At 31.5% G+C, this 115,343-nt stretch carries 99 protein-coding genes, 3 riboswitches and 2 other annotated features (2 of these 104 only partly in view); of the genes, 35 read left to right on the top strand and 64 right to left on the bottom strand.

Annotated features, from left to right (window positions below; all coding sequences use genetic code 11):
* Both BN2665_RS09365 and BN2665_RS09360 read right to left on the bottom strand, forming a co-directional pair.
* Positions 1–64, bottom strand: partial view of a nucleoid-associated protein gene (locus BN2665_RS09365; protein WP_055666840.1) — the 5' portion only. The gene continues 974 nt to the left of window position 1, outside the view; only the first 64 of its 1,038 coding nucleotides appear in the window; it begins with the start codon at positions 62–64; the stop codon falls past the left edge of the window.
* Positions 65–76: 12 nt separating this feature from the next.
* A complete protein-coding gene (locus BN2665_RS09360; RefSeq protein WP_055666839.1) occupies positions 77–580 on the bottom strand; it encodes a DUF6106 family protein in 504 nt (167 codons plus the stop codon).
* Between the two features lie 144 nt (positions 581–724).
* Between BN2665_RS09360 and BN2665_RS09355 the strand changes: the two genes are divergently transcribed.
* The 3 genes from BN2665_RS09355 to leuS all read left to right on the top strand — a co-directional run bounded on the left by BN2665_RS09355 (position 725) and on the right by leuS (position 5,675).
* The gene (locus tag BN2665_RS09355) at positions 725–1,273 is read left to right on the top strand and encodes a class IV adenylate cyclase (protein WP_055666838.1); all 549 of its coding nucleotides are present in this window, start codon (positions 725–727) and stop codon (positions 1,271–1,273) included.
* A gap of 168 nt (positions 1,274–1,441) precedes the next feature.
* Positions 1,442–2,809, top strand: a complete 1,368-nt coding sequence (locus tag BN2665_RS09350) for an MATE family efflux transporter (protein WP_207643685.1) — start codon at positions 1,442–1,444, stop codon at positions 2,807–2,809.
* 127 nt (positions 2,810–2,936) lie between these two features.
* Positions 2,937–3,143, top strand: a binding site (T-box leader).
* A 75-nt stretch (positions 3,144–3,218) separates the two neighbouring features.
* On the top strand, positions 3,219–5,675 hold the full coding sequence (gene leuS, locus BN2665_RS09345; RefSeq protein ID WP_055666837.1) for a leucine--tRNA ligase: 2,457 nt from the start codon (positions 3,219–3,221) through the stop codon (positions 5,673–5,675).
* Between the two features lie 33 nt (positions 5,676–5,708).
* Here the strand turns inward: leuS and BN2665_RS09340 are convergent, their stop codons facing one another.
* Positions 5,709–6,278, bottom strand: coding sequence for a class I SAM-dependent methyltransferase (locus BN2665_RS09340; protein WP_055666836.1), 570 nt, complete (start codon positions 6,276–6,278; stop codon positions 5,709–5,711).
* Between the two features lie 375 nt (positions 6,279–6,653).
* Positions 6,654–7,436 (bottom strand): hypothetical protein, encoded by a 783-nt coding sequence (locus BN2665_RS09335; protein ID WP_055666835.1) that lies wholly within the window; start codon positions 7,434–7,436, stop codon positions 6,654–6,656.
* A gap of 465 nt (positions 7,437–7,901) precedes the next feature.
* On the opposite strand from BN2665_RS09335, the gene helD reads away from it, so the two are divergent.
* Together helD and BN2665_RS09325 are read left to right on the top strand one after the other, a co-directional pair.
* Positions 7,902–10,184: an RNA polymerase recycling motor HelD gene (helD, locus tag BN2665_RS09330; protein ID WP_055666834.1), complete on the top strand. Its 2,283-nt coding sequence runs from the start codon at positions 7,902–7,904 to the stop codon at positions 10,182–10,184.
* A gap of 226 nt (positions 10,185–10,410) precedes the next feature.
* Positions 10,411–10,743: a HesB-like protein gene (locus BN2665_RS09325; protein WP_055666833.1), complete on the top strand. Its 333-nt coding sequence runs from the start codon at positions 10,411–10,413 to the stop codon at positions 10,741–10,743.
* 66 nt (positions 10,744–10,809) lie between these two features.
* On the opposite strand, the gene BN2665_RS27315 is transcribed toward BN2665_RS09325, so the two are convergent.
* A complete protein-coding gene (locus BN2665_RS27315) occupies positions 10,810–10,950 on the bottom strand; it encodes a hypothetical protein (protein WP_195892683.1) in 141 nt (46 codons plus the stop codon).
* 236 nt (positions 10,951–11,186) lie between these two features.
* Here BN2665_RS27315 and BN2665_RS27955 point away from each other — a divergent pair, with 236 nt between their 5' ends.
* Complete coding sequence (locus tag BN2665_RS27955; RefSeq protein WP_479723330.1) at positions 11,187–11,297, top strand: iron-sulfur cluster assembly accessory protein; 111 nt, start codon at positions 11,187–11,189, stop codon at positions 11,295–11,297.
* 480 nt (positions 11,298–11,777) lie between these two features.
* Here the strand turns inward: BN2665_RS27955 and BN2665_RS09315 are convergent, their stop codons facing one another.
* From BN2665_RS09315 to yjbM, 4 genes are all read right to left on the bottom strand, one after another.
* Entirely contained in the window at positions 11,778–13,130 is a 1,353-nt protein-coding gene (locus BN2665_RS09315) for a vWA domain-containing protein (RefSeq protein WP_055666832.1), read from the bottom strand.
* A gap of 25 nt (positions 13,131–13,155) precedes the next feature.
* Positions 13,156–14,280 carry an AAA family ATPase gene (locus BN2665_RS09310; RefSeq protein WP_055666831.1) on the bottom strand — a complete coding sequence of 375 codons (1,125 nt, stop codon included), beginning with the start codon at positions 14,278–14,280 and terminating at the stop codon, positions 13,156–13,158.
* A 41-nt stretch (positions 14,281–14,321) separates the two neighbouring features.
* Complete coding sequence (locus BN2665_RS09305) at positions 14,322–15,101, bottom strand: hypothetical protein (RefSeq protein ID WP_055666830.1); 780 nt, start codon at positions 15,099–15,101, stop codon at positions 14,322–14,324.
* A 165-nt stretch (positions 15,102–15,266) separates the two neighbouring features.
* Complete coding sequence (yjbM, locus tag BN2665_RS09300) at positions 15,267–16,061, bottom strand: GTP diphosphokinase (protein ID WP_055666829.1); 795 nt, start codon at positions 16,059–16,061, stop codon at positions 15,267–15,269.
* 164 nt (positions 16,062–16,225) lie between these two features.
* Here yjbM and BN2665_RS09295 point away from each other — a divergent pair, with 164 nt between their 5' ends.
* Together BN2665_RS09295 and BN2665_RS09290 are read left to right on the top strand one after the other, a co-directional pair.
* Positions 16,226–17,119: a DUF2225 domain-containing protein gene (locus BN2665_RS09295; RefSeq protein WP_195892682.1), complete on the top strand. Its 894-nt coding sequence runs from the start codon at positions 16,226–16,228 to the stop codon at positions 17,117–17,119.
* Between the two features lie 103 nt (positions 17,120–17,222).
* Positions 17,223–18,218 carry a methyl-accepting chemotaxis protein gene (locus tag BN2665_RS09290; RefSeq protein WP_082435858.1) on the top strand — a complete coding sequence of 332 codons (996 nt, stop codon included), beginning with the start codon at positions 17,223–17,225 and terminating at the stop codon, positions 18,216–18,218.
* Between the two features lie 29 nt (positions 18,219–18,247).
* Here BN2665_RS09290 and BN2665_RS09285 read toward each other — a convergent pair whose 3' ends face one another.
* The 6 genes from BN2665_RS09285 to tyrS form a co-directional block, all read right to left on the bottom strand.
* Positions 18,248–20,716, bottom strand: a complete 2,469-nt coding sequence (locus tag BN2665_RS09285) for a CoA-disulfide reductase (RefSeq protein WP_055666828.1) — start codon at positions 20,714–20,716, stop codon at positions 18,248–18,250.
* 48 nt (positions 20,717–20,764) lie between these two features.
* Entirely contained in the window at positions 20,765–21,040 is a 276-nt protein-coding gene (locus BN2665_RS09280; RefSeq protein WP_055666827.1) for an ArsR/SmtB family transcription factor, read from the bottom strand.
* Between the two features lie 247 nt (positions 21,041–21,287).
* Positions 21,288–21,974 (bottom strand): metallophosphoesterase, encoded by a 687-nt coding sequence (locus BN2665_RS09275; RefSeq protein ID WP_055666826.1) that lies wholly within the window; start codon positions 21,972–21,974, stop codon positions 21,288–21,290.
* A gap of 7 nt (positions 21,975–21,981) precedes the next feature.
* Entirely contained in the window at positions 21,982–22,248 is a 267-nt protein-coding gene (locus BN2665_RS09270; protein ID WP_055666825.1) for an EscU/YscU/HrcU family type III secretion system export apparatus switch protein, read from the bottom strand.
* A gap of 22 nt (positions 22,249–22,270) precedes the next feature.
* Complete coding sequence (locus BN2665_RS09265) at positions 22,271–24,583, bottom strand: hypothetical protein (RefSeq protein WP_055666824.1); 2,313 nt, start codon at positions 24,581–24,583, stop codon at positions 22,271–22,273.
* A 339-nt stretch (positions 24,584–24,922) separates the two neighbouring features.
* Positions 24,923–26,143, bottom strand: coding sequence for a tyrosine--tRNA ligase (gene tyrS, locus BN2665_RS09260; protein ID WP_055666823.1), 1,221 nt, complete (start codon positions 26,141–26,143; stop codon positions 24,923–24,925).
* Positions 26,144–26,298: 155 nt separating this feature from the next.
* Here tyrS and BN2665_RS09255 point away from each other — a divergent pair, with 155 nt between their 5' ends.
* Complete coding sequence (locus BN2665_RS09255) at positions 26,299–27,135, top strand: RMD1 family protein (RefSeq protein ID WP_055666822.1); 837 nt, start codon at positions 26,299–26,301, stop codon at positions 27,133–27,135.
* 40 nt (positions 27,136–27,175) lie between these two features.
* Here BN2665_RS09255 and BN2665_RS09250 read toward each other — a convergent pair whose 3' ends face one another.
* The 6 genes from BN2665_RS09250 to BN2665_RS09225 form a co-directional block, all read right to left on the bottom strand.
* Positions 27,176–27,589, bottom strand: a complete 414-nt coding sequence (locus tag BN2665_RS09250; RefSeq protein ID WP_055666821.1) for a hypothetical protein — start codon at positions 27,587–27,589, stop codon at positions 27,176–27,178.
* Between the two features lie 122 nt (positions 27,590–27,711).
* Positions 27,712–28,872, bottom strand: coding sequence for an AlbA family DNA-binding domain-containing protein (locus BN2665_RS09245; protein WP_055666820.1), 1,161 nt, complete (start codon positions 28,870–28,872; stop codon positions 27,712–27,714).
* A gap of 44 nt (positions 28,873–28,916) precedes the next feature.
* Positions 28,917–29,987 carry a sensor domain-containing diguanylate cyclase gene (locus BN2665_RS09240; protein ID WP_055666819.1) on the bottom strand — a complete coding sequence of 357 codons (1,071 nt, stop codon included), beginning with the start codon at positions 29,985–29,987 and terminating at the stop codon, positions 28,917–28,919.
* Positions 29,988–30,270: 283 nt separating this feature from the next.
* Complete coding sequence (locus BN2665_RS09235) at positions 30,271–30,762, bottom strand: YajQ family cyclic di-GMP-binding protein (protein ID WP_055666818.1); 492 nt, start codon at positions 30,760–30,762, stop codon at positions 30,271–30,273.
* 121 nt (positions 30,763–30,883) lie between these two features.
* Positions 30,884–32,005, bottom strand: a complete 1,122-nt coding sequence (locus BN2665_RS09230) for a Ger(x)C family spore germination protein (RefSeq protein ID WP_055666817.1) — start codon at positions 32,003–32,005, stop codon at positions 30,884–30,886.
* A gap of 6 nt (positions 32,006–32,011) precedes the next feature.
* Positions 32,012–33,418: a spore germination protein gene (locus tag BN2665_RS09225; RefSeq protein ID WP_055666816.1), complete on the bottom strand. Its 1,407-nt coding sequence runs from the start codon at positions 33,416–33,418 to the stop codon at positions 32,012–32,014.
* A gap of 98 nt (positions 33,419–33,516) precedes the next feature.
* Here BN2665_RS09225 and BN2665_RS09220 point away from each other — a divergent pair, with 98 nt between their 5' ends.
* Positions 33,517–34,599: a GerAB/ArcD/ProY family transporter gene (locus tag BN2665_RS09220; protein ID WP_055666815.1), complete on the top strand. Its 1,083-nt coding sequence runs from the start codon at positions 33,517–33,519 to the stop codon at positions 34,597–34,599.
* A gap of 160 nt (positions 34,600–34,759) precedes the next feature.
* A complete protein-coding gene (locus BN2665_RS09215) occupies positions 34,760–34,924 on the top strand; it encodes a zinc-ribbon domain-containing protein (RefSeq protein ID WP_055666814.1) in 165 nt (54 codons plus the stop codon).
* A 72-nt stretch (positions 34,925–34,996) separates the two neighbouring features.
* Here the strand turns inward: BN2665_RS09215 and BN2665_RS09210 are convergent, their stop codons facing one another.
* Entirely contained in the window at positions 34,997–35,548 is a 552-nt protein-coding gene (locus BN2665_RS09210; RefSeq protein ID WP_055666813.1) for an ECF transporter S component, read from the bottom strand.
* A gap of 158 nt (positions 35,549–35,706) precedes the next feature.
* On the opposite strand from BN2665_RS09210, the gene BN2665_RS26970 reads away from it, so the two are divergent.
* Both BN2665_RS26970 and trpS read left to right on the top strand, forming a co-directional pair.
* Positions 35,707–35,862 carry a lmo0937 family membrane protein gene (locus BN2665_RS26970; protein WP_154674909.1) on the top strand — a complete coding sequence of 52 codons (156 nt, stop codon included), beginning with the start codon at positions 35,707–35,709 and terminating at the stop codon, positions 35,860–35,862.
* Positions 35,863–35,923: 61 nt separating this feature from the next.
* Positions 35,924–36,159, top strand: a binding site (T-box leader).
* A gap of 77 nt (positions 36,160–36,236) precedes the next feature.
* Entirely contained in the window at positions 36,237–37,241 is a 1,005-nt protein-coding gene (trpS, locus tag BN2665_RS09205) for a tryptophan--tRNA ligase (RefSeq protein ID WP_055666812.1), read from the top strand.
* A 128-nt stretch (positions 37,242–37,369) separates the two neighbouring features.
* Here the strand turns inward: trpS and yidA are convergent, their stop codons facing one another.
* The gene (gene yidA, locus BN2665_RS09200) at positions 37,370–38,179 is read right to left on the bottom strand and encodes a sugar-phosphatase (protein WP_055666811.1); all 810 of its coding nucleotides are present in this window, start codon (positions 38,177–38,179) and stop codon (positions 37,370–37,372) included.
* Positions 38,180–38,501: 322 nt separating this feature from the next.
* Here yidA and BN2665_RS09195 point away from each other — a divergent pair, with 322 nt between their 5' ends.
* Both BN2665_RS09195 and BN2665_RS09190 read left to right on the top strand, forming a co-directional pair.
* The gene (locus tag BN2665_RS09195) at positions 38,502–39,077 is read left to right on the top strand and encodes an AAA family ATPase (RefSeq protein ID WP_055666810.1); all 576 of its coding nucleotides are present in this window, start codon (positions 38,502–38,504) and stop codon (positions 39,075–39,077) included.
* Positions 39,078–39,143: 66 nt separating this feature from the next.
* A complete protein-coding gene (locus tag BN2665_RS09190; RefSeq protein ID WP_055666809.1) occupies positions 39,144–40,739 on the top strand; it encodes a peptide chain release factor 3 in 1,596 nt (531 codons plus the stop codon).
* A 291-nt stretch (positions 40,740–41,030) separates the two neighbouring features.
* Here the strand turns inward: BN2665_RS09190 and BN2665_RS09185 are convergent, their stop codons facing one another.
* On the bottom strand, positions 41,031–41,405 hold the full coding sequence (locus tag BN2665_RS09185; protein ID WP_055666808.1) for a desulfoferrodoxin: 375 nt from the start codon (positions 41,403–41,405) through the stop codon (positions 41,031–41,033).
* 135 nt (positions 41,406–41,540) lie between these two features.
* On the opposite strand from BN2665_RS09185, the gene BN2665_RS09180 reads away from it, so the two are divergent.
* On the top strand, positions 41,541–41,732 hold the full coding sequence (locus BN2665_RS09180) for a hypothetical protein (protein ID WP_055666807.1): 192 nt from the start codon (positions 41,541–41,543) through the stop codon (positions 41,730–41,732).
* Between the two features lie 36 nt (positions 41,733–41,768).
* On the opposite strand, the gene BN2665_RS09175 is transcribed toward BN2665_RS09180, so the two are convergent.
* The 5 genes from BN2665_RS09175 to BN2665_RS09155 form a co-directional block, all read right to left on the bottom strand.
* Positions 41,769–50,594, bottom strand: a complete 8,826-nt coding sequence (locus BN2665_RS09175; protein ID WP_055666806.1) for a glycoside hydrolase family 94 protein — start codon at positions 50,592–50,594, stop codon at positions 41,769–41,771.
* 132 nt (positions 50,595–50,726) lie between these two features.
* Positions 50,727–53,210, bottom strand: coding sequence for a S8 family peptidase (locus tag BN2665_RS09170; RefSeq protein WP_055666805.1), 2,484 nt, complete (start codon positions 53,208–53,210; stop codon positions 50,727–50,729).
* Positions 53,211–53,336: 126 nt separating this feature from the next.
* A complete protein-coding gene (locus BN2665_RS09165) occupies positions 53,337–54,638 on the bottom strand; it encodes a M18 family aminopeptidase (RefSeq protein ID WP_055666804.1) in 1,302 nt (433 codons plus the stop codon).
* 277 nt (positions 54,639–54,915) lie between these two features.
* Positions 54,916–56,214: a diaminopimelate decarboxylase gene (lysA, locus tag BN2665_RS09160; RefSeq protein WP_055666803.1), complete on the bottom strand. Its 1,299-nt coding sequence runs from the start codon at positions 56,212–56,214 to the stop codon at positions 54,916–54,918.
* A 14-nt stretch (positions 56,215–56,228) separates the two neighbouring features.
* The gene (locus BN2665_RS09155) at positions 56,229–57,428 is read right to left on the bottom strand and encodes an aspartate kinase (protein ID WP_055666802.1); all 1,200 of its coding nucleotides are present in this window, start codon (positions 57,426–57,428) and stop codon (positions 56,229–56,231) included.
* A 131-nt stretch (positions 57,429–57,559) separates the two neighbouring features.
* Positions 57,560–57,734, bottom strand: a riboswitch (Lysine riboswitch).
* Positions 57,735–57,895: 161 nt separating this feature from the next.
* On the opposite strand from BN2665_RS09155, the gene BN2665_RS09150 reads away from it, so the two are divergent.
* Entirely contained in the window at positions 57,896–59,077 is a 1,182-nt protein-coding gene (locus tag BN2665_RS09150) for a cation diffusion facilitator family transporter (RefSeq protein WP_055666801.1), read from the top strand.
* A gap of 30 nt (positions 59,078–59,107) precedes the next feature.
* On the opposite strand, the gene BN2665_RS09145 is transcribed toward BN2665_RS09150, so the two are convergent.
* Positions 59,108–59,797: a recombinase zinc ribbon domain-containing protein gene (locus BN2665_RS09145; protein ID WP_055666800.1), complete on the bottom strand. Its 690-nt coding sequence runs from the start codon at positions 59,795–59,797 to the stop codon at positions 59,108–59,110.
* A 73-nt stretch (positions 59,798–59,870) separates the two neighbouring features.
* Positions 59,871–61,718 carry an LTA synthase family protein gene (locus BN2665_RS09140; RefSeq protein WP_055666799.1) on the bottom strand — a complete coding sequence of 616 codons (1,848 nt, stop codon included), beginning with the start codon at positions 61,716–61,718 and terminating at the stop codon, positions 59,871–59,873.
* 167 nt (positions 61,719–61,885) lie between these two features.
* On the opposite strand from BN2665_RS09140, the gene BN2665_RS26225 reads away from it, so the two are divergent.
* Positions 61,886–62,053: a CDIF630_02480 family spore surface protein gene (locus tag BN2665_RS26225; protein ID WP_074042260.1), complete on the top strand. Its 168-nt coding sequence runs from the start codon at positions 61,886–61,888 to the stop codon at positions 62,051–62,053.
* 327 nt (positions 62,054–62,380) lie between these two features.
* Here the strand turns inward: BN2665_RS26225 and nifJ are convergent, their stop codons facing one another.
* Positions 62,381–65,902 carry a pyruvate:ferredoxin (flavodoxin) oxidoreductase gene (gene nifJ, locus BN2665_RS09135; protein ID WP_055666798.1) on the bottom strand — a complete coding sequence of 1,174 codons (3,522 nt, stop codon included), beginning with the start codon at positions 65,900–65,902 and terminating at the stop codon, positions 62,381–62,383.
* Between the two features lie 244 nt (positions 65,903–66,146).
* Between nifJ and BN2665_RS09130 the strand changes: the two genes are divergently transcribed.
* The 4 genes from BN2665_RS09130 to BN2665_RS09115 all read left to right on the top strand — a co-directional run bounded on the left by BN2665_RS09130 (position 66,147) and on the right by BN2665_RS09115 (position 69,394).
* Complete coding sequence (locus BN2665_RS09130) at positions 66,147–67,247, top strand: PRK06851 family protein (protein WP_154674908.1); 1,101 nt, start codon at positions 66,147–66,149, stop codon at positions 67,245–67,247.
* Between the two features lie 171 nt (positions 67,248–67,418).
* Positions 67,419–68,525, top strand: coding sequence for an IS4 family transposase (locus BN2665_RS09125; protein WP_055666280.1), 1,107 nt, complete (start codon positions 67,419–67,421; stop codon positions 68,523–68,525).
* Positions 68,526–68,882: 357 nt separating this feature from the next.
* Positions 68,883–69,092, top strand: coding sequence for a hypothetical protein (locus BN2665_RS09120; RefSeq protein ID WP_055666797.1), 210 nt, complete (start codon positions 68,883–68,885; stop codon positions 69,090–69,092).
* Positions 69,093–69,133: 41 nt separating this feature from the next.
* On the top strand, positions 69,134–69,394 hold the full coding sequence (locus tag BN2665_RS09115) for a spore coat protein (protein WP_055666796.1): 261 nt from the start codon (positions 69,134–69,136) through the stop codon (positions 69,392–69,394).
* An 80-nt stretch (positions 69,395–69,474) separates the two neighbouring features.
* Here the strand turns inward: BN2665_RS09115 and BN2665_RS09110 are convergent, their stop codons facing one another.
* The 17 genes from BN2665_RS09110 to BN2665_RS09030 all read right to left on the bottom strand — a co-directional run bounded on the left by BN2665_RS09110 (position 69,475) and on the right by BN2665_RS09030 (position 85,303).
* On the bottom strand, positions 69,475–71,610 hold the full coding sequence (locus BN2665_RS09110) for a HelD family protein (protein ID WP_055666795.1): 2,136 nt from the start codon (positions 71,608–71,610) through the stop codon (positions 69,475–69,477).
* A gap of 193 nt (positions 71,611–71,803) precedes the next feature.
* Positions 71,804–73,636 carry an ATP-dependent zinc metalloprotease FtsH gene (ftsH, locus tag BN2665_RS09105; protein ID WP_055666794.1) on the bottom strand — a complete coding sequence of 611 codons (1,833 nt, stop codon included), beginning with the start codon at positions 73,634–73,636 and terminating at the stop codon, positions 71,804–71,806.
* A gap of 65 nt (positions 73,637–73,701) precedes the next feature.
* Positions 73,702–75,093: a dipeptidase PepV gene (gene pepV, locus BN2665_RS09100; protein WP_055666793.1), complete on the bottom strand. Its 1,392-nt coding sequence runs from the start codon at positions 75,091–75,093 to the stop codon at positions 73,702–73,704.
* A gap of 9 nt (positions 75,094–75,102) precedes the next feature.
* The gene (gene lepB / locus BN2665_RS09095; protein WP_082435856.1) at positions 75,103–75,684 is read right to left on the bottom strand and encodes a signal peptidase I; all 582 of its coding nucleotides are present in this window, start codon (positions 75,682–75,684) and stop codon (positions 75,103–75,105) included.
* Entirely contained in the window at positions 75,677–75,910 is a 234-nt protein-coding gene (locus tag BN2665_RS09090; protein WP_055666792.1) for a DUF3006 domain-containing protein, read from the bottom strand. The genes lepB and BN2665_RS09090 overlap by 8 nt, the downstream gene beginning before the upstream one ends.
* A gap of 191 nt (positions 75,911–76,101) precedes the next feature.
* Positions 76,102–77,055, bottom strand: a complete 954-nt coding sequence (locus tag BN2665_RS09085; RefSeq protein ID WP_074042259.1) for a glycoside hydrolase family 73 protein — start codon at positions 77,053–77,055, stop codon at positions 76,102–76,104.
* Between the two features lie 133 nt (positions 77,056–77,188).
* Positions 77,189–78,049, bottom strand: coding sequence for a diguanylate cyclase (locus BN2665_RS09080; RefSeq protein WP_055666791.1), 861 nt, complete (start codon positions 78,047–78,049; stop codon positions 77,189–77,191).
* Positions 78,046–78,396: a hypothetical protein gene (locus tag BN2665_RS09075; RefSeq protein ID WP_055666790.1), complete on the bottom strand. Its 351-nt coding sequence runs from the start codon at positions 78,394–78,396 to the stop codon at positions 78,046–78,048. Before BN2665_RS09075 ends, BN2665_RS09080 begins: the two co-directional genes overlap by 4 nt.
* Before the next feature lie 328 nt (positions 78,397–78,724).
* Positions 78,725–79,351, bottom strand: a complete 627-nt coding sequence (locus BN2665_RS09070) for a YidC/Oxa1 family membrane protein insertase (protein ID WP_055666789.1) — start codon at positions 79,349–79,351, stop codon at positions 78,725–78,727.
* 26 nt (positions 79,352–79,377) lie between these two features.
* Positions 79,378–79,629, bottom strand: coding sequence for a hypothetical protein (locus BN2665_RS09065; protein ID WP_055666788.1), 252 nt, complete (start codon positions 79,627–79,629; stop codon positions 79,378–79,380).
* A 13-nt stretch (positions 79,630–79,642) separates the two neighbouring features.
* Positions 79,643–80,344 carry a hypothetical protein gene (locus BN2665_RS09060; protein ID WP_055666787.1) on the bottom strand — a complete coding sequence of 234 codons (702 nt, stop codon included), beginning with the start codon at positions 80,342–80,344 and terminating at the stop codon, positions 79,643–79,645.
* A gap of 3 nt (positions 80,345–80,347) precedes the next feature.
* Entirely contained in the window at positions 80,348–80,668 is a 321-nt protein-coding gene (locus BN2665_RS09055) for a PadR family transcriptional regulator (RefSeq protein WP_055666786.1), read from the bottom strand.
* Positions 80,669–80,821: 153 nt separating this feature from the next.
* Positions 80,822–81,337, bottom strand: coding sequence for a TVP38/TMEM64 family protein (locus BN2665_RS09050; RefSeq protein WP_055666785.1), 516 nt, complete (start codon positions 81,335–81,337; stop codon positions 80,822–80,824).
* A 297-nt stretch (positions 81,338–81,634) separates the two neighbouring features.
* A complete protein-coding gene (locus BN2665_RS09045) occupies positions 81,635–82,384 on the bottom strand; it encodes a hypothetical protein (protein ID WP_055666784.1) in 750 nt (249 codons plus the stop codon).
* Positions 82,385–82,547: 163 nt separating this feature from the next.
* Positions 82,548–83,192: a transglycosylase domain-containing protein gene (locus BN2665_RS09040; RefSeq protein ID WP_055666783.1), complete on the bottom strand. Its 645-nt coding sequence runs from the start codon at positions 83,190–83,192 to the stop codon at positions 82,548–82,550.
* 216 nt (positions 83,193–83,408) lie between these two features.
* Positions 83,409–83,978: a helix-turn-helix domain-containing protein gene (locus tag BN2665_RS09035; RefSeq protein WP_055666782.1), complete on the bottom strand. Its 570-nt coding sequence runs from the start codon at positions 83,976–83,978 to the stop codon at positions 83,409–83,411.
* Between the two features lie 65 nt (positions 83,979–84,043).
* The gene (locus BN2665_RS09030) at positions 84,044–85,303 is read right to left on the bottom strand and encodes an MFS transporter (protein ID WP_055666781.1); all 1,260 of its coding nucleotides are present in this window, start codon (positions 85,301–85,303) and stop codon (positions 84,044–84,046) included.
* Positions 85,304–85,453: 150 nt separating this feature from the next.
* Positions 85,454–85,566, top strand: a riboswitch (TPP riboswitch).
* 175 nt (positions 85,567–85,741) lie between these two features.
* On the opposite strand from BN2665_RS09030, the gene thiW reads away from it, so the two are divergent.
* Genes thiW through thiE form a run of 5 tightly spaced genes read left to right on the top strand, consistent with a single transcriptional unit; the run spans position 85,742 to position 89,660 of the window.
* A complete protein-coding gene (gene thiW, locus BN2665_RS09025; RefSeq protein ID WP_055666780.1) occupies positions 85,742–86,233 on the top strand; it encodes an energy coupling factor transporter S component ThiW in 492 nt (163 codons plus the stop codon).
* A 12-nt stretch (positions 86,234–86,245) separates the two neighbouring features.
* Positions 86,246–87,052 carry a bifunctional hydroxymethylpyrimidine kinase/phosphomethylpyrimidine kinase gene (thiD, locus tag BN2665_RS09020; protein ID WP_055666779.1) on the top strand — a complete coding sequence of 269 codons (807 nt, stop codon included), beginning with the start codon at positions 86,246–86,248 and terminating at the stop codon, positions 87,050–87,052.
* Entirely contained in the window at positions 87,045–88,271 is a 1,227-nt protein-coding gene (cytX, locus tag BN2665_RS09015; RefSeq protein WP_055666778.1) for a putative hydroxymethylpyrimidine transporter CytX, read from the top strand. Before thiD ends, cytX begins: the two co-directional genes overlap by 8 nt.
* Entirely contained in the window at positions 88,238–89,056 is an 819-nt protein-coding gene (thiM, locus tag BN2665_RS09010) for a hydroxyethylthiazole kinase (RefSeq protein WP_055666777.1), read from the top strand. The genes cytX and thiM overlap by 34 nt, the downstream gene beginning before the upstream one ends.
* Positions 89,040–89,660, top strand: coding sequence for a thiamine phosphate synthase (gene thiE / locus BN2665_RS09005; protein WP_055666776.1), 621 nt, complete (start codon positions 89,040–89,042; stop codon positions 89,658–89,660). Before thiM ends, thiE begins: the two co-directional genes overlap by 17 nt.
* A gap of 193 nt (positions 89,661–89,853) precedes the next feature.
* Here the strand turns inward: thiE and BN2665_RS09000 are convergent, their stop codons facing one another.
* Positions 89,854–90,264 carry a hypothetical protein gene (locus BN2665_RS09000; protein WP_055666775.1) on the bottom strand — a complete coding sequence of 137 codons (411 nt, stop codon included), beginning with the start codon at positions 90,262–90,264 and terminating at the stop codon, positions 89,854–89,856.
* A 234-nt stretch (positions 90,265–90,498) separates the two neighbouring features.
* Here BN2665_RS09000 and BN2665_RS08995 point away from each other — a divergent pair, with 234 nt between their 5' ends.
* From BN2665_RS08995 to BN2665_RS08975, 5 genes are all read left to right on the top strand, one after another.
* Positions 90,499–91,677, top strand: a complete 1,179-nt coding sequence (locus BN2665_RS08995; protein ID WP_055666774.1) for a sensor histidine kinase — start codon at positions 90,499–90,501, stop codon at positions 91,675–91,677.
* Positions 91,678–91,690: 13 nt separating this feature from the next.
* On the top strand, positions 91,691–92,341 hold the full coding sequence (locus tag BN2665_RS08990) for a response regulator transcription factor (RefSeq protein ID WP_055666773.1): 651 nt from the start codon (positions 91,691–91,693) through the stop codon (positions 92,339–92,341).
* A gap of 264 nt (positions 92,342–92,605) precedes the next feature.
* A complete protein-coding gene (locus tag BN2665_RS08985; protein WP_055666772.1) occupies positions 92,606–93,544 on the top strand; it encodes an ABC transporter ATP-binding protein in 939 nt (312 codons plus the stop codon).
* An 11-nt stretch (positions 93,545–93,555) separates the two neighbouring features.
* The gene (locus BN2665_RS08980) at positions 93,556–94,635 is read left to right on the top strand and encodes an ABC transporter permease (RefSeq protein WP_055666771.1); all 1,080 of its coding nucleotides are present in this window, start codon (positions 93,556–93,558) and stop codon (positions 94,633–94,635) included.
* A 13-nt stretch (positions 94,636–94,648) separates the two neighbouring features.
* Positions 94,649–95,722, top strand: a complete 1,074-nt coding sequence (locus tag BN2665_RS08975) for an ABC transporter permease (RefSeq protein ID WP_055666770.1) — start codon at positions 94,649–94,651, stop codon at positions 95,720–95,722.
* 140 nt (positions 95,723–95,862) lie between these two features.
* Here the strand turns inward: BN2665_RS08975 and msrA are convergent, their stop codons facing one another.
* Positions 95,863–96,339 carry a peptide-methionine (S)-S-oxide reductase MsrA gene (gene msrA, locus BN2665_RS08970; protein ID WP_055666769.1) on the bottom strand — a complete coding sequence of 159 codons (477 nt, stop codon included), beginning with the start codon at positions 96,337–96,339 and terminating at the stop codon, positions 95,863–95,865.
* 287 nt (positions 96,340–96,626) lie between these two features.
* Complete coding sequence (locus tag BN2665_RS08965) at positions 96,627–97,580, bottom strand: ABC transporter substrate-binding protein (protein WP_055666768.1); 954 nt, start codon at positions 97,578–97,580, stop codon at positions 96,627–96,629.
* A 323-nt stretch (positions 97,581–97,903) separates the two neighbouring features.
* Here BN2665_RS08965 and BN2665_RS08960 point away from each other — a divergent pair, with 323 nt between their 5' ends.
* From BN2665_RS08960 to BN2665_RS08950, 3 genes are read left to right on the top strand one after another with little or no spacing between them, the layout of a single operon-like run.
* Complete coding sequence (locus BN2665_RS08960; RefSeq protein WP_055666767.1) at positions 97,904–98,908, top strand: FecCD family ABC transporter permease; 1,005 nt, start codon at positions 97,904–97,906, stop codon at positions 98,906–98,908.
* On the top strand, positions 98,909–99,976 hold the full coding sequence (locus BN2665_RS08955) for a FecCD family ABC transporter permease (RefSeq protein WP_055666766.1): 1,068 nt from the start codon (positions 98,909–98,911) through the stop codon (positions 99,974–99,976).
* Between the two features lies 1 nt (position 99,977).
* The gene (locus tag BN2665_RS08950; protein WP_055666765.1) at positions 99,978–100,754 is read left to right on the top strand and encodes an ABC transporter ATP-binding protein; all 777 of its coding nucleotides are present in this window, start codon (positions 99,978–99,980) and stop codon (positions 100,752–100,754) included.
* Here BN2665_RS08950 and BN2665_RS08945 read toward each other — a convergent pair.
* The 12 genes from BN2665_RS08945 to BN2665_RS08890 all read right to left on the bottom strand — a co-directional run.
* Positions 100,745–101,806: a pyridoxal phosphate-dependent aminotransferase gene (locus tag BN2665_RS08945; protein WP_055666764.1), complete on the bottom strand. Its 1,062-nt coding sequence runs from the start codon at positions 101,804–101,806 to the stop codon at positions 100,745–100,747. The two genes, BN2665_RS08950 and BN2665_RS08945, sit on opposite strands and share 10 nt — an antisense overlap.
* 32 nt (positions 101,807–101,838) lie before the next feature.
* The gene (gene cbiB, locus BN2665_RS08940) at positions 101,839–102,780 is read right to left on the bottom strand and encodes an adenosylcobinamide-phosphate synthase CbiB (protein ID WP_055666763.1); all 942 of its coding nucleotides are present in this window, start codon (positions 102,778–102,780) and stop codon (positions 101,839–101,841) included.
* On the bottom strand, positions 102,773–104,287 hold the full coding sequence (locus tag BN2665_RS08935) for a cobyric acid synthase (protein ID WP_055666762.1): 1,515 nt from the start codon (positions 104,285–104,287) through the stop codon (positions 102,773–102,775). The genes cbiB and BN2665_RS08935 overlap by 8 nt, the downstream gene beginning before the upstream one ends.
* 10 nt (positions 104,288–104,297) lie before the next feature.
* Complete coding sequence (cobC, locus tag BN2665_RS08930; protein ID WP_055666761.1) at positions 104,298–104,885, bottom strand: alpha-ribazole phosphatase; 588 nt, start codon at positions 104,883–104,885, stop codon at positions 104,298–104,300.
* A 1-nt stretch (position 104,886) separates the two neighbouring features.
* Positions 104,887–105,633 (bottom strand): adenosylcobinamide-GDP ribazoletransferase, encoded by a 747-nt coding sequence (cobS, locus tag BN2665_RS08925; RefSeq protein WP_055666760.1) that lies wholly within the window; start codon positions 105,631–105,633, stop codon positions 104,887–104,889.
* Between the two features lie 7 nt (positions 105,634–105,640).
* Complete coding sequence (gene cobU / locus BN2665_RS08920) at positions 105,641–106,198, bottom strand: bifunctional adenosylcobinamide kinase/adenosylcobinamide-phosphate guanylyltransferase (RefSeq protein ID WP_055666759.1); 558 nt, start codon at positions 106,196–106,198, stop codon at positions 105,641–105,643.
* A gap of 11 nt (positions 106,199–106,209) precedes the next feature.
* Positions 106,210–107,277 carry a nicotinate-nucleotide--dimethylbenzimidazole phosphoribosyltransferase gene (gene cobT / locus BN2665_RS08915; RefSeq protein WP_055667115.1) on the bottom strand — a complete coding sequence of 356 codons (1,068 nt, stop codon included), beginning with the start codon at positions 107,275–107,277 and terminating at the stop codon, positions 106,210–106,212.
* A gap of 132 nt (positions 107,278–107,409) precedes the next feature.
* Positions 107,410–107,587: riboswitch (cobalamin riboswitch) on the bottom strand.
* Positions 107,588–107,649: 62 nt separating this feature from the next.
* Complete coding sequence (locus BN2665_RS08910) at positions 107,650–109,665, bottom strand: PAS domain-containing sensor histidine kinase (protein WP_055666758.1); 2,016 nt, start codon at positions 109,663–109,665, stop codon at positions 107,650–107,652.
* A gap of 24 nt (positions 109,666–109,689) precedes the next feature.
* Complete coding sequence (locus BN2665_RS08905; protein ID WP_055666757.1) at positions 109,690–111,588, bottom strand: PocR ligand-binding domain-containing protein; 1,899 nt, start codon at positions 111,586–111,588, stop codon at positions 109,690–109,692.
* 241 nt (positions 111,589–111,829) lie between these two features.
* The gene (gene hisS, locus BN2665_RS08900) at positions 111,830–113,140 is read right to left on the bottom strand and encodes a histidine--tRNA ligase (protein WP_055666756.1); all 1,311 of its coding nucleotides are present in this window, start codon (positions 113,138–113,140) and stop codon (positions 111,830–111,832) included.
* Between the two features lie 420 nt (positions 113,141–113,560).
* Positions 113,561–115,141, bottom strand: a complete 1,581-nt coding sequence (locus BN2665_RS08895) for a DEAD/DEAH box helicase (protein WP_055666755.1) — start codon at positions 115,139–115,141, stop codon at positions 113,561–113,563.
* Between the two features lie 95 nt (positions 115,142–115,236).
* Positions 115,237–115,343, bottom strand: partial view of a zinc-ribbon domain-containing protein gene (locus tag BN2665_RS08890; protein WP_055666754.1) — the 3' portion only. 61 nt of this gene lie beyond the right edge of the window; only the last 107 of its 168 coding nucleotides appear in the window; its start codon lies beyond the right edge, outside the window; its stop codon occupies positions 115,237–115,239.

Genomic DNA, 115,343 nt, shown 5'->3' with positions numbered 1-115,343 from the left:
CTCCATTGCCATCTAATATATGTATTATTGCTTCATTTATATTTATTTCTCTTATGTATTCCATTAATCTCCCGTCCTAAAAGTTATTTCTCTTTACTGCCTTTGGATTATACTTAAAACAGCATTCTATGAATTTTTCATCTGGTGTGAATCTTATTTGCACTCTCTCTGCTCCCCCAGTTACCATGGCAACATAAATTTTGCTCCTTGTTTTTTCTGGAACTAAATTCAATATTTTGCTAGGCTTATTAGAAAAGTTCTTAACCGCATCACTGTTTTCTATAGCTAACAATTCTACTTCTTTAATACTAAAGGTTATGATCCTTTTCCTTGACTTCATTTCAAATATTTTATCTATATCTATTTCCCCATTAGTAAATACATATTCATATTCTAGGAAAAAATTTTTCTTAATAAAAAATAATCCACCTGCTAAAGCAAGAAATAAAATACTTAATAGCATTTGTCCAATAAAACTTGAAGCTAAAGCTAAGGCTACTAAAACATACACCATGGTCTTAGCTAAAGTATATTTTGCTGGTTTTTCTGTGTTCACTAGTTGCTCATAAAAATTATCCATTATTTATTCCTCCCATAAATATGCTTTTATTTTTCATTTAATTATTATATCATAAAATATATTATAGCTGACTATTTTCTATATATTTATTGTTTGTAGATACATACAATAATATATAAGCTGCAAAATTAAGGAGGAACTATCATGAAGGAACTGGAAACCAAAATAATCAATATAGACATAGAGGATATAAAAGTTAAACTTCAAAAGATGAAAGCTGAGAAAGTAAAGGAAGAAAATCAAATTAATAATATCTTTGACTTTCCAGATAGAAGACTTTTAAAGCACAAAGGGTACGCAAGAATAAGGGTCATAGAGGATAAGCTTACTAATAATACCTACTACTATATGACTACAAAAAAGATGCTAAGTCAGGATAAATTTAAAGTTATGGAGGAGAACGAAGTACTTATAGATAATGCTGAAATAGGTTCAAATATATTTAGTGCTCTTGGTCTTGAGCTTATAGAATCCATAAGTAAATTTAGAGAAAGCTACAAATATAAAAATACCTTAATTGAAATAGATATAAATGACAAAAACTTTTGCCCTTTTCCTTACATAGAAATAGAAACAGAAAAAGAGGAAGAATTAAAGGAAGTGGTAGAACTTCTTGGATACACTATGGAAGATACCACCTCAAAGACCATTTTTGAAATTTTAGGAGACAATGCTAAAGTTAAAGCATTATAATATATCACTCTTCAACCATTTATTAAACCTCAATAACTAATACTTAGATATATATATATATTAAATTTACGTATTGTATCCTATTTATATATGTTATAGTAAAATATAACTGTAACTAAAAATATAAATGTATTTAATATTTTTTATAGTTTTATATGGGGGGATAATATGGATGATTCAAGAGAATTACTAAATGGAGATATGCGAAATAATCTCCTTAAGATGTCGATTCCTACAATGCTAGGATTTTTACTTCAATCTGTTTATGACATAGTAGATATAATTTGGATTGGAAGAATCTCTCCTTCTGCAGTGGCAGGAGTAACGATATTCTCTACGGTGTTTTGGCTAGTGGAAGTGCTAAATGAAATTATTGGAACAAGCTCCATTTCTCTCATATCTCAAAGCTATGGAGCAAAGGATGAAAAAAGGACAAGAATAACCATTGAACAAACCTTGACTTTTAAAGCACTAGTGGCAATAATTGCAGCCATTATAATGTTATTGGTACTAAAACCTCTAATGGGTGTTTTTAGCGATAATTCTGAAGTACTAACTGCCGCTTTAGACTATGGGTACATAAGAATATTCTTTTTACCTATAATGTTTTCATCTTATACTGTAAACACTGCACTAAGATGCCTTGGTGATGCAAAAACTCCAATGAAAATTATGATATGCGCAGCTATCTTAAATGTAGTACTAGATCCTATTTTTATGTTTAAAACCATACCTGGCACATCCATTCCTGGTTTTAATTTAGGAGTATTTGGAGCAGCACTAGCCACTATTATCTCAACGGTGGTAGCCTTCTTAATCGGCTTTAATTTATTAATGTCAGGAAAAGCCAAGATTAAACTTCACTTTAAGGAATTGTTTAAATTGAATTGGGAAATAGATAAAAAGCTATTAACCATAGGTCTCCCCTCAGGAGTTCAAGTTCTATTTAGACAATTATCTGGAATGGTAACTCTGTTTTTTATATCAAAATATAGTGAAGAAGCGGTGGCGGCTATGGGTATAGGAAACAAACTCTTTGGTTTTGCCTTTATGCCTCTTGTAGGCTTTGCTATGGGAAGCAGTGCCATAGTTGGCCAATGTCTTGGTGCTAATGATATTAATAGAGCAAAGGAAACTGCTAAACAAGCTACGCTGATTAATATTTCATTAATGGTAATAGTATCTTTACTAGCATTGCTATTTCCAGGTTTTATAATGAGGATTTTCATTGATGATCCTTCTGTTATAAATGTAGGTGTTCCAATGATTAGGATTATAACCCCTGCTTTAATAGGAGCTGGCGTAGCTATGGGTTTAGGCTCAGTATTTTCTGGTTCTGGTCATAACACACCCTTTTTACTGTCTAGTGTAATATCAAGATGGGGTATTCAAATCCCTTTAATGTTCATCATGGTAATTATATTTAAGCTTCCCATTATATTTGTATGGATGAGCTTCGTTATAGCGGATATCGCCGAAATGTCCATTGTTTATTTTTTCTATAAAAAAGGTACTTGGGAAAATAAAAGAGTTTAAACACTCACAGTTGAACACTTCTTCACTGCTGTATTGATAATAAAGTCTAATTTAGTTAATAAAAAAGCCTTGACGTTATTATAAGTATAGCCTATAATATCTATAAGTATTTTGTAAAACTTAATATAATAAAGCTTTGAATAGGAATAGTAGTATTTATTTTAATCTTCAGAGAGCTGTTGTTTGGTGTAAAACAGTGATAAAAAAGTACGAACTCGCCTAGGAGTTTACTTGAGGAAATGCAAGTACGGCGTATGTCGTTATATTTTGAGTGAGATTGATTTAAATCAATCTAATTAGAGTGGTACCGCGAAATAGTCCTTTCGTCTCTTTTTGAGATGAAAGGTTTTTTTATTTTATAAGGCATCTCCAAAAGAATGCCTAAATAACAATATAAGGAGGTCTTTTTATGGCAAAATACAATACAGCCATAGATAAAAAATGGCAGCAAAAATGGGAAGAAACAAAACTGTATAAATTTGATGAAAATAATTTAGATAAAAAATTATATGTTTTAGAAATGTTTTCTTACCCTTCCGGTAGCCAGCTTCATGCAGGACACTGGTTTAACTATGGACCAGTGGATTCTTGGGCTAGAATGAAAAAAATGCAAGGATATAATGTTTTCCAACCTATGGGCTTTGATGCTTTTGGATTGCCTGCGGAAAACTACGCAATTAAAACTGGGGTTCATCCCTCAGATTCTACAATGCAAAATATAAAAACCATGGAAGAGCAACTTAAAGCTATGGGAGCTATGTTTAACTGGGAAAATGAAGTTGTAACCTGTGCTCCAGACTACTACAAATGGACTCAATGGCTTTTCTTAAAGCTATATGAAAAAGGATTGGCTTATAGAAAAAAAGCTCCTGTTAATTGGTGCCCTAGCTGTAACACAGTGCTTGCCAACGAACAAGTATTAGATGGAAGCTGTGAGAGATGCAGCACCGAGGTTACAAAGAAAGACTTAACCCAATGGTTCCTTAAAATAACGGATTATGCTGATGAACTTCTAGAAAAATTAGATATATTAGACTGGCCCGAAAAAACTAAGTCTATGCAAAAACACTGGATTGGAAAATCTACGGGAGCTGAGGTAACCTTTAAGGTAAAGGATTCTGACTTAAGCTTTAGCGTATTTACTACAAGAGTTGATACCCTTTATGGAGTATCTTATGTAGTGCTTGCTCCTGAGAATCCACTAGTAGATCAATTAACTGTTGAAAACAACAAATCTGCCGTAGAAGCTTATAAAGAAGAATCAAAAAAGCAAACGGAAATAGAAAGACAATCTATAACTAGAGAAAAGACTGGAGTATTCACAGGCTCCTATGCTATTAATCCTATTAACGGAAGAGAAGTTCCAATCTGGATTGGTGATTATGTATTGGCAACCTATGGAACTGGAGCCGTAATGGCAGTGCCAGCCCATGATGAAAGGGATTTTGCTTTTGCCACAAAATACAATCTTCCTATTGAGAGAGTTATTGAAGGCGGCGAATCCTTACCTTATACAGAGTACGGAACCATGGTAAATAGTGAAGAATTCAATGGTTTATCCTCAGAAGAAGGTAAAAAAGCTGTGGTTAAAAAGCTTGAAGCTATGAATCTTGGCTCTGAAAAAGTAAATTATAGACTTAGAGACTGGCTAATATCAAGACAAAGATATTGGGGAGCACCTATTCCAATAATATATTGTGACCATTGTGGAACTGTTCCAGTACCTGAAGAGCAATTACCTGTAGAGTTGCCTTACAATGTAGAATTTGCTCCAGATGGAAAATCACCATTAGCTAAATGCGAAGAGTTTCTTCACACCACATGTCCTAAATGCGGAGGCCCAGCTCATAGAGAAGTAGATACTTTAGATACCTTTGTATGCTCTTCTTGGTACTATTTAAGATATGCGGATGCCAATAACAGCGAAAAAGCTTTTGACACTGATATGATCAATAAAATGCTTCCTGTGGATAAGTATGTAGGCGGTCCTGAGCATGCTTGTATGCATTTGTTATATGCTAGATTTATAACTAAAGCTTTAAGAGATATGGGTTATTTAAATTTTGATGAGCCATTCTTGTCCTTAACTCACCAAGGCTTAATTCTTGGACCTGACGGACAAAAGATGAGTAAATCAAAAGGTAACACCATTGCTCCTGATGAATATATAGCAGAACATGGCTCCGATGTATTTAGGATGTATTTAATGTTTGGTTTTGCTTACACTGAAGGTGGAGCTTGGAGCGATGAGGGAATAAAATCCGTAGCTAGATTCGTTGAAAGAATTGAAAGAATTTTAGATTCTTCAAGAGAAGCCATAGAAAGCGGAAATAACAATAAAGATACTATGGATAAAGCTGAAAAAGAATTAAATTACTGGAGACATTTTGCTATTAAAAATGTAACTACTGATGCTGAAATACTACAATTTAACACAGCTATAGCAAGACTTATGGAATTTAATAATGCTTTATCTAAATATATAACCGAACCTGAAAAGAATTTAACCTTCTTAAAGGACACTCTTTCAGACTTTATAAAATTATTAGCTCCTTTTGCACCACACTTTGCAGAGGAACAATGGAACCTATTACATCCAAATACTTCTGAAGATAATAGTTATTCAGTATTTAGTACTGCTTGGCCAACATTTATACCAGAAGCATTAATAAAGGATGAAATAGAGATTGCTATTCAAATCAATGGTAAAATTAAAGCAAGAATAAATATTTCTTCTGATCTAGATGAAGAAGGTATCAAAGCGGCAGCTTTAAACAGTGAAGAAATCAAGGTTGCTACTGAAGGTAAGAATATCGTAAAAGTCATTGTAATAAAGGGAAGACTTGTAAATATAGTAATAAAATAATATATAAAATAAGGCATAGCCTCAAGCTATGCCTTATTTTTTAAATATTATCTTAAAAATATGCTCTCCTTTTTCCTCTTTTACAATGTTAAAACCAACTTTTTTTCCTATATTGATAAAATGCTCAATATTCTGCTCTTTGTCTTTTCTCAAAACCCCGTATCCAGTTTTGATTAATTTAGTTGGTGTATCTATTTCAAGCTGAATTACAAAAATATCCTTTATGCTATTATCATATTTAGGTATTGTCGCATCCCACAGTATAAATGCTCCATGATTTTTTAGAACTCTATAAATTTCACTGAGAACTTTTTCATGCTCCTCTTTTTTTACATACATCAAGGTAAAAAATGAAGTTACTGTATCAAAGGAATTATCTAAGAAAGTCAACTCCCTTGCATCCATAACTAATTTTAATGGTCCTTCTGGAGCCTCCTCTAGTTCTTCTTTTCTTTGATCTATAGCCACCACTTTGCTTCCATATGACAGTCCAATTATACCTTCGCCACCTCCACCAATATCTAATACTCTATTCCCTTTTATATCCCTTTCAAGCACTACCTTTTCATTGGTAACAACATACATTCTATCCTCTTGGCACATATTATCCCTCCCATAAAAGTTCAAAATAGAGAGTTCTTTCTCTAAACATCGGTAGCTCAGAAGTAATCTCTCCATTATTCTCAAAAAAGCTAGTTCATCGAAACACTCCATGCGCTTTCTATTTTCTTGCCTTAATAATAGTTGCATAGTTGCTTTCTGTATCTTTTTATGTTATTAAAGGTTTTTTCTTTATCTTCAATATGCATAAATGTAAGCACACTATAAATTACATGAAAATTATAATTATCTTCGTAAAAATCTATTATATTTGCTCCAACTAAATAAACGTTTCTCAACATAATCATTGAGACATTTTTCAATACTCATTTTTAAAGCTTTAATTTCTTCACTTTTCAGCATTATTGAACCTCGCTTTTATATATTTCTTAAATCCTTCTTTACTAAGTGCATCTTAGCAAAGTGTCTTTCCTCATTATGTATAAAACCTAAATCAACATAGCCTTTATCTATAAACCAATGAAGTGGACCATTGGGAAATGGCGTGTTCTCAGAAGCTATAGCTATTATAGCTTTAAAGCCTAATTGGGGTAATTCTTTCTCGAGCTCTTCCAATGGATAGCTCTTATAATCCCCCTCTTCACTAGAAGCAAAGGAGCATGTAAGAAATGCTAAATCTTTAGCCTTTTGTATTGGGTATGGAACTTCCGTAGAAGGAATAAACTCCGCTCCACCAATACAATTATTATTTAAGTAATGTAACTTCCCTAAATGTGAAAGATTATAATTTAGCCTTAAATTCTTTATCCACTTACCTTTTTCCTGACAATAGACTTTTTCCTTAGAAGAAGAACAAAGCATACAAGTATCTCCAATTGTTTCTTCTGTTAAATTTTTTATCTGACCTTTAATAATATTATTGCTTGTTTTAACAATATAAGGTGTTGCTTTTGGAATAATTCCATTTAATATTCTTTCGAAATTACCTATTGAAACTGGCCCGTGCCATCTTAATTTATCATCTATAACAAGCATATTTGGAGAAAATATATTTAATTTCTTTGCAGTTCTATGATCTTTGGATATATCAAATAAATTGATTGTACATCTGGGGTCACATGAAAAAGAATTTATCAGTTCTCTCATTTTACAATTATGTGGACACTGATCTCCCCAGTAATAAAAATCAATTTTCCTCATCTTAATCCCCCTCTAACCTTCTACCTTACTACTCTTATAAATATTATCATAGAAATATAATACAACAACTTCCATGAAAATTTTGTCTTATTCTGAAATACAAAAAATCCCTAGTGATAATCCACTAGAGAAGTTATACATATGTAAACAAATTTTATAATTTTCTATAAATAAAAAAATCCCTTCGAAAAGAGATGAATTTCCAATTTATGTATTTTATTTTTAGGTATAAATTCGCTACCTTAATATATAGTTTCAATTTATATTAATACTATAACCAAAAAACTATAAGTTGTCAATATATTTAAAGAAATTTTAAGAAAATTGTAGCTTTTTTAAATTATAAAATATCCCCACCTCTGCAGCCTATAGTTTCATGCTTTTAGAAGTTTCCATTTAAAATGTATTTCTTGTAAAATAGATATGTCTCAGTTCTTTCTAAATATGATTTGTGAGGTGAATATAATGGCTGCACTTAACCATCCTGATTATGAAAAGGAAGTAGACTACCTATCTAATACCCTAGCTTACCTTAAGGATTATACCGAAAATATTTTAAAAGCAAAAGGAGGTATAGATTCAAAGGTAGATTACGCCGTAAAACATTTTAACTCTGATAATGCTGAACAATTTAATGAATTGATTATAAACACAGCCCTTCAACAAAATATGAATGATAAACTAAAAAACCTTTATAAAAGTTTATCTAAGCCCTATTTTGCTAGAGTAGATTTTAAAGAAAACAAAGAAGATATCATAAAACAATTATATGTAGGAAAAGTATCTCTTATAAAAGATAAGGATGAATTTCTCATAGTAGATTGGCGTTCTCCCATTGCAACCTTGTACTATGAAGGAAGGCTAGGAAAAGCCAGCTATGATTGTCCTGATGGAACTATTAATGGTGAAATAAGCTTAAAAAGGCAATATACCATAGAGCAGGCTCTATTAAAAGAAATTTATGATGTGGATATAACCACCAATGATGATTTTCTTCAAGCGGCCCTAGGTTCCAATAAAGATAATAGGTTAAAGGATATAGTGTCCACTATCCAGAGTGAACAAAATAAAGTAATTCGTGCTACCCCTTGGAAGCCTCTCATAGTTCAAGGTGCTGCTGGTGGTGGTAAAACCACTATTGCCTTACATAGGATAGCCTACCTTTTATATAACTATGAAAATTCCTTTAAAGCAGAAAATTTTATGATCATTGCTCCTAACAGGTTCTTCTTAAGCTATATCTCCGAAGTACTGCCAGAGCTTGGAGTAGAAAATGTTAAACAAACCACCTTTGAAGACTTTGCAATGGACTTCATAGGCCTAAATATCAAAATAGAAAACTCCAATGAAAAATTATGTAATCTAATTTCTAATAACAAAGACGTAAATGAAAAATTTAAAAAAGATTTAATAGACATCTCAGCTTTTAAATCCTCACTAGGGTTTAAAGCCTTAATTGATGAACATATAAATATCTTACAAAATCATATAGTACCTACAGAAGACTTCGCAATACACAATACCATACTTATATCTAAAACTGATATCCAAAAGCTATTTCTTCAGGAATATGCCAATCTGCCTATGACTAAGAGGGTTATGGAAATAAAAAAGCATCTCCAAAACAAAGTAAAATACAATAAAGAAAAAATTCTCGAAGACCTAGAAAAGGAATATGATTTTAAACTAAACAAATTGAGATACTCCATGACTGACTCTCCTCAGAGAAGAAAGCTATTCATTGAGCTTACTGCTGAAAGAGACTCTCTTCTATTATCCATAAAAAACAAAAGTAAAACTCTAGTTAAGGATTATATAAATAAATTTAAACTTCCCTCTCCCCTAGACTTTTATAAAGCTCTATTCCATGAAAAAAATATAGAAACTCTTTGGATTAAGTTTTTACCAAAGGAGCAAGGAGAAAAGGTTAGACATCATTCAATAAATAAGCTTAATAATAACACTTTAGAGATTGAAGATTTAGCCCCTTTAATTTATATAACCTTTAAACTAATAGGAGTAAATGAAAAATTTAATTTAAAACATGTAGTAATTGATGAGGCTCAGGACTTTAGCCTATTTCAGATATGGGTACTAAAAAACTTAATAAATACTAGCTCCTTTACTATATTAGGTGATCTATGTCAAGGTATTCACAGCTATAGAGGTATAAAAAGCTGGAACAGCTTAAAGAAAGAAGTTTTTCATGAGGATGACTGCACTTTATTAAACCTGGAGCAAAGCTATAGAACTACCATAGAGATAATGAATGAGGCAAACAAGGTAATTTCCTCTTTAAAAGATTCAAATTTTCCTGCTGCTAAACCTGTTATACGTCATGGTAAGGAAGTAGTAATAAATAATAAAAGTTCTATTAAAGAAATAGCGATAGAAATATGTAATCAATTAAAAAGCTTTGAGGACAGAAAGTTAAAATCTTTGGCCCTCATCTGCAAAGATATGGAGGAATGCAAGGAAGTAAAAAGTCTTTTAAAGCCTCTAGGCTATAATCTAAAGATTATTAGTGAAAAGGAAAAGGAATATAATGGGGGTATAATATTGATTCCCTCATACCTAGTAAAGGGCTTAGAGTTCGACATGGTAATAATAACAAATGCTTCCAGTTACTCCTTTAGTGAACTGGATGTTAAATTATTATATATAGCCATGACTAGACCCTTGCATGAACTCTATATTTATTCAACGGAGGATCTTTTGCTTAATAACCTTCAAATCAATAACAATTAGTATATCTTTAAAAATAACTAGTCAGACTTAGCATATTCGACTAGTTATTTTTTTACCATCTCTAAAATCTATTGTAATTACTTCTTTTTAGTTATATAATAAATATAATATAGCTGATAATCATTTTTATATGAAAACAGTTATATGAATAAGCAATAATTAATTTATTTACTATAATATATTTATTGTTTATTCTCAGATAATTTTTAGGAAAGAAGGTAAGATTATGAATGCTGTAAAGATTAGTGATATAGCATACAATGAGTTCAAAGAACTTTTAGATCAAAACGACGTTAAGGACTATGTCATCAGAATACACTTAGCAGGTATGGGCTGCAGCGGCCCAATGTTTAATATAGTTTTAGATGAGCAAAAAGAAACAGATGTAGCTGAAAAAATACAGGATATAACTTTCTTAATAGATAAAAACTTAGTAAATGATTTTGAAGGTTTTACCATAACTTGCGCTGCTGAAAATGGAAGAGGCTTACTTCTTGAGCCAAACAAAAAACCAGAGGGCGGCGGATGCTCCGGCTGCGGCGGCGGTTGCGGACACTAAAAATATAACATAAAAAACAAATTTTCCACCCTATTAAGGGTGGATTTTTTTGCAATAGGATATTTCTTATTTAATATGTTTTTTAACAGAATTATATTTTGATCTACTTTTTTCTTCTGGATCTATATATTCATAATCCCCGCTTTCATTTTTTTTAATACCTAAGGAAGCCATTTGCTTGTTAGTAACTTTGCGTTTATTGGTCATAAACTCCTCTCCTTTCTAACTTTTAGAGTTTCCCTAATATCCTTCCTTAATTCATGCTCTATAATTCTTATTACAAAAACCAATACTCTTTATAAATAATTTGAATATAGAAAACTAATAATATTATTGTAATCACTTTTTTTTTAATAGTATAATTAGTATAATTAATAATAATTTTCACATAGAAGTGATTATATTTTTATTGTTTTGAAAATATATAGAAAGAAGGTAGAGACATGAGTGCTATAAAAATTAGCGATATAGCTTATAATGAGTTTAAAGAGCTTTTAGAGCAAAATGATGTTAAAGATAATGTAATCAGAATCAATCTAGCAGGTATGGGCTGAAGCGGCCCAACATTTAATATTGTTCTGGATGAACAAAAGGAAACTGATTTAGCGGAAAAGGTAAAGGATATAACTTTTCTAGTAGATAAATCCTTAATTGAGGATTTTGAGGGCTTTGAAATAACCTGTGCTGCTGAAAACGGAAGAGGCTTGATGCTTCAGCCTACAAAAGATCTAGGCGGCGGAGGCTGCTCTGGCTGCGGCGGTGGCTGCGGAGAATAAGAAAAAAGCGACTGATGTCGCTTTTTTTAATGCACAATTCACAGTTCACAATGCACAATTATGGAGGATTTTTCTCCGTTACACTATGAAAAATCTATAATTATATTTAAAGTGGCTTAGCCGCTAAAAAGCCGTTGCTAAGCATTAGCCACGCTTCATAAATTCCCAATTTTTCGTAGCGATAGTGGAGAAAAAATTTCCTTCATTGTGAATTGTGCTCTGTGCATTGTGAATTAAATAAAAATTGCGAAGCAATTTTTATTTATCTGCCCAATCATGCAGCATTTCCCTCATGACCTTTAATCCATAAGTATTATCCACTTTTTCTCCACTTATAGCCTTCAATCTCTTTACCTCTCCATAGGGTTCTTTAAGAGAAAGCTTTTCTCCCTTTCCTGTTAAAACCCATAGAGTCTTAAAATGAATAGGCTTTGCTTTAAGCTCCTGCTCTCCAAGTCCATCGGTAAAATATATTAAAATATGATTCCTCCAGGACTTTTCTTTTATATACTCAAATACTGGTGAAAAGGCTGTTCCACCCCTTTTATCTAGTCGCCTTTTAATATCTCTTTTAGAATTTAATTTGTAAACTCTTCTTATCTTATTGTCACATTCTATAATTGTTATTTCTGCTTCGTGATTTTTTATAATACTAAAAATCTCAATAATTATCTGCTCGATTTCCTTATCTGTGATGCTGCCACTAATATCTACAGCCACAATTATTTCTGCTATACGATTTTTTAAGGTACCCCTTAAATCCAATCTATCTGGCTGTCTTCTATCCTTTCTGGTTATGGTCCTTTTATGACCTTGAGGAAGAGTTCTAAGCATCCTTTTTAAATAGTCCTGCCAAGGCAAATCTGGTTTTTGGAAAAAGGAGGCTATTACATCTTCTAACCCCGTAGGTATTTTACCCTTATTGGCGTTAAAAGCTAACTTCTTCGTCATTTCTTTTAAGCTTTCAGTACTCATATTCTCTATATTATTCCATTTATCATGAGCTTTCTCTAAATCTTGAGAAACTTCTAAGGTATCTAGGGAAGGATTTACTTGCCCTTTTCTCTTTATAGCATCAAGAGCCTGTTGAATTAACTCCGCATATTTTTCCATGGATTGTTCTTCTTTTAAATCTATATTATAGGAAAACTTTACATTATCAAGCTTTGCACTCCAAGAGGGTAAGTGCTTTATGTATTGATTCACTGATATATCCATAGCAAGATTAACTGCCAGCTTACTATATCTATCATATAAAGCTCTAGCTCTATAAATGTGTCCGAACATTATATGATAAATATCATGTTTAATAAGAGCTTTTATTTCCTCATAACTGCATTTTAAAAGAGATAGAGGATTAAAATACATAACATATCCTGTTAAAGCAGCCTCCGTCATAATGGGCCAGCTTATCTTATAGCTTATCTCTCTTTTTACTTGTACCATGAACATTCCAAAAAAGCTATCTTCCTTTTCCATTAGGGAAATAATACAATTCTCTAATATATTATAAAAATCTCGCTTAAATTCATCTCCATAAATATTAGGGTCTTCCTCAATAATCTGCTTTAATAGCTTTTTTCTTAAATCCTCTATATTATTAAAAACCATAGGCGCTCACTCCAAATACAGAATTTTATATGTAACAACTAAAGAAAAGTTCTATAAAATTATCCTCTTCCCTAAATTCCCTGTAGAGAGTTTTATCGTAATCGCTCTTTATCTCTCTCATAATTCCAAGTCTTAAGTCCTTTGGATAATTCATGAGCAGCTTAGAGAATATAGCCAGATGCTTTTCTTCATGGTTATGTTCTTCAAGATGCATAAGATAATTTTTAGCTATTATATAGAGCCTTGAGTGAGTTTCTCCCTTTAGCCTATCCCTTAAATCTTCACTTATCACTTCACTATTGAATATATCCTCTGCTTTTATGTTAAATTCTTTATAGCTTTCTAAGAAAGAAATAAAATCCTGAGCAATGCTAACTCCCACATTTCCCTTCACCACATTATAGAATATGTTTTTATCATACTTTTCTTTACTTCCTAAATATACCTTGTAAGCCTTGGATATACGCTCCCAGCTCCTTGGGGTAGCCTTTATATGCTCTCTAGAATCTGGAGTGTGCAGATGCTGTGGAAAGGTTGAAATAAACTCTAATATATGGGTATGGATGTTTCCACGACTACTCATACCCCATTGTACCCATTCCTTAACATCAGAATCCAATTCAAGCCACACAAATCTATCCTCTTGAGCTGGATCCATATCCACTACTTGATATTCTGTATTTTCATAAGCTTCATATTTGTTTGATGGATTCATAGCCGCAATAACCTCTACATTATAAGGTAAATCATAACCATTAATTTCTCTATTTAATATTAAGTTCATAAGCTCTTGCTGAACGCTATGTTCGCATCTATTGATTTCATCAATAAATAATATAATATTCTTATTTGGATCTTTCTCTGTAATTTCATCAATCTCTAGCAATTTAGTATGTACAGCATAGACCGTCTTTTTTCTTTTCTTTCTTAAGTTGTTTACCTCAACTTCATAGTCTTGTACTGTAGGTAATCCTCCTATTTCGCCCTCCTTTAATAGATTGGCGTCTATAGTAATTAAATGATAATTTTTATTTTCACATAATCTTCTAACGAGAGAAGTCTTTCCTATACCACTTTCCCCTATTATAAGTGGCACAGCCTTACTTTGTAATATTAACTCAATAGTCAAAAATGCATCAGAAAAATTCACCTTAAAAACTTCCTTTCCAAATATAAAAGCCAAAATAAAATTTATGAAAGCTTATAATCAATCAATATTTGCTTTGCTTTTTTACTGCCATAGTTATATACAAAATCAATTTTATCCATATCTAATATTTCTAGACTAATAAAATCTACCACATATTTTTCTTCAATATCCTCTTCTTTAAACTTCTCTATAAGCACTTCATCCACCATAGAAACATCTAAATCTTCATATATATACTTTAAAATATTTATATTGGCCTTCATAAAAAGTTTTAATTTGTTTTCATCATGAGCTTCAATATAGGTTATAGCTTCTTCATTTTGAGCAACTGCAGCAATTTGAGCACTTAAACAAGGCTCCTCAATATGTTTTATGGCTGCCCAATATTTATTTATGGCTGCTATTTGCACCTTCTCAGAAGGCTCTTTTATGTATTTTACAGCATCATAATCCTTAGAAACCGCTAATACTTGTAATTCCTCTGAAGGATTTTTTACATACTGTATGGCCCATCCTTTAGAAGCTAAAGCTGCCTTTATAACATGCTCCTTAGGCTCTTTTAAATATTTTAAAGTATTCCAGGAACTGCTTACCGCTATAAGGCTTACTTCCTCAGAAGGCTTTTCTATGTACTCTATAGATAAGGCATTAGATTTTACAGCTTCTAGCTGTACCTTATAATCGGGATTTTTTATATATTGAATAGCTGCTCCATTCTTTCTTACTGCTGCTAATTGCATCTCTAAGCTTGGATTTTCTATATTTTTTATATAAAAAGGATTTTCTAAAACTAATTTTACATAAAATTCTTCACTGGCCATGTTTATCCCTCTCTTATTAAATATATAGGATAATTAATAATCATTATCCAAAAGCAATTATATCATAAATCATAGGTTAATAATAGTTTTCTCCTAGTAAAAAATAACTAGTAAACAATGAATTTAAAGGCATTAGAACTAAAAGTTCTAATGCCTTTAAAATAATTATAGCTCTCTAAATTTTTCTACATCCCTTTGTATAGAAAACAGTAAATTGTTCAACTCCCAGACTTCCCCTTCTTCGATAAGCTTATTTAATTGTATTTGATATCTAGTGGATTCGGCAATTTTCCCCAGGGATATTAGGGTTAAAATATTGTTTATTATATTAGAAATTATGTCTGATTTAACCTCAAATAATTTTTGTGCATCCTTTATCTCATCTTTAATCTCCAGCATTTGTTCATCTAATTGAAAGGCTGAATCTGCCGCACTTTTAAGCTTCTTTCTTATATTTTCAGGTATTTGCTGCTTATACTTATAGTTTAAAGAATGTTCAATAGTAGCCCAAAAGTTCATAGCTAAGGTTCTTATTTGAAATTCTGCCAGTATCTCTTGTTGTCCCTCTGCCATGTTTACTGGATATTTTATTATTATATGATAACTCCTATACCCGCTCTGCTTTACATTTTTAACATAATCTTTTTCATACATTATTTGCATATCTTTTCTTTTTCTTATTAACTCTACTACCTTTTCTATATCATCTACGAATTGACACATTATTCTGAGCCCAGCAATATCCTCCATCTCATATTGAAGCCTATCCATGGGTATGTTAAATTTATTTGCTTTTTCTAAGATACTAGATATTTCCTTGACTCTTCCTGTTACAAACTCTATAGGAGAATACTCGTTTCTCCTTCTAAATTCTTTTCTCATGCTTCTAAACTTAACCTTAAGCTCTTCTACCGCCTGTTCATAAGGTGCTAAAAAAGATTTCCATTGTTTAATTGCCATATCATCACCTTCATGCTTTAAAAGTATTTATAAAATTATATTTAAAAATTATATATATACTATTTGTTATCAATATTATACATTATAACAAATAGTATATGTATTGATAAATATATATATTTTTATGCTATAATATTATTAATTATAGCATAAGAGGTGTAATTATGGCTGACTCTCAAAAGAATAATACAGATATTTTTTCCGGATTAGAACATCTAGGATTTCATGATGTAGAAGATATTAAAATATTTAAAAAAGATGAACAAGAAAAAATGCTGAAAGATACAAAAGTTATCGATGAAGATGAGAAAATACTATCCATGCTTTACGACAGAGAAATTACATGCCCAGTGTGTCAGAGCAGATTTAAAGCTCGCTCTGTGAAAAATTCTGCTGCAAGAGTTATGAAAAAGGATTCTGATTTTTTTATACGCTACTCACAAATAAACCCTTATTTTTATGATGTATGGTTATGCAATATTTGTGGATATGCCTCTATGAAAATAGATTTTGAAAGAGTTAAAGGCTATCAGATTGACCTTATTCAAAAGAACATATCTATTAAATGGAAGGGAAAGGTTTATCCTCAGATATATGATTGTGGCATAGCCATAGAAAGATATAAATTAGCCTTATTAAACTATGTAGTAATGGAATCCAAGGCTAGCTCAAAAGCAATGGTTTGTCTAAAAATTGCTTGGCTATACAGATTACTAGAGGATTATTCTTCTGAAACTACATTTTTAAGACAAGCCTTAGAGGGTTTTAGTGAAGCTTACTATAGTGAAGATTTTCCTATCTATGGAATGAACAGATTTACCACCATGTATTTAATTGGTGAATTAAATAGAAGAGTTGAAAACTATGAGCAAGCTCTTTTATGGTTTAGCAAGGTAATTACTACTCCCTCTGTTCCACAAAAATTAAAAGAACTTGCTAGAGATCAGAAGGACTTAATTAAAACTTCTATAGATGCTAATAAAGAAGAAGAGGAATCAGAAGAAGATGATGAACCCAAAAAGAAGAAGAGAAACCTTTTTTTATCATTTTTTAAGTAATTGAAATTTAATTTAACTTATAATGCAATTTAACATTTTATATGTTATAATATACATAATTAAAGGAATTTTTACATATGTATGCGATAAAGGGAGGATTACTATGTCTTTTTTTAGAAAAGGTAAGGCTGAAAAAAATGAAGCTCAAGCCGATGTGATAATTCAAGCTGAAGTAACTAACGCTGCAGTGCTTGAAAACTCTAGCTACGATGAAATATCTTCAACTGTTGATAGTGAAGTAAAAGAACAACTCTCTAAAATTAAGGAAAGTTCTGATTATCTTGCTGCAACTTCCTCTGACATAAATGCTTCTATAAACGAGATGTCTTCCTGTAATATATCTCAAAGTAAGGACTTATCTAAAGCTTCTAATATGCTTAAAGACTTTAGAGAAACCATGGAAGAGCTAGCCTTTAATGTCACCAATGTACAAGCTCAAGTACTTGATACTGACAAGATGGCAGACTCTGGTTTAAATACAATTCAAGCTTTAGACACTTCCATGGAGCAATTAGAGGATGCCGTTAAGGTATCAAATTCTACAGTTAATAATCTAGTATCTAAACTAGAATCTGTAAATTTAATTACTGACTCCATAAGCCAAATAGCCAGTCAAACTAATCTTCTAGCCCTAAATGCTGCTATTGAAGCTGCAAGGGCAGGAGAAGCTGGCAAAGGCTTTTCTGTAGTAGCTGGCGAGGTAAGAAAGCTGGCTGAAAATTCTAAAACTGCAGTACAAAATATAACTAAAATTCTCGAAGAAATAAAGGTGGATATTTTAAGTACCTCCTCGGCTATGTCTAAGGGAAACATTGCTTTAGAAGCTCAGCAAAGCACTATTGGTGAAACTAAAGATACATTTTTAAATATAAAGAATTCAATTCATGAAGCTTCTGATGAAATAGATAAGTGTATTGAAAACTTACTAATCACTAACGAAAAGAAAAATGAAATCATTGAATCCGTTGAGCAAATTTCTAGCACCTCTGAAGAGAACTCTTCTTTATCAGAGGAAATCGCGGCTACTGTAGATGCTCAGCATTCTACTATAGAATCCATAAATGAAAATGTTAAAAATTTAGAAGCATTAATAAAATAAGCTGCCTTGAGGCAGCTTATTTTATTATATTATATGAATAAATTTACATTAGAGTCTTCTGCTTCTCCCATATAATAACCAACTCCACCAATTTTAACTCCATGGATTAATTCCTCTTGCTTTAAGCCTAAAAGATCCATAGACATTTGGCAAGCAACAATTTCTACTCCACTATCTATAGCTGATTTTATTAATTCTTCAAGGGAAGATACGTTTTTATCCTTCATTATTTTTCTTATCATCTTTGGCCCCATGCCCATCATATTCATATTGGATAATTTAAGCTTCTTAGTTCCTCTCGGCATCATAGCTCCAAACATTCTTTCAATGAAGTTCTTTTGTACAGGTAACTTTTCACCTTTTCTTAATATATTTATACCCCAGAAGGTAAAGAACATGGTAACCTTCTTCCCCATAGCCATAGCACCATTAGCTATTATAAAAGAAGCTATTGCTTTATCTAAATCTCCGCTAAAAACTACCATGGTCTGGCCATTCTTGTCTTGATTATTTTGCTTAGTCTCTGAAGGGCAACATTTTTCTTCTACATTCTTATCTAAAGAATTTTTTTTTAAGTAGGCTGTAATTATACCATTAGTCTTTTCTAAATTAACCAATTCATTGCCTGTTTTACTACTCCATGCCTTAATATCTTCATAAAATCCAGGATCTGATGCTTTTATCTTCAATATTTGTCCTGGCTCTAAATTATCCATACTATTCTTTACTGTCATAAGTGGTCCAGGGCAGCATAATCCGCAAGCATCACATTCTACATCATAACCCTTTCCCTGATCTTTAGGCTCATCCTTTTTATCATTAGAATCCTTATTATCCTCTTTACTCTCAGAAGGCTTAAAATCTGCTAAAGATTTTGATTTATATCCTCCAGTGACATTTTTAACTTTAAATCCATTTTGAGATAATATTCTAGAGGCTATATATCCTCTTAATCCTACTTGACAATATATCCATATATTTTTATTCTTATCTAACTCATTCATTCTGCTTCTTAAGGAGTTTACAGATATATTTAATGCTCCTTCAATATGACCGTTATCTACTTCTACTGCCTCTCTAACATCAAGTAAAACATCATTTTCGCTGTCAAATTCTGATAGCTCTGAAGGTGTTATGGTTTCCACTTTCCCCGTTAATATATTTTGGGCTACAAAGCCTGCCATATTTACTGGTGACTTCGCGGAATTATATGGTGGTGCGTAGGCTAGTTCTAACTCTGTTAAATCTTCTATGGTTCCTTTCAATTTAATAACCGTAGCTATAACATCTACAAATTTATCTACTCCATCATACCCTAAGGCCTGTGCTCCTAATATTACGCCTTCCTCATTAAAAATTAATTTTATTGATAATTGAGTAGCTCCTGGATAATATGACGCATGAGAATTTGGGTGAATATATATTACCTTATAAGGTATATTCAATTTTTTTAACGTTCTTTCATTATTTCCAGTGCTAGCTGCTGTTAGCTCAAACACTTTAATTATAGCTGTTCCTAACGTTCCTTTATATACAGACTTAATTCCACAAATATTATCTGCAGCAATTCTTCCCTGTCTATTGGCTGGGCCAGCCAAAGGTATAGCTGCATCTGTACCATTTACAAAGTCTTTAATTTGTACTGCATCTCCTACAGCATAGATGCCATCTATATTGGTTTGCATATGCTCATTTACTATTATATGGCCTCTTTCTGTAGTATTAATTCCACTGTTTTTTATAAATGCTACATCTGGCATTACTCCAATGGCCAGAATAACCATATCAGCTTTTATATTTTTCCCACTATTTAATGATACTTCCACAGTATTATCTATATCCTTAAAGCCTTTAACTCCATTGTTTAAAATCAAAGATACTCCATTATCTTGAAGTTCCTTTTCAGCTATAGTAACCATATCAGAGTCAAAGGGTGCTAATATATGTGGTGCAGCTTCAACCAAGGTTACCTCAATGTTTCTCTCTTTTAAACTCTCTGCCATCTCAATGCCAATGTATCCTCCACCTATTACTACAGCATGAGATACCTGTTTTGAATCCACATAAGCTTTTATTCTATCTGTATCTGGTATATTTCTTAAGGTAAATATCTTTGAACTATTTATACCTTCTATATTAGGTCTTATGGGCTTTGCTCCTGGTGATAATATTAAATAGTCATAACTCTCTTCATATAGCCCTTTTTCTTTACTACTAACCTTTACTGTCTTATTCTCAGGATTTACCTCTATGACTTCACTATTAATTCTTACATCTATATTAAACCTAGCCTTCATAGCTTCTGGAGTTTGAACTAATAGTTTCTCCCTATCTTTAATAGTTTCTCCAATATAGTAAGGTAGCCCACAGTTTGCAAAGGATATATACTGATCTCTTTCAAACATTACTATTTCTAAAGATTCGTCTAATCTTCTGAGTCTTGCTGCAGCTGATGCTCCACCAGCTACCCCGCCTACAATTAAAACTTTTTTACTCATGATATTTCCTCCTATATAATTAATGCCTATAAATTATTAATTCAAAATTTAAATTAAACAGTTTATTAGCTCTTTAACTTTTTCATCTTTTACTTTATAAGTTATTTCTAACCCATTTCTCTCTCCCTCTATAATACCCGCAGCTTTTAGCTTCTGTAGATGTTGGGAAATAGTAGACTGAGGTATGCCTAAACAGCTCTGCATATGAGTAACATTACACCCTCCGTTCTCTAATAATCCATTTATTATACAAAGTCTAACTGGATGAGCTATAACCTTTAAAACCTCTGCAATTTCTTCGTACTTCTTATAATCTTTATCCATCTTTAATCACCTTCTGCAATAAATCGTTATATTTATATATTACGATATACAAATATAGTTTGTCAATATATAACATTTGAAATTAAATATATTTTATAGATAAGATAAATCCATATTATATGTTTAGCATTAAATTAAAATTTAAACCTATAGTATAAATTTATAAATTTCTTTAAAGATTATGATAAAAAAATCCTATTACTCAGCACAGCAAATTGCCAGCTAAATAATAGGATTATCTTTATTTCTATAATATTTTTACAGGATCAAAGTTAATATAATCGCAAGAAGTCATAATATATTCAACACCATCTTTTTCGCCCTTCATCACTCTAGAAAGAGAAGGTCCGTGTAAATGGCCATAAATGACTTTTGCTACTCCAAATTCTTCAAAAATATCCGTAAAACCCGAACTCTCATATTTATCATTAGTAGGTGGATAATGTATCATACAAATAATTTTTCTATGACCTTGCTTAACAGCTCCCTCTAAAGAAAGCCTTAATCTTATAAGCTCTCTCGTATATATCTTTTCATCCTTTGAAGAGAAGCTTTCAGAACCTGGACATATCCAACCTCTGGTTCCGCAGATAGCCCAATCCTCATAGGTAAAAAAATTATTTTGTATAAAGCTCATATTATCAAAAAGACTATTTAGTTTTGATATGCTTCCCCACCAATAATCATGGTTACCCTTAATAATTATTTTGTTACCGGGCAATTTATGGATCCATTCCAATTCCTTCATACCTTGCTCCATTTTCATAGACCAAGATATATCTCCTCCAATGAGCACAGTATCCTTTTCTGTTATTTTGTCATACCAATTTTCTTGTATCTTTTCATCATGCTTATACCAGTGTTCACCAAAAACATCCATTGGCTTATCACCACTTAGAGCTAGATGAAGGTCAGAAATAGCGTAAAGAGCCATAACATCTTCACCTTCCCTTCATTAGTTTATCCATATCCGTAACATAAGCTATAATATGAGCTACCGCCTCATAAAGTTCACTAGGTATGTATTCTCCTACATCCACATTAGTTAATAAATTTGCTAATTCTTTATTATAAACTACAGGCACATCATTTTCTTCGGCATTTTCTATTATCTTGTCAGCAATATGTCCTAATCCTGCAGCAGTGACTATAGGTGCATCATAACTTGTTTCATATTTTAGAGCCGCAGCCTTTTTCCTTTCTTTCATAATCCATCATCACCTTAAATCTCTATACTTTTATATCTACAGTAGAAATATCATTATCATTAAAAAACTCTCTGCAATTTGTAATATCTACTTCTACTTTTCTCTCTTTTACTGCCACAGAAATATCATAACCTAAAGTATATAAAGCTTCCATAAGCTTTGATTTTCCTGCTTCAAGAGCCTTCATCCATTTTTCTTCACAATTCATCTCTATGTCCATTTGCCTGTTTTTCACCTTAATATAGGCATCTACCATACCTAAGTTAATGGTATTTACATTTACTACTAACTTTACATTCTGACTATCTATCTTTTTCCCCTTATTTCTTTCATCCTTTATAATCAATTTACATGGATATTCATTATTATTCATATTTAAAGGTAAATCTAAATAATAGTACTGATTAGATACAGTATTAAAAACCTTCATATCATTAATATTATTTTTAATAAAGGCTAAAGCCTTTTCATATATTTCTGGCTTGCTTTCTAGATTATCACCTAATATGTCGCTAAGTAGATCTTTTAATAGATTTACTTTTGCATGAAGTTGCTCTTTTACTAGCTCTTGAGAGGTCTTATTTAAAATACCCTGCTCATTTACTTTAGGCTCTAACTTAGAACTACTCTGCTTTATTTGATTATTTAATTGTTCTATATTGGAATTTATAGATTCTTGTTTTACAAAAGCCTTGATAGAGCTAATTATTCTTTCAGCCTCCTTGGAGGTTATATCTAAATTCTTGCCCAATAAGCTTTTAAAAGCTTTATTTATATCCTCTTTAGTTATGTTATTTATTATGTCCGAATTTCCTGTTCTATTAAATACTTCTGTTTTAATCTCTTTTAATATGTCTTCATCTGAAATAGTATTTAACTTTCTCATTATACCATTAAACTCTTCCATATTAAAATTAAATTTTTTATCGCTAATTATATCATCTGCTATATATTTTATTACATCCGCATCCTTAGCTAAGGTTTTTAAAAGCTCCACAACACTTCCAGCCTTTTTATTACTGATCATATTATCATAACTCTTATACTTTTCAACTTCACTATTAAAATTAGTAACTGAATCTATTCTATTTGATAATAGGTTTATATTTTCTTTTAAGGTTTTAATACCTTCACTCTCTGTGGCTATTTCTATAGATTTTGCTATTTCACTTATTTCATTGTCTGTAAGTATAAGATCCTGTAGCAAACTCCTTACAGAATCTTTAATCTTATCCTTTGTATCTAAGAACACATCCTGGGAAACTCTTACTATATCTTTTAATATATCTGACTTTTCATTGGTTAAATTTCCCTGAAGCAAATCTTTTAGTATATCATCTATTTCTGTACCCTTCTCAAGCTGAGCTTTTATTAAATTAAGCAAGGTCTTTTCATCTGTCTTATTTAAAATATCCTTTAAATTATTTAATAATTTTTCCTGTAAGGATACATCCATTTTTAAATTTTGCTTTACTATATCCTTAAATAATTTTTCAATATCTTCTAATTCTATTTCTCCTCTGTTAATAACTTTTTCAATTTTATCTTTATTAGCTTCATTCTCAATGTCTTTTGGAATTACTTCTAATTCTACTTTTTCTTTTTCTGTTTTACTTTCATAGACAGCGGTATCTATTAATTCTTTAACTTTTTTCAACTTATTATATAAGCCTAAAGAGTCCTTAAATACCTTATTAAAGCTTTCAATGTTTTCTTTATTAACCTCTATATTATTCTCTACTAAAGTAAAAATGTCATCCTCATTAGTATTTTTTAAGGTAGAAAAAAACTTTTTTAGTTCACTTCTAATGTTTTTTGCTTCTTCACTATTTTTATCTATATTCTTACTTTGTAAATATATATCTATAAATTGATCTTCTTCCTCAGGGTTAGATAATATCTTTTCTTTAAAGTCTAATATGGTCTTCATCTTAGAGATATTTTCCTTTGTTAGGGGCATACCATGCTTAACCATTTTCTCTAAGATATTTATATCTTTTTTATCCATTCCTGTTTCTTCTAGTATGCTCTCTAAAGAACTTTCTTTCGAATCTGTTTCCTTTTCGTTTGACTTTATAAGTTTAATTTTCAACTTCCCATTTTCATAACCTTCGATTTGGAATCTTAAAATGCCATCTATGGGAACCTCTAGAGGTTCTTCTAGGGTTGCGGGAAATTGCCATCCATCTAATAGTTTTAACGATATTTCTTTTTTTGATTCATCCCTATTTACAACTCTTGCTGAAAATCTTTCTCCCACCTCAAAAGTCAATTTGCTAGACACCTTTTTAATATTATTATTGTATAGGCTATTTATACTCCATATCCCCGGCATTTTATTCCCTCCATACTCTATATAATTATATATATTATCGTTTAAAAACCTTAGTACTATAGGAAAAAAGCTACGGTGATCGCTTTTTTTGAATTCACAATGCACAATTAGGGAGGATTTTTTGACCTTGCTCTACGAAAAATCTTTAATTATATTTTTAGTGGCTTTGCCACTAAAAAAGCCGTGGCTAAGCATTAGCCACGCTTCTATAAATTTTCAATTTTTTCGTAGCCATAGTGAAGAAAAAATTACCTTCATTGTGAATTATGCACTATGAATTGTGCATTAAAAAAAGGCTAAAGAATAGCCTTTTAATAAAAGTTGCGTCGCAACTTTTATTTATTGTAACTCAATTTTATGATAGCTCTTTTTCCCTCTTTTAATTAAAGCTATACCATCCTTAAAATCTTCTTCCTTTAATGATCTTGATAGTTCTGTGACTTTTACATCGTTAAGAGCCAACCCATTTTGTTGAATTAATCTCTTTCCTTCACCCTTCGATGGTATTATTTTTGTCTCTACTAAAATATCAAGTAATGTTTTATTTAAATCCTCTTTAGTAATAACTACAGTAGGAACATTACTCATATCATTACCTGCACCAAATAATGCCTCAGCCGCTTCTTTAGCCCTTAGAGCTTCTGCTTCGCCATGAACAAGTTTAGTTACTTCGAAGGCTAGAACTTTTTTGGCTTCATTTATCTCTGCTCCTTCTAAAGCACTCAATCTTTTTACTTCTTCCATAGGAACAAAAGTTATCAGTGAAAGACATTTTTCAACATCCGCATCATTTACATTTCTCCAATATTGATAAAACTCATAAGGAGTAGTTCTTTCTGGATCTAGCCAAAGAGCTCCCTTTTCTGTTTTACCCATTTTTTTACCTTCACTGTTTGTAAGTAAAGTACAAGTCATAGCATAGGCTGGTTTTTGTTCTTTTCTTCTTATTAGGTCAACACCAGCAAGCATATTAGACCATTGATCGTCTCCTCCAAGCTGCGCTATACAACCATATCTTCTATTTAATTCAAGAAAGTCATAGCCTTGCATAAGCATATAGTTAAATTCTAAAAAGGATAATCCCTTTTCTAGTCTTTGCTTAAAGCATTCTGCTGTGAGCATCCTATTCACAGAAAAATGTACTCCAACTTCTCTTAAAAATTCCACATAATTTAAGTTTAAAAGCCAATCTGCATTATTAACCAATATAGCTTTATCTTCACTAAAATCTATAAATTTAGCCATCTGTTTTTTTATACTACTAACATTATGTTCAATGTCTTCTTTTGTAAGCATTTTTCTCATATCAGTTTTTCCTGATGGATCCCCAATCATAGCAGTACCACCCCCTATTAAGGCAATAGGTCTGTGTCCTGCTTTTTGCATATGAGACATAAACATTAAGGCAATAAAATGTCCTACATGTAGACTATCTGCTGTAGGATCAAAACCTATATAAAATGTAATTTTTTCTTTTTCAAGCGCTTCCTTAATCTCTGTTTCATGTGTAAGCTGCTTTATGTAACCTCTTTCTAATAGTGTATTATAAACGCTAGTCATGATATCCCTCCTAGTAATTACAATTAAACATATTATATAGTATATAAATAAATATGAAATTTATCAACATTTAACTGTATAGTTAAGTAAATTTATGATAAAATTTATGGTATTATAATTATTATGAGACCTATATTAGAAGGGAGGTATGTCTAATGAAAGGCCTTCATTTTAAGTCTATAGTACTTTGTAATGAGATCAATCTTAATACTATAGCATCACATTTTGGAATTAACAAAAAATTTAGATGGGAAGATCCATTAGTACTTAGTGATAATGCTTTAAAAGGTATTATACGTGAAATAGATGATAAAAGTATATATATTTATCATTTCGGTACCATTGTATTTATAAATATGGAACACCATGAGATACAAGACTTTGTTAATTATATTAAAAATATAGACCCTAATCTTAAAAATAATAATCCTGATCCTCAATTTAAAGATGAATATAAAATTGAAATAGATACCGAATATGAGTTTGAACTATTCAATGATCTAATGACTGCAAATGAATTAAGACCTTACTACCAAGATATAGTGAGTCTAATTCTTGCTAAGTCCACATCCTTAAGTAAAATAGAAAACAATATTGATACTTTGTTAGATAGCATTGAAGATATAATAAATTATCTACACAGTGGTAAATTTAATATGTCTGATAAGGATATTGCTAAGACCTCGGCTAAAGTGCTAAGATTCAAATATAACACCATATCCTATTTAATGCTTTTAGATAAACCGAGATCTGCTTGGAATGATGAGAATATAGAAGAGTTCTATTTACAAATGGCTACACTTTTCGATTTAGAGGATAGATATCAAAAATTAAAAAATAAAACTGAGGTACTTCAAGATATAACAGATGTGTTCTCCTCTCTTACCCATGAAAAAAGAGGAACAAAACTGGAAATAATGGTAATAGTACTGATTCTATTTGAGCTCATAATCTCTTTAATAGAATTTTTCATAAAAATGGGATATAAATAAAAGAAAAAAGCCCTCTAAATAAGGGCTTTTTTATGATGTCTTAAGCTACATATTTCTTTAAATAATCGGGTATTTCTTCCGTACAATCATGATTTATATTTATATAAAACTCTACATTATGTTTGCGAGCCAAATTTTCTATCTTTAAAAAGAAATGTGCCGCATCACTAATGTTTCCAGAGACAATGTTAAATAACCCATCTACAAAGATGTTTTCCACATCATAATCCTCTGAAAGTATGCCGCACAAAAAACCATAAAAACTCTCGTAATCTTTTAAGCTAAAATCATTTGTTGTTATAAATCTTATTCTTCTATCAAGCTCATGCATTGGTCTGCTGTCATCGTCGATGTACACAGCATTTCCCTTAATATTATTAGCCCTTTCATTTGCTAAGTGTATTAATGCTTTAGTCTTTCCTGAACCTCTCTTGTTACAAAATACATGTATCATTTTTACCACCCCTTGATTATTTTTTAGGTGAAATTTATTGCTTAGTTAAATTATACAATATTCTGAATATTTTTTCAATATCTCAATAATACTTAATAAATTTTTCATATATTATTTAAAATTTATTGTTTGTTTTTTAATACATTTATACCTGGAAATATAACTTTAAAACAATTTTCATTTCTTGAATTTATAAATGTAACCTTCCCATAGTTTTTGAAAGCCTTTTTCATTTTATTAAAACCTCTGCCACTTTGAATAAATCTTTTTTTATGGTCTAGAGTTATCAATTTCTCATATATCCACATATTTCGCTTAGAATATGACCTATTTTCACTCCATGCCTTATCTTCTATTAAGCTTCCTGGACTGACAACCACAGTGCTATTATGGCTTATTATTACTTCTATTTCCTTATAGGCATCACTATAATCTCTATATAATATTGCATTTTTTACGCTTTCAAATATAGCGTCAATAGGATAGCTTTTAGGTAAAATTCTATTTAAAATATCCATACTTTTATCCAACATTGATAAAAGATTTCCTTCTACTATAATAACCTCATCCTCATTTTTATTAATTCTATTAACTATTTTTATCATATTATGAGGCACATATAAGCTATTAATATCCGAGAATACTAGAAGTCCTCCTAGAGTTATCTTGTAATCTCCTGATTCCTTATCTTTATACAATATTGAAGCACTTTCCATTATCAAGTTTTTATTCTCTTCTGTAAAACCTATACCCTTAGAATTAAAATATTCTTCTACTAAACTCATATTCAGCATATATGGACTACTTCTTATAACAGGACATGCTTCTAAATTGAAGTTAAGATTTTCTTCAAAAGCTGCCATTAGCTCTTGCTTCCTCATAGTATCTGTGGTGGAACCCCTCCTTATATAAAAGGCTCCATTTTCTCTTAACTGATAAGGCTTTTGATTTCCATCATATATAGTTATAATAGCAATGTCCTTACCTTCTAATATAAAATTTTCTAAAGAAATAGGTATGGGAGGCTCACATCTTGAGCTTATTATTTGCTGTATTTGCTCTTCAGTAAATTTATCCTCCTCCTTTATTCCTATTATTTTTTTAGTTTTGTCTTCAATTCCTATTATGATATAGCCCCTCCCCCCTTTTGCATTGGCAAGAGCGCATATATCTTTAGCTAATTCTTTTCTTCCACTCTCAATATACAAATCTAGTTTCTGCTTAAAGTCTAATTTTATTCCTTCCTGCCTATTTATTAAATTTAAAAGTTTTTTCTTATCCATAGTCTAACCTCTAAATTATTATTAATATATATTATGCTATAATTTTATCTGCTTAAAACTCTATTTTTTCCTGAATTTTTAGCTTTATATAATAAATTATCAGCTACATTTAAAATATCTTCAAAATTATTCCCATCACAGGGGTAATAGCTTATACCAAAGCTAGCGGTAACCTTAGTCTTTGTCCCATTAAAATCTATACTATGGTTTTCTATAGACTTTCTTATATTATCTACAAATTCAGTAATCTTTTCTTTACTGATAACTGGATCTAGGTATATGACTAGTTCTTCGCCTCCATATCTTGCTAGAATATCATGCTCCCTTATGGATTGTTTTATAAGGCTGGAAGTTTGCACTAGGGCTTCATCTCCAAATTGATGTCCATACCTATCATTTACGTTTTTAAAATCATCTATATCCATCATAACTATAGCAAAGTCTTCAGAAGATTTATTACTAATTTTTTTACTTACGAAGTCAAAGAAAAACTTTCTATTATATATATCCAAAAGTGGATCTCTTTTTGCGCTTTCCTGAATTCTCTTATAAAGTATACTGTTCTCTATAGCAATACCAATTTGATTAGCTATGGAGGATATAAATTTTATGTGATCATAATTGAAAAAATTCCAGAGAGTTTGCTCTACTATTATATAACCAATGAATTTATCTCTTAAGTGTATGGGAACTCCTATGACAGAATGTATATCTTTTTTATGAGCACTATGCTTAAATAAAGGAGACTTACAATTAAGTACAAAAGGCTTCTCGTTTTGAATTTCTTTTAAATACTGAAATTCTTCTTCAATTACTTTAATATCCTCTATATTAGTAGCCTTTATGAATAACTCATCCTTTTCCTTTAAATATATAGATGAATAGGTAACTCCTAATATTCCTATTATCATATCATTAATCATAGAAACCAAATTTTCATCACTCAAGTAGGAATTTATGTACTTACTTATTTCAACAATATTAACTAGTGCATCAAGATTTTTTTCAAGTTTAATATTTTTTTCACTTAGAGTTTGAATTTGAATCTCAGCAAAATTTTGATAAGTTTCAAATTCATTTTTTAATTTTAAATACATCTGTCCATATTCGTCCATAATTCTCTCTCCTGATTATTTGGAATTAAAGATACGCTAAGTATGGGAAAGCAAAATAAGATAACGAGCTTTAACATAAGGCATATAATAAAAATAACCAATCAAACAACAAATACATTGACTAATTATTCTTTTAAAGATGTTTAAAATTAGATAATATTTATAGGGATGATATTATAGTATAATAAATATATTTCTAATTCAAGGCAATTATGGTTAAAGTTCATTATCTTACGGTGAAGTGTTTAATTTTATATTTAAATTACTAAAATGCTAAATTGAATTATCTATAGTTAGTAAATTGCAATTCTATTCCAAAATCCTTGCCTTTTAGAAGAGCAATAGCTGCTTGCAAATCGTCTTTATCTTTTCCAGAAATTCTTAGTTGATTCTCCATTATCTGAGCCTGAACTTTTATCTTGCTACTTTTTATCTCTTGTACTATTTCTTTTGCTTTCTCTTTGGATATTCCTTTTACTATTTTTGCTATCTGTCTAACACTACCCATGCTAGCTTTCTCAATTTTTCCTAGATCTAGAGCCTTTGGAGAAACACCTCTTTTTATTAATTTAGCTTTTAGAATGTCAATAACTGCATCCATTTTAAATTCATCATCTGCCAATAATTTTATCTCTTCTTCTCCTAGTTCTATTTCTACTTTACTGTTTTTAAAATCGTACCTTTGATTAATTTCCTTTAATGCTTGATTAATAGCATTATCTACTTCTTGCATATCCACTTGGGATACCACGTCGAAAGAATATGAACTTGCCATATGTAGCTTCTCCTCCTATAATTAATTGTAACAAATATACAAATATAGTTTAATTTATTTTCACAATCATATCAACTATTTAATAAAATTTATATATATATTGCAAGAGTTCTAATATATTTTATGTAGCATTGTTTATATTACTTGACCCTTCTATATATACCTGAGGTTCTATTTTTAAGTTTGTTATGTCTATAGGATTATTAATTTTAACTTTAGGATATTTTCTATAAAAATCTTCTTTTATTTCAAATATATCTAATTCTTTTTTCTTAAATTCATCAAAGATAATCTCCGTATATTTTTTTATATTAGCCTCAGCACTTTTTTGCAGCTTTTGAAAATTAGTACTATTAAAAGATAAATCACCTTGTGCCTCTGCTATGCTGGTTTTAACATATATCTTTTTGACTAAATTTATATTTTTACCATCATAATGGATTTCAGTCTTAGTAATATTTTTTAATATCTCTAAAGTCACAAACTTTTCTGGATTATCTGGATTTGTAATCTCCAAGGTTCCTTTCCTCACCTTATTTGTTAAGAAATTATAAGCCTGACCCTGAGCTACATTTATTCTCTCTACCATTTTATCATTTTGTAATATAGCTCCTCCAGATATAGTAAGTCTTTCTTCCACATCTTGCTTTTTTATTTCAATTGCAGTCAACACAGCAATCTTGCTTCCTGATTTTCTTTTTACTAAATAATCATTTAGTGTGGATTTTAGTGCTCTAGAGGAAACCCCTATGTTCTCAATTAAAAAGTTTAAATTTAAGCCTATATACTCCTCATCTTTAATTTTCAGCTTCATTAATTTTTCTGGATCACCAAAAAATACATAAACATTTGGGCGTACTATCAATTCTTGATCTCTGTTTATAAAATCTACATAATTGGTTAATCCGTATTCTGCAACCTTGCTCGTAAAAATTATGGCCTTATTTTGAGTGTAATTAATGATATAACTAGAGGATAAATTTATATCTCTACTTGCTTCTAAAGCTGTCTTTCCTATGCCTCTAAAAATCAGTCTTTGACCTTTTTCTGAAGCAGAAGAGCTACTTCGGTAAGGTTTAAAACATTCCAAATATGTTACGACTTTCCCATCGTTATCTACATCATAAAGCACGGAGGTGACAAAAACTATTTTATTTATATCTCTGTAACTAAAACATCCATAAAAGCTTAAGGAGAATATTACTATAATAAAAAAGCTAAATACTTTCTTAAATTTACTCATAGGTCATCACCTTTTTCTTTTATCTTGTGTCTTAAATAGATTCTTGGAAATACTATTTAGAGAAAATCTTATGACTACATCTTTATACTTTAATGTTCGTAACGAGCCTAGAGGGTACAAATAAGCATAACCAGAGCTTTCTAAGCTAGATAAATGAGAAATCAGCATAAAAAAGCCTATATAAAAACCTGGTAACCCTAGCAATGCCCCGAAAATTACTAGTGCCACTGCCCATAGAGAAACTGCTCCATAAATTTTGGGTATTAAAAAATAAGATATGGTGCTCAATGCTACTATCAATATGGTTATTTGTGACGCTAATCCTGCACCCACTGCAGCATCTCCTAATATAAGGGCTCCTACTATGCTCATAGCCTGACCAATAGGCTGCGGCAATCTTACTCCTGCTTCTTTAATCAGTTGGAAAAATACCATCATCATTATTACTTCAATTACTGTAGGAAAAGGTACTCCTGCTCTTGAAACAGCTAATCTGAATACAAAAACAGAGGGTATCAGTGAAAAATGATGGGTTACAATAGCTACATAAAGACCTGGCAAAAATGTAGCTATGAAGAAAGCCACCCACCTTAATATTCTTGTGATATTGCTAAAATATCCATTAATATAATAATCATCAAGCATATGGAAATTTTCTATGAAGAAAAATGGTACAGTGAGTACAAAAGGTGTTCCATCTACTATAACAGCAATTCTTCCTTCCATTAATTTCGAGGCAACTTCATCAGGCTTCTCACTATAACCTATGGTATCAAAAAGAGTTTTTTTATGTCTTAATTTTTCTTCTATATAATTAGTATCTAAAATAAACTCTTCTTCCATGCTCGAAAGCTTCTCTCTTGTATCGCTAATTAATTTTCCGGGTGCCACATCTTTTATATACCCAAGTACCACAGTAGTATTAGATTTTTTTCCTATAACCATACTTTCAAACTTTAAATCAGGATTTTTAATTTTTCTACGCAGTAAGGATATATTATCAACAAAGGATTCTGTAAAGCCTTCTCTAGGTCCTTTTATAACAGATTGAGTTATGGGAATAGTCACACTTCTTTTAACAAAACCCTTAGCCTCGCAATACAATATCTCACTATACTTATTGGATAAAATCACTACATCTCCAGACAATATATGCATTATAGCATCTTGATTATCCTTAACATACTCTACAATATTAGCTTTTAGTATTTTACTTCTAATACCTTCCATACTGCAGTTATCATTTTCAATCTTTTCTAATGGTTCTACTATATATTCGCTTATAAATTTAGAATCGCATAAATTATCAATAAAAATTAAGGTTAATATTAAATGCATATTTTTTATTTCTCTATACTTAACATCTACATTATCCTTAAATACTTCTCTTATATAATTCAAAGCTTCTTCCATAAATAATCACCTAAGATTATTATTTTCAGCACATAAGTTTAATATTCATATTTTTAGTCAATAATCTAAATTGATATATATTAAAAGGAGATCTCAATATGGATAAATTATCTACAAAACATTTTATGTTTTTTATATTTGGAACATCCATAGTAACTCTAAAGACTTACCCCTCCTTATTAATCCAAAGTGGTGGTAGAGAGACTTGGGTCATATTTATTTTAGCTTCAATATTATTATTTTTTTATTATATAAGCATTATAAATACTTGTAAAAGACTAAACATATACGATATAACAGAAATTTATCGTAAAGCTCTTGGAAAATATTTGGGTGTTTTTTTTATTTCGTTTTTTTATTTTAATATATTTTTAAGTGTTGTAGAATCTTCAGCCTTGGAAGCTAATAGTATGCATACAAATATGTTCATAGAAACTCCTATATGGTATTTACAATTGTTATTCATTGTACCTGCTATCTATACCTTAACAAAAAATCTAAATGCAATAAAAATCTGTAGCCTAATAGGACTAATCTTTATTTTTCTAGCTGGAATTAATCTATCTATACTTTCAGCAAAATATAAACAGTACAAACTCCTATTTCCGATATTTCCAGAGGGCATTAATATATCTCATATTACAACTTTAATAAAAGTTTTAGGTGGTTACGGAAGTATAGCTATAAGCTTACCTTATTTAAAATTTATTAATGATAAAACTCATTTGAAAAAACATTCAATAATTGCAGTTATAATAGTAATACAAATGGAGATAGTTTCTATAATGGGTGTCATAAGCAGTTTTGGAGATGCAAGAGCCTCTACTATTTTCTACCCTAAACTAATTCAAACTCAACTCATAAATTACTTTGGATTTTTGGAAAGCGGAGAATTTTTTGTAATGCTCCAAATGGTAGGAGGATGGTTTGTTAAATATATAATGAGTTTTTATATCTTACTTTTATTTCTAAGAGAGATTTTTATAGACTACAAGAACTCCATAGTTTATATAGTATCAACCATAGTTTTTGCCCTATCTTTTCTAGTAGCAAAAAACAATTTAGTTTTGTTTAAAAACTTAAACTATTACCTATATATAAGCTTCTTTAACTATATACTTATACCCTTGATAATCGTTGCTATCGTTAGGCTAAGAGCACTTAATCAACCTAACAAATAGATGTTGAAATAATGCAAAATTATGTTATAATAATTTTAGAGCTAAGCTCAAAATTTTAGTAGATGGGTAATAATTTTTCTGTGGTACTGGTCCTTCCTTCTTAATCATAGGAAGAAGTAAACCAAGAGAATTATCCCTATGATTTTAAGGAGGTTCAATTATGCAAGACAGAAACATTGTATGTAAAGACTGTGGAAAGGAATTCGTTTTCACTGTTGGTGAGCAAGAATTCTTTAAAGAAAAAGGATTTGAAAACGATCCAGTAAGATGCCCAGAGTGCAGAAAAGCTAGAAAAGCTGAAAAGAACAACAGAGAAAGAAGATAATTTTTCTCTTAAAAAATCCCTTAGGACTACTTCCTAAGGGATTTAATTTTATTATTTAAAATTTGATATGTGTTACTTTTTTATAACATTTTTTAAAGCATGTATTAAAGGTATTGCTATAGCTATCCCTGCTACTACCTGTAGTATATTACTAGGTATATCATAGGAAGAAATTATCAACGCTTGTTTAAAACTAAGTGCTTTGTTACTAAATACTAGCTTTATAAAAGCTCCTGATATAAAGTATGCAGCTATCATAAAAATCCCTGAAATCACAAAGGATATTCCATTTCTTATTATGCTATATTTATTTCCTTTATAAATTATATAGGCTGCTATAAAGGCCATAACTCCTTTTATTATTAAAGTAAATGGTGCCCATAACAAGTATCCATGTACTATATCAAATAAACACATACCTAAAGCTGAAGCTACCATACCTTTCTTCCTTCCTAAAAAATAGGCTGCCACAAATACCATACTATCGCCAGCATGTATTACCCCATTATAAGAGGGTATATGAATTACAGATGTAGCCACAAATACCATGGCTGCCATTACTGCTACTTGAATAATACTCACTAATCTTATAGACCTAGAAACTAGTACTTTTTTTTCTTCCATTTTTTAAGTCCCCCTAATCCAAAATAAATCTATACCTTATAATTTTATTATATTAAGCAAAAATTATAATGTAAAATGTATCGATACGCTTCTCGAATTATCTAATACATTAATAATTATAATTTTGCAAATAATATAATCAGAGGAGGTGATTTTATATGACATTTTTGAGATGGTTAGGTGGCATAGTAGTTCTATTTTGGCTAATAGGTTTAATATTTAGAATTGGAGGGGGCCTTATAAATCTACTTTTAGTGGCCGCAGCAATTATATTTGTCATTGATGCTATCTTTGGCAGAAGAAAAACCATGTAGAATTTTTTAAATATTATTGACATATATCTCCTTAAGTAATATTATATAAGTAACATAAATGTTAAAATCTTTGATGAGAAGTAAGTAAGTTTATTCCCAGATTTAAAGAGAGCTGTAGGTGGTGGAATTACAGTAATCATGGATAAGCCGAATGGGTCTCTGAGATGCAGGATGAATGAATTAGTAGTCTTTGCCGTAAACCTTACGTTACAAAGGTAGGATATGTTAGTATCTTAATGAGGAGATTTGTTTTTATATCTCGAAATAGGTGGTACCGCGTAATATCACGCCCTATGTTTATTCATAGGGCGTTTTTTATTTTAAAATATACAATGTATTTTTAAATGTAATTATAAAATAAAGGAGTGAATTTTATGGAAGAAAAAAGAAAGGTAATTTTTAGTGGAATCAAGCCTTCTGGTGACTTAACCTTAGGTAATTATATAGGTGCCATAAAGAACTGGGTTAAGCTACAGGATGAGTATGATTGTTATTTTTGCGTTGTGGATCTTCATGCTATAACCGTTAGACAAGAGCCAAAGGATTTAAGACAAAGGACTCTAGAGATATTATCAATCTACATTGCTTCAGGCATAGATCCTGATAAAAATACCCTTTTCATACAATCTCATGTGCCAGTCCATTCTGAAGCTGCTTGGTTGTTAAATTGCTATACCTATATGGGTGAATTAAGCAGAATGACTCAATATAAGGATAAATCTCAAAAGCTAGGAGACTCCATAAGTGCTGGATTATTTAATTATCCTGTACTCATGGCAGCGGATATACTAATATACAATGCGGATCTAGTGCCCGTAGGTAAAGATCAAAAACAACATCTAGAAATAGCAAGAGATATAGCAGAAAGATTTAATAATATTTACAGCCCAACCTTTGTGATTCCTGATGCTTATATACCTACTGAAGGTGCAAAAATAATGGATTTACAGGATGCTTCGAAGAAAATGTCTAAGTCCGAAGAAAACCCTAATGGCTATATTTTAATAATGGATCCACCAGAGGTTATAAGAAAAAAAGTTAGTAGAGCAGTTACAGATAGCTTAGGTATCGTAAAATACTCCGATGAACAACCTGGAGTTAAAAACTTAATAAATATATTAAGTGTTCTTACTAAGGCTTCCCCAGAAGAAATTGAAAAAAATTATGAAGGTAAGGGCTATGCTCAATTTAAATCTGATGTAGCTGAGGCCATAATAAAAGAGCTTGAACCTATTCAAACAAAGGTGAAAGAACTCATGGCAAATAAATCTTATTTAGAAGAAATCTATAAAAAAGGCGCTGAAAAAGCAAATTATGTTTCTATGAAAACTTTAAGAAAGATGCAAAAGAAAATAGGTCTTATACCTATATCTAAATAATAAAATATCTTTCCTCTGAAAATAGAGTCTTAAAAAACTGTAGACTGTAATGGAGTAATTTCTCCACTACAGTCTACAGTTTTTCGTATTAATATTATCATAGCTTTAAGGGATACATTTATTCTTTTTTAGCTGGCTTTTAATATGAATTTATTTATAACATGGGCTACCCCATCTTCCTCATTAGTTTTAGTTATAAAATCCGCTATTTCTTTTACTTCATCAAAGGCATTTCCCATAGCTACCCCAAGACCAGCGTATTTAATCATATGCACATCATTGCCTGCGTCTCCTACACAGATTACCTCTTCTTGCTTTATACCAAGGTATTGCGCTATCATCCTAACACCTTCGCCTTTGTTACCTTGTTTATTCAAAAATTCTAAAAAATATGGAGCACTTCTTACTATAGTATATTCATCATATAATTCTTTAGGTAATTTAGCTATAGCCTCCTCCAATTTTTCTGGCTCTTCTACCATCATGACTTTAATAATATCTTCTTCTTCTTTTATAGTATTAAAGTCCACTAGATTTACATTTATTTTATTAATGGTACCTTCTAGTTCTGTATACTTGCTCATTACTGGAGTTATACATCCGCTTTTATCAAAGGCATGAATATTAATCTTTAGTTCCTTGCTTAGTTTATAAAGATATTTAAGATCGCTGCCCTTTATTAAATTATTTGAAATTACCTTTTTAGTTAAAGTGTTTTGCACAATAGCTCCATTATAGGTTAAAGCATAGTCTTCCTTGCGTATAAGATTTAGTTCTTCTAAATATTTCTCAATTCCTTCTAAGGGTCTTCCTGTAGCTAACACTACTTTTATACCTTTGGCCTTTGCTCTATTTATAGCTTTTATTGTCTCTTCCGATATAGTCTTATCTTCTCTAAGTAATGTGCCATCCATATCTACAGCAATTAATTTATACATATTAATTCCTCCTGAATTATATTTCTAGAGAAAATCAACAAGCTTTGATTTATCATTGATATTATAGCATTGTTTAATAAATATAAGTATTTTTATAATATTGCATTTATTTTAGATATTATCGTTTTCAGTTAAGGTTTATTAATCATTACTCTTATTCCGCTGTATTTTAAAATTAGCATGAACATATTAATGAAAAAAAACATAAAAATTCGTATTTTTATTGAAAAAAAATACTCAAACTGCTATAATTACTATGCTTTATAAAGATTAATAATAATCATTGTGAATGAGTATAAGATATATTGGAGGTTAAGCAAAAATGCCTATAAGAATAGCTATTTTAGGCGGTCCCAGATGCGGCAAAACAACATTAATTCAACAACTATATGTAGATATGAAGATCAAAGGCTTAAATGTAGGAGTAGCTACAGAATACAGCACTGATTACCTTAGAGATAAGGGTATGATTGAAAATATTGCAGAGCAATATGGTATTTATTTAGGTCAGCTACAGGTGGAAAACGCTTTAGATACCTTTGACTATGCCATAACTGACTATGCAACTTTTGTTCCCTATATTTATGCTAGATTTATGCTTGGTTCAAAAAAGAGAACTATAAAGGAAATTGAAATATTAAAAGATTTATATTGTCTGGCTTTAAAAGATTTGCCTAAATATGATCATATATTCTTTGTACCTAGGGAGTTTGGTTATGAAAAAGACGGTGTAAGATGGCAGGATGAAACCACTGCTGCCCTTATCGATAATGCCATAAGAGCATTTTTAGATGCAGAAAATGTTCCTTATACCATTATTGAAGGAAACACAAAAGAAAGAGCAAAAAAAATACTTAACATAGTAGGAGTTCATAAAGAAGAACCCTTAGAAGCATAAGCTGCTATACCTTGGATAAAATATACCTAGAGTATAAAAGCCTTGTTATTTAATTAGGAGGTTAATATGATTGATTTACAAAAGGAAATTGAAAAAAGACGTACCTTCGCTATAATATCACATCCTGACGCAGGTAAAACTACTTTAACGGAGAAATTATTATTATATGGTGGTGCTATAAGATTAGCAGGTTCAGTAAAAGCTAGAAAGGCTGCTAGACATGCTACTTCAGACTGGATGGAAATTGAAAAACAAAGAGGTATTTCAGTAACATCTTCAGTAATGCAATTTAACTATAGTGGATATTGTATAAATATATTAGACACACCTGGTCACCAAGACTTCAGTGAGGATACTTACAGAACTCTTATGGCCGCTGATAGTGCAGTAATGGTTATAGATGCTGCAAAAGGTGTGGAAGAACAAACTAAAAAGTTATTCCACGTTTGTTCTTTAAGAGGTATTCCTATCTTCACCTTTATCAATAAGCTTGATAGAGAAGCTCAGGATCCTTTCCAACTGCTAGAAGATATTGAGAATGAATTAGGAATAAAATCCTATCCTATTAACTGGCCTATAGGTTCAGGTAAGGATTTCAAAGGAGTCTTTGAAAGAAACAGCAATACTATTCAGGTTTTTAACGGCGGAAACCATGGTCAAACTGCTGTAGAATCCATGGAAGGTAATGTAGATGATCCTGTATTTAAGGATTTATTAGGAGAGTCTTTACATAATAAACTTATAGAAGATATTGAGCTTTTGGATATTGCTGGTGATGAATTTAGTATAGAAAAAGTAAGAAAAGGAGAATTAACCCCTGTATTTTTCGGAAGTGCTCTTACAAATTTCGGTGTAGAACCCTTTCTAAAAGAATTTTTAGGGCTTACTACGTCTCCTCAATCTAGAAATTCTACTGAAGGAGAAATTGATCCCTTTTCAGAGGATTTTTCTGCCTTTGTATTTAAAATACAAGCTAACATGAATCCTGCTCATAGAGATAGAATAGCCTTTATGAGAATCTGCTCTGGAAAATTCGAAAAAGGCATGGAAGTTTTCCATATTCAGGGCAATAACAAGATAAAATTATCTCAACCTCAACAATTCTTAGCTCAAGATAGAGAAATCATTGATGAGGCCTTTGCCGGAGATATAATTGGAGTGTTTGACCCTGGAATCTTCAGCATAGGAGATACTTTATGTAAAAACAATAAAAAATTTAAATTTGAAGGAATTCCAACCTTTGCTCCAGAGTTCTTCGCAAGAGTTAGACCAATGGATACAATGAAAAGAAAGCAATTTGTTAAAGGTATAAGTCAAATATCTCAAGAAGGTGCTATTCAGGTATTTAAAGAGCTTTACATAGGTATGGAAGAACTTATAGTTGGTGTTGTAGGTGTCCTTCAATTTGAAGTTTTAGAATACAGATTAAAAAATGAATATGGTGTAGATATAAAAATTGATAGATTGCCTTATAGATTTGTAAGATGGATTGAAAATAAAGATATGGATATAGAAAAGTTAAGCTTAACCAGTGATACAAAGAGAGTAAGGGATTTAAAGGATAGAAATCTTTTAATATTCCAAAATGACTGGGGAATAAATTGGGCTTTAGATCACAATAAAGGCTTGGTTCTATCAGACATAGGTAAAAATAATGACTAATAAGAAAAAAGCGACATTGGTCGCTTTTTTTAATGCACAATTCACAGTTCACAATGCACAATTATGGAGGATTTTTCTCCGTTACTCTACAAAAAATCTATAATTATAGTTTTAATGGCTTTAGCCATAAAAAAGTCGTGGCTAAGTACTTAGCCACGCTTTATAAATTCTAATTTTTTCGCAGCGTCAGCGGAGAAAAAATTACCTTCATTGTGAATTGTGATCTGTGCATTGTGAATTTAAAAAGGCTACAGAATAGCCTTTTTATAAAAATTACTTTGTAATTTTTATTTAAGCTTTCCAAAGTCCGTGTAAATTGCAATACTCTCTAACTGCTACTATTTCTCCACAGATTTTAAATAGAGCTTCTGGCTTTTCACCTGGTTTTAAGTGTTTTCTATAAACTTTATTATCAGTTATAACTTCAATCCATTCAATATAATGTTCTTCTTGCATTGGGTGCTCTACGGAACCCACTTTTACCAATATACCTTCTTCTGTTTTTTCAACTACAGGTACATGTTTTTCTAAAGCTGCATCTACAGTATTTTCCTTTAATAGCTTCATGGGCTGACCACAGCACACCAAGGTTCCTCCAGCTTTGTGCAATACTTCCACCATATTTCCACATATAGGACATTTATAGACTTCATGTAAATTTGTCATATAAAACCCTCCTTTTAAAATTTTTATTAAGTATGCATATTTTTAATATTCTATATTTTTATCTATTTCCCTCTTAAATCATAAAATTTTTTTATAATCCTATGATAATAATATTATTAAAGGAAGGTGAAGTTTATGCATAAAAAAAGAGAAGTTTATTTGCCCCATGAAAGAGGATACCTTGAGGAAGAAGCAAAAAAGATAAAATCCTACTCGTCCTCTGGCAAAGATTATACAGAACTACCTGACCCTGTTAGAGATCCAATAGTAAGCAATAACATCTCCTATAATGAATTTGATTATACAGCTAGGCACCAACCAAAATAAAAAATAGAGAAGGCTTATATTTTGCCTTCTCTATTTTTATATTACTATATTTACATCATACTGTCCTTTTTGGTGGAAAGGAATGATATTTTCTTTTAGTTCCTCTCCATTTATCTTTATTGATTTCTCTTCTCCTCTGATAACCTTTATATTATATACAGCTTCTCCTTTTCTATAAATTATTTCATACTCATTCCAATGGTCTGGTATACAAGGTTCTATGGAAAATCCCTTACCACCTTGTAGCTTTAGTCCTAATATAGCTTCTATTCCCACTCTATACATCCATCCAGAAGCACCAGTATACCAACTCCAACCTCCTCTTCCACCGTGAGGTTCCCTAGCATATACATCAGCACACATTACATAGGGCTCAACTTTATATCTTTCACATTCCAGGGTAGATAGTGTATGATTTATAGGATTTATCATATTAAACAGTTCCCAAGCTCTATTGTTTTTACCTAGCTTAGCCATAGCTAATATCACCCATATAGCAGCATGAGTATACTGACCTCCATTTTCTCTTACGCCAGGCACATAACCTTTTATATATCCAGGCTCTAGCTTAGAATTATTAAAAGCTGGATATAACAAGAGAATCATTCCCTTATCTTCTCTTATTAAATATTTTTCTACGGATTCCATAGCTTCCTTAACTCTACTACCTTTTCCAGCTTCAGAAATTATAGCCCAGCTTTGAGATAGGGAATCAATTTGACATTCATCATTTTCTATGGAACCTAGAGGAGTTCCATCATCAAAATAGGCTCTTCTGTACCATCCACCATCCCAAGCATATTTCTCTAGATTATCCTTTATATATTCCTTCATTTCCTTAAATTTCTTTTCTTTCTCAATATCGCTTTTATATGAGCATAGCTCTATAAAGCTATCTAATATATCATATAAAAACCATCCTAACCAAACACTTTCTCCCTTCCCTTCATTACCAACGGTGCTCATTCCATCATTCCAGTCTCCACTTCCCATCAAAGGAATGTTATGTTCACCAAATGTTAATGCCCTATCCAAGGTCTTGACACAATGTTCATATATACTTCCTTCCTTATTAGATTGACCTACTACATTATATCTTTCATCTTCTCCTTCTTTTAAAGGCTCATCCTCCAAATAAGGTACTACTTCATCCAATATACTATAATCACCAGTATTCTTAATATAGTCTAAGGTAGTATAAGGAAGCCATAATAAATCGTCGCTAAATCTAGTTCTGATTCCACTATTTACTACTGGATGCCACCAATGCTGTACATCCCCTTCTACATACTGTCTCGAAGCACTTCTTAATATCTGGTTTTTAGTAAACTCTGGATCAATAAATCCTATAGCCATAGAATCCTGAAGCTGATCTCTAAAGCCATAGGCTCCTCCTGATTGATAAAATGCGGTTCTAGCCCAATATCTACAAGATAGAGTCTGATACATCAGCCATCCATTTAACATTAAATCCATTGTTTTATCTGGAGTTTTTACTTGTATGGTTCCCAGCAAATTTCTCCAATAAGCCTTACTCTCTTCAAGTTTTTTTTCTACAAAGCTAATATCTCCATATTGGTTTAAAATCATTTTAATATGCTCTAAATCCTCATGCTGTCCTAAAGCTATGATTAATGTTTTTTCTTCTTCTGGTTCTAAAGTTATTTTTGAACACTGAGCCATACAAGGATCAAATCCAGCACCACAGGCATTTGAAAGCTTCTCTTTCCTCATAGCTAGAGCATAGGATAAAATTCCTCCCCGGCCTATGAACTCCTTCCTGTTTCCTGTAAAGCTTTCTTCCTGACCTCCTGATATTTTAAGATAAGCTTTTAAATTTCCAAAATGCTCACTATAGGGGTTCTTGGAATAAATAAATCCTTGAGCCTTCTCTATATAAGTACTTATATATTGTGAACTTTGTTCCGGCACTACCCCTAAAGCTAATCTTGCAAAATAAGTAACAGAAAGCTTTCTCTTTCTTAGGGAATTATTCTTTAACTTTACTCTTATGAGCTTTACATTCTCTGCTATGGGTACAAACATGGTCATAATGCCCTGTATATCTTTATTTTCATGACTAAAATTAGAATAACCAAAGCCATGCTCAATAATATATTGACCACTATTTCTTATGGGCTTAGGAGAAATACTCCAAAATTCTCCATCCTCTTCATCTCTTAAAAATAAGGCTTCACCCATTTCATCAGTGATAGGATCATTATTCCAAGGAGTTATCTTATTTTCTCTACTATTTTTACACCAAGTATAAGCAGAACCTGTTTCAGATACATGAAAACCAAAGTCCCCATTAGATATTACGTTAATCCAAGGGGCAGGAGTATTTTTAAAGTTGTTTAGAACCATAACGTAATTATTACTTTTTACATCAAAGCCACCTAATCCATTAAAATACTGAAGTTGTGATATATCATAAAATGGTGCTTTACCGATTCCGCTTGAACTAGAAATATTATAGCTATTCATTATCTCACTGCCTAGTTCTAAGGCAAAGCTGCGCTTCTTCCACTTTAAAGGTATATTGCCCTCCATTTCCCTATTCCATAGACTCTTTGTCTTTAAAGCTATAGTAGCTTCTCTAGCATAAGCGTATTGTTCATCATGATTTATGTTTCTTATATAGCTAACAACTTTATTTTTATTTTCCTCATCTATAAGTTCTTCTTCTTTCTTTTCTAGATTTACTTTTTCCTCTTCATCCTTCTTAATTTGCTCTACTAGAGAACCTTTTTTACTATCTATAACTAACCTGGCTATGGCGAATAATAAACTTTTAATTTCCTCTCCTAAACTAGCCTTGTTATGGACGAAAATTCCTCCTGGTTTATTCTGTTTGTCTCTTGCCCCTGAGGAAAATATTAAATCTCTTATGGAATCCTGCAAGGGTTGAGTATAGTTAGCATTTTGTTCATTTAATATAACCAAATCAAACTTTAAACCCTTAAGAGAGAGATACTCATGACCTCCTATGACCTGTCTAACTAAATCAACATCCTTTTCTTCCTGCACTACTAAAAGTACTATAGGTAAGTCTCCTGAAATTCCGTAAGGCCATAGATGTTTCTGATATCTTTCAATATTCTGTATATATTTATCTCGCTCTTTCACAAAGGCATTAAGAAATATTATTCTAGAAGCCATAAATTGGTACAGATTCGCTTGAGTAGACCTTATTCCTAAGTAATTCAGCTCTACCTGAGTATGATTTAATGATGCTTCAAACACCCTATTTACATTCTGAATTTCTTTATATTTTTGAGCTAATTCTATAACCTTCTCCCTTGAATCTGCTAAAGCTGTTGCAAAACTTAACCTACAGGTCTCGCCAGGTTTTATCTTAACTCTTTTTCTTAAGCTTATTATAGGATCTAATACAGCTCCTACAGTGTTTTGAAGAGGAGCATCGTTATCCATTACAAGAGGATTAGATTTATTTCTGTTTCTACCTATAAAGTTTATTCTACTGGTCTCATACTGCAATGGCCCTACTGCTTCGCCCTCTATGGATACTACCTGCATTATGTGCGGTTTACTTTGACCCTTGGCTCGAGGTCTTCTACTCGCTATAACACAATTTTTTTCTTCTATATATTCGGTACTTATAAATAAATTACTAAAAGTAGGATGCACAATATCTGCATTATAGGGTGCTAGAGTAACCTCCATGTAACTGGTAACCTCTATTACTCTGGCATGATCACTTTGATTGGTAAGAGAAATCCTCCTCACTTCTGTATCGTCCTCATTAGAAACGGCAACCTCCATCTCTGTTAATAGGTTACCATCCTTCCTTTTAAAAGTGATCTTATCTAAAGCAAAAATAGCTTCGTAAGATTCTCCCTCATTTTTGCAAGGCTCATAAGTGGCACTCCAATATTCATTAGAATTAATATTTTTTATATAAAAGAACATTCCATTACTATCCTCTGTAACATCTTCTCGCCATCTATAGATAGTCATATTGTCTTTTTTACTATATCCACTGCCACTATTAGATAGCATTAAAGAATAGGATCCATTAGATAAAAGCTGCACCTCAGGTATCTCAGTGCTAACACTAGCATAGCTTCTTACAATCATAGGCTGCTTATCTGCTTTATGCTGACCTAGTGTAAATCTCTGCTCCCTGTCGTAGACTACATTCTTTGGTACTTTTTCTTGAAGCAATAATTCAGAAGCTTTTACTTCTGGTATCCTATGGAATCTTTCTTGAAGTACATTATTATTTAGAACATTATTTAAGGTCATTAAGCTCATGCCTTGATGATGAACCATAAAGCATTTTACTAAGGCTCTATTAACTCCCTTAGGAATTCTATCTTTTGTGTAATCTATAGCTTCATATAATCCATACCTACCTGATGCTCCATCTTTTACAAACTCTTTTATATTTCTTATAGCATCCTTATTATTTACCTGCAAAGTCATCACCGTAGCATAAGGAGCTACTACCAGTTCATCAGATAATCCCCTTTTCAGTCCAATACCAGGCACTCCAAAGGCTTTATATTGATAGTTTAAATTAATGTCAAAATGATAAAAAGCTGATTCTGAAATTCCCCAAGGTATCCTTCGTTCCTTTGCATATTTCTTTTGCCCTTCTAGTACAGAGTAATAGGTAGTATTCAATAAGGTATCAGGATAGCTTTTCATTATAAGTAAAGGCATAAAGTACTCAAACATAGTTCCACTCCAAGATACTAATCCTTTACTACCATTCATATAAGTCATAGCCCTGCCTAATTTAAACCAATGCTTCTGCTCCACTTCACCTTTTGCTATGGCTATATAACTGGCAGCCCTTGCTTCTGAAGCTAATAGATCATAATAATTGTTACCTAAAGTATCCTTTTCAATATCATAACCTATAGAAAATAATTCTCTACTTTGGTCATAGAGTACCGTAAAGTCAGTGTTATCACTTAAAGTATTTAAAGCTTCAATTAATTTTTTTGTTCTATTTAATAGTTTATCTATATATTTAATACTGTTTTCCATAAGATTTAATATCTCTATACTATGCTCTAAACCTGAGGAATGCTTTGATATTAGCTCTTCTATTTCCTTAGTCAAACGGTTTAAGGGTACTTCTCTAGCTAAGGTTTTTAAAGAGGAATATAAATCTTCGTATCCTTCCTTCAAATCAATGGAATCGGTCCATGGAAAAATATTTTGCAATTCCTTTATTCTATTATTAACCATAGACTTTATTTTTAAATTCCAGTAAATATTACCCTTAGGATTTAATCTTTCAATATCTTTTACCTTGCTTCTTAAATTCATAAGCAATTTTTTATATTGCGTTAAATTCATATTTTTATTTTCTAATATAGACTTTATCTCTTCGTCATAATAATTTACTTCTTCTAATTCATCCTTAGCTAAATGTATAGTATCTAACATTCCTTCAATATATACATTCCTCAAAATAGGGCTATTCATATATTCCCTTAGTGCTTCTGCCACCACCCATAGATAACCTACTAAGTTTCCGCTATCCACTGTAGAAACATATCGTGGAAATAAAGGTTCTTTGCTAATGGTATCATACCAATTATATAAATGTCCTTTATATTTAGTTAACCCTTCTACACTTTCCACAATATTTTCTAATCTCTCTATATTTTCTTCTATACCTATGTAACCTAGGTCATAGGCTATGATATTGGAAATGAGTCCCATACCTACGTTAGTGGGAGAAGTTCTGGTGGCTAACCCATTAGGCGGATCCTCTTGAAAGTTATCTGGTGCCAGCCAATTATTTTCTTCATTTACAAAATCCTCAAAGTAGGCCCAAGTTCTTCTGCTTAAGTCCTTTAATAGCAAGGCATCCTTATATGATAATTCTGCTCTTTTATAACTTATATCCTTGCTTACATAATAAGCTGTAAAAGGACTTAAAAACCAAATTATACAAGAAGGCAAGAAGGTTAATGATAGAGAAGCTTCTATATTAAAAGCCAAAAATAGAATTAGTACTGCTATAGCACTCCCCCACCACATAGTTCTAATATAATTAGAAAGCTTCTTTCCACTGCTGGCCTCTACATCCGCCGCGGTCTGCCATTCTAACAAATTCTTTTTGCTTATAAAAAGTCTATATAATGTTCTTATAATAGCATCAAGCATCATATAGCTTTGATAAGGTATAAAAGAAAATATTAAAAATAGCTGCTCTGCTACAATTTTAAAATTAGATATCCTTCCTGTTAGCGCAATACCTCTCATAGGAGATACCACATTTTCAGATACATCAAAGAGTATAGGTGTTGCTATAGATAAATAAGCTATGGTTATCCATAGTCCTAGATTTCCAGGCAAAACACTCAAAGATAAAAGGATTAATATTATTATGGAAGGTGTTAATAAGCTTCTTCTTAAATTATCGATAATCTTCCACTTTGATAAAATATTTAAAGGTGACTTTTTAAAAAGCCAAGGTAATAGCTGCCAATCTCCTCTAACCCATCGGTGTAATCTTAAAGAACTTGCATTATAATAAGCTGGATATCCATCTACCAATTCTATATCCGTAGCTAAGGCGCATCTTACATAGCTTCCTTCTAATAAGTCATGACTAAGCACCGAATTCTCTGGTATCTCGTTCTTTAACATATAATTAAATATATCTACATCGTAAATACCCTTCCCTGTAAATATACCTTCTCCAAATAGATCCTGATAAGTATCAGAAATAGCCATGGTATACATATCAATTCCAGTTTCTCCTGAGAATATCTTTGCAAATAATGTCCTATTAGCTGCTAAGGTTCCTACAGTAACTCTAGGTTGAATTAGTCCATATCCTCTAACTACTCTTTTATAATCTCCATTTTTTAATATATAGGCTTTATTTAAAATGTGAGCAATGGCTCCAATAAGTTTTTTAGCACCATCTCTTGGCAGCTCTGTATCTGCATCAAGGGTAATTATATACTTAACTTTGCTTAAGCTATCTACATTGCCACTTATTACATCATAGCTAGTGTTCTTATCTCCTCTAAGTAAAGCATTGAACTCCATTAATTTTCCTCTTTTTCTTTCCCAGCCTAACCAAACACCTTGTTTTTCATTAAATTTTCTATACCTATTAAAAAAATAGAATATTTCTTTCCCCTCTTCACCATACTTTTTATTTAGCCTCTTAATCTCACTTAAAGCACAGGCAATTATACTTTCATCCTTTTCTTCTTTTTCTTTAGAGCTATCTTTAAAATCACCAAGTAATGAAAAATAAAGATTCTTTTCTTTATTAGCTAAATAATATATTTCTAAATCTTCCATGAGTTCTTTAACTCTTTCTTCATTATTGAGTAAGGTAGGTATAACTACCATGGTACTAAATTTTTCTGGAATTCCGTGCTTAAGCTCTAACTTTGGAACAAATCTAGGACTAAGCAATCTATTTATACTCCAGTTTAAAATAGATATAACAATTTCACTAGTTGGTATTAATAATGCAATTATGGCTAGAACATAATACCATATATTTACCTGTAATCCATTAATTACTTGAAGGCTTATTACTAAGGACTCTAAAAACAAAATTCCTAAAGCTATACTGCCTAAGTAAAAGGTCAAGGAATATCTTTTAATATAAGAATTAATGTTAAATCTATCTTGGGTGTTTAAAGCTTTCTTTAATGTCCTTTCTCCCTCATCTACAATATAATAACCTATGTGAGCCTTATAAGGCTCTTTACTAGAATTTGCTTCGCCAGCAGCACATCCCAATGCCTTTTTGGCGATAGTAATCTCTTCTATGTTTAGAGCTCTAGATAACTCCTCAATCTTATGTCTATAATAATCCCTTGATTCAAAATCCATATCTTTGTAAATATCGTAGGGATCTTTTCTTAATATTTGCTCTACATAGCTTAAAGTTTCAAAGCTTTTATTCCAATCTAAAGCATCTATGGCCCTTAGGGAGGTAATGCTATTTCCCATAGAAATCTGAAAATTAGATTCCATTACATGTTCATTAGCTATAATGTGATCCAAATCCTTATGAATAGAGTCTATTCCTCTATTTATCCACTCATATACCTTACCATTATCTAATGCATTATCTCTTAAAATTTTAACAAGCCTTTCAATAAATTCAGGAGTAAAATCTATTTTTTCTGTTTCCATTATCTTTAGTTCTTCCCCTAGCTTTTTTTCACTATAGGCCTTTATTAACCTATCTCCAATGACTTCTGCCTTAAACTTTTCTTTCTGAGCATACTTTATCTTTTGGGAGATATTGCTTATATTTTGTATTAATGCCATCCTAAGCATCAAGGGTAAAGCCCATAACTCACCCATAGTCAAAGGAGCATTCTTTTCATAAGCTTTTATAAAGCTTTCTATAGTTTCTTCATCCATTATTCCGTCCCTATGAGTCACTAGTTCTACGGCTATGTAATATACTCTAGGGTAGCCCTTCATTATTCCCTTATCTATTACAGGTAAGTTTTTATAATAGCTAGAAGGCATATTGTACTTTATAGTCTTATATTCCTTTTCTATCAAATATAGATTATCCATCATCCATTCAGCTGCACCAAGAATTTCTCTGTTATCCTTAGAAGCTTTGTCAATATATTCATAACTATCAATAATAGCTTTATAATTATTATCTAAATTTTTAATTATCCTTCTTTTACTGTTTCTTTTAGAAACAGCTGAATAATAGGTTGATATATGAGCTGCATGTTTTTCTAAATTCTCTTTGCTTATATATACATTGGGTATCTCTTCTAATAGGTTTTCTTCTTCTTTCATATTCGATGACTTCATAGAGTATGTATATACTAAAATTACTAATAAAGCTATTAAACTTATGTATATATATATCATTGTATTCACTCCTATCATAAGTTTGGTACATTTTAACGTGCCTAATTAGTATTTCCATGAAAAATAAAAAATATGAACTCTATAAAAAAATTGCGATATATTTTTTAAAATAAAAAACACATCGCAATTCTACTAAATTTTATTCTTTTTATATAAGTATAGTCCTAATAAGCTTATTATTGCTCCTATTGATATAAGAACTTTCATATCTATTATGCTGCCAGTCCTAGCTAAAGAATCCCCTGTAGGATAAATGCTCTTATCAACTTTTGAACCACTCTCACCCTCTTCTTTGATTTCTTTCTCTTTAATCATGTTTATAGTTATTTCTTTTAAATTATGAGCTATATCTTTAGCCTGCACCGATATTGCATTATTACCTGACACTAATTTAGCTTCAGGTACTTCAAAATAGAATTCGTCCTCTTCTGACAATTTTAACTCCTTCCATGAATCATCCGTATTAGCTAGCTTCCATTGCAGAGAGATGAGCTTTTCAAATCCCATCTTATCAATTAATATAAATTTGTGTTTAAGCATCAGATCCTCTATTTTGCCCTTCACCTTATATCCTTCAGTGCTAATAGAAATTTCTGGGGCACTATTGTCGATAATGCCTATAGTGTTACCTCCCACCTCTGTAGTTCTGCTTTTGTTATAGGCTAAGGCCTTAAAGGAATAAACTCCATCCTTCAAAGCATTATTTTTTATATCTCTTCCTTGCCAAGCAATACTTCCCAATCCTTTTGGTATATTTTCTCCTTCATATATAGGCATTTTTTCGCTGCTTTTAGAAAATATATTCTCAGCCTCTATAAATAATCTATCTATATTATTAGGTAAATAATAGTAGATATTGTTATTTTCTTGCTTTGCTAAAGAAAATATACGCTGCTCTAAATAAAGATCTGTGATAATAGGATAATTATTAGGTTCTACTAATATTATAAAGGGTATGATTTTTGTATCATTTTCAGAAGAAAAAATTATATTGCCAGAATATATACCTTTAGCCATAGTTGTATCCACTTTTGCCTTTATGGTAATATTCTCTTGAGAATTATTTTTTACCGTAATGCTTTTAGGTACTGCTAGCTCCATACCTTCAGATTTTCCATTAAAACTGCCACTAATGTTATACTCTTTAGATTCATTAGAAGTATTTTTTACACTTAAAACCCTCTCAACTTCTAACTTTCCTTCTTTTGCATTTAATAAACCAAAACTTAAATTATTAGGACTTATAAAAATATCAGCATTGATGGCCTTCTCTACATCAATAAATCCAGATCCCTGTATATAAGCTGGATATAAAACACCTTCTTCATCATAAAGCAGTTTAGCATTATTAGCTATAGCTTCCTTTATCTGCTGCGGAGTCCATGCTGGATGGGCTTGTTTAATTAAAGCTGCTACTCCTGATATGTAAGGAGCTGCCATACTTGTCCCAGTTTCTTTTTTATATCTTGATTCATCTACTTCCTGAGGAACTGTACTTAATATATCTGTACCTGGTGCCACTATATCTGGTTTAAGCCCCCATAATCCCTTAGTAGGTCCTTGAGAACTATCATAAAACACTTTTCTTCCCCATTTATTTTTAATATGTACCCTTTCTTTTGAAGCCATATTAAATAGACTCTCATAATCCTTATCCTTTACAAAGGCTATTGGAAAGTCCAGTGATTCAAATATCCTAAAACTATCTGCCTCTTCATTTTTGGTACTTACAATTACCCCCAAAACCCCTTTGCCTTTAAAATTCCTAAATATGTCTTCTGCCTCATAAAAATTTTTCGCTTCTAATAAAATAATCTTATTTTTAATACTTTCTTCAACTATGTTAGAGGAATCTGTTAAAGTAACTATAGAAGCATCATTAATCTCATCAAAGCTTTTAGACTCTCTTAATAACTGTAAATTTATACTCTGCCCACTTTGAACTCCAGTAATATGAGGAGTCAATATATTATCTGTAGCATTGCCTACTGAAATGACTTCTGGTAAAGAAGCTACATCCTTTACAGTCCATGGTCCTGGACCATAATTTCCATTAGCCTTAACTACTACCACGCCTTTCTTCACAGTCTCTCTGATAGCATCTGCTACATCGCCTTCTGGTATATCATGCTCCGTTCTTAAGGATAGATTTATTATTTCTGCTCCTTCTTCTGTTGCTTTCTTTATGGCAGAAATAATATTTTTATCTGTTTTACTTCCATCCTTTTCAACTACTCTATAAACCAATAAAGAAGCTTCTGGTGCTACTCCTTTAATTTTACCATTTGCAGCAATAATTCCTGACACGTGAGTTCCATGCCCATTTCTCAAATCTCCATCCCTATAGATAGGTTTGTTTTCTACAAAATCATAGCCTCCAACAATATTACCTTTTAAATCCGGATGGTCTATTTCGACTCCACTATCTATTACAGCTACTTTTATGCCTTTTCCTGTGTAATTAACTTTATAGTTATTTTTATTTAAACTCTCTACAGCTAATACTTTTTTAGCCTTAGAGCTAACATATCTATTTTCAGCTAAATTTAGACTCATAATATTAAAAATGCTAACACAAAGTACAGTATTAATCATAAACTTTTTGTATCTCTTCACTTTCTTTTCCTCCTGTATTCCCCCTCAAAAATCTAAGTATCTTATTTAATTATATTCTATATATTAGAATCAATAGTTAAAAAATGTTTACAAAAAAAGAAGGCTTATCAAAAGCCCCCCTAAATATTATAGTTTATAAAACTCTTCAAAGGATTTGGTTACATAGTAGTGATCCATAACTCCACCTAATTCCCTCACTGAATGCATGGCAAGGATTGGAGTTCCCATATCTACGGATCTTATATCTAAATGAGTAGAGGAAATAGGTCCTATAGTAGAGCCTCCTCTTAAGTCTGAACGATTAACAAATTTTTGTACTGGTACTTCTGCCTTTTTGCAGATTTCTTCATAAACTGCTGAGGAATTGCTGTCAGAAGTATAGCTTTGATTTGCACTTATCTTTATAACTGGCCCTTTATTTATTAAAGGTCTATTTACAGGATCGTGCTTTTCTCCTACATTAGGATGCACTGCATGAGCTAAGTCTGCAGAAATCATAAAGGATTTAGCTAAAGCTCTAAAGAAAGCTTCTCTATCCTTTCCTAAGGAAAGAACTATTCTTTCTAATATGTTAGATAATAATTGAGAATCTGCCCCTTGTTTTGTGGCACTTCCTACTTCTTCATTATCAAAGCATACCATTACATTAGTAGCTAAATTTGCCTTTGTATTTATTAAAGCAGTAATACCTGCATGAACCATAGATAAGTCATCTAATCTTGAAGATGATATAAATTCCTTATTCAATCCTATTATACTGCCTTTTTCAAATTCATATAAGAATAAATCAAAATCAATTATATCCTCTGCCTTAACATTTAACTCCTCTGCTATAGTATTTAAAAGATATTTATCCTTCTCTAAACTTTCGTTAACTAAGGACAATAGAGGTAAGGTATCCTTTTGTCTATTTAATTCCACTCCAGAGTTTACATCTCTATTCATATGTATTGCTAGATTAGGAATAATAAGTATTGGCTTATTTATATTCATTAACTTAGTTTCTGGATATAATGGATTTTCAGTTCTTAAAACTACTCTACCTGCTATGGCTAAGGGTCTATCTAACCAAGTATTAAGAATAGGACCTCCATATACCTCTGTATTTAATCTTACATAGGTATTTTCAGAAATCATTTCTGGACGTGGCTTTATTCTAAAGGTTGGTGAATCTGTATGAGCTCCAATTAATTTAAAACCGTGATCTTCTACTTCACCCTTTCCTAAATTAAAGGCGATAATGGCGGAATCATTCTTAGTAACATAGTACTTTCCACCTTTTTTTATGGTCCAATTCTCCGCTTCCTTTAATTCTTTAAAGCCTTTAGCTTCAAGGATTGCCTTAACCTTTTCTACCGCATGAAAAGCTGTAGGGCTTTCGTATAAAAAATCTATAAGGTCTTGAGCTAATTGTAATTCTTTTGCCATCTTTTAATACCCCCTCAGTATTTATAGGGAAACAAAGTTAAAACTTATGTTGTTTCTCTACATATATAATTTTTAACACTTTAATTATATCATTATTTTAATATAATTTTTACTATTTTATTTATTAATTATACTACCTTAAGTATCCAGTAAATTGAAAAAAATATGATGCACGACTATAATAACGATAAGGAGGTTAGATAAAAAAAGAAAACTTACATTTAAGATAAAAGGGAATATTGAATAAACAAAAAAACAGAGTCCCAAAAGGACTCTATTATAAAGCTAATTCATTTCTAATGATATCTTCATAAGTCTCTCTCCTGCAGATCACTCTAGAGGTTCCATTCTTCACACTAACCACTGGAGCTTTAGGTATCTTATTATAATTACTGGACATAGAATAACAGTAAGCTCCTGTGGATAACACGGCCAGTATATCTCCCTGCTCTACCTCTGGTATTCTTATATCACTCATTAGGACATCTCCGGACTCACAGCACTTACCGGATATTGTCACTTTATCATTAGATGTTCTTTCAGCTTTGTTTGCTATGAAGCATTCATATTCTGCATTATATAAGGAAGGTCTTATATTATCAGTCATCCCTCCATCTACGGAAACATATTTTCTTATATTAGGAATTTCTTTTATTGCTCCTACAGTGTATAATGTGATGCCGGCATTTCCTACTATAGAACGACCAGGCTCTATTACTAATTTAGGTATTTCTAGCCCTAAACTTTTTGAGGTATGGTAAACTCTATTTAAAATCACTTCACAAAAACTTTCTATGGTTTTAGGGGTATCTCCTTCTTTATAGTATATCCCAAACCCTCCTCCAAGATTGAGCTCTAATATTGGATAATTCAACTTATCTTTAATATCTTTAACTAGATTTATCATTATATCCGCTTCTTCTTCATAAGCTTTAGTTTCAAAGATCTGAGAACCTATATGGCAATGCAACCCTACTAAATTTATATTGGAAAGTTCTAGAGCTTTTTTAATTACATTCATAGCATTGTTTTCTAATATAGTAAATCCAAATTTTGAGTCTACCTGTCCAGTTTTTATATAGCTATGAGTGTGGGCCTCAATGCCTGGTGTAATTCTTAATAATATGTCCTGAGCCCTTCCTTGTTTTTCCGCTAGGTCATTTATAATGTTCAACTCGGATAAATTATCCACTACAAATCGCCCTACTCCTAATTTTACTCCCATGCTTATCTCTTCATAGGTTTTATTATTTCCGTGGAAATAAACTCTTTCCATGGGAAAACCACTCTTATAAGCAGTATATAATTCTCCTCCAGATACTACATCTAAATTTAGCCCCTCTTCTTTTATTATTTGACACATGGCTAGGGTTAAAAAAGCTTTCCCAGCGTAAGCCACCTTATTTCCATACTCTTCTACCTTAAAAGCCTTATAGTATCTTCTGCAATTGCTTCTTATATATTCTTCATCTATAACAAAAAGGGGAGTACCATATTCCTTAACTAAATCTAGGGTATTATTTCCGCCTATATATAAATTATTATCTATTATCTCCATAGATCCTAATAGCTTCATTTTTAATCCTCCTATTAAAGGTTGAACTCTTCTGCCATAAGCTCAATAGCCTTCATTTTATCTTCTTTCTTAATTGAACAAGTAATTCTTATTTCTGAAGTAGTTATCATCTTTACTGTTATATTATTTTCTTTAAATACTTTAAACATTCTAGCAGCTACGCCTGAGGTAGATTTCATACCTATTCCTACTATTGAAAATTTAGTAATATCTGTATCCATAGAAATATTGTTTTCTTCTATAAAGTTTAACAGTATACTTCTACACTCATTTAAATCATCCTTAGGTACAGTAAAGGATACATTAACCTTATTATTAAAAGGAGCGGTTTGACTTATCATATCTATATTAATTTTATTGCTTCCAAGGGTATCAAAAATATCTGCTAAAATATTTATATCTACTGCCAATTCCTTTAAAGTAACTGATATATCATCATCACTAGTTGCTACTCCTGTTACTGGTTTACCCTCCATATTCATATTATTAACCTCCTTGATAATTGTTCCTTTAATATCACTATTGCTCAATCCCACATATATTGGTATTCTATATTTTTGCCCTAATTCAATAGATCTTGAGTGCATTACCTGAGCTCCTAAGCTGGCTAGTTCTAGCATCTCTTCATAATCTATGCTATCTAATTTTTTTGCATTTTTATAAAGTCTTGGATCTACATTATATATACCATCTACATCTGTATAAATTTCACAGATACCCTTCACTTTTACTGCAATAGCTACTGCTGTCGTATCTGAACCACCTCTTCCTAGGGTAGTTATATCTCCATCCTCATTAATTCCTTGGAAGCCTGCTACTATTACTATTTTATCTTCATCAAGACTATCCTTAATTTTTGTTTCATTTATATCATCGATTAAAGACTTACCATAATTCCCCGTAGTTTTTATTCCTAACTGATAAGCTGTATAGCTTACTGCATCATATCCTAAGGCTTTAATAGCCATGGCCAGTAAAGAGCTTGATACCATTTCTCCAGTAGATAATAAAGCATCTAATTCTCTTTTGTCTGGATTATCTGTTATAGCCTTAGCTAGATTGATCAAATCGTCTGTGGCATCTCCCATAGCCGAAACCACCACAACTACCTTATCTCCCTTTTCCCTTCTGCTAATTATGGTTTGAGCTACCTTCCTAATTTTCTCAGTGGTTCCTACAGAACTACCACCATATTTTTGAATTACTATTGCCATAATACTCACCTCAAAAACTTACTTAAATCTCATTAAATTTCAATATTCCAAATAATTCTAAAATAAAAAATACGTAGCAAAGGAACACCTTCACTACGTATCATATAAACATATATATATACATAATGGTGTACCTTTGTAGCTCTCCACTATAACAAACTATAATGACAGTCTCTCATATATTTTATGAAAAACCAGGAAAATCCTCTGCCGATTCAATCCCTTCGGCCATAATTCCTTTTTCTATTGATCTTAGCCTACCGACTCCTAATAGATACTCTTAATTACAGCACCTCTACCCTAGGTTACCTGAAATATTTAATTTTAATTAATAATTTAAATTTATTAATCATAATATACTTAATTATTTTAACAATGTCAATAATATTTTTATATGTTAAAATAGAAACCTATTGCATACTATGTTATAATGTAAAAATATATAAAATTTAAAGGATGTGTTTTCCATGCTATCTAAGCTTCTAGTTCATAAATTTATAAAAGATTATGATAAAGTAGATGAAGAAAAAGTAAGGAGTTCTTATGGATTTTTAGGTGGAATAGTTGGAATAATAGTAAATATAACATTATTTATCATAAAGCTCTCTGTAGGAATGATATCTAAAAGTATAGCTGTTACAGCAGACGCTTTTAACAATTTATCCGATGCAGCTTCTTCTGTCATAACCATTCTAGGTTTTAAGCTGTCAAACATGCCCGCTGATGAGGAGCATCCCTTTGGTCATGGTAGAATAGAGTACATCTCAGCTCTTATTGTGGCTTTTATGGTTATGCTGGTAGGATTTCAGTTTGTAAAATCCTCATTTACAAGAATAATTAATCCTGAACCTGTTAACTTTGAATTGATTCCCTTCATACTCATAGTGATTTCTATTAGCTTTAAGATATGGCTAAGTCGCTTCAACAAATTTGTAGGTGAGTCTATCAATTCTTCTGCCTTAAAGGCGGCTTCCTTCGATGCCTTAGGAGATGTGATAACCTCAAGCACTGTAGCTTTATCTCTTCTGATATCTAGATGGACTACTTTTCCTATAGATGGATACATAGGTATTATAGTAGCCTGTGTAATACTATATTCTGGCTTCTCCTTAGTAAAGGAAACTCTTAATCCCTTACTAGGAAGTGCTCCAGATAAGGAATTAGTAGATAAAATTAAAAATGGAGTTCTTAGCTATGAGCATATAAGTGGAGTTCATGATTTAATAATACATAATTATGGTCCTGGAAGGTGTATGGCTTCTATACATGCAGAGGTTCCTTGTAATATTTCCATAGTGAAGATACACGATATCATAGATAAAGCAGAAAAAGAGCTATCGGAAAGCTTTAGAATACATCTTGTTATCCATATGGATCCTATATCCGTAGATGATAAAGAAATTGTTAAAACGCAACAGCAGCTTACTGAAATAATAAACAGCTTTTCCATAATAAAATCCATGCATGATTTCAGAGTGGTAGGTGAAGGTGAGCATAAAAATTTAATATTTGATATAGTGGTAGACTCTAGTAGAAGAGGAAAGGAAATAGAAGATGAAGTTCTAAAGAGTGATATTTGCAAAAGAGTGAAGGAAATCTATCCTGGCTATAACTGTGTAATAACTATAGATAATGACTTTATGCATTAAGCTCAAAAGGGATGAAGGCTTAAATAACCTTCACCCCTTTTTTAGAGATGACTTAATTTCAAAATCTTTGTATGTAATATAAATATATCTTTCTTTTTTCATTATATTATTTTCAGCTATTTCAACTTTATGGACAATATTCTCTAGCATAAAAATAAATAATCCCTCTTCTCTTTCATAGTCCTTAATAAAATTTCTTATTAGATTTTTTCTATCTTCAGCATACTCCTTTATTGAGTTTATCTCCAAAAGCCTTTTTTGCAGCTCTAATTTTTTTATTCCTTCCATAAGCAATTTTCTATTATGGTAATAACCCGTCTCTGTTATTGCTTTACGGACAAGGTCTATGTTTAAACAAAATAATCTTTTCTTAATTTTTGATACCTCTTCATCAATTTTTTTATATTCCTGTGACAAGCTATTCTCTAATAAATTATTAAAATAATAATCATATATTCTCTGTAAAACACCTATATTCTCTTCCTTTATTATAAAGGATTTTATCTCTGCTTTAAGCTCTTTAATTAGAAGTTTATAGCTTATCATATGACTTGTACACCTCTTTCTTACATAGGAGGAGCATCTTAGATACACATAGATTTTATTATTAGATCTGGCACTGCATTTTGTCATATTCTTGCCGCAGCTCTTACATTTTACTTTTCCTAAAAGGAGTTTATAGTAAGGATCCATACTATTTGTATCTCTTTCTTCAGTCATAAAAAAATCTCCCTTCTATCTTCCATAAGCTTATCTTATGAAAGATAGAAGGGATTTAACACCAAAGGAAAATTTATTTTTTGAAATAATTTCCCTTGATTATGTAGTCAGCTATGCTAAAGGATTCTTTAATATGATTTATTTCCTTTTCATCAGGTGACCCTATGATTTCACCATAATTAAGAATAGTATAATTCTTATTGGTTTTTACTAATATTTTGCCCATAGAAGAATTTACAAAAGCCTTTTCTTCCACTCCCATCAAATAGGCTACTGTAGGCATTATATCTATTTGTCCTCCTATTATATCGGAATTCTTACCTTGCAATTCTTCATTATATATTATTAAAGGCACCCTTAAATCCTTCTCCAACCATTTTGGATTTTCTACCTTTAAGTCTTTTAGCTTGTCCTCATAGAATTTATGCACCCCAGTATGATCTCCATATATAACTATTACCGTATCTTTCAGCATATCTCTTTTTCTAAGATCCTCTATCAAATTTCCAATTTGTCTATCTACATAATTTACACTTTGAAAATATGCTCCTAGTATGCTTTTATCCAAAGCTTCATCTAGCTTAAGATACTTTTCCTTTTCTGGCACCTCAAAAGGTCCATGACTAGTTAAAGTTACCACATGAGCATAAAAAGGTTTTTTCTCCTCAGATAAAAATTCTGTCACCTGCTTAAACAGCGATCCATCAGATAATCCTGGGCCTATTAGCTCATCTAATTTATACTTGCTTACATCCCAACTCTTATTAAAACCTATAGCTTTATGAGCGTGAATCCAATTCCAATTCCCACCTTTTTCTGGATGGGTAGAAATGGTGTTATAGCCTAAATTGTTTAATAGCTGTGGTAAGGAATTATAGCTTGTATTTGGATACTTAAAGAAGGTACTTCCATCTCTTACAGGAAATATGGAGGTATTTGAAAGCAAATCCCCATCAGAGCTAGTTCCGCTGTTAACCTGTTCATATATATTGCTAAAAGATAGGCTATTAGCCAGCATCTTATTTATATTTGGAGTAATTTCCTGCCCATTTACCTTTTCATTTATTACAAATTGCTCCAAGGATTCCACCTGTAAAAAAATCAGGTTTTTATTGTTGAAAACACCCTTTAAATCATTATCCTCTATATTTTCTGCATTGTCCTTAAACCAGTTATCAACCTTTTCTTTTTCTGAACTTGTCAGTTTTATGTTCTTATTACTGGTAAAGGTTAAATAGGTGTCATAAACATGGTAGCCTATGGGCGACATATTAGACATGGTTTGAAAGGGTGCCCAACATACTCTAAAAAACATCATAGTTCCCTTGGTAGCATCCTTAACGTCTATCCAGTAATGGTCAAAGGATATATAACCAATAGAAATAGCTAAACTTATAACAAAAGCTAGGATGCTCCTATTTTTATTAATAACATTATTTCTAATAATCACCATAACTAAAATAAATATTAAAATATCTATAAAAAATAAAATATCTATACCATGAAAATAGCCTAATAAGTTTTTTCTTAAAGGGTTAAAGGTTCCAGGATTAACTATAAAGCTTGAACTAAGAAAAGCTCCATAGGCCCTGAAATATAACAAATCAACCCAAATTAAAATGCTTATAAAAAGGTTCAAAACTATATAGAATATTTTTCTCCCACTATTTTTAAACAGAAAAGCAAAGGAAAAAAACGCCACTATAAATAATATATGAGACACCACTGGCGGCGGAGAAAAATACATCTTTGATATGTTTATGGTAGCAGAGTCTTTGCCATGAAGTAGGGCTAAAAACAATAAAGATTTTAACCAAATAAATACTATAGAAAAAATCCACACTATATCCAAATATGCCAAAGCTCTTTTAATCTTATTTTCTTTTTTGTAGAATATGTAATTTTTCTTTCTTTCAAACACAAAATCACTACCCTTCAAGATTTTAACGCTACCATCTATTATATATCATTATCTTTAAATATTCCACAAGTTAAGACAGCTGTTTTTATATTGTTAACACTAAAGACAAAGATAATAAAAACTATATATAATGCAGATACTAATTAAAAAGGAAGGGAGGAAGATTTATGGACGAAAATCAGTTAAAAGAAAGTTCTATGCAAACACCTATAGAAAAGCATGACACCGCCGCCTGGGCAGGTATAAAATCTACAAAACCAGTATCTAAAGTCACCGTTCCTAGTGAAATAGATGTTCGAAATGCTAAGGAATGGGTCGATACTAATCAAAAATAATCATGTTATCTAGTAGCACATTTTATAATGTATAATTTTTGCAATATCCATATTTACTCTAAACCATTAGTTTAAAACTAATAGCTATGGACTAGTACACCTAGCCATAGCTATTTATAGATAAACAATACTTAAACTTAATTTATACATGTTTCAAAATGGCATGTTTAAGCCATTATGAGGCATGTATAAATTGATAGCTGAAGTTGTTTATCTATATAGGGAAACACTACGAAAACTTAACTTATACATGTTCCAAAATGACATCTTTAAGCCATTATGACGCATGTATAAGTTAGTAGTTGAAGTTGTTTCCCTATATTTTTCTTAATACTTCATCTCTGATAACCTTTTATAATTATTGTATCGTTCAGTAGCGTGCTGCTCTGCGATATTAAACATTTCTTCTGCACTATCCGGGAATGCATTCATTAAAGAGGAATATCTCACTTCTCCTTGGATAAACTCTTTATAAGATTTGCTTGGTTCCTTAGAGTCTAAAGTAAAAGGATTTTTACCTTCCTCTTTAAGCATTGGATTGTATCTGTATAGATGCCAGTATCCTGATTCTACAGCCTTCTTTTCCTCTGCAATACTAGTTCCCATACCAGTTTTTATACCATGACTTATACAAGGAGCATAAGCAATGATTAGAGAAGGTCCTTTATAAGCTTCTGCCTCGGTAAGAACCTTTATAGTATGATTCATATTCCCACCCATAGCAATCTGTGCCACATATATATATCCATAGCTCATAGCCATCATGCCTAAATCTTTTTTTCTAACTTTTTTACCAGAGGCAGCAAACTTAGCAACAGCTGCAGTAGGCGTAGATTTTGAGGATTGACCTCCCGTATTAGAATATATCTCTGTATCCATAACAAATATATTTATATCTTCTCCAGAGGCTAAAACATGATCCAATCCGCCAAAGCCTATGTCATAAGCCCATCCGTCACCACCGATCATCCAGTGGGATTTCTTGATTAAATAATCTTTTTTCTCCATAATTTCTTTTAATATAGCATTACTGATTTCTGCTTTGCCTATGAGCTGCAATATTTTCTCACTAGCTTCCTTTGACAGATTAGCATCCTCCATACCAGCAATCCATTGTTCAAAAGCTGTTTTAAGCTCCTCATTAATAGAAGTAGTTAAAGCTTCTTTCATCAAATCAGCTAATTTCTCTCTAATCTGCTTTACACCTAGATACATTCCATAGCCATATTCAGCATTATCTTCAAACAAGGAATTTCCCCAAGCAGGACCTTTTTTCATGTTGTTAGTAGTATAGGGAATTGAAGGTGCACTTGCTCCCCATATAGACGAGCATCCTGTAGCATTAGCAATCATCATTCTGTCCCCAAAGAGCTGAGTTAAAAGTTTAATATATGGGGTTTCTCCACATCCTGGACATGCACCATTAAACTCTAACAATGGTTTTACAAATTGACTTCCTTTTACCGTTGCTCTATCCATGATTCCATCCTTCATAGAAACACTCATAGCAAATTCCCAATTTTCAGATTCCATCTCAATCTCTTCTTCTGCAGGCTTCATTATTAAAGCCTTTCCAGGAGCTGGGCAAACATCTGCGCAGTTGCTGCATCCTGTACAGTCTAAAGGACTTATTTGTATGCGGTAATGTAATGCCTCCAATCCCTTACCCACTGCTTTCTTTGTTTTAAAGGTATCTGGCGCTTTCTCTTTCTCCTCATCATTTAATAAAAATGGTCTTACTACCGCATGGGGACATACATATGAGCATTGGTTGCACTGAATACACTTATCAATCTGCCATTCTGGTATCATTACTGCTATGCCTCTTTTTTCATAAGCTGTAGTTCCCAGTGGAAAAGTTCCATCCTCTCTGCCATTGAAAGCACTAACAGGAAGCTCATCTCCCTCATGTCTTGCCATAGGTCTTTGAATGAGTTTTACAAAATCCGGTTCTTCCTTTTCGGCTTCAAGGTGGTCTTCAGCATTGTTCCAGTTAGAAGGTATAGTAACTTTATGCAATGCTTTTACTCCTTGTTCTATAGCCTCCTTATTCATATCAACAATACGTTGCCCTTTTCTTCCGTAAGTCTTTTCTACAGATTTTTTGAGATGATCTACTGCATCTTCTACTGGTATAACATTAGCTAGCTTAAAAAATGCAGATTGCATAATCATATTTATTCTTGAACCTAACCCTAAACTTTGTGCTATAGAAACAGCATCAATAATGTAAAAATTAATATTATTTTTAGCTATATACGTCTTTACATAAGCAGGTAATTTCTCCTCAAGCTCTTCTTCTTTCCAAGGACAATTCAATACGAAGGTGCCTGAATTTTTTAGGCCTTTTAACACATCAATGTTATATAAAAAGGATTTGTTATGACAAGCTATGTAGTCTGCATTATAAACTAAGTAAGGGGATCTTATAAGCTTCTTTCCAAACCTTAAATGGGATACCGTACTTCCTCCAGACTTTTTACTGTCATAGGAGAAATATGCCTGAGCATAGAGTTCTGTATTATCTCCTATAATCTTAACTGCAGTTTTATTTGCTCCTACAGTACCATCTGAACCTAATCCCCAGAACTTACAGCTAATAGTACCCTCTGGATTAGTATCTATTATATCCTCTTCTGGCAGTGAGGTACTTGTAACATCATCCACAATACCTATAGTAAATCTATTTTTAGGTGTAGCGGCCTTTAGATTATTAAATACAGCTATTATCTGAGAAGGAGTAGTGTCCTTTGACCCTAATCCGTACCTACCTCCTACTATAAGGGGTTTGCTGCTATGGTTATAAAACAGGTTTTGTATATCTAAGTATAAAGGTTCTCCTAGGGAACCTGGCTCCTTAGTCCTATCCAACACTGCAATCTTTTTCACTGATTGAGGAAATATCTTAAAGAAATATTTAGAAGAAAAAGGTCTATATAAATGTACCTTTATAACACCAACCTTTTCTCCTTTGCTCATAAGATAATCTACGGTTTGCTCTATGGTATCACATATAGAGCCCATAGCTACAATAATACTTTCTGCATTGGGATCTCCATAATAGTCAAAAGGATTATAGGTTCTTCCTGTTATTTTTTCTATTTCTCTCATATAGCTTTCCACAATATCAGGAACTGCGTCATAGAACTTATTTGAGGCTTCCCTCCCTTGGAAATATATATCTGGATTCTGGGCTGTTCCTCTAACAGAAGGATGCTCTGGATTTAAAGCTCTGTCTCTAAATTCTTTAATAGCATTATAATCTATTAAGGGTTTTACATCCTCATAGTCTATAACCTCTATCTTTTGATATTCATGAGAGGTTCTAAAACCATCAAAAAAATGTAGAAATGGTACTCTAGATTTAATAGAAGAGAGATGAGCAACATTTGCTAAATCCATTACCTCTTGAACATTTGAAGAAGCTAAAAGGGCAAAGCCAGTTTGCCTTGCAGCCATAACATCTTGATGATCTCCAAAAATAGATAGTGCATGGGTTGCAATAGCTCTAGCACTTACGTGAAATACAGCAGGTAGCAGCTCTCCTGCCATTTTGTACATATTAGGAATCATCAATAATAATCCTTGAGAAGCGGTATAGGTAGTAGTTAATGCTCCTGCTACTAGCGACCCATGAACAGCTCCTGCGGCACCAGCTTCTGATTGCATTTCTACAACTTTTACCTGTTGACCGAAAATATTTTTCTTTCCATGAGCTGACCATTCATCAACACCCTCTGCCATAGGTGTAGACGGGGTTATAGGATAGATAGCTGCTACTTCTGTAAAACCATAGGAAGCTCTTGCAGCAGCTTCATTACCATCCATAGTTTTAATAATTTTAGTCATTAGATTTCCTCCTTTATTTATACTTTAAAATCTTATTTCAAGATCATAGTTATTGTTTGTGTTTTAATCAATCCTCATACATTATTTGCTTTTTTATAATTTATTATTAATATAATAACCAAATTTACTCTTCTGCATATTATATATTAGTCATCTTAAAGAAAATAACTAATCAGTATATTAGTATATCTGACTAGCTATTTTTCTTCAGATGCTTAGTTTTAGTTTTAGGAGAGTGATGTAATTGGTAGCCTCTATAAGACATATGTTTCCTGGTGGAAACACCTCTAAGGGTTTTTATTCTTTTTATAGGTATATCCTAAGCCAAGAAGAAGCTAGAAGAATAATCTGTATAAAAGGTGGTCCTGGTACTGGCAAATCATCCTTAATGAAAAATGTAGGTACTTATTTTAATAACAAAGGATATGACATAGAATATCATCATTGTTCCTCTGATAATAACTCTTTAGATGGAGTGGTTATTAAAAAACTCAATGTAGCTCTTTTGGATGGTACCTCACCTCATGTAGTAGACCCTATAACTCCAGGGGCAGTAGACGAAATATTAAATATGGGTCAATGTTGGAGGGAAGAAGGCTTTAAAGGTTCAAAAAAGCAAATAATGGATATAAGTAGAGAAATAGGAAAAACCTTTAAAAGAGCCTATAGATATTTAGGTGCAGCAAAATTCATTCATGATGACTGGAGCAATTATAACAGCGAAGCCTTAAATTATTCTAAATTAAGTCATTTCAAGGAAGAATTTAAAGAAAAATTACTTAAATCCTCTGTTTCAAATTTAGGTACGGACAGGCATCTATTTGCTACAGCCTTTACACCCAATGGAATTGTCACTTATGTAGATTCTCTCTATAAGGAATGTAATAATATATATGTTTTAAATGGCGGTCCTTCCACAGGAAAAACAGAAATATTAAAGTACATTTCTGAGGAAGCCTTAAGAAGAGGCTTTTATGTAGAAATTTATCATGATCCCTTTATTCCTGAAAGGCTAGAGCATCTTATAATTCCTAAGCTTTCCTTAGCTGTTCTATCTTCCAATGAAATAAACAGAAAGCTATTTGTAGGTAATCAAATCTATATGGAGGACTTATGTAATAAATCTGTATTTAATAAGTATAGAGAGGAAATCCAATACACTAAGGACACTTTCTACAGTCTAATACAAAAGGGTCTTGCCATTATTTCTTCTGCTAAGGCTTTGCATGATGAATTAGAAGAATATTATATAGGAAATATGGATTTTTCTAAATTAGATAGCGTAAATAAGGATATTCTGAATAGAATAGAGGGTTATGAAAAAGAATTTATATCTAATTCTTAATGCACAGTTCATAATTTATGCAATAGAAAAAGCGGCTTCCGTTTCTACTGTTGCATTAAAGAAATAATTTTATATTGACACATTTTAATTGGTAGAAATTTAATAATGAAAAATAAAACCTCCTTGTGGTTAAATGGAAGTGACAAGCAACCATTCACAAGGAGGTTTTTTATGTTATCTAATAAAAATAATAAACTAGTTTTTCATAAATTAATAGCGGAAATCGGTGGAAGTTTTGTTAAGCATACTATAAAAAAATACAATGGTGATTATAGAAGCCAGCATTTTGATACACGCTCTCATATAAACTCAATGATTTATTTAAATATACGTGGTTGCAAAAGTCTTAGAGAAGCTGAAAGTGAGATTTCTTCAAATAAAAAGCTTAAAAATCTTATTAATGTACCAAGTGTCTCCCAGTTTTCCAGGAAAAATTCTGCGAGAGATTATAGAATTTTTGAAGATATATTTTATCATTTGGTAGATAAGGCTAAAAGAAGACGCGGAGCCGTTAGGCTTATGAAGGACATTCCTCCTATCAAAATTATTGATTCATCAGTAATCTTAGTTGCTCTAAAGCTTGCTCCACATTTCCAAATGGACAATAGTAGAGCGGGTATAAAGATAAGCACTTTATTCAATGGTGAATTTCCAGAGAAAATTAACATAGTTAAAGGTAAGGTAAATGATAGAAAATGTATTGATGGCCTCTTTGAGCATAACAGCTGCATCTATGTTTTTGATAGAGGTTATTACGACTATAAATGGTACGATGAGCTTAGTAAGAAAGAAATAAAATTTGTTACAAGAGCTACTAAGCATTCCATAGTCATGGAGGAACGAATGATATCATCAGATCCTTCTAAAGATATATATGATACTGAAGTTATTATGGGTACAAGCTATTCTAAGAATCTTACTACTAAAAGTTATAGAGAAATCATGACTTTTAATGAAGAAGGAGAAGCAGTGACCTTTATAACTAATATTTTTGATTTACCAGCTTCAGACATAATAAAGCTCTATAAGCATAGATGGGAAATAGAATTATTCTTCAAATGGATTAAGCAAAACCTTAAAATAAAAAAGCTAATTGGCTACAATGAAAATGCTGTAAAAATACAAGTATTTTCAGCACTTATTTCTTATATGCTTATATACTTATGCTGTGATACTACTGCTCTTAAGTACTCAATGCTTATCTTAACGCGTATTATAAGATCAAACTTACTCGAAGATTTTGATGAATATACAGTAGGATATTTCCGTACAGGTTAACGCTTAAAAAAATTGTTTTTTGGGGAGGGGGAAGCTATATGCATATATCTTGGTTAATATTTCAACACAAACCATATATTGAACCTAAAAAGCAAAGGATGGAAAAATAACTTTCCATCCTTTGCTAATAAGCTGCTATCAAGTTTTTAAAAATTGCCTTAATGCAACAGTAGAAGCTTCCGTCGCTTTTTTATTTTTTTGAAATATATGTAATTTTATCAAACATATAAAATAAATAATACACATATTTATTCTTTTAAAGCTAATAATAATGTTGTAATAAAGATGATAAACTTTAATATTGAGGTTTATTTATCTTTAAAAACCTAAGAATCGTATAATAAGGAGGTCCCACTTATGGCAAATTCAACTGATAAACAATTACATGCAAAGAATCTAGATATTTTAAAAGATCAACTTGAGCATGAAGCCCTATTAAACAAAAAGTTCTCTCAATATGCAAGTCAGTGTACAGATAACCAATTAAAGAATTTATGTAATGAAGCTTGCAATATTCATAAACAAAATTTTAATAACTTAAAAACTTACTTAGATTCTCATCAGTAAATATATATAAATAATTGATAAATATTCAGGAGGTATCTGTGATGAACGAAAAGGAAATGATGCAAGATTTATTAACTACTGAAAAGCAAGTAATATCGGCTTATAGTACAGGAATAACCGAAAGTTCTTGCCCAAATTTAAGAAATACCTTAGTTAACAATTTCAAGTCAGCTCAAGATATTCAATTTAAAGTTTTTGATGCTATGAAACAAAAGGGTTGGTATACTTCTAAAGATGCTCCAGCTAATGAAGTTCAGCAATTAAAAAATGAAGCTAATCAAATGATGACAGAATTAAAGTAATAATTTAAAGAACAAAGCTTAGGGCTCAACATTATCCCTAAGCTTTATTCTTTGTTTCTGTAATTCTTTAAGAGAATCTCTTAAAATTCTTTAAAATTTAAAACACATAATTCATGTAAAGCACGAGTGCACATTATATACTTTATTAAATTCTCTTCATTATTTTTAGGCTCATCATCAATTATTATAACTCCATCGAATTCTAACCCTTTAGCATAATAGGAAGGTATAAGTACTGTTCCTCCAGTATATATTATATCTTCATTATCTATTACTTTTACAAGCAGCTCTTCTTTAATCTTGCTCTGAAGCTTATGGATTTGCTTTTCATTTTTACAAATCAAAGCAACACTTTCGTAACCCTTTTTATAGAATTCCTCTGCTTTTTCTTTTACTATATGAGCTAGATTCTCTAAAGAATAAATTTCCTGAGTTAAAACTTCATCACCGCTTCTAACAAAAGGAACTATGGTTTCTTTCTTAAGATATTTATTAGCGTATTCCATTATTTCCTTGGTGGATCTATAACTCTTATTTAGAGAAAATTTGCTCATTGGTACTTCATTAAAAATAATCTCTAAGTTAAGCATAGCAGCCTCTTCATCATAAGGTATCAACCTCTGGTTTACATCTCCCACCACGGTAAAGGAGCTGCATCCAGTAAGCTCTTTAATAACCCTAAATTGGAGCTTACTATAATCTTGAGCCTCGTCAATTACTATATGTTTTATATCACTTTTATACTTTATACCCTCTAGCTTAATTTTTATATAAAGCATAGGAGCTAAATCCTCTGGTATTAAAGTTTTAAACTCATTAAATTGCAAGTATATTTCTTCTGCAGATCCTGGATTAAGCCAATGTAAAGCCTCCTTAGCTTTAGCTACATCCCTAACTAAATCTCTTATATCGTTCTTTCTTTGGAATTCTATATTATTTTCTTCGAGCCTTAACTTTTCTGGCGATAGGGACTCCTTATACTTTTTATATTTTAGCTCCATATCTCTAAATATATGATCTCTTTTATCCTTAATCTTTGATATTATTATTCTTTTGATTTTTTTGCATCTTCTAAATAAAGGCATATAGCTATAATGCTTATTAAACATCTCTTCTATCTGCTCTGAAGTCACTACAACTTCATCTCTAAAATAAGCGTCCTCTATTTTAAAGTAGCTATTATTTTTATCTTGGATTAACTCATCAAGCTTCTCAATATAGCTATCAGAGTTCTTATATTTTATATCCTGAGTAAGTTCTCTATCTGAGCTTAAAACTCTTTCTATATAGGCTTTAAAATCCATTATGTGATCATTTAAATTTAAAATAGATAGGGCGAACTCTTTAAAAGTGCTCTGTCTAACTCCAACCTCTCCAAGGCTTGGAAGCACATTAGCTATATACTCCATGAATATACTGTTTGGTCCTAATATCAAAATCTTATCCTGTAGAGAGCTTCTAAAATTATATAAAAGATAGGCTATCCTATGAAGAGCTATAGTAGTTTTACCACTACCAGCTACTCCATTTACTACAACTATGCCGTTCTTATTTTGTCTTATTATTTCGTCTTGTTCCTTTTGTATGGTCATTATAATATCTTTAAGCTTTTCTCCACTGTTAGAACTTAATACCATCTGAAGTATTTCATCCTTAACATCTAAGGCAGAATCAAACATTCCTTTTAGCTTACCGTTCTTTATGATAAATTGTCTTCTAGCTAGTATTTCAGTATTTATAGGCCCTTGAGGAGATTTATAACTTGCCTCCCCAAGGTTTCCTGTATAGAACAGAGAGGCTACAGGTGCTCTCCAATCCAGCACTACAGGCTCATAGCTTCCTTCTGGAGTCACCCCAAACTTTCCAATATATATTTCTTCCTGATCATTAAAATCTTCTTCCCTAAAGCTTACCTTGCCAAAATAAGGGCTAGATAATAAAGCAGTGAGTTCTTTCAACCTTCTGTCTATGGTTTTAAAAGCCTCCTCTTTAACATATCTTTCATGATCAAAGTATTCTATTAATTTATCTTCATCATCTCTATATTCTTCAATTATATTTTTTCTATAGTCTAGTATATATTCAGTCATATATTTTCTTTTTGAAATATAGTTTAAAATTTCTGCGTTGATTATTTGAATCGTTTCCTCTAGCTTTAATTTTTCTGTTTGGAGTTCTAAGGAATTTTCATTCCCTTTTAATAAATCTTTATCCACAAGAACACCACCTTCTCATTTATAAAACTTGAATATTTCAGGCAATAGGAAAATATTATACCTTATTTTATCCATTATTAAAATACTTTTTGTAAAAAAACTGCAAATTTATTTTTTGTACCTCTAAACTTAAAAAGCATAACCGTGACTCCTTCAAATTCAGAGTCACGGCTAACTATTTTTTAACGATTAATTATTGTTCTTCTTTAACTGGCTCGGCTTCATTTTTATACTCATTTACCATAGCCATAAACTCTTCTCCAAGAAGAGTCTCTTTTTCAATAAGTACTTCAGATATTTTAGTAAATAAAGGCTTATTATCTTTTAAAATATTTATGGCTTTATCATGGCACTCTTTAATTATTTTTAAGGTCTCTTCATCTATTAAAGCCGCTGTTTCAGCACTACAATTTTGTACTGGTCTACCATCTAGGTATCTACTATTTATAGACTCTAAAGCCATCATATCAAATCTATCTGTCATACCATATATAGTAACCATGCTTCTTGCTGTTTGAGTAGCTCTTTCTATATCATTAGAAGCTCCTGTAGAAATAATATTAAACTCTACCTCTTCTGCAGCTCTTCCACCTAGCATAACAGTTATTTGATCCAGCATCTCCTCTTTAGAAACTAGATATTTCTCTTCTGTAGGAAGTTGCATAGTATAGCCTAGAGCACCCATAGTTCTTGGAACAATGGTTATTTTATGTACAGGATCCGTATTATTTAATAAGGCTGCCACTAAAGCATGACCTACCTCATGGAAAGCTACTATTCGCTTCTCTTTATCTGAAAGAATCCTATCCTTCTTTTCTTTACCAGCAATTATCACTTCTACAGCTTCTTCTAAATCTTCCTGAAGCACCACTTTTCTATTATGCTTAACTGCTCTTAAAGCTGCCTCATTAACAATATTGGCCAGGTCTGCTCCTACAGCTCCAGGTGTCCCCTTAGCTACGGAGGATAAATCCACATCATCACCTAATTTAACATCCTTTATATGAACCTTTAATATAGACTCTCTTCCCTTTAAATCAGGTCTATCCACAATTACTCTTCTATCAAATCTTCCCGGTCTTAGAAGAGCTTTATCTAATACTTCTGGTCTATTGGTAGCTGCTAAAATCACTACTCCTTTAGAAGAATCAAAGCCATCCATCTCAGCTAAAAGCTGATTTAAGGTTTGTTCTCTTTCATCATTTCCTTGCAGGCTGCCATCTCTGCTCTTACCAATAGCATCTATTTCATCTATAAATATAATGCAGGGAGCCTTCTCTTCTGCTTGCCTAAACAAGTCTCTAACCCTTGAGGCGCCCATTCCAACAAATAACTCTACAAAGTCTGAACCAGACATGGAGAAAAAGGGAACCTTAGCTTCTCCAGCTACAGCTTTAGCTAAAAGAGTTTTACCAGTTCCAGGAGGTCCCACTAAAAGAGCTCCTTTAGGAAGCTTAGCCCCTATTTCCGCATACTTTTGAGGATTATGTAAAAAATCCACTATCTCTACTAGGGATTCCTTAGCCTCTTCTTGCCCTGCTACATCCTTGAATGTCTTTCCGGTTTCATTTTCAGCATAAAGTTTAGCAGTATTTTTTCCAAAGGACATTACTCCTCCACCCATCTTTTTATCAAGTCTGCCAAATATGAACCTTCCTAATATCATGAATATTATAATAGGAGCTACCCAGTATAATATTATATTTAGTAATGGATCATTATTAGGTATTTCTTTAGTAAATTCTATATTTTTTGAAGTTAAAAGCTTTACTAACTCTTGATCCCACAGGTATCCTGTATATAAGGCCTTGTTAGCATATCCGCTATCTGGTTTAGCCTTTATTAATATCCTATCCTTTTGCAGTACAACCTTTTCCACCTTCTCTTCATTAACTAACTTTAAAAATTCATTATAACTAATCTGCTTAGTGGTTATAGAGGTACTCATATAATTTATGAACAGCACCGCTAAAATTACTCCCACTAAATATACCATTCTGTATTTAAACTTTTTATCGTCGAACATATATGCCAAGGTTTATGAAAGATATTTCTTTCATAAACCAAGTACTTTTCACTTCCTTCCTACAATTACAAATTTGATAGTTCATAGATAGCTTCTGCATATATTTTTGCATTTAGAACTAAATCTTCAACTTCAATATATTCATTGGCTTGATGATCTAAATCAGGCTTTCCAGGAAAAATGGGTCCAAAAGCAACTATATTAGGCATTTCTTTTGCATAGGTTCCTCCACCTATAGCTAAAAGCTTTGGCTCTAACCCAGTTTGTTCCTTATATACCTTTTGCAAAGTCTTTATAATACTATGATCTTGTGGGAAATACAAAGGCTTCTGATGCTCAAATTCTTCTAGATTTAAACCAATTTTTTCTATGGTCTTATTCAAAGGCTTAAGCATATCTTCTACCTGGAAGGTAACAGGATATCTTAGATTTAATGTAACTAAGAATTTTCCTTCACTATAATTTATAATACCTAAATTAAAGGATAAACTTCCTGAAACCTCATCCTTAAGACCCACGCCAAAGCTTTCACCATTAGTTTCTAACCCTATATGGCTATCTAGAAAATCAATCAACGCTCCTAATTCCCCAGTAATCCCTAAATTGTTTAAAACCTTTATAAGCTGCATTATGGCATTTTTCCCAAGCTCTGGAACACTTCCATGAGCGCTTACTCCTAAAGATTTTATAATTAATAAATCCCCTTTTTCTTCGGTTTTTATACTAAACTCTAATCTAGAAGCTATTTTTTCTATTTTCTTTTTTATTATTTCTTTATCAGAAGTTCTTAATGCTGCTTCACAATAATCCGGTACCATATTTGCCCTTTGTCCACCTTTGATATATTCCACAATTAAGTCCTCTGAACTAGGACTTACGGATTTAGTTAAATTAAAAGACGTAAGTCCTTTTTCTGCATAGATTATTGGATACTCTGCATCAGGAGTAAATCCAGCTACAGGCGCTTTTTCTTTACTCATATAATGCTCTATATCAGCGGAACCTGTTTCTTCATTAGTTCCAAATATGATTCTGACCTTTCTTTTAATTGGTAGATTTAGGTCTTTTATAGCTTTAAGCCCAAAAAGAGCGGCCATAATAGGTCCTTTATCATCCATAGCCCCCCTTGCAAAGACCTTTCCTTCATGTATCTCTGCTCCATAAGGTGGATAAATCCATCCATCTCCCTCAGGCACTACATCTAAATGACCTAAAACTCCTATATATTCCTCTCCCTCTCCATACTCAGCATAACCAGCATAGCCATCAAGATTTACAGTTTTAAAGCCTAATCTATTTGATATGTCTAAAGCTTTATCTAAAGCAAGTTTAACCCCTTCGCCAAAAGGGGCATTTTCTTTTGCTTCTTCTTCTACACTTTTTATTCTAAGCAGTTCCTGAGTAGATTGTATTAATTCTTCCCTTAACTCTTCAATTCTTTCATTAATCAATTTCATCCCTCCAAATTACTTTATAACTCCAAATCTATCGAAAGGATATACCCTAACCCTTGCCTTTCCTCTAATGTCCTTCTTATCTACATAAGGATTATTCCACCATCTGCTATCCTTAGAATTAGCTCTATTATCTCCTAAGAAAAAGAATTTGCCTTCTGGCACAGTATAGCTTCCAGATTTATCGCTTTTATTCTTAACATAAGCCTCATTGAGTTTATTACCATTTACATATACATCACCATTATCTTTAATTTCCACTTTATCTCCTGGAAGGCCTATAACTCTTTTAATCAATAAATCATTAAGTTCTTCTGAGTAAAAAACCACTATATCTCCAGTTTTTATGTTCTCTGTGTTATATACCTTAGTTACAAATAACTGATCCCCTATTTTTAAAGTAGGTACCATAGATTCTGAAGGAATATAGACCTTAAAAAGTAAAAATTTATTTATGAGCAATCCAATAGCAACCGCTGCTATTATGGGTAGGATCCAGTCAAAAAAAAGCTTTTTTAAGCCCTCCTCTTCTTGCTGTTGCTCTTTATCTAATTCTTCATTTTCCTTTGCTTTTGTAATCATATTATCACTCATCTGCCCACATACCTTTCATTAATTCCTCTATTTCGGCTTTCCTTTGCTTAGTAGCTTCGATGTCTACATGGTATTTATTATGTCCTTTTATAAGCACCTCTCCCTCTTTTGGATTACCTTCAACCTGATTTTTACAAATACTGATAATCTCTCCTTTAGAATTCTCGCATACTATACTATGTTCCTCAATTCTATCTACAATAAACACTTCTAAATTTTCTCCCATAAGCTTACTCCTTATGCTTAATACATAATATATAGATAAACACTACGAAAACTTAATTTATACAGGTTTCAAAATGGCATCTTTAAGTCATTATGAGACATGTATAAATTAGTAGTTGAAGTTGTTTCCTTATATATTAGTATAGCATAATATATAGTATTTTAAATAAAATTTAAGAATATATTATGTCTTTATTGTTTCTTATTTGTTAAAATTCTCATTTGAGCTTCGTTGTCAACTAATTGAAGATTATTTTCCTTTATTATATTAATAATCAATTCAGCATAAATATATTCACCTTGTTTATTTTGAACAGTACTATAACCACCTTTTTGTAAAGCTTGTGCTTGTTCTATGTATTGTCTAGCCTCAAAAACACCAGCCTGTTTATATCTTGTATTCTTATATAAAAACTCCCTGTGATCTTTTATGGAATCTTCTTTACTTTCATAAGCTCTAAAGCTATCCGTAATGACTTTATTATAATACTCAGAGGTTTTCATGGATACTTTTTTTCCCTTCCAAGAAGCATCAGCCTTAATGCCAAAAAGATTATTAGCTTTTAATACAAGCTCTGATTTTCCCCAGCCTGATTCTAGGATTGCCTGTCCTATTGTAATGGAAGGCAATATACCATATTTATCATAGCCATTAATAGCCTCTTCTTTTATTTCTTTTATAAACTCTAAATTAGGAGCTCCCTCATACAAGTTACCTCTAGCTAGCCCTTCGTACTCTAACTCCTCTAAATATTTTTTAAATTTATCTTTTTGTTTCTTATCAAACTTTAAATTATTTAACACTTCTTCAGCAGTTTTTAACCTATACTCACTGCCCCTGACTTTAGTTTGTGTAGTATTTTTATCTAAAAAACTCTTGCTCAGATTTAAGATTTCACTATAGGATATATTACTAAGCTCTTTTTTATATTGCACTGCATTTATAGCAGCTACCAACTTCCAGTTTACCTGTAACTTACCTTTGCTAGCTTCGTCCGCTGCTTTAATATAATTTCTTAGAATAGACTTATCTAATATAAGCGGTTTATTCCTTTTAGAAATATAATTCATAATGGCCACAACTGAAATAAAGATTATAATAAGTAATACAAGACATCCTATCATTGATTTTTTTCTTTTTATCACTATAAACACTCCTAATATGTTTTAATATTTAATTCCTAGTGCTGAACTTATATGTATATTATACGAAAAAACAAGCCTCCTGTACAAAATTAGAAGCTTGTTTCATTAAACAAATTTAATATTTATTGATTTTTTAAGCAATACAGTTAATAACTTCATCAGCACTTACCATATGCAATTTGTCTTCCCTATGTTTAGCTTGAGTGGACGCTAAACTAGCTTTGTTGATTAGCTTTGATATAATATTTACATTTGCAAAATTAATATTTTCTTCAATATGGCACAAACCTATAGAAATACTAATATTTATTTTATCATAAAAGCTTTTACTTGCTATAGTTTCAATAAGACTTTTAGCAACCTCTACACTTGTCTCTTTATCTAAAGAGGTTGAAATAACAAATTCATCTCCACCAAATCTGCACATTGCTCCTATATTCTTTATATTGTTAACCAAGAGCTTACTTAATTCTATTAATATATTATCTCCTACTATATGTCCACATTTTTTATCTATATCTCCAAAGTTATCCACATCTATAAACATTATAGTATTTTTATTATTAAGAAAAATACTTTTCTCTATAGAGTAATAAATATATTCTTTTCTATACAAGCCTGTCAAAGGATCTATATGTTTATTTGCTTCCGTTTCTATGATATCTCTTGTTAAAATTCCTTTCACCGTACCACTACTGCATTTTACTAATAATATATTAATATCTTTTTCTTCAAACAAATCCTTTGCTCTCCAGAAGGTAGTATTTTCATCAATATAATCAAAGGCACTATTCATAACATCCGCTGCAATTCTATTTGGATGGGCCATTATTATATCTTTATATGTAACTATTCCATTTATTTTACTATTTTCTGATACTATAAAACACTCTATAGCTTGGCTACCAATTAAATCTTGCATTCTTTGAACTCTAAATAGTTCTCCTATGGTCATAAAATTAGTTAATATCATGTCTTTAACCTTTTTAATCATATATCAATAGATCTGCTAACTTTTACTGTTAAATTTATTTCTACTTTTATAATAGTTGTCTCGTTAGCAATTCTTTCTCCTTCCTCTAATATTATCGAAATTAACTTATCCTTAGGTAGAATACTTAATAAGGATTTTCTTATTATAATCCCCTCAATAAACTCATGAGATATTTTTATTACTTCATACTGATCTGGTGATATTATATTTACCATCCTTCGAGCACCTTCTGGTCCAATAGGTGCTCTCTTGCCAACTATTAAGGCATCCTGCATAGGAGGCATTTCAAAATGCGATAATTTCATCGTTATTTCAGCTTTTTTAGATGTCTCTACATAATTATTCATAGCTTACCACCTCTTGACAAATTCATTAATTATTTTACCATAATATGAATTAATTTTCTATTATTTGATAAATTTTTACCAATGATAATTAAAGATTTTTATAAATTGAACAAAAGAAAGCACTGTTAATCCTGTTTTATTGAGTACTCATTGTATAAAAAATTTTATAAAATTAAAATCACTCTAATAACTTCTATAGGGAAACAACTTCAACTACTAAGTTATACAGGTACTATAATGGCTCAAAGATACCATTTTGGAACCTGTATAAATTAAGTTTCTGTAGTGTTTCCCTATACATAGTTTTAGAGTGTTCTCTTGTCTAAAATTAATTTTTTAAGAATACTTTATATACTAAATTTTCACCAAAGGAAAAAGCTGCAAAGGTTATAAGGTAAATAGCTAATCCTACGGGTAATTTTATAGATATAAGTAAAGCAAATATGAGATTCATAATTAACATGGTTTTTATATTGCTTTCATTGCTTTTAGGCTTATTATACAAATAATCAAAAATAGTAGGTAAAACCATAAATATCATATATATTATTGGTAATATAAAATATGGATCTGATAACGAAATATTGCTAACCCACGGCACCAACACCGTTCCTTCATTAGTAGCAATAGATCTAATAACCCCATATAGGCTCATCATAATAGGTGCCTGTATTATTAAAACTAAGCAACCCCCAAAGGATTTTAAATATTCCCCTTGATATTTAGCAAGTTCTCCTTCAAGGGCTTTGGAATTATTTTTATATTTTTCCTTTATACTATTAATCTTATTAGTAACTTCTTGCTGCTTAACTAAATCCTTTTTTTGCTTAATAGAAAAGGGTAATAAAAACATTCGTACTATTAAGGTTAAACAAACTATGGCTATTCCATAGTCACCTACTACTAAAACTAAATTATCTAATATCCATTTAAAAGAATTTAAAATAATGCTCAACTAAATCTCTCCCTTAATTCTAAATTTTATTCATAAGCATTATTTTTAACTCTAATCTTTTCTATAAATATCCATATTCTATATTTTTCATAAGAAGTATATTGAGATTTTGGTATATTAAATACAAAATTTAAGGCTCTTAACAATATATTCTTGCTTAAATTCTGTACAAAATTTTTTCTATATTGCCTGTAGGTATTTACTATAATTCCTACAAAAGAAAAAATTAATAAGAACATCAAAGTCATGTTTAATAAATTTAAAATGTCAACATTCATTTATAATTCCTCTTTAAATATTAATATGATGCTTTATCTTATTATAATATTTATAAAAATGTATGCAACATATAATTATACTAAAAATAAGTAATATGGGCCATAAATTAGAAAAATACAAAGGTTTATTCAATATTTCTCTTCCTGCCAGTAAAGCAATAGCAGTAAAGATAATTACAAAGATGAAAAGAGTTTTATACCACTTTTTCTCTGTAGAAAGGGAGTTTGGCAGCATTGTTATCCTATATAATAATGGCACTTCAATATTTTTCTTTTTAAAAGTAGTGGATAAGGGCCTTATGAATAGAACTATTATATTAGCAAGGTAAAAATCTTTTAAATCTATGCTAAACTGTCCTCCTTGAAATCCTTGAGCTAAAAACATTATAGTGCAGATTATAAATAACTGAATAAAGTACTTCTCTATAAAATTTACGGCTATATATAGCCTCGTTGTAGAACTGCTATATTCATCTACTATGGCATCACAAAACTTTTTATAATCTTGTCCTATAAAGATCTCTACATCCTTATTTTTCTGCTCACACTGAAGCAAACTATCTAATATTTCATGAAGAATTTCTTCTTTGTCACTCTTAGTAATATCACAGCAATTTATATATTCTGTAATACATTGAAAAAGAACTTTATTTTTAGAATCTAGTTTTTCTTTTTCTCTTAGCCTAATTCTTTTTAACTCATAATTATCAAACATTTTTTATTCCTCCAATACCCTTTTAACTGCATTATTTATTTCTTCCCAGGAGTCCATAAAATCTTTAAGCTCCTTCTTTCCTTTTTCAGTTAAAAAATAATATTTTCTCATAGGACCTAAAGGTGACTTTTTTGTTATAGAATAAATATTTTCTTTCTTTTCTAATCTTATGAGAATTGGATAAACACTCCCCTCGGTAATATCACTAAATCCATAATTCATCAGCTTTTCGCAAATTTCATAGCCATAGGTTTCATGATTTTCAATTATCTTAAGTAAGCAACCCTCTAAAATACCTTTTAGAATTTGTGTATCCTTAGCCATATGCTCTCCTTCTATTCTATTTATAGCTACTTTGTATTAACAAGTAGCTTAGTTTTATAATACTGTTACTACCTTGTATTGTCAAGTAGGTGTTTATAATAAAAATACCCGTCTATGCGGGTATTTTTATAAATTCTCTATTTTAAATCTAAATTACCTTTGCGCCCTTATATTTTTTCTTCGACTAATTATAGTAAATGCTAATAATATTGATAACTCTATGAATATTAATTGGAATTTACTTATTGCTAGGATATTTGCTAATTGCAATGAATAAGCAAAGGTAAGAGAAGTGATTAGTTTAGATGAAACTGCGATTAATACAAATGTTTTAAAAGAAATTCCTGTAATTCCTGCTCCCATACAAACAATTTCATCTGGTAATACTGGAAGTATAAAAAGTAATCCTGTAATTAAAATTTCATTTTTCTTTACATAATTGCTATATTTAATTAGTTGATCAGACTTTATAAATTTTTTCACATATTTTTCACCAGCTATTCTAGCTATAGAATACATAGCTATTATACCACTAACAGTTCCTAAAAAGGCAATTATAAAAGCTTTAAAAGGCCCCAAAATTTCACTAGCTGATATGATAGTTACAGCTTCTGGAATAGGTATAAATATAGGCTGAAAGAAGCATATTAAAAAGTATATAAACTCCATTTTATATCCTCCCCCACTAATATTTATTCTTTAAGCTTGAAAAATAGTAAAATGATAAAATAGCTATTAGCGTAGTTACTAATTCCAAGTACGCCTTAAATAATAAAAAGATACTTATTAAAAAAACTATTGATATAAATCTTATAATCAAAATTCTTCTCAAATCTTTTTCATCTCCCCTTAGATTTTATCTTTATTTTAAAGCTTAAGTATTAAGATATTAATCAAAAAAATATTAAGATTTATTAAGGAGACATAAAAAAGATTAAAAGCCAAGGTCTCCCTTGACTTTTAAGATTAATTATTGAATATCTGCTCAAAACCCCCTAAAAGTTTCTTGCAAAGTTTATAATCTAAGGCTACAAAGTTCTCTTTATACTTTGATTGATAGAATCTATCTCCTAAACTATCTGCCATGGTAATCCAAGCTTCTGGTAATCTAGCCTTTGCAATATCTTCGCTATCACAGCTTAAAATTAAATGTTCTAATCCCCAAAAGGCATATTCTTTTATTTCAAAAATACTATTTAATTTTAAATAATCCTCTACTATATCATAGCAAATTTCATTTTTATAAATATCCATGAAGAAGAAGTCAAAACGCTCCTTCTCAGCTTTAAATGCGTCCACATTAATTATTTTTAATTTAGGATTATAGCCAAAATTTTTGTTGTAGAGCTCTATGACCTCAGAGCTTTTTTCATATACTACAATCTCTTGAACCTTTTCTTTTTCTAATATTTCCTGTACAAAATATCCTAACCCTAGTCCTACTACCCCTACTTTTCCCTGGGCTCTTCTTATAGCCTCATAGCATCCACCTACTTCTAAAGGGGTAACTCCCATCCATAGCTGTTCTTTTTCTTTTAATATTGGGTAGTTATAAAAATCTCCTTTATACACATGCATATAGGCATTTATTCTACCAGTTTTAAACATTATGTACTCAATGCTAAAATCTCCTAGGTGAAAATCACTTTTTATATTACATTTGTCATTGAATTCTCTAACTTTATTTTGGTAATAAGTATCCTTAAATGGAATCATAGTCAGCCTCCTAATTTTTATACTTTTTATAATTTTTTCACAGTTTTATAACATTATCATTAATAAATAACCAAATTCATTATGTATTCTTTTATTATACCTAATAATAAAAGGTGTTTCAAAATAAAAAGTACCTTTCACAATGCGGAAGGCACTTTTTATCTTAAAAATCTTTTATTATTTTATTCTCTTCCATAATGGTAAGAATTTGCTTCTGCCTCTTTCTTGCCTTTTCAGGATTGCTCTTAGGATTATAAAGGTTTGGTGCTTGTGGTATTCCTACTAACATTGCTATTTCTTCCTTTGATAATGACCATACATTTTTATTAAAATATAAATTACTAGCATTCTGTATTCCATAGGCTCCATTACCGTAATAGATAACATTTAAATACATTTCCATGATTTCTTCTTTACTATAGGTGCTCTCTAATTTTACTGCTAATATTATTTCCTTGATTTTTCTAGTAGCAGTCTGTTCTGAAGAAAGAAATAAGTTTTTAACTAACTGCTGAGTTATAGTACTTCCGCCTTCTTTTATCTCTCCTGCTTTAAAATTAACTACAAAAGCTCTAGCTATTGCCTTTACATCGTATCCTCTATGGCAATAAAACTTTTTATCCTCTACTAATAAAAGAGTGTCTTGAAGGCTTTTAGGAATTTCATCTATAGTAACATAATTTTTATTTATAGTCATTATATATTGTTTTAAATTTTTATCAATGACATAGTTATCACTTACTTTAGCTGTATAAAAACTAAAAAGGAGGAAAAATATAAATGTAAAAACCATTAGCTTTCTTTTCATATAAAACTCACCTCAGGTTTTTAAATATATTTTACTCCTTATTCATATAGCTTTTCCATCTACCTATATTACAAAATCATAATCAAATCTTACATTTTTGTAATATAGAGAAATACTGCCAAAATTCAACTTATACATGTTCCAAATTGACATCTTTAAGCCATTATTGTGCATGTATAAGTTAGTAGTTGAAGTTGGATCCCTAAATTAACCCTACTATTCTCTGTTCTTTATTATAGTAAAAAAACTATGATATTTAATCTTCTCAGCATCTTCTTCTTTATGCTTTTTAAAAAAGCTTTCCATTAAGGCCATTATTTCATTGACCTCTTCTTCTGTAAGATATAAATTATTAGTAGTAATAGATCCCTTTGCATCTTTGTCCTTTTCATCTTTTGCAGCTTTACCTACTGAGTCTAAAAATATTTTCTTACTTTCATCATAAAGCTCAGATAGCATCCTTTGACTTTCTGCTAGAATCATTTTTTTAGCAGGCTCTTCTATTTCTTTTGAACATTCTATTTCAAAACCCGTGGCTAAGGGTTCATAGTACTTAGCTATAATTCCATTGATCTCTTTAGTATAAACCAGTTTTATTATTTCTGCTTTTTCAAGCTTCTTAATATGATAGTGTACTTTTGCTGGTACCTCACCCATCTTATCAGCTATCTGCTTTACCGTGGCTGGTTCATTCATATTTATAAGAGTAGTTAAAATTCTATATCTATAAGGATCGGAAATAGCTTTTACTTCTTCTAAAGTGGTTAAGACTTTTTTATCCTCCATGTTTTATCGCCTCCATCCTTATTATATAACAACTTTAGCTTTTTTAACAAACTCTTTTTTAACGTTTAAGCTTTTTTAAAGGTTTTGCTATAATTTAGAGATAGCGCAACTAGAGAAATCATTATACCCATAATTAAAAATATAGAAGAAGCAGATAAATATTCCGTAATAACCCCTGTTAACGCACTACCTAAAGGTATGGCACAGCAGCTTATCATTCCCATAAAAGAGCTAACCCTGCCTAGTACTTGTTTGTCCGTCTTACTCATCATATAAGCACTTATGGGTGAGGATACCATAGGTATTAAAAATCCTAGAGTAAAGAATATAAATATAGTTAATGCTATAGAAACTAAATTAGCATGTATAACTGTTCCAGGTAAAAATAATAACGCATAATCTATACCAAATAAAAAGAATCCAACTATAATTAGATTAGTGATTTTAAATTTTTGTCCTATTTGTCCTATAATTATTCCTCCAAGTATGGTTCCTAAGGAAAAAGCTATTCCTATGATGCTCAATACCTCTGGTCCACCTTGCAATATATCCTTAGCGAAAATTGGTAACATTACATTTACCGGAGACAAGCCAAAATTAACTATGGCAAATAATATTATTATAAGCCTTATAAGTTTGTTATCCTTAACAAACTTAAAGCCTACCTTTAGTTCAGAAATATAAGATTTTACGCTAAGCTTTTCTTCCTGTGATTTTTCATACTTAACTTTAAGCATTAGCATTATTAATGCTGCTATAAAAAAAGTAGCCGCATCCACAAATATAGCGCCAGAAATTCCAATTAATGCAATTATTGCGCCAGCCATTGCCGTGCCAATTAATTCTGCAAATTTAAAGGCAGAGGTAGAAAAGGAATTAGCAGATAAATAGCTTTCCTCATCTACAATCAATGGCATCAAAGAAGTCATAGCTGGCATCATTAAAGTTTCAAATGTAGAATTAAAAATAGTAATTATAAACAAATGCCAAGGTCTTAATATACCTACAAAGTATAATAGAGCTGTTAAGGATACCATTATTCCTCTTCCTAAATAACTGAGAGTTATTAGTTTCTTTTTATCTAATCTATCTGCAAAAACGCCAGCAAAGGGCCCTAGTAATATATTGGGTATGGCATTAACTGCAAACAATGTCCCCAGCAAAAGCTTGGAACCTGTTAGCATGTATACCATCCATCCGTAGGCTATACCATCTACAGAATCTCCAAATCTGGAAATAAAATTTGCTATGAACATAACCATATAGTTTTTACTTTTAATTAACCCTTTTATTCCCACTTTCTTATTTACCTCATAAGCTTCCATATAAACCTCTCCTCTATAAAATAATTTTAACGTTAAACATATTTTAACATCAAAATTATTTTCTGTCTAGTGGTATACTAAGAAAATTTTAGAAATTAACTTTCCATTGATTTCTCTAAACCTTAGTGTTAGAATATAAGTGTAAAAATCAATATAACACAGGGGGGCTGGGTTAGGCCGGCTGAGATAAAGACCCTATAAAGTCTTTGACCCTTATACCTGATCTGGGTAATGCCAGCGTAGGGACTCTGCTTAACATTTTTTGAATTTATAGCACAACTCTATGATGGGTTGTGCTTTTTTAATTTTATAGAAAGCAACAACTTATTTATTGCTTTCTATAGAATCATCTATTCTATTTATTTATGTTAAGTCTAATGTATCTTCAATTTCAGGTAATAAGGTAATCCTCCCCCCTAGAATTAAGGGGGTTTTATTTTGAAAACAAAAAAATTAACTTTTTCGGCTCTTCTAATTGCTATAGGGGTTCTATCCTCTCATCTTATTTATATCCCAATTGGTCCATCTAAATGTTTTCCTGTGCAACATGCTATAAACGTTATTTCAGCAATAACTTTAGGTCCGTGGTATGCCTTAGGTAATGCCTTCCTTATATCTCTTTTGAGAAATATACTTGGTACAGGCTCTATATTAGCCTTCCCCGGAAGTATGATAGGTTCCTTATTTGCTGGTATATTATATAAAAAATTTAGTAACACGCTTATTGCTTTAGGCGGCGAAATCATAGGCACTGGTGTTATAGGTGCCTTAGCAGCTTATCCCCTAGCTAAAATTATATTAGGAAAGAATATTTCTTTATTTTTCTTTGTAGCACCTTTTTCAGTTAGCACCATTGGTGGAAGCATCATAGCCTATGCTATTTTGATAGGCCTAGATAAAAGTAAAATACTAAAAAATATTCACATTTAAAGGAGGATTTTTATGAAAAATGTATTAACCATTGCTGGTTCTGATAGTTGTGGAGGAGCAGGCATACAAGCAGATTTAAAAACCTTTTCGGCTCATGGAGTATATGGAATGAGTGTAATCACTGCTATAACAGTTCAAAATACACAAGGAGTTTTTGCAGTACAAGATGTAAACACTGATATCATAAGAAAACAAATACAAGTGATTTATGAAGATATAGAGGTATCAGCAGTTAAAATAGGTATGACTTCAAGAATAGATAGCATAGAAACCATTGCTGAGGAATTAAGAAAAATTAATGCTAAAAATATTGTAGTAGATCCCGTAATGATTTCTAAAAGTGGGTTTGATCTTTTAAGGCCCGAATCTAAAAAGGCATTAGTAGAAAAGCTAGTACCTTTAGCCACCATAATTACTCCTAACCTTCATGAGGCTTCTGCTATGCTTAACAGAAAAGTTGAAAGCATCGAACAGATGGTAGATGCAGCCAAAGAATTATTTAATCTAGGTGCTAAAAATGTATTAGTCAAAGGTGGTCACTTAAGCGAAGAAGCTGTAGATGTTCTTTTTGATGGAAAAGAAATTTTTTATTTTCATTCTGAAAGAATAGATACTAAAAACACCCATGGAACTGGCTGTACCTTATCTTCCTCCATAGCTTCAAACCTAGCTCTAGGTTTTGATATAGCTACAGCGGTAAAAAAATCAAAAGAATACATAACTACTGCTATAAAACATTCTTTTAGCATCGGAAAAGGCGTTGGACCTACTCACCACTTTTATGAACTGTATAGAAAGGCGGGATTGATAAATGAATAGTGAAAGCAAAACCTTATCTACAAAACATTTTACTGCTCTTTGGTTTGGTGCTTCAGTATCCATTGCAGAAATACTCACTGGAGGACTACTGGCTCCTTTAGGCTTTAAAAAAGCTTTATTAGCTATAATAATCGGTCATGGCATTGGTACAGCTTTACTAGTTATGGGTGGAATAATCGGTTTTGAAAAAAATATGCCTTCTATAAAATCCACAAAAATTTCTTTCGGAAGCTACGGTTCCTATGTATTTTCAATTTTAAACGTTCTGCAGCTGATAGGTTGGACAGCAGTTATGATAATTTCAGGTGGTAGATCCTTAAATATGGTAAGCAAAATACTTTGGAACTTCGATAACATAGTGGTTTGGAGTATATTAATAGGCATTTTAGTATGCCTATGGGTTTTATTAGGTAGCAATACTCTAAAAAAACTAAATTCTGTGGCAGTTATATTGCTGTTCATTCTTACCTTGGTGTTAAGCTTTGTAATATTTAAAAATAACAGTCTATTAACAAAATTACCTGAAGGAAATCTTTCCTTTGGAGCCGCTATAGAGCTTAATATCGTAATGCCACTTTCCTGGCTTCCACTTATTGCAGACTATACTCGTTTTGCTAAAAATAAGAAGTCTGCAGTGACTGGAAGCTTCCTTGGATACTTTTTCGGAAGCTGTTGGATGTATATTATAGGTCTAGGTGCTGCTTTAATATTTAACACTACAGACATAGGAGAGATAATGGTAGCTGCTAACTTAGGTGTATTTGCTCTTAGCATAATAATACTAGCTACGGTAACCACTACCTTTATGGATGTATATTCAGCAGGGATAAGCTTCATAAATATAAGTTCAAAGCTAAAGGAAACTCCTGTGGCTTTGATAATGGGAATCTTAGGAACCCTAATAGCTTTAATATTCCCTATAGAGCAATACGAAAACTTTCTTTATGCCATAGGTTCTGTATTTGCTCCTATGTTTGCTATTTTATTTACAGACTATTTTATCCTAAAGAAAAATAATGCTATAGAAGAAGGTTTAAAACTAAATATAGGCGCAGTAATAGTTTGGATTATTGGAATCATTACCTATTACACCCTTTTAAAGATTGATTTCTTTATGGGTAATACTCTGCCTACTATGTTATTAACATCTTTAATTTATTTTGTTAGCTGGAGGTTCACAAAATCATGGAAACTAGAGAAAAACTTTCTAAACTCTTAACTTTAGTTAAAGAAAAAAAACCCTTAGTTCATCATATAACCAATTATGTTACGGTAAATGATTGTGCTAATATCACCCTATCCCTAGGCGGTTCCCCTGTAATGGCTGATGATAGCCTTGAGGTAGAGGAGATGATATCCATAGCCTCCTCCTTAGTGATAAATATAGGTACTCTAAATTCCAGAACCATAGAGTCAATGCTTTTAGCTGGAAAGAGAGCCAATAGTCTAGATATACCTGTAATCCTTGATCCAGTAGGAGTAGGTGCCACTAACCTAAGAACAGAAACTGCTAAAAAGTTACTGAAGGAAATAAATTTTTCTGTAATAAAAGGAAATATGTCTGAGATTAAAGTACTCTCCGGTATGGACTCCATAGTAAGAGGAGTTGACTCCACTGAAGATACTGAAAATGGAGAAGAAATAGCCTTAAAATTATCCCAAAAGCTAGGGTCTGTAATCGCTATTACAGGAGCTAAAGACATCATTTCTGATGGGAAAAATATATGCTTCATAGAAAATGGACACCCTATATTAGCTAAAATAACTGGCACTGGATGCATGAGCAGTTCTTTAACTGGAGCTTACTGCGGAGTAACTAAAGATTATTACACTGCTACCATTGCAGCCATTGCTACCATGGGGCTTTGTGGAGAGATGGCTGAGGCTTCGCTAAAAAGCAATTACCACCTTGGCAGCTTTAAGGTGGCCTTAATAGATTCCATAGCTTCATTATCACCAAAGGATTTATTTAATGGAGGTAAGCTAAATGAACATAAATTATAAATTATATCTTGTAACTGACAGAGAGGTTTTAGAAGGAAGAGATCTATTAGAAAGTGTAGAACAAGCTATCCTTGGAGGAGTTACCTTAGTTCAATTAAGAGAGAAGGCTACTAATAGTAAAGACTTTTATAATCTAGCGTTGCAGGTAAAAGAATTAACTCATAAATATAATATACCTTTAATAATCAATGATAGACTAGATATTGCTCTAGCCATAAATGCAGACGGGCTTCATATTGGTCAAGAGGACCTGCCTATAAGTCTTTGTAGAAAACTACTAGGCAAAGATAAAATATTAGGAGTTTCCGCCCATAACCTAGAAGAAGCACTAGAGGCAGAAAGTCTAGGCGCAGACTACTTAGGAGTGGGCGCTATATTTAGCACCTCCACTAAAAAGGATGTAGATATAACCTCTATAGATACCCTTATAAAAATAAAGGAAAATGTGAAAATACCTGTGGTAGCCATAGGCGGCATTACCCATGACAATGTTAAAGAGGTGCTAAAAGCTCCTATAGATGGGGTATCAGTGGTATCTTGCCTCTTAGGCGCTGAAGATATTAAAAAAGCTAGCACTAAATTAAATGATATTATCAATTCATAGTTCACAATGCATAATGCACAATTATAGTGGATTTTTCTCCGTTCCCCTAGGAAAAATCTTTAATTTATAATTTTTAAAACTGAAAAGCAAAGTCTTTGACTAAAGATTTAGCCAAGCTTTGCTTTTCGATTTTATATTTTTCATATCACTAGCAGTGAAAACTCTTCCTTCATTGTGAATTGTACACTGTGCATTATTTAACCCCATAGACCTTATCAAATTCTATATACTCAGGGTAAATGCTTAATAACTCTTCTATAGAAATCTCTTGCTTTGGTAAGGACTCTAAAGTTTTCTCGAATTCTTGATTATGCTCTATGGTGAAATATTCATCTTCATCTTCGCTATCTATTATTAGGAATCTGAAGTCTCCCATTTCTTTCAATTCCTTTAAAGCCTCTTTTACCTCTTCTACTTTGCTAAAAGGGCTTACCACTAGTTCACAAGCGCAATGACCATTGCTTATATTGTAATAATGTAGCCCAGCTTGTCTATCCTTAATATAATCCGTATATTCTCTTATAAAGAGAGCTTTTTCATCACATTTTTCTACAAAGCTATTCTCCATTTGCTTCTCTGAAGCAGCCAGCATAAAATAACACATACTTAATTCCTCCAATACCACTATTATATTTACAATAATTCTCCATGGTTTTGTAAATTCCTTTATACTTTATAGCCATCCTCAACACTTTAAATTATAATAAAATATATAATGCATAGAAAAACAACGTAAGCTTTTAACTTATACATTTGCTGTAATGCCTTAAAGATGCCATTTTGAAACATGTATAAATTAAGTTTTCGTAGTGTTTCTCTATAATTGGGAGGTATCATATTGAATAGGAATATTAAGCTTCTGTCAATTTTAAAATACATAACCTATTTTTTAATCTCTATAAATATTATTTACACCGGTGACTACAAAGCCGAGGATGCATTATTACTATTGAGTCTAATGCTGTTATTTATAATAAACACTCAAATAAGAAATTATTATCTTAAAAGTAATACCAATTTCTTAATGCTTTCCTTAAGTTTAGATATAATGCTTATAAGCTTTTTATATTTAAAGTTCCAAGGCTTTATTTTTATATATTATTTTATATCTATATTGGATGCTTCTATGATGCTATCTTCCAAAAGTTCTTATTTTATGATGAGTTTAATATATGGTTCTCTAGTAATGCTTGGCTTAAGACCCATGTATTATAGTCCACAAAATACTACTGCCATTAATGTATTTATTAACACTATTATAGTAGTCATCTTTGGAGCCTTAGGACGCTCTGTGGCAGAGGAGCAAAAGAGAAAAAAAGAAGCTCAAGAGCTTTATGATAAGCTAAGAATATCCGAAAGTCAGCTCAAAGAGGCCTATGAAAGATTAGAGGAATATTCTGAAACCATTGAAGAGCTAACCTTATTAAGAGAAAGAAACAGAATATCCAGGGAACTTCACGACTCCGTAGGACATACTCTGTCAACCATAATAATACAGCTTCAGGCTCTTCCTTATATGATGTGTAAGGATAAAGAAAAAACTATAGAAATGGTAGATAAACTAATAGACTTTTCAAAAAATGGTATGGAAAATGTACGAAGAACCATAAAAGAACTAAAACCTACGGATTTTGATAAATATCAAGGTATATTCTCCATAAAAGAATTAATATTTAATTATGAAAAGCTCACTCATATAAAAATAAACTTTATCACCTTTAATGAAGCTATTGAACTAAACAGCGATGAAAGCTTTGTGCTTTATAGAATAATTCAAGAAGCTTTAAATAATGCTTCTAAGCATTCTAAGGCTTCTAATATAAATTTATCTCTTCAAGGAGATGATAAAAATATTAGATTATACATTAAAGATGATGGCATAGGTGCTCATAGCTTAAGTCAAGGTTTTGGTTTAAGCAGTATGGAAGAGAGGGTTAAAAAGCTAGGTGGAACCATTGAGCTTAATACTGGTGATAATAAAGGCTTTGAAATTATAGCTAATATACCAAGAATATAAAGGAGGCAATAAATTGCACAAAATTAATATAGCCATAGCAGATGATGAAATGCTCATTAGAGAAGGTTTAAAAATCATACTTGGCAGTGATGATAATATAAATATCGTTGGCTTATGTGAAAATGGTGAAGAAGCTTTAGAGCTATGTAAAAAAGAACAGATTGATGTGATGCTTCTCGATATCAACATGCCTGTTTGTAACGGAGTTATGGCTACAAAGCTTATAAAAAAAGAATGTAAGAATACTAAGATAATGATTTTAACTACCTTTAAGGATGAGGAATATATTATTGACGCCATAAAATTTGGTGCCCATGGATATATACTGAAGGATACCTCCTATGATGTTATTCTGGAAGGTATCAAAAGTGTGCACAAAGGTAATGTGGTAGTACATCCTGAAATAGCAGCTAAGATGGTTGCCTCAAAGGAGCTCTCTCAAGAAGCTTTAACTGAAAATATAAAAGCTAAATATAGAATAACAGATAGAGAATTAGAAATAATTATAAATATAGGCTTAGGACTAAGCAATAAAGAAATAGCCAAAAAGCTATTTGTAGCAGAAGGTACTGTAAAAAATTATATAACGGAAATCCTTGCAAAAATGGAGCTAAGGGATAGAACTCAATTAGCCATATTCGCCCTAAAAAACTCATTAGTCTAGATTTACTATCAGTGGATTTCGATGTATTCAGCATTACTTAAGAAAATGACTTAAGTAATGCTTTTTTAATAAAAGGGTGACTAAACTCCATGGTGATGAAAAATTAAAACTTATATAATAAGACTATAGGAGGATGTGAAAAAAGGTGTTCTATAGGTTTCCCTACACCGCACATGGAGCTCCACGAGCGGCCCGTGAAAAAGAACACCTATGTTTTTCACATCCTCCTATAGAAAACAAAGTGTTTTTAAAGGAGTGTTTTTAATGAACATTGTAGATATAAAAAATGTTACTAAAAGATATGATGATAATTTAGCAGTGGATAATGTAAATCTGCAGATAAAAAAAGGAGAATTATTTGGCTTACTAGGACCTAACGGAGCTGGAAAATCCACCCTGATATCTATGCTCAGTGGATTGATTTCCTTTGATAAGGGTGAGATGTTTATAGGAGAAAAAAATGTAAAAGCTCAACCCGTAGAAGCCAAAAAATATATTGGATTGATTCCTCAGGAAATAGCTCTTTATGAAAATCTTTCTGGATTAGAAAACTTAAAGTTTTGGGGAAGCATGTATGGCTTAAGAGGAAAGGAATTAAAGAATAGGATAGAGGAAGCTATTGAAACTACCGCTTTGAAGGAAAAGATTAAAGATAAACTAAAAACCTATTCTGGAGGTATGAAAAGAAGATTAAATATAGCCTGCTCAATAATGCACCATCCAGAAATAATTATAATGGACGAGCCAACCGTAGGCATAGATCCTCAATCAAGAAATCATATATTAGAGTTCACAAAAAAATTAAATAGAGATTATAACACCACCATAATATATACCACCCACTACATGGAAGAAGTAGAGTTTTTATGTAACAAACTAGCCATCATTGATGAAGGAAAAATCATTGCTCAAGGCTCTAAGGAGGATATAAAAAAATTAATATCCTATGATGAAAATATAAATATAGTTACTGAAGATTTTAATGAAGCTCTAATTCTAAAGTTAAATACTCTTAAAGGCATCAAAAATGTAAGTTTTTTAAAAAATACTCTTTCTTTAGTAGCTGATAATTCCTCGCAAATACTTTCAAAGGTAATAGAAACTCTAGTTAATAATAATGTAAAAATAAAAGATATGAATATAAGCTCCCCTGATTTAGAAACAGTATTTTTAGCTCTAACAGGAAAGGCTCTAAGAGATTAGGAGGGATGAATATGAAATTATTAAGCCTTTTAAAAAAGGATTTTATAGAATTTAAAAGCTCTTTTCTATTTTTTATAGCTATATACATTGCAATGCCTCTAGCCATAACCTTTTTAAATGGCATATTCTTTGAAAAGCTGGTTAACCCAGATACTAAATTACCTAAAATAGAGGTAGCCATCATAGCTAAAGAAAATAACCCTCATATCCCAGCTATTAAAGAAATTCTAAATAATGAAAGACTAAAGACTTCTATAAATCTTACAGAATATAACTCCATAGAAGAGGTAGAGGCTAAGGTAAAAAGTAATGAAGCTCAAGCAGCTTTAATCCTCTCTAATGAAGGTTCAAATAATATACGCTTCTTAAAATCTACAGATAATTCCTACACTGTAGAGATACTCTATGGAACCATAAGCAACTATATTAACTACTCAAATATTAATTATAACAACAGCATAAAGATATCTGAACTAAAAGAAAGTAATGCTATTTCGGCAAAACAAGTATTTGGAGCCTCTATGCTAGCACTTTTAAGTTTATTCATAGCTATGACAGGAGCTTCAAACTTTCTAAAAGAAAAGGAGTCTATGACTCTATTAAGAATGAATTCTATCCCTATTGGCTTCAATAGCATATATGGTGAAAAGCTGCTGCTGACTTTTATAATATCTTTAATACAAAGTATAGCTTTTATAATACTCTGTGGATTATTAGGTATAAATTTTTATACTAATATATCTCTTTTAATATTGATTATAGCCTCACATGCTTTTGCTCTAACAGGTATTGCAGGATTTATGATGAATTTCTTTCTTAAGGAAAAAACCTTAAGCAATGTATTTACCTCAATTATTATGTTTATGGCCGTACTAGGGGGAAGCTTTTTCCCAGCAGAGTATGTGTCTCAAAGCTTTCAAAAGGCGTCAAAATTTACTATCAATTATTGGATTCAAAACTCCTATACTAGAATAATGTCTGGAGAAGACTTAAATTCACTTATAACCAATATATCAGTACTTTTATCCATAGGAACAATAGGAATATTACTTGGTTTCTTACTAAATAAAAAGAATAAATCCTTTGCATAAGGAGAGTGATAAAATGAATATTTTTTATATTGCAGCATTACATTTAAATAGAATTTTTAATGATAAGAAGGTTATAATAATCATGTTCATTATACCTGCCATAATAATTTCTTTCTTTAGTCTTATGAGCAAAAAGAGTGGAGATTTAAAGATAAATCCTATAAAAATAGGTATAGTGAATAAGGATGAAAGAACTTCCTCACAGGAACTAATAGATTATTTAAAAGAAAGTAAAAAATTTAATATGTCCTTTTTTAATGAGGAAGATGGACTAAAGGCTCTAGGACAAAACAAAGTGCAAGCTCTTCTCATAATATCAAAGGATTTTTCGGAAAAGCTTAGCCAAAAATCCATGCCTGAACTAGAAATAAAAAAGCCTAAGGAAGGCAGTACCTATTTATCTCTAATGCAAAGCGTAAATAGCTTTTTAGGAAAGAAGCTCTATAATAAAAGCTCTGAAGTAACTAAGGAAGTATTAAGTGATTCTTCAGATAGAGTAAATTTCAATCCTATAATACCAAATTTTATAATGAATTTTGTGTTATTTTCTATGATTTATATTACTAATGAATTATTAGAAATGAAAAGCAATAAAACTCTTTTAAGAAGTTTTTCTACTCCCAACAGCAAGATTAAGATTTTACTCTCTGTACTATTATCAATGTTTCTGCTTTTAACCCTGCAAACCCTTATATTGATAGGTATCAGCAAGTATATATTTAAATTTTATTGGGGAAGCTCCTTTATTGGTTTACTGTTAGTAGTATTTGCATTAGTATATGTAGCCTTAAGCATAGGATTATTAGTATCTAGGTTTGCAAAAAACCAGGGACAAGTAGCAGGCTTTGTTAATTTGATAGTGACTCCTACTTGCATAATAAGCGGTTCCTTTATGCCTCAGGAATTCTTACCAGAAGTATTTAAAAAGCTAGCTTATTTTACTCCTCAAAATTGGAGTAGCAATGCCATAACAGATTTGGCCTTAAAGAATGCAGGAATAATAAATATATTACCTAATGTAATTGTACTGCTACTCTTTGGTACAGCCTTCTTAACAGCTAGCCAATATATTGTAAAAGCAGAGTAAGATTAGACCATCTCAAAAATAAAAAGGCTTTAAGTATTTTCTATCCAATTCACAATGCACAGTGCACAATTAAAGAAATTTTTCTCCACAATTGTGATTATGCATTGTGAATTGTGAATTTAAAATCACAGCTACATTTTCTACTTGCTTAGATCAATATGACAATAGCCTCTAGGATTTTTCTTTAAATATTTCTGGTGATACTCCTCTGCATCGTAAAAGCACTTCAAGGGTTCAATCTCTGTAACAATAGGGTCTTCAAATCTCTCCTGTTGCTGCTGCTTAGTATTTAAAATCAAAGGTAAATCTTCTTTATCAATATAATAGATACCTGTTCTATATTGAGTCCCTATATCTGGTCCCTGTCTATTTAATAATGTAGGATTTATAATGTTCCAGAATTTATTTAATAAAGTTTCTAAGGATAATATATTTTCGTCATACTTTATATAACAAGCTTCTGCATGACCTGTGATACCTGTGCAAACCTGATGGTAAGTTGGATTTTCCTTAGTTCCATTGGCATAGCCTACCTTTGTATCTACCACTCCTTGAATTCTCATCATATAGGCTTCTATGCCCCAAAAGCACCCTCCTGCTAATACTATTTCTTTCATGTATATCACCTCGTTTTTATATTAATATTTTTAATCTTTTCATTTTTAATATTATTATACTACTTTACTTTATTATATATGGTTTTTTATAAATATACCTATAGAAATATATGATTTGTCCATGCAATTTTTCCTAAAATAAAAAGCTTGCTGAAAGGAACATATCCCTTACAACAAGCAAGTTTCATCTCTATCATTACATATTTTTAAAGATGCCTAAGATATATAATTTGCAAAAATCTAAGTGCATTTCTTTAGCCTCAAAATTCCTAGGAGCTAATTGCAACTTATATAGTTCCATCCTTTAAGAATTTCTCAATATCATCTAACATTAGATTTGCAGCTTTTATTCCACCTGCAGTGTTCCATGTTTCATCGCTTACCTTATACACCTTTCCCTTTTGTGATACCTTCAAGCTTTTAAATAATGAATCCTCTATCCATTCCTTTTCTCTAGCAGAGCCCTCGCCATTACCTGTTTCATAGGTAAAGTAGAATAATACATCTCCATCTGCTTCCTTTAATCTTTCTTTACCGATTTCAAGAGCAAAATCAGTTCCTTTTTGAGTAGCAGGCCTATTAAAGCCTATTTCCTTTAAAATAGTTCCAGAGAAGGTATCCCCTAAATATATTCTAGTTTTTCCAGGCATAAATCTAACTATAGAAATCTCAGTTTTCAATTTATCTCCAGCAGTCTTTGCTATATTTCCTATTCTTTCATTAAATTTATCTACTAATTCTTTTCCTAATTTCTCCTTACCTAAAACCTTAGCATAGAATTGGAAGTTTTCCTTCCACTCTCCTCTTAGAGTATCAGAATATACTGTAGGAGCCATTTGAGACAATTGAGCATATATTTTTTCATGCCTCATCTTATTACCTATTATCAAATCAGGTTTTAATGCGGCAATAGCCTCTAGGTTAACTTGGCTTTCTTGTCCAAGATTTTCTACCCCTTGCATATCTTGCTCTATATGCTTGTACCAAGGCTTACCTGTCCAAGATTGAACAGCACCTACTGGTTTAACGCCAAGAGCCAATAAAGCTTCAGTACCTTCATTAGTTAAAATTACCACTCTTTTAGGTTCTCCCTTTATCTCTGTTTTCCCCATAGCATGTTCAATCACTCTAACCTCTTTATTTTCTACCTGAGCATTATTAGCAGATTTTGTTCCGCAAGCTGTAAAGGTAAGCCCTGTTAACAGTAGTGCTGTAGTTGCTAAGATTTTATTTAACTTCATATGTATCCTCCTAAGAATATTATTGGTCTTATGGCATGCCTTAATTTAATTATTAACAAAACTATATTATCATAGTTATTTTTTAATTGCAAGTGATTATCATTTTATTTTGATATTGAATATAAAAATCATTGACAAGTTTCTACATAATTAGTAATCTAATTATGTACTATTTCTCTATAGATATCCAAGATTTAAAATTCGTATATGACTGCCCTCTTATAACTTAAAACTTTAATAATAATGTGTAGGATTTATGATGATTTTGGATATACTTATGTGAAATATATAACTATACTGCTGGAAGGAGCAGACACTTCACTATGAAATTAAACGATAGAAAATTTAAAATTCTAGGTCTTATTATCTTAATAATCTTAACCATTATAGCCATTATCCTTAGTTTGCTTTTAGGCTATATAAAAACCGACTTTGTAGATCTTATTGAAGCATATAAAAATTTTAACAATAGCACTACACATTTAGTAATAAGAGACTCTAGGATACCTAGAACTCTAATAGCCTTGTTTGTTGGCGGAAGTTTAGGTATATCTGGTGTTCTCATACAAGCCTTGACCAAAAATCCCATGGCCTCTCCTAGCTTGATAGGTATTAACTCTGGAGCTTCCTTCTTTTTAGTAGCTACCATGAGTTTTTTTCCGCAGGCCTCACAAGATCTTTTAACCCTAGTTTCCTTCTTAGGCGCAGCCTTGGCCTCCTTTATAGTTTATGCATTGGCTGGAGGGTTAAAAGGTGAAATGCAGACCATAGATTTGACCTTATCTGGTGCCGCTATATCCGCACTATTTCTTTCCTTAACTCAAGGCATCTTATATAAGGATCAAAGAACTATGGAGGAAATTTTATTTTGGCTATCAGGCTCAGTGGATGGGCGAAGCATAGATTCTTTGCTTAAGGTACTACCTTATTTAATTTCCTGCTGGATAATCCCCCTTGTTTTATACAAAAAATTAAATATTTTCTCTTTAGGAGAAGAAATGGCCAAGGGTTTAGGAGAGAAAACTGAATTGCTAAAGCTTTTTATAGGCATTGTCATAATTATTATGTCTGGTGCTTCTGTGGCTATAGCAGGACCTATTTCACTTATTGGTTTAATAACACCCCATATAATAAAAGCTTTCTTAGGAGAATCAGAATATCAATGGATTATACCTTATAGCGCTTTTATGGGAGCTTTATTATTAATTATTTCTGATATATTCAGTCGTTTTATTATTTACCCAAAGGAAATTCCAGTAGGCACTGTTACCGCTTTGATTGGAGCTCCCTTTTTCATATATCTAGCAAGAAAGGCGGAGAATAAATAGATGAAGAACTTTTTTGTGCTTAGAAATAAAAAAATATCTGTTTTATATGAAAAAAGAAGTATTAAAATATGTCTACTTATGCTCCTTCTTACTTTAATTTCACTAATCCTTAGCATAAGTATAGGTAAAATAAATATTTCTCCTTTAGAAGTGATAAAGGTATTTATAGGAATAGGAGACAAGAGGGATGCCTTAATAATAAATGCTTTAAGGCTTCCTAGAGCTTTAGTAGGCTTCTTAGTAGGAGCTTCCTTAGGACTTTCTGGAGCTATACTACAAGGAGTTATAAAAAATCCTTTAGCCTCCCCTAACCTTATAGGTATTGTGGATGGCGGCTCCGTAGGCGCACTAATTTTTTTAACCTTATTTACAAACCCCATTAATAATTCATTAACAGTGAGTATTTTTTATATGCCTGTTTTTACATTTTTGAGTTCTTTAATCTCTGTGGTAATAATATATGTACTTGCTTATAAAAAAGGAGTGACGCCTTTTAGACTTATTCTCATAGGCATTGGCATATCTGGTGCTGCTAAAGCTATTACTAATATACTAATTGTGAATGGTCCTCCTATATTTATTGCTACTTCTAACCTTTGGCTTACGGGAACTATTTACGGCTCTAATTGGACCCATGTAAAGGTGCTTTCTTTATGGTTTATAGTATTTTCCTTTATTACTTACTTATATACTAGAGAGTTAAATATCCAATCATTGGAGGATACTATATCTATAAGTTTGGGAACAAAACTTGAAAAAAATAGATTTATGCTTTTAATATTAAGCGCAGCCTTGGCTAGTGGAGCTGTAGCTATTGGTGGCGGTATAAGCTTTGTGGGCTTAATAGCTCCTCATATTTGCAGAAAGCTTACAAATTCCTCCTTCGAAAACCTAATACCTCTTTCTATATTGGTAGGAGGAACCATAGTAGTTTTATCTGACATAGCCGCAAGAACCTTATTCTATCCTTTAGATTTGCCCGTTGGAATCTTCACTGCGGCTATAGGTGCACCATTCTTTATATTCTTATTATGGAAAAATCAACAGACCTTGAGGAGGGGGAATTAAAATGAGTTTATCAGCTAATAATTTAAGCTTAGGTTATAGCAATAATATAGTTTTAAAAGATATCAATATTACTATTCCAAAACAAGAAATCACCATACTTATTGGCAGCAACGGCTGTGGAAAATCTACTCTATTAAAATCCATGGCTAGATTGTTAAAGCCTATGAAGGGAAATATAGTTATAGGTGAAGAAGATATCTTCAAAATGCACACTAAAAATGTAGCTAAAGAGCTTTCTATATTAACTCAGAATCCATCAGCGCCCTCAGACTTAACCGTATTTAATCTAGTGAAACAAGGCAGATATCCTTATCAAAGTTGGCTTAAGCAATGGTCCAAGCAAGACGAGCATATTGTATTAGATGCATTAACTAAAACAGGAACGCTAGATATAAAGGATAAAAAAATATCTGATCTTTCAGGTGGGCAGAAGCAAAGGGTTTGGATTGCTTTAACCCTAGCGCAAGAAACTGAAATAATACTATTAGACGAGCCTACTAACCATCTAGATATAAAATATAAAATTGAAATATTAGATCTGCTTAAAGATTTGAATAAAAATTATAAAAGAACCATAGTAATGGTTCTTCATGATATAAATTTGGCATGTAGATACGCTGATAATATAATAGCTATAAAAAATGGGGAAATATATGCCCAAGGTAATCCTGAGAATATAATAAATGAACCCCTCATAAGAGAGGTATTTGATATCAATGCTAAAATAGTGGCTTGCCCTCTATTTAATACACCTATGTGCATACCCTATCATTTATAAAAAATATCTCTTAAGGCCTCTGCCAATTTCCTATTACTTTCTGTATCCTTAATAGCTATTCTAAAGTCATAAGGGGTTAGATTTGAAAACCCCTTTGGCACTCTTATCAAGAAGCCTTTTTCTATGAGCTTTTCCTTTAAAGCAAAAGCATCTAAAGACTTATTTAGGCTTCTTATTAGAAAAAAGTTCGCCATAGAATTATATACTTTTATACCCTTTATTGTTCCTAGCTTTTCTTTAAAAGCTTCCCTTTCTTCCTTTATCCAATCAATAGAGCTTTTTATATAATCTCTATCTTTAAAGATAACCTCTGAGGCTATTACAGCTGCAGTGTTTATGCTCCAGGGTTCCATAAAAGCTTTTATTTTTTCTAAAACTTCTTCATTAGAGCTTATTCCATAGCCTAATCTAAGACCTGGCATGCCGAAGAATTTAGTGGCTGCCCTTATTATAAAAAGATTATCATATTCATAAATTAAATCCATGCAGCTATGCTCTTTGTAATCTCCAGTAAATTCAATAAAGGCTTCATCCATTACTAAAAAGCTGTTTGACTCTTTCATATGATCAAGCAAAGTTCTTATTTGGTTCTTTGATATTAAGGTTCCAGTAGGATTATTAGGATTACATAATACAAGTATGGAATTCTTTTTAATACCTGCAATTAGAGTTGAAACATCCTTTAATTGAAATTCCTCATCATAGCAATGTAGGTCAGAATAATTTATACCTATTCTTTCTGCCCCTCTTCTATACTCTGAGAAAGTAGGGACTATACTATACACTTGCTCAAATTTTAATGCCTCTATTACCTTATAGATGATATCCACTGCTCCATTACCTGCTACTATATAACTCTGATTTACATTTAAATATTCGCTTAGATTGTGTAGCAAGCCTTTATATTCTATATCAGGGTATTTAGTAAAATCATTTATATTTTCCATCAAGGCCTTTTTAAAGCTCTCTGGCACACCTAAAGGATTTATATTTGAGCTAAAATCTATTAAATTCTTATTATATCTATAAATATCTCCGCCATGAAAATTCATATATAAACTTCCTTTCTTGAGTTCATCTTCAACTATAAATTTAGGACTACAGCAATATAAATCAATAAATATAATATGGTAGCTCCGTACATTAATTTAATAGCATCTATAATGTGCTCCTTGTTTAATTCCTTTATCGCATCCCCTATGGTAGGCTTTTCTACAAGCTTTCCAAAATAATAATTACTTCCACCTAATTGTACCCCTAAAGCTCCTGCCGTAGCTGCTTCACTATAGGCCGAATTAGGACTAGCGTGGTTTCTTCTATCCCTCCTAATTATTTTAAAGCAATTTTTAAAATCCATTTTAAATAAGGGACATACTATTAACATAAGCAATGCAGTGATTCTTGCAGGTATATAATTTACTACATCGTCTAATCTAGCAGAGCTCCAGCCAAAGTAAAGATATATACCTTCCTTGTATCCTACCATGGAGTCTAAGGTATTTATTGCTTTATAAGCCATGGCTAAGGGTGCCCCACCTAAGCTCATGAAAAATAGGGGTGCTATTACTCCGTCAGAGGTGTTTTCTGCTACAGTCTCTACTACGGCCCTACCTATTTCTTTTTCATTTAAGTGTTCTGTATCTCTTCCTACAATATAGGATAATTGCTTCCTAGCTTCTATTATTTTACCCTCTTTTAATAGCACATATATTTTCATAGCTTCCTTTTGAAGACATCTAGGTGCAATGCATGTCCACAGAAATACCATGTTAACTATATAAAATAAATATATATTTACTCTCTTACATAGGTAAAGCACTAAAAAAGTTATGGTATAGGTTAATATTACTGTAGATAAGGTTAATCCTATACCTAGGACTCTTAGTCTATTAGAGTTATGATCTATTTTTCTAACTCTTTTCTCATAAAAGCTTATGTATTTTCCAATGAACCTCACAGGATGTGGAAAACCATAGGGGTCTCCTAAAAGTAAGTCTATAAAAAAAGCTCCTATTATGCTATACATTAATGGCATCCTCCAAAATGGAATAAAGCTTATCCATGTCTAAATTTTCTCTTACTATTTTCGCCAGCTCGTCATATTGCTCTTCTTTAAACTCCCAGAAATCCTTTGGAGTATCCTCTATAGGCTTTAAGCCTTTACTAATTCTTATATGGTTTAAAAAGCTTCTGGTAAACTCAGAATTATCAAAAATCCCATGAATATAGGTTCCTATAACAGTTTTATTATGGTTTATGACTCCATCAAATACCTCTACCTTAGAATTATTCCTGCTTTCTAAAGTGACAAAAGGTTTTTCTTCTCCAAATAATTTAGTTTCACCCATATGAATCTCATATCCTCTTAGCTTAAGTCCATAGAGATTATCTCTGCCTTCACATAGGGTGGTAGTTTTATGTTCCTTAAAAATGGTTACGGCATTTATTAAGCCTAAGGCCTTAATATTTTTCTCTTCTGTTTCCAAAGAGTCTTCATCAATAATTTCCATACCTAGCATTTGATAGCCTCCGCAAATTCCAAACACATAGCTACCTCTTTCACGACAGGCTTTTATAGCCTTTTCCATTCCGCTGCTTCTTAAAAACTTCATATCATATATGGTACTTTTGCTGCCTGGTATAATTATTAAATCTGGTCCTCCAAGCTCTTCAGCCTTATCCACAAATCTCATATTTATATCCTTATAGACTCTTAAAGGATTAAGATCAGTAAAATTAGACATATAAGGCAACCTTATTACAGCTATTTCTATATCTCCTTCCTTATTTTCATTAAATTTTCTCCAGTCAGTTACACTATCCTCATCTTCTAAGTTTAGATTAAAATGAGGTATAACTCCTATTACCGGCACATTAATTAACTCCTCCAGCATTTTTATACCTGGTTTTAAGATTTCATAGCTGCCTCTAAATTTATTTATTATTACTCCCTTTACCCTTTTTCTTTCATCTTCCTTTAACAACATCATAGTACCTAATAAGGAAGCAAAAACTCCTCCCTTGTCAATATCCCCTACTAATACCACTGGAGAATTAGCTATTTTAGCCATGCCCATGTTCACTATATCTTCTTTGTTTAAATTAATTTCCGCAGGGCTTCCTGCTCCTTCAATTACCACAATATCACTTTCATTCTTTATCTCTTCAAATATTTCCTTTATCTTCCCCTTTAGCTCAGGCTTAAATTTAAAATACTCAGTAGCTTCCATATTAGCATAAGGCTTTCCATTAATGATAACCTGAGATTTTCTGTCAGAGGTAGGTTTTAGAAGTATAGGATTCATTTTTACAGAGGGAACCTTTTTGGCTGCCTCTGCTTGCATAACCTGAGCTCTTCCCATCTCACCACCCTCTGGAGTGCTGTGAGAATTTAGAGACATGTTTTGAGACTTAAAAGGGGTTACATCATATCCATCTTGAGTAAATATTCTGCATAATGCTGTACACAATATACTTTTTCCTACTGTGGAAGCAGTACCTTGTATCATAATGCTTTTATTTTTAATTTTCATATTTTTGCTCCTAACAATTTATTTTTTTTATGGTGCAGAAATCTTCATATATTTCATAATAGCTATAGCATCCAAAATCAAAACTAAAATGCCAAAAATCCTCTTTTTTCATATTTAAAAGCAGAGTAGTGATTACCTTCATGACACCTTCATGAGTGACTAATAATACACACTGATTTTCACAGTTCTTTAATAAACTTTCAAAGCAAAGCTTTACTCTGGCATAAAAACCTTGAAAGCTTTCTCCTTGTGGTATGTTATAACTAGTCCATTGCCGCTGCCATTCCTCCCACTCCAAAGGATATTGCTTTTCTATATCTCTATAGTTCATTCCTTCCCATATTCCAAAATTTATTTCTTTTAACTCCTCTAAAATCATCAATTGAGCTTTATTGTCACTAACTATCTCTGCAGATTTTATAGTCCTGTCTAAAGTACTAGTAATAATCTTATCAAATTTTATATCTAAAAGTTTTTCTTTTAAAATTATACATTGCTCATATCCCTCTAAATTTATAGCAGTGTTTGTCCATCCATTATATAATCCTTTTTTATTGTAATCTGTACTTCCGTGTCTCATCATATATAGCTTAATCATATTAATTCATGCCTCTCACAAAAATGTATATCATCAGTACAGCTATTTCCGATAGCTCGTTCCAAGCGCCTAGAGTATCTCCTGTCATTCCACCAATTTTTTTAGTAATGTATTTTCTATATAAATAAACGAGTACTATGCTAAAAAGTATAATTACAAATGCACTGCTTTTTAATATTGCAAAGCTTAAGCTGCATCCTACAATAAGAGTTATTAAGGTTCTTGATAAATTTAAATGACCAATAAAAAGCTTACCTAATCCTTCTCCCGGCCTGGCATAGGGCGCCTTATATATTACTAGGCTCATAAGTGATCTTGATATTATAGGTGCTATCACTATTAACTTCATACTCTCATAAGAATTTAAATTATTAAGTAATATCCACCTTAAAAATAAATCAAAAAATATAGCTATACTCCCATTGGTGCCTATTCTGCTATCTCTCATAATTTCAAGCATTCTTTCTTTGCTTCTTGCTGAAAAAATGCCATCGCAGGTATCTGCTAATCCATCTAAATGGAGTCCTCCCGTAACTAATACATTAAAGAGCACCACAAAAACCTTAGCTATATCCTCACTTAAGAAACGACTGGTAAATAAATATACCAGCAAGTTTAATAGTCCTATTATAAAACCTACTATTGGAAAATATACTATTCCTTTTCCGAAATCTCCTTCTTTTACATCAATGCTTAAGTTTACAGGTATCCTAGTTAAGAATTGAAGTATTAATATAAATCTTTTCATCATTACCTCACTTTATTTTTAAATCAACGCCGCATACTACTAAATAAACCTCCTGAGATTTTTTAGCAATATGCTGATTTACTCTTCCTGCTATATCTCTAAAGACTCTTGATAATTTATTTTCTGGAACAATACCATAACCTACTTCATTAGTTACCATTATTAAGCTTTCACAATGAGAACCGGCACTTTCCATAAACTCGTCTACTCTTTCTATTATCCAGCTCTCCATTTTATTTATCTGCTCCTTGGTCATGTTATCAAAATTTTCTCCTGAGTAATCTAACATTAAGTTAGATACCATTATAGTGACACAGTCTAATAGCATAAAATCATAATGATTTAAGCCTTTAAACTCATGGTGAAAATTCTTATAACCTTCAAAGGTTTCCCAGTGAGCTGGTCTCCTTTCCCTATGCTTTCTAACCCTGTCTTTCATCTCCTCATCATAGGGAATAGAAGTAGCTATGTATAAAACCTTTTTTTCTTGTTCCTTAATCATATTTTCTGCAAAGGCACTCTTACCGCTTCTAGAGCCTCCTGAGACTAATATAATCTTCCCCATATCTCACCTCTTTATCTTATATCTATTAAATAATCATCATTGATTTGTGCCTCTTCAAAGGTGGCCATTTCGCAAACTATTCTGTTAGCTGCTTCTAAGAGATTTACTGCTAAAGGACATCCAGTCCCTTCTCCTAATCTCATATTTAAATTTAGCAAAGGCTTTAAGCCTAACTCTTCCATTATCAAAGTAAAGCCTGGCTCTGCAGAAGCGTGGGAAGGAATCATATACTCTTTAATCAGAGGATTCATCCTGCTAGCCACTAAAGCCGCTGAGGCTGAAATAAAGCCATCTATTATAATAGGTATTCTATAATAAGCTGCTCCAATATAGCAGCCTACTAGTCCCGCTATGTCAAAGCCTCCTACTTTATATAAAACCTCTAAAGGATCGTCCTTAGAAGGATTATTTATCTCTATGGCTTGTTTTATAATTCTTTTCTTATTTTCATAGCCTTCTTCTGTAAGACCCGCTCCCTTTCCCACAGCTATATTCACATCGCAACCAGTGAGAGCCATCAGTATAGCACTGCTGGTACTGGTGTTTCCTATGCCCATTTCCCCAGTGCCTAAAACCTTATATCCTTGTAGCTTCAGTTCTTTTACTACTTCTATGCCTACCTCTATAGCCCTTATAGCCTCTTCTCTGGTCATGGCCGGACCCTTGGCCATATTACTGGTGCCTTTTCTTATCTTTCTATTTAAGATTAATGGGCTTTCTACATTTGAGTTTATGCCTATATCCACTATTTTCACATCCATGGAAGCTTGTCTACATAATACACTTATACCTGTCAACCCTTTTGTAAAGTTTATGGTTTGAGTAGTGGTGATGTATTGAGGACATGAGCTTACTCCCTCTTCCCACACTCCGTTATCAGCACACATAACTACAGTACATTTTTTGTTGAATTCATTTTTAACCTGTCCTGTTATTCCTGCTGTTTGTATAGCCAAGTCCTCTAGCCTGCCTAAGCTTCCTATAGGTTTAGCTAAACTATCTAATTTAGTTGAAGCCTCCTTCATTGCTTCCTTACTCAAGGGTTTAATGTCTTTTAATAATTTTTCATAACTAATAATAATCACCTTCTTATGTAAAATAAAAAACCGCACCCAAAGGATGCGGAAAATCTACGCCAAAAATATTTAATACAATGGTATTACAAAATTTATAAAATATCTTTTGCGTTTCTCCTCTTCCCTCCGAAGAATTAAAACCTTAAATACTAGGCAGGTTTCCTGGCTTATGAATCTTCTTACTCTCCGACCTTCTCAGTTTCCTAATGGTTACTCGGATTTCATCCTCATTTACAGTAGCGGGGGCTGCGGCGGATTTACACCACCTTCTCTTTTAACCCTTTTTAAAGGCACCTAAGCATTGCTATTAAATTTTAAATCAAACAATTCAATTATAACATTTCAAATTTAGTAGTACAAGTATAGGATTTCTTTCTAAAAATATATATCTGAAAATTCTATCTTTATCTTTTCTACCAGCTTTTCTTCGTCCATTATATATTCCGTAAGCTCGTAGTCCTTCTCTATGACTCTATCTGGTAATTTTATAAAGAATTCAGTTTCCTTTCCAAAGATGCTGCTTACCGTTACCTCTCCTCCATGCATTTCTACAAAAGACTTAACTAGGGATAGTCCTATACCGCTTCCCTCACATCTTCTAGTTAATAAATTATCTACTTGTCTAAATCTTAAAAATAACATATCTATTTTATCTGCTGGTATTCCTATGCCTGTATCCTTTATGCTTATAGTTAAATATTTTTGTTTTTTACTGATATTCACGTATATACTATCTCCGCTGGTACAAAACTTTATTGCATTAGATAAAATATTTAGCATTATCCTCTCCATTTTATCCGGGTCACAGCAAATAATTTTTTCTTCCATTTCTGTATCAAATACTATATTAATACCTTTTAGCTTGGCATATTCCACTACGGATAAGGTTATGTCTTCAACTAAACTTATTATATTTAAATTTTGAGCATTAAAAGCCATAAACCCTGCATCAATCTTCGTTGAGTCAATTAGATTATTTATAAGGCGTAGTAATCTGTAGCCGTTTTGCTTTATTATTTTTAAATATTTATCCCTATTATCCTCACTGATAACATTATTGCATTCCAATAATTGTAAAGCTCCTATTATTATATTTAATGGTGTTCTTAATTCATGAGATAGATTTGAGAAAAATTCAGTTCTGAGCTTTTCTAATTCTAAGGTTTGGTTTAGCAGCAAGGATTGCTTTTCTAATTCCTTCTTAAAAATTTCCTCTTTAGCTTTTATAAGTTCTTCTTGGGCTATTTTTAACTCTGTTATATCTTTTCCAATGCCTACTTTTCTTATAATTATTCCACTGGAATCTTTAATGGGAAACCGCTTGGCCCAAATCCATCTTATGCTGCCATCTGGTCTAATAATTCTATACTCTTCGTTAAAAATTCCTTTTTGAAGATAAACCTCTTGACCCACACCTAAAATATTATGCATTCTATCTAAATCTTCTTTATGAATATATTTATAAAAGGCTTTATTATCTTTATAGAATTCATCTCTACTTCTTCCCCATATCTTTTCAAAGGCAGGGCTTACATACTCCACTTTTTCATCGGTACCTATCCAAAATACATCATTTATGCTGTTAGCTATTTGATTAAAGCGCTCCTCTGTTTCCTTTAAGCTCTGCTCAATTTTTTTTCTGCTGGTTATGTCCCTACTTACTCCTATTACACCCGATAAATTACCCCGCTCGTCATAGAAAGGAGATTTTTTAGTTTCGATATAGCTTATATCTCCATTAGTTAAAACTATCTCGTTCTCATATATTTTAGTTTCTTGGGTACTTAATACTTCTTTATCCTGCTTTACAAAGGTCTCTACCAAGCTCTTATCTCTGTCTATTTCATAATCCGTCTTCCCTATTATCTTACTCTTATCTGATAATGAATATCTCTTTACAAAGGCTTCATTACACTCTAAATATACTCCATTTAAATCTTTATAAAGTATACTATCCGGTATTGTATCAATTAAGGATTCTAAAAACATCCTTTGCTTTATTAATTCTTTTTCCATTATCTTAGATTGGCTTATATCCTTGCCCACAGCAAAAAAAGCCTTTTCTTCATTCCATATTCCTTCTGTTATTTGTACTTCTACCTCTATTTCAATACCACCTTTAGAAAGTATAGGTAAAGGACAGGTTTTTAATTTACCTTGAACAATCATCGTAAATAATTTGCTTGCTTCAGCCAAGTACCTTTTAGGATGAAGATCAAATATATTTAGCTTTAAAAATTCCTCAAAAGAATATCCTAACTTCCTAATAGCGCATTGATTAGCAAATAAAATATTTGCATTTATATCTACTACAAATATAAAGCTTTCTATAGTATTGAACAGATTTCTAAAGTTATTTTCATTTTCTTTAACTATCTTATGTTCTAACATATTATTACCTCTTTGAAATTTATTTTATAAATAAATATCCGCAAACTCTATTTTTACCGTTTCAATATCTATATTTTTATTTTCTATATCTAACTTAACAGCATGATTTTCGTCTATAACCTTTACAGGAAGCTCTATTATAAATTCAGTTCCTTTCTTATAACTGCTATTAAGCTCTATGTTTCCATCATGCATTTCTATTAAAGATTTTACTAAGGATAATCCTATACCGCTTCCTTCATGATTTCGAGATAAAGACTTATCTACTTGAACAAATCTATCAAATATGTATTTTTGCTTTTCTACGGGTATTCCAATTCCAGTATCCTTTATAGAAATATAAATCTTACTTGTCTTATCATAAATGCTTACATAAATAGTACCAAAGGTCTCAGTAAATTTAATTGAATTTGAAAATAAATTTAACAGTACCCTTTTAATCTTTTCCTTATCAAAACTCATATATTTCACTTCTATATCCGTATCAAAAACAATATCTATATTTTTTTTATCAGCATAGCTTGATACTTTTTCTATGGTATCCTCAATTACTTGAATTAAATCTGCATTTTCTAAATTCAGCTTTAAATGGCCTAAATCAATACTTGTTATATCAATTAAATTATTTACTAATCTTATCAATCTAAAACAATTTTTTTTCATCATATTAATATACTTATTTAGACTATTTCCTACTTCATCAATGTCTGTTTTATTCTTTAAAATCAGCTCACTTATTTGTAATGCACTAGATATCACATTTATAGGTGTTTTAAATTCATGAGAAATATTAGCAAAAAATTCAGTTCTTAATCTTTCATATTCTAAAGATTCGTTTAGAATTCTGTTATACTCAATGACTTTCTTATTTATAACCTCTAAGCTTTTTTTATCAGATATATCTTTAAAAACTACTAATATGGCTTCTTCTCCTTCATAAGCTATCTTCACTATGGAGGTCTCAAAATACATAGTTTCACCGGTTATCTTATTCACTAGTTTTTCTTCTGTTTGATCAAGTTTATGATTACGTTCTAATAATTCTAAATTTTCTAAATAGATTTTCATATAGTCCTCATGAGGACAAAATAAATCTGTATATTTATACTTCTTTATTTGTTCAACACTCACCATATTGAAATATTTAAGTCCTTTAGAATTAGCAAAGATCACATTTCCTTCTCTTATAACTAAAACGCCATAAGGTAGTAATTCAATTAAGCTTCGATATCGCTCCTCGCTATCTTTTAACTTCTTTTCCATAGCCTTAATAGACTTTATTTCGCTTTTTAATCTGTAATTTATAGTTCTAAGCTCTTTGGTTCTAATGTTTACCATATCATCTAACTCTTTATTAATAAGCATTAACTCTTTCTTATTCTGCTTTTGCAGTAAATTATTAAGTCCTATTTGAGAAAGCATATGAGATAGCTCTATATAAAACTTCATATAAGAATCTAACTGCTTTTCTGATATTATAGGAACGCTGTTTAAAGTTTCATAATATTCTTTACAATCTAATTGTAATACTTTTGCTTCTTTTTTGAAAGCATCTAAATCAGGTGCTTCTATAAAAAACTGTCCAAATATCAGTGTAGCTATGTGATAACCGTCTATTTTAATTGGTGCATAAGCTTCAACTAAACCATTTTTACATATACGTATATCATACTCACCAGAATTAAGTTCTTTTGTTTTTTTCACTAAGATGTCTAAGCTTTCTAAACATCTTTCCATACCTTTTTCACTCTTCCTATAGAATTTTGTACAAATATCATGCCAGCCTTCATAACTAAGCATGGTTCCATCTACAGAAATTAAAGCATGAGGAATTTTAGTTATCCTATAGAACTCTTTCATTAGCCTTTGGAAATGGTTTAAATCCACTATCTCCGAAAGGTTATACTCACAATACTCACCCATTTTTACTCTCCTCAAAATAATATATCAAGAATTATTATAGCATTTTTTCAAAATTATACTAATTAATATTTTTCGATTAGATTTTTATTATTTGAATCAAAATTCGACATTTATAATTCATATATTTAATTAATGTTATTAAACTACACATAAAATACTCCTTTTTAAATTGGTTTTTAATGCAATATATGTAGTTAAACATAAAAGCGATGCATTTTAAATTATAATGCATCGCAATTTTTTATAATATATTAAGTATATCTTCAATGGTTAATTTCTGTTGCTTTCCTTCTACCATGTCCTTTAATGCTAATATTCCAGTATTCCTCTCCTCTTCTCCTATTATTATTACATAGGGAATATTAAGTTTATTAGCATAGTTTAGTTTCTTTGGAAACTTGATGTCCTCCAAGAATACTTCAGATATTATTCCCTTATCCTTAAGTTTATTTCTTACCATAATAGAGTACTCAATTTTGTCATCCATCGGAATTACTAATACTTTAGTTAAAGTAGATGCTCCACTACCCTTTATAATATTTGCTTCTCTTAGCTGATAAAATAACCTAGTTAATCCTATGGATATACCAACTCCCGGAAGCTTTTGAGTGGTATAATAACCAGCTAAGTCATCATATCTTCCTCCTGAACAAACAGATCCTATAGATGGATAATCATCTAATATGGTTTCATAAACGGTACCTGTATAATAATCTAATCCTCTTGCTATTTTTAAATCTATATTAAAATTCTTTTCTGGAACTCCAAATTCTCCTATATAATATACTACCTTAGAAAGCTCTTCTAGTCCCATAGTAAAGCCTTCATTATCAATACCAAGATTGTTTAAGGCTCCAATTATTTCTTTATTATTTCCTTTAATGCCTATGAACTCAATGATTTTTTCTACAGCAGTTTCCTTTATATTTAGAGATAGAAGCTCCTTCTTTACAGCTTCTTCTCCAATTTTATCTATCTTATCTATGGTTCTTAAAACTTCCGCCTTATCTTCAATTTCTAGATATTCAAAAAATCCATTTAATAGTTTTCTGTTGTTTATATGAATAGTAAAAGTTTCAAAGCCTAAATCCTTAAAGGTAGAGTAAATTATGCTTGGTATCTCTGCATCATTTATTAGATTTAACTTACCATTTCCTATTATATCTATATCGCATTGAAAGAATTCTCTAAATCTACCCTTTTGATTTCTTTCTCCTCTATATACCTTTCCTATCTGATATCTTCTAAAAGGAAAGGTTAAGTCATTCATATGCTGAGAAACATATCTAGCTAAAGGTACAGTAAGATCAAATCTTAAGGATAAATCGCTATCTCCCTTGTTAAATCTATAAATTTGTTTTTCTGTTTCTCCGCCCCCCTTTGCTAATAATACTTCTGACTTCTCAATTACAGGAGTGTCTACAGGAATGAATCCGTATTTTTCATAATTTTTCCTTATGGTATCCATCATATTATTAAATAATATTTGATCTTCGGGTAAAAGCTCCATGAAACCTGGTAAAATACTTGGTTTTACGATTTGTTTTTCCATATTCTATTCCTCCATGACAAACATATTATATTATTTGTAATTAATTCTTTCCTTGTAATAACTATACTTTCATATACACTCTAGCAAAAACCTGCCAATTACGCAATATGGTATCTTTATATATTTTAATACGTAAAAGCACTAAAGCGCAACATAAATAAAAATTACGAAGTAATTTTTATTTAATGCACAATGCACAGTTCACAATTCACAATGAAGGTAATTTTTTCTCCACTGCCGCTACAAAAAAATTGAAAATTTGTAAAGAGCGGCTAATACTTAGCCACGATTTTTTATGGCTAAAGCCATTAAAGCTATAAATTTAGATTTTTCGTAGAGTAACGGAGAAAAATCTTCCTCAATTGTGCATTGTGAATTGTGAATTATGAATTGAAAAAAGCGACTTCCGTCGCTTTTTTCTTAGTTTCTGCCTCTATTAGCAAATTCAATTCTTACACTTCTACCATTTAATTTTTTATTATTTGCTTTTTCTATTATTTTTCTAGCATGGTTTTCTGACACATCCATAAAGCAGAATTTATCTAAGATATCAATGTCTCCAATTTCACTGGATTTAACTCCTGCATTATTGTCTATAAAAGTTAATAAGGACTTTATGTTTAAATTATCCTTTTTACCTACAGTTAAGAATAGTCTGTTGTAGGATTCCTCTTCAGCTATATCTTCTTCGTACTTATTGCTCACTTCTTTTTCAAAAAGCATTGCCATTAAAGCAGCAGATATATGAACTAAATTTCCTTCCTTTTGTAAGCCTTCAACTATAGGTAGGAATTTCTTATAATCCTTACCCTCTAAATTTTCCCATAGGCTTTCCACTAAGCTATCACATTTTTTGTCCATGATATCCTCTAGTGTAGGTATTTCTTTTTTCTTTATAGAGCTCTTAGTGAAATTTTCAATCTGTCTAATAATCTTCTGCTCTTTAGGATTTATTAATGTATAGGCTATACCTTCTCTTTCAGCTCTTCCAGTTCTTCCAATCCTATGAACATAGGACTCTAAGTCTTGAGGAATATCATAATTGATAACATGAGAGACATTTTGCACATCTATACCTCTTGCTGCTACATCTGTAGCTACAAGGATATCTAATATGGACTCTTTAAATTTCTTTAAAGAATTTAATCTTTGATTTTGCCCCATATCTCCATGCATGCCTTCTACATTATACCCCTTTGCTTGAAGGGCTTCCACTAACTCATCTACACCTTTTTTAGTTCTACAGAATATAATAACTCCATCCGTATTATCATAATCTAATACTCTGCATAAAGCTTCTACCTTGCTTTTGCTCTTGCACTGAATGTAGTACTGATCTATTTTATCTACAGTTAAAGATTTTTTTACTATAGATATATGAAGTAAATCTTTTTTCATATATTTATAGGCTAAGTTTTTTACTTGTTGAGGCATAGTAGCTGAAAATAAAACTGTTTGTCTGTCAGAATTAGTCTCTTTTATAATACTTTCAACCTCATCAATAAATCCCATATTAAGCATTTCGTCTGCTTCATCTACTACTAAGTATTCAACCTCTTGAAGTTTTAAGCTTCCTCTGTTCATATGGTCTATAATTCTTCCTGGAGTACCTACTACTATATTAGCACCTCTTTTTAAATCCCTTAGCTGCATTTCTATGGATTGCCCTCCAAATATAGGTACTATCTTAAGTCTTGCGTGCTTTGCTATACGCCTTAACTCCTCTGTAACTTGAAGAGCCAATTCTCTTGTAGGAGTTAATACAAGGGCCTGTATATTATTCTTTACTTCTTCTTTATTTAATATATTGCTTATTATAGGGGCTCCAAAGGCCAGGGTCTTACCCGTACCTGTTTGTGATTGAGCTATTACATCCTTCCCATCTATTATGGCAGGTATTGCTTCTGCTTGTATAGAAGATGGTTTTTCAAATCCCATGTCCTCTATAGCTCTAAATACTTTTTTATTCAAATTTAATTCATCAAAATTCTTATTAATCATATTTTCTTCCTTTCTAATTGTAAACCTATAACTAATTTATACACATAAAAAAGCTGTTGACATACAATCAACAGCTGCTTGATAATCGTAGTTTATTATCTTCTGAAAGATCTATTGTTATTTGATTGCTTTCTTGCTTTTCTACATTCCGGACATCTTTGCGGCTCATTGTCAAAGCCTTTTTCTTTATAGAAAGCTTGCT

The sequence above is a fragment of the Desnuesiella massiliensis genome, assembly GCF_001403615.1.
GTDB lineage: Bacteria > Bacillota > Clostridia > Clostridiales > Clostridiaceae > Desnuesiella > Desnuesiella massiliensis.
Note: the sequence above shows the minus strand (reverse complement) of the source record. Positions and strands in the feature narration are given on the sequence as shown.

Excerpts from the sequence above, each read along its gene's own strand:
- BN2665_RS09360 (WP_055666839.1), bottom strand. The coding sequence starts at position 580 with ATGGATAATTTTTATGAGCAACTAGTGAACACAGAAAAACCAGCAAAA.
- BN2665_RS09355 (WP_055666838.1), top strand. The coding sequence starts at position 725 with ATGAAGGAACTGGAAACCAAAATAATCAATATAGACATAGAGGATATA.
- BN2665_RS09350 (WP_207643685.1), top strand. The coding sequence starts at position 1,442 with ATGGATGATTCAAGAGAATTACTAAATGGAGATATGCGAAATAATCTC.
- leuS (WP_055666837.1), top strand. The coding sequence starts at position 3,219 with ATGGCAAAATACAATACAGCCATAGATAAAAAATGGCAGCAAAAATGG.
- BN2665_RS09340 (WP_055666836.1), bottom strand. The coding sequence starts at position 6,278 with ATGTGCCAAGAGGATAGAATGTATGTTGTTACCAATGAAAAGGTAGTG.
- BN2665_RS09335 (WP_055666835.1), bottom strand. The coding sequence starts at position 7,436 with ATGAGGAAAATTGATTTTTATTACTGGGGAGATCAGTGTCCACATAAT.
- helD (WP_055666834.1), top strand. The coding sequence starts at position 7,902 with ATGGCTGCACTTAACCATCCTGATTATGAAAAGGAAGTAGACTACCTA.
- BN2665_RS09325 (WP_055666833.1), top strand. The coding sequence starts at position 10,411 with ATGAATGCTGTAAAGATTAGTGATATAGCATACAATGAGTTCAAAGAA.
- BN2665_RS27315 (WP_195892683.1), bottom strand. The coding sequence starts at position 10,950 with ATGACCAATAAACGCAAAGTTACTAACAAGCAAATGGCTTCCTTAGGT.
- BN2665_RS27955 (WP_479723330.1), top strand. The coding sequence starts at position 11,187 with ATGAGTGCTATAAAAATTAGCGATATAGCTTATAATGAGTTTAAAGAG.
- BN2665_RS09315 (WP_055666832.1), bottom strand. The coding sequence starts at position 13,130 with ATGGTTTTTAATAATATAGAGGATTTAAGAAAAAAGCTATTAAAGCAG.
- BN2665_RS09305 (WP_055666830.1), bottom strand. The coding sequence starts at position 15,101 with ATGGCCAGTGAAGAATTTTATGTAAAATTAGTTTTAGAAAATCCTTTT.
- yjbM (WP_055666829.1), bottom strand. The coding sequence starts at position 16,061 with ATGGCAATTAAACAATGGAAATCTTTTTTAGCACCTTATGAACAGGCG.
- BN2665_RS09295 (WP_195892682.1), top strand. The coding sequence starts at position 16,226 with ATGGCTGACTCTCAAAAGAATAATACAGATATTTTTTCCGGATTAGAA.
- BN2665_RS09290 (WP_082435858.1), top strand. The coding sequence starts at position 17,223 with ATGTCTTTTTTTAGAAAAGGTAAGGCTGAAAAAAATGAAGCTCAAGCC.
- BN2665_RS09285 (WP_055666828.1), bottom strand. The coding sequence starts at position 20,716 with ATGAGTAAAAAAGTTTTAATTGTAGGCGGGGTAGCTGGTGGAGCATCA.
- BN2665_RS09280 (WP_055666827.1), bottom strand. The coding sequence starts at position 21,040 with ATGGATAAAGATTATAAGAAGTACGAAGAAATTGCAGAGGTTTTAAAG.
- BN2665_RS09275 (WP_055666826.1), bottom strand. The coding sequence starts at position 21,974 with ATGGCTCTTTACGCTATTTCTGACCTTCATCTAGCTCTAAGTGGTGAT.
- BN2665_RS09270 (WP_055666825.1), bottom strand. The coding sequence starts at position 22,248 with ATGAAAGAAAGGAAAAAGGCTGCGGCTCTAAAATATGAAACAAGTTAT.
- BN2665_RS09265 (WP_055666824.1), bottom strand. The coding sequence starts at position 24,583 with ATGCCGGGGATATGGAGTATAAATAGCCTATACAATAATAATATTAAA.
- tyrS (WP_055666823.1), bottom strand. The coding sequence starts at position 26,143 with ATGACTAGCGTTTATAATACACTATTAGAAAGAGGTTACATAAAGCAG.
- BN2665_RS09255 (WP_055666822.1), top strand. The coding sequence starts at position 26,299 with ATGAAAGGCCTTCATTTTAAGTCTATAGTACTTTGTAATGAGATCAAT.
- BN2665_RS09250 (WP_055666821.1), bottom strand. The coding sequence starts at position 27,589 with ATGATACATGTATTTTGTAACAAGAGAGGTTCAGGAAAGACTAAAGCA.
- BN2665_RS09245 (WP_055666820.1), bottom strand. The coding sequence starts at position 28,872 with ATGGATAAGAAAAAACTTTTAAATTTAATAAATAGGCAGGAAGGAATA.
- BN2665_RS09240 (WP_055666819.1), bottom strand. The coding sequence starts at position 29,987 with ATGGACGAATATGGACAGATGTATTTAAAATTAAAAAATGAATTTGAA.
- BN2665_RS09235 (WP_055666818.1), bottom strand. The coding sequence starts at position 30,762 with ATGGCAAGTTCATATTCTTTCGACGTGGTATCCCAAGTGGATATGCAA.
- BN2665_RS09230 (WP_055666817.1), bottom strand. The coding sequence starts at position 32,005 with ATGAGTAAATTTAAGAAAGTATTTAGCTTTTTTATTATAGTAATATTC.
- BN2665_RS09225 (WP_055666816.1), bottom strand. The coding sequence starts at position 33,418 with ATGGAAGAAGCTTTGAATTATATAAGAGAAGTATTTAAGGATAATGTA.
- BN2665_RS09220 (WP_055666815.1), top strand. The coding sequence starts at position 33,517 with ATGGATAAATTATCTACAAAACATTTTATGTTTTTTATATTTGGAACA.
- BN2665_RS09215 (WP_055666814.1), top strand. The coding sequence starts at position 34,760 with ATGCAAGACAGAAACATTGTATGTAAAGACTGTGGAAAGGAATTCGTT.
- BN2665_RS09210 (WP_055666813.1), bottom strand. The coding sequence starts at position 35,548 with ATGGAAGAAAAAAAAGTACTAGTTTCTAGGTCTATAAGATTAGTGAGT.
- BN2665_RS26970 (WP_154674909.1), top strand. The coding sequence starts at position 35,707 with ATGACATTTTTGAGATGGTTAGGTGGCATAGTAGTTCTATTTTGGCTA.
- trpS (WP_055666812.1), top strand. The coding sequence starts at position 36,237 with ATGGAAGAAAAAAGAAAGGTAATTTTTAGTGGAATCAAGCCTTCTGGT.
- yidA (WP_055666811.1), bottom strand. The coding sequence starts at position 38,179 with ATGTATAAATTAATTGCTGTAGATATGGATGGCACATTACTTAGAGAA.
- BN2665_RS09195 (WP_055666810.1), top strand. The coding sequence starts at position 38,502 with ATGCCTATAAGAATAGCTATTTTAGGCGGTCCCAGATGCGGCAAAACA.
- BN2665_RS09190 (WP_055666809.1), top strand. The coding sequence starts at position 39,144 with ATGATTGATTTACAAAAGGAAATTGAAAAAAGACGTACCTTCGCTATA.
- BN2665_RS09185 (WP_055666808.1), bottom strand. The coding sequence starts at position 41,405 with ATGACAAATTTACATGAAGTCTATAAATGTCCTATATGTGGAAATATG.
- BN2665_RS09180 (WP_055666807.1), top strand. The coding sequence starts at position 41,541 with ATGCATAAAAAAAGAGAAGTTTATTTGCCCCATGAAAGAGGATACCTT.
- BN2665_RS09175 (WP_055666806.1), bottom strand. The coding sequence starts at position 50,594 with ATGATATATATATACATAAGTTTAATAGCTTTATTAGTAATTTTAGTA.
- BN2665_RS09165 (WP_055666804.1), bottom strand. The coding sequence starts at position 54,638 with ATGGCAAAAGAATTACAATTAGCTCAAGACCTTATAGATTTTTTATAC.
- lysA (WP_055666803.1), bottom strand. The coding sequence starts at position 56,214 with ATGAAGCTATTAGGATCTATGGAGATAATAGATAATAATTTATATATA.
- BN2665_RS09155 (WP_055666802.1), bottom strand. The coding sequence starts at position 57,428 with ATGGCAATAGTAATTCAAAAATATGGTGGTAGTTCTGTAGGAACCACT.
- BN2665_RS09150 (WP_055666801.1), top strand. The coding sequence starts at position 57,896 with ATGCTATCTAAGCTTCTAGTTCATAAATTTATAAAAGATTATGATAAA.
- BN2665_RS09145 (WP_055666800.1), bottom strand. The coding sequence starts at position 59,797 with ATGACTGAAGAAAGAGATACAAATAGTATGGATCCTTACTATAAACTC.
- BN2665_RS26225 (WP_074042260.1), top strand. The coding sequence starts at position 61,886 with ATGGACGAAAATCAGTTAAAAGAAAGTTCTATGCAAACACCTATAGAA.
- nifJ (WP_055666798.1), bottom strand. The coding sequence starts at position 65,902 with ATGACTAAAATTATTAAAACTATGGATGGTAATGAAGCTGCTGCAAGA.
- BN2665_RS09125 (WP_055666280.1), top strand. The coding sequence starts at position 67,419 with ATGTTATCTAATAAAAATAATAAACTAGTTTTTCATAAATTAATAGCG.
- BN2665_RS09120 (WP_055666797.1), top strand. The coding sequence starts at position 68,883 with ATGGCAAATTCAACTGATAAACAATTACATGCAAAGAATCTAGATATT.
- BN2665_RS09115 (WP_055666796.1), top strand. The coding sequence starts at position 69,134 with ATGAACGAAAAGGAAATGATGCAAGATTTATTAACTACTGAAAAGCAA.
- ftsH (WP_055666794.1), bottom strand. The coding sequence starts at position 73,636 with ATGTTCGACGATAAAAAGTTTAAATACAGAATGGTATATTTAGTGGGA.
- pepV (WP_055666793.1), bottom strand. The coding sequence starts at position 75,093 with ATGAAATTGATTAATGAAAGAATTGAAGAGTTAAGGGAAGAATTAATA.
- lepB (WP_082435856.1), bottom strand. The coding sequence starts at position 75,684 with ATGAGTGATAATATGATTACAAAAGCAAAGGAAAATGAAGAATTAGAT.
- BN2665_RS09090 (WP_055666792.1), bottom strand. The coding sequence starts at position 75,910 with ATGGGAGAAAATTTAGAAGTGTTTATTGTAGATAGAATTGAGGAACAT.
- BN2665_RS09080 (WP_055666791.1), bottom strand. The coding sequence starts at position 78,049 with ATGATTAAAAAGGTTAAAGACATGATATTAACTAATTTTATGACCATA.
- BN2665_RS09075 (WP_055666790.1), bottom strand. The coding sequence starts at position 78,396 with ATGAATAATTATGTAGAGACATCTAAAAAAGCTGAAATAACGATGAAA.
- BN2665_RS09065 (WP_055666788.1), bottom strand. The coding sequence starts at position 79,629 with ATGAATGTTGACATTTTAAATTTATTAAACATGACTTTGATGTTCTTA.
- BN2665_RS09060 (WP_055666787.1), bottom strand. The coding sequence starts at position 80,344 with ATGTTTGATAATTATGAGTTAAAAAGAATTAGGCTAAGAGAAAAAGAA.
- BN2665_RS09055 (WP_055666786.1), bottom strand. The coding sequence starts at position 80,668 with ATGGCTAAGGATACACAAATTCTAAAAGGTATTTTAGAGGGTTGCTTA.
- BN2665_RS09050 (WP_055666785.1), bottom strand. The coding sequence starts at position 81,337 with ATGGAGTTTATATACTTTTTAATATGCTTCTTTCAGCCTATATTTATA.
- BN2665_RS09045 (WP_055666784.1), bottom strand. The coding sequence starts at position 82,384 with ATGATTCCATTTAAGGATACTTATTACCAAAATAAAGTTAGAGAATTC.
- BN2665_RS09040 (WP_055666783.1), bottom strand. The coding sequence starts at position 83,192 with ATGAAAAGAAAGCTAATGGTTTTTACATTTATATTTTTCCTCCTTTTT.
- BN2665_RS09035 (WP_055666782.1), bottom strand. The coding sequence starts at position 83,978 with ATGGAGGATAAAAAAGTCTTAACCACTTTAGAAGAAGTAAAAGCTATT.
- BN2665_RS09030 (WP_055666781.1), bottom strand. The coding sequence starts at position 85,303 with ATGGAAGCTTATGAGGTAAATAAGAAAGTGGGAATAAAAGGGTTAATT.
- thiD (WP_055666779.1), top strand. The coding sequence starts at position 86,246 with ATGAAAAATGTATTAACCATTGCTGGTTCTGATAGTTGTGGAGGAGCA.
- cytX (WP_055666778.1), top strand. The coding sequence starts at position 87,045 with ATGAATAGTGAAAGCAAAACCTTATCTACAAAACATTTTACTGCTCTT.
- thiM (WP_055666777.1), top strand. The coding sequence starts at position 88,238 with ATGGAAACTAGAGAAAAACTTTCTAAACTCTTAACTTTAGTTAAAGAA.
- thiE (WP_055666776.1), top strand. The coding sequence starts at position 89,040 with ATGAACATAAATTATAAATTATATCTTGTAACTGACAGAGAGGTTTTA.
- BN2665_RS09000 (WP_055666775.1), bottom strand. The coding sequence starts at position 90,264 with ATGTGTTATTTTATGCTGGCTGCTTCAGAGAAGCAAATGGAGAATAGC.
- BN2665_RS08985 (WP_055666772.1), top strand. The coding sequence starts at position 92,606 with ATGAACATTGTAGATATAAAAAATGTTACTAAAAGATATGATGATAAT.
- BN2665_RS08980 (WP_055666771.1), top strand. The coding sequence starts at position 93,556 with ATGAAATTATTAAGCCTTTTAAAAAAGGATTTTATAGAATTTAAAAGC.
- BN2665_RS08975 (WP_055666770.1), top strand. The coding sequence starts at position 94,649 with ATGAATATTTTTTATATTGCAGCATTACATTTAAATAGAATTTTTAAT.
- msrA (WP_055666769.1), bottom strand. The coding sequence starts at position 96,339 with ATGAAAGAAATAGTATTAGCAGGAGGGTGCTTTTGGGGCATAGAAGCC.
- BN2665_RS08965 (WP_055666768.1), bottom strand. The coding sequence starts at position 97,580 with ATGAAGTTAAATAAAATCTTAGCAACTACAGCACTACTGTTAACAGGG.
- BN2665_RS08960 (WP_055666767.1), top strand. The coding sequence starts at position 97,904 with ATGAAATTAAACGATAGAAAATTTAAAATTCTAGGTCTTATTATCTTA.
- BN2665_RS08955 (WP_055666766.1), top strand. The coding sequence starts at position 98,909 with ATGAAGAACTTTTTTGTGCTTAGAAATAAAAAAATATCTGTTTTATAT.
- BN2665_RS08950 (WP_055666765.1), top strand. The coding sequence starts at position 99,978 with ATGAGTTTATCAGCTAATAATTTAAGCTTAGGTTATAGCAATAATATA.
- BN2665_RS08945 (WP_055666764.1), bottom strand. The coding sequence starts at position 101,806 with ATGAATTTTCATGGCGGAGATATTTATAGATATAATAAGAATTTAATA.
- cbiB (WP_055666763.1), bottom strand. The coding sequence starts at position 102,780 with ATGTATAGCATAATAGGAGCTTTTTTTATAGACTTACTTTTAGGAGAC.
- BN2665_RS08935 (WP_055666762.1), bottom strand. The coding sequence starts at position 104,287 with ATGAAAATTAAAAATAAAAGCATTATGATACAAGGTACTGCTTCCACA.
- cobC (WP_055666761.1), bottom strand. The coding sequence starts at position 104,885 with ATGATTAAGCTATATATGATGAGACACGGAAGTACAGATTACAATAAA.
- cobS (WP_055666760.1), bottom strand. The coding sequence starts at position 105,633 with ATGAAAAGATTTATATTAATACTTCAATTCTTAACTAGGATACCTGTA.
- cobU (WP_055666759.1), bottom strand. The coding sequence starts at position 106,198 with ATGGGGAAGATTATATTAGTCTCAGGAGGCTCTAGAAGCGGTAAGAGT.
- BN2665_RS08910 (WP_055666758.1), bottom strand. The coding sequence starts at position 109,665 with ATGTTAGAACATAAGATAGTTAAAGAAAATGAAAATAACTTTAGAAAT.
- BN2665_RS08905 (WP_055666757.1), bottom strand. The coding sequence starts at position 111,588 with ATGGGTGAGTATTGTGAGTATAACCTTTCGGAGATAGTGGATTTAAAC.
- hisS (WP_055666756.1), bottom strand. The coding sequence starts at position 113,140 with ATGGAAAAACAAATCGTAAAACCAAGTATTTTACCAGGTTTCATGGAG.
- BN2665_RS08895 (WP_055666755.1), bottom strand. The coding sequence starts at position 115,141 with ATGATTAATAAGAATTTTGATGAATTAAATTTGAATAAAAAAGTATTT.